95 protein-coding genes, 6 tRNA genes and 1 riboswitch are annotated in these 112997 nt (G+C 67.1%); of the genes, 52 read left to right on the forward strand and 49 right to left on the reverse strand.

All coding sequences use genetic code 11. The features are described 5' to 3' along the window. Positions 1–22: 22 nt before the first annotated feature. The 10 genes from PcP3B5_RS04690 to PcP3B5_RS04735 all read right to left on the reverse strand — a co-directional run bounded on the left by PcP3B5_RS04690 (position 23) and on the right by PcP3B5_RS04735 (position 7214). Positions 23–99, reverse strand: a tRNA-Met gene (locus tag PcP3B5_RS04690). A gap of 177 nt (positions 100–276) precedes the next feature. After that, positions 277–1377 (reverse strand): redox-regulated ATPase YchF, encoded by a 1101-nt coding sequence (gene ychF, locus PcP3B5_RS04695; RefSeq protein WP_061560668.1) that lies wholly within the window; start codon positions 1375–1377, stop codon positions 277–279. A gap of 24 nt (positions 1378–1401) precedes the next feature. After that, positions 1402–1986 carry an aminoacyl-tRNA hydrolase gene (gene pth / locus PcP3B5_RS04700; RefSeq protein WP_009617433.1) on the reverse strand — a complete coding sequence of 195 codons (585 nt, stop codon included), beginning with the start codon at positions 1984–1986 and terminating at the stop codon, positions 1402–1404. A 40-nt stretch (positions 1987–2026) separates the two neighbouring features. Continuing rightward, positions 2027–2638, reverse strand: coding sequence for a 50S ribosomal protein L25/general stress protein Ctc (locus PcP3B5_RS04705; RefSeq protein ID WP_009617434.1), 612 nt, complete (start codon positions 2636–2638; stop codon positions 2027–2029). Positions 2639–2744: 106 nt separating this feature from the next. Next, entirely contained in the window at positions 2745–3686 is a 942-nt protein-coding gene (locus PcP3B5_RS04710) for a ribose-phosphate pyrophosphokinase (RefSeq protein WP_024128138.1), read from the reverse strand. Positions 3687–3770: 84 nt separating this feature from the next. Beyond that, positions 3771–3845: transfer RNA gene (locus PcP3B5_RS04715), tRNA-Gln, on the reverse strand. Positions 3846–3903: 58 nt separating this feature from the next. Beyond that, positions 3904–3978: transfer RNA gene (locus tag PcP3B5_RS04720), tRNA-Gln, on the reverse strand. A gap of 32 nt (positions 3979–4010) precedes the next feature. Continuing rightward, the gene (gene ispE, locus PcP3B5_RS04725; RefSeq protein ID WP_061560669.1) at positions 4011–4859 is read right to left on the reverse strand and encodes a 4-(cytidine 5'-diphospho)-2-C-methyl-D-erythritol kinase; all 849 of its coding nucleotides are present in this window, start codon (positions 4857–4859) and stop codon (positions 4011–4013) included. Between the two features lies 1 nt (position 4860). Further along, a complete protein-coding gene (lolB, locus tag PcP3B5_RS04730; protein WP_009617438.1) occupies positions 4861–5484 on the reverse strand; it encodes a lipoprotein insertase outer membrane protein LolB in 624 nt (207 codons plus the stop codon). Positions 5485–5492: 8 nt separating this feature from the next. Next, on the reverse strand, positions 5493–7214 hold the full coding sequence (locus PcP3B5_RS04735; RefSeq protein WP_043273584.1) for a tetratricopeptide repeat protein: 1722 nt from the start codon (positions 7212–7214) through the stop codon (positions 5493–5495). A gap of 189 nt (positions 7215–7403) precedes the next feature. On the opposite strand from PcP3B5_RS04735, the gene hemA reads away from it, so the two are divergent. The 6 genes from hemA to PcP3B5_RS04765 all read left to right on the forward strand — a co-directional run bounded on the left by hemA (position 7404) and on the right by PcP3B5_RS04765 (position 12790). Then, the gene (gene hemA / locus PcP3B5_RS04740; RefSeq protein ID WP_061560670.1) at positions 7404–8672 is read left to right on the forward strand and encodes a glutamyl-tRNA reductase; all 1269 of its coding nucleotides are present in this window, start codon (positions 7404–7406) and stop codon (positions 8670–8672) included. After that, entirely contained in the window at positions 8669–9751 is a 1083-nt protein-coding gene (gene prfA, locus PcP3B5_RS04745; RefSeq protein WP_061560671.1) for a peptide chain release factor 1, read from the forward strand. Before hemA ends, prfA begins: the two co-directional genes overlap by 4 nt. 6 nt (positions 9752–9757) lie before the next feature. After that, complete coding sequence (gene prmC, locus PcP3B5_RS04750) at positions 9758–10588, forward strand: peptide chain release factor N(5)-glutamine methyltransferase (protein ID WP_061560672.1); 831 nt, start codon at positions 9758–9760, stop codon at positions 10586–10588. Beyond that, positions 10582–11352, forward strand: a complete 771-nt coding sequence (locus PcP3B5_RS04755) for a molybdopterin-synthase adenylyltransferase MoeB (protein WP_061560673.1) — start codon at positions 10582–10584, stop codon at positions 11350–11352. Before prmC ends, PcP3B5_RS04755 begins: the two co-directional genes overlap by 7 nt. Continuing rightward, positions 11345–12139 (forward strand): glutamate racemase, encoded by a 795-nt coding sequence (gene murI / locus PcP3B5_RS04760; RefSeq protein ID WP_043313672.1) that lies wholly within the window; start codon positions 11345–11347, stop codon positions 12137–12139. Before PcP3B5_RS04755 ends, murI begins: the two co-directional genes overlap by 8 nt. Before the next feature lie 126 nt (positions 12140–12265). Continuing rightward, positions 12266–12790: an acyloxyacyl hydrolase gene (locus PcP3B5_RS04765; protein WP_061560674.1), complete on the forward strand. Its 525-nt coding sequence runs from the start codon at positions 12266–12268 to the stop codon at positions 12788–12790. Positions 12791–13107: 317 nt separating this feature from the next. Here the strand turns inward: PcP3B5_RS04765 and phrB are convergent, their stop codons facing one another. The 4 genes from phrB to PcP3B5_RS04785 form a co-directional block, all read right to left on the reverse strand. Continuing rightward, on the reverse strand, positions 13108–14535 hold the full coding sequence (gene phrB, locus PcP3B5_RS04770; protein ID WP_061560675.1) for a deoxyribodipyrimidine photo-lyase: 1428 nt from the start codon (positions 14533–14535) through the stop codon (positions 13108–13110). Then, positions 14532–15482 carry a MerR family transcriptional regulator gene (locus PcP3B5_RS04775; protein WP_061560676.1) on the reverse strand — a complete coding sequence of 317 codons (951 nt, stop codon included), beginning with the start codon at positions 15480–15482 and terminating at the stop codon, positions 14532–14534. The genes phrB and PcP3B5_RS04775 overlap by 4 nt, the downstream gene beginning before the upstream one ends. Continuing rightward, a complete protein-coding gene (locus PcP3B5_RS04780; protein WP_061560677.1) occupies positions 15472–16443 on the reverse strand; it encodes a YbgA family protein in 972 nt (323 codons plus the stop codon). The genes PcP3B5_RS04775 and PcP3B5_RS04780 overlap by 11 nt, the downstream gene beginning before the upstream one ends. Positions 16444–16560: 117 nt before the next feature. After that, positions 16561–17544, reverse strand: a complete 984-nt coding sequence (locus tag PcP3B5_RS04785) for an NAD(P)/FAD-dependent oxidoreductase (protein ID WP_061560678.1) — start codon at positions 17542–17544, stop codon at positions 16561–16563. 267 nt (positions 17545–17811) lie between these two features. Between PcP3B5_RS04785 and PcP3B5_RS04790 the strand changes: the two genes are divergently transcribed. Together PcP3B5_RS04790 and hemH are read left to right on the forward strand one after the other, a co-directional pair. Further along, positions 17812–18735: a TIGR01777 family oxidoreductase gene (locus PcP3B5_RS04790; RefSeq protein ID WP_061560679.1), complete on the forward strand. Its 924-nt coding sequence runs from the start codon at positions 17812–17814 to the stop codon at positions 18733–18735. 9 nt (positions 18736–18744) lie between these two features. Beyond that, complete coding sequence (gene hemH, locus PcP3B5_RS04795) at positions 18745–19770, forward strand: ferrochelatase (RefSeq protein WP_009617462.1); 1026 nt, start codon at positions 18745–18747, stop codon at positions 19768–19770. Positions 19771–20349: 579 nt separating this feature from the next. Here hemH and PcP3B5_RS04800 read toward each other — a convergent pair. Next, positions 20350–22491, reverse strand: a complete 2142-nt coding sequence (locus PcP3B5_RS04800; RefSeq protein ID WP_061560680.1) for a methyl-accepting chemotaxis protein — start codon at positions 22489–22491, stop codon at positions 20350–20352. 192 nt (positions 22492–22683) lie between these two features. Between PcP3B5_RS04800 and PcP3B5_RS04805 the strand changes: the two genes are divergently transcribed. After that, positions 22684–23505 carry a M48 family metallopeptidase gene (locus PcP3B5_RS04805; RefSeq protein ID WP_061560681.1) on the forward strand — a complete coding sequence of 274 codons (822 nt, stop codon included), beginning with the start codon at positions 22684–22686 and terminating at the stop codon, positions 23503–23505. Between the two features lie 79 nt (positions 23506–23584). After that, positions 23585–24568, forward strand: a complete 984-nt coding sequence (locus tag PcP3B5_RS04810) for an NAD-dependent epimerase/dehydratase family protein (RefSeq protein ID WP_043273600.1) — start codon at positions 23585–23587, stop codon at positions 24566–24568. Between the two features lie 453 nt (positions 24569–25021). On the opposite strand, the gene PcP3B5_RS04815 is transcribed toward PcP3B5_RS04810, so the two are convergent. The 5 genes from PcP3B5_RS04815 to PcP3B5_RS04835 all read right to left on the reverse strand — a co-directional run bounded on the left by PcP3B5_RS04815 (position 25022) and on the right by PcP3B5_RS04835 (position 29991). Further along, on the reverse strand, positions 25022–25465 hold the full coding sequence (locus PcP3B5_RS04815; protein WP_009617468.1) for a ketosteroid isomerase-related protein: 444 nt from the start codon (positions 25463–25465) through the stop codon (positions 25022–25024). 86 nt (positions 25466–25551) lie between these two features. Then, positions 25552–26133 carry a TMEM165/GDT1 family protein gene (locus tag PcP3B5_RS04820; protein WP_009617469.1) on the reverse strand — a complete coding sequence of 194 codons (582 nt, stop codon included), beginning with the start codon at positions 26131–26133 and terminating at the stop codon, positions 25552–25554. A gap of 68 nt (positions 26134–26201) precedes the next feature. Beyond that, positions 26202–26352, reverse strand: a riboswitch (yybP-ykoY riboswitch). Between the two features lie 39 nt (positions 26353–26391). After that, complete coding sequence (locus tag PcP3B5_RS04825; protein WP_061563200.1) at positions 26392–27795, reverse strand: amino acid permease; 1404 nt, start codon at positions 27793–27795, stop codon at positions 26392–26394. A 187-nt stretch (positions 27796–27982) separates the two neighbouring features. Further along, a complete protein-coding gene (locus PcP3B5_RS04830) occupies positions 27983–28987 on the reverse strand; it encodes a class I SAM-dependent methyltransferase (protein ID WP_061560682.1) in 1005 nt (334 codons plus the stop codon). Between the two features lie 41 nt (positions 28988–29028). Continuing rightward, complete coding sequence (locus PcP3B5_RS04835) at positions 29029–29991, reverse strand: 2-hydroxyacid dehydrogenase (RefSeq protein WP_061560683.1); 963 nt, start codon at positions 29989–29991, stop codon at positions 29029–29031. Between the two features lie 83 nt (positions 29992–30074). On the opposite strand from PcP3B5_RS04835, the gene PcP3B5_RS04840 reads away from it, so the two are divergent. The 4 genes from PcP3B5_RS04840 to PcP3B5_RS04855 all read left to right on the forward strand — a co-directional run bounded on the left by PcP3B5_RS04840 (position 30075) and on the right by PcP3B5_RS04855 (position 34623). Then, complete coding sequence (locus PcP3B5_RS04840; RefSeq protein ID WP_061560684.1) at positions 30075–30704, forward strand: LysE family translocator; 630 nt, start codon at positions 30075–30077, stop codon at positions 30702–30704. Positions 30705–30866: 162 nt separating this feature from the next. Continuing rightward, complete coding sequence (locus PcP3B5_RS04845; protein ID WP_058071522.1) at positions 30867–31583, forward strand: gluconate 2-dehydrogenase subunit 3 family protein; 717 nt, start codon at positions 30867–30869, stop codon at positions 31581–31583. Continuing rightward, a complete protein-coding gene (locus PcP3B5_RS04850) occupies positions 31580–33358 on the forward strand; it encodes a GMC family oxidoreductase (protein WP_061560685.1) in 1779 nt (592 codons plus the stop codon). Before PcP3B5_RS04845 ends, PcP3B5_RS04850 begins: the two co-directional genes overlap by 4 nt. Positions 33359–33369: 11 nt before the next feature. Beyond that, entirely contained in the window at positions 33370–34623 is a 1254-nt protein-coding gene (locus tag PcP3B5_RS04855) for a cytochrome c (RefSeq protein WP_061560686.1), read from the forward strand. 38 nt (positions 34624–34661) lie between these two features. Here the strand turns inward: PcP3B5_RS04855 and PcP3B5_RS04860 are convergent, their stop codons facing one another. Then, positions 34662–35837, reverse strand: coding sequence for a thiolase family protein (locus tag PcP3B5_RS04860; RefSeq protein WP_061560687.1), 1176 nt, complete (start codon positions 35835–35837; stop codon positions 34662–34664). A gap of 200 nt (positions 35838–36037) precedes the next feature. Here PcP3B5_RS04860 and PcP3B5_RS04865 point away from each other — a divergent pair, with 200 nt between their 5' ends. From PcP3B5_RS04865 to PcP3B5_RS04880, 4 genes are all read left to right on the forward strand, one after another. Beyond that, a complete protein-coding gene (locus tag PcP3B5_RS04865; RefSeq protein ID WP_009617479.1) occupies positions 36038–37720 on the forward strand; it encodes a fatty acid--CoA ligase in 1683 nt (560 codons plus the stop codon). A gap of 200 nt (positions 37721–37920) precedes the next feature. Beyond that, positions 37921–39798 carry a DUF1302 domain-containing protein gene (locus tag PcP3B5_RS04870; protein ID WP_043273606.1) on the forward strand — a complete coding sequence of 626 codons (1878 nt, stop codon included), beginning with the start codon at positions 37921–37923 and terminating at the stop codon, positions 39796–39798. A gap of 112 nt (positions 39799–39910) precedes the next feature. Beyond that, positions 39911–41284 carry a DUF1329 domain-containing protein gene (locus PcP3B5_RS04875; RefSeq protein WP_061560688.1) on the forward strand — a complete coding sequence of 458 codons (1374 nt, stop codon included), beginning with the start codon at positions 39911–39913 and terminating at the stop codon, positions 41282–41284. A gap of 104 nt (positions 41285–41388) precedes the next feature. Continuing rightward, positions 41389–41841, forward strand: coding sequence for a response regulator (locus PcP3B5_RS04880; RefSeq protein ID WP_009617483.1), 453 nt, complete (start codon positions 41389–41391; stop codon positions 41839–41841). Positions 41842–42205: 364 nt separating this feature from the next. On the opposite strand, the gene ypfJ is transcribed toward PcP3B5_RS04880, so the two are convergent. Both ypfJ and PcP3B5_RS04890 read right to left on the reverse strand, forming a co-directional pair. Further along, positions 42206–43102 (reverse strand): KPN_02809 family neutral zinc metallopeptidase, encoded by an 897-nt coding sequence (ypfJ, locus tag PcP3B5_RS04885; RefSeq protein ID WP_061560689.1) that lies wholly within the window; start codon positions 43100–43102, stop codon positions 42206–42208. A 67-nt stretch (positions 43103–43169) separates the two neighbouring features. After that, positions 43170–44030: a PhzF family phenazine biosynthesis protein gene (locus PcP3B5_RS04890; protein WP_061560690.1), complete on the reverse strand. Its 861-nt coding sequence runs from the start codon at positions 44028–44030 to the stop codon at positions 43170–43172. Between the two features lie 141 nt (positions 44031–44171). On the opposite strand from PcP3B5_RS04890, the gene alaC reads away from it, so the two are divergent. Further along, positions 44172–45395: an alanine transaminase gene (gene alaC / locus PcP3B5_RS04895; RefSeq protein ID WP_043313643.1), complete on the forward strand. Its 1224-nt coding sequence runs from the start codon at positions 44172–44174 to the stop codon at positions 45393–45395. Between the two features lie 308 nt (positions 45396–45703). On the opposite strand, the gene PcP3B5_RS04900 is transcribed toward alaC, so the two are convergent. Beyond that, the gene (locus PcP3B5_RS04900) at positions 45704–46138 is read right to left on the reverse strand and encodes a DUF411 domain-containing protein (protein ID WP_061560691.1); all 435 of its coding nucleotides are present in this window, start codon (positions 46136–46138) and stop codon (positions 45704–45706) included. Between the two features lie 173 nt (positions 46139–46311). On the opposite strand from PcP3B5_RS04900, the gene PcP3B5_RS04905 reads away from it, so the two are divergent. The 3 genes from PcP3B5_RS04905 to PcP3B5_RS04915 all read left to right on the forward strand — a co-directional run bounded on the left by PcP3B5_RS04905 (position 46312) and on the right by PcP3B5_RS04915 (position 47675). Then, positions 46312–46779, forward strand: a complete 468-nt coding sequence (locus PcP3B5_RS04905) for a DUF4345 family protein (protein ID WP_009617493.1) — start codon at positions 46312–46314, stop codon at positions 46777–46779. Positions 46780–46935: 156 nt separating this feature from the next. Continuing rightward, positions 46936–47286 carry a hypothetical protein gene (locus tag PcP3B5_RS04910; protein WP_009617495.1) on the forward strand — a complete coding sequence of 117 codons (351 nt, stop codon included), beginning with the start codon at positions 46936–46938 and terminating at the stop codon, positions 47284–47286. Positions 47287–47372: 86 nt separating this feature from the next. Continuing rightward, a complete protein-coding gene (locus PcP3B5_RS04915; RefSeq protein WP_043273615.1) occupies positions 47373–47675 on the forward strand; it encodes a DUF1883 domain-containing protein in 303 nt (100 codons plus the stop codon). 13 nt (positions 47676–47688) lie between these two features. Here PcP3B5_RS04915 and PcP3B5_RS04920 read toward each other — a convergent pair whose 3' ends face one another. The 3 genes from PcP3B5_RS04920 to PcP3B5_RS04930 all read right to left on the reverse strand — a co-directional run bounded on the left by PcP3B5_RS04920 (position 47689) and on the right by PcP3B5_RS04930 (position 50968). Beyond that, entirely contained in the window at positions 47689–48183 is a 495-nt protein-coding gene (locus PcP3B5_RS04920) for a DUF4136 domain-containing protein (RefSeq protein ID WP_061560692.1), read from the reverse strand. Positions 48184–48460: 277 nt separating this feature from the next. Beyond that, a complete protein-coding gene (gene trmA, locus PcP3B5_RS04925) occupies positions 48461–49552 on the reverse strand; it encodes a tRNA (uridine(54)-C5)-methyltransferase TrmA (RefSeq protein ID WP_061560693.1) in 1092 nt (363 codons plus the stop codon). A gap of 120 nt (positions 49553–49672) precedes the next feature. After that, positions 49673–50968: an NCS2 family permease gene (locus tag PcP3B5_RS04930; protein ID WP_061560694.1), complete on the reverse strand. Its 1296-nt coding sequence runs from the start codon at positions 50966–50968 to the stop codon at positions 49673–49675. A gap of 330 nt (positions 50969–51298) precedes the next feature. Between PcP3B5_RS04930 and PcP3B5_RS04935 the strand changes: the two genes are divergently transcribed. From PcP3B5_RS04935 to PcP3B5_RS04945, 3 genes are all read left to right on the forward strand, one after another. Continuing rightward, the gene (locus tag PcP3B5_RS04935) at positions 51299–51766 is read left to right on the forward strand and encodes a SecDF P1 head subdomain-containing protein (RefSeq protein WP_061560695.1); all 468 of its coding nucleotides are present in this window, start codon (positions 51299–51301) and stop codon (positions 51764–51766) included. A gap of 181 nt (positions 51767–51947) precedes the next feature. Then, a complete protein-coding gene (locus PcP3B5_RS04940; RefSeq protein ID WP_009617515.1) occupies positions 51948–53651 on the forward strand; it encodes a molecular chaperone HscC in 1704 nt (567 codons plus the stop codon). A gap of 10 nt (positions 53652–53661) precedes the next feature. Further along, positions 53662–55368 (forward strand): J domain-containing protein, encoded by a 1707-nt coding sequence (locus tag PcP3B5_RS04945; RefSeq protein WP_061560696.1) that lies wholly within the window; start codon positions 53662–53664, stop codon positions 55366–55368. Positions 55369–55422: 54 nt separating this feature from the next. Here the strand turns inward: PcP3B5_RS04945 and glyA are convergent, their stop codons facing one another. Then, entirely contained in the window at positions 55423–56676 is a 1254-nt protein-coding gene (gene glyA / locus PcP3B5_RS04950) for a serine hydroxymethyltransferase (protein WP_061560697.1), read from the reverse strand. A gap of 177 nt (positions 56677–56853) precedes the next feature. Continuing rightward, the gene (locus PcP3B5_RS04955) at positions 56854–61113 is read right to left on the reverse strand and encodes a sensor domain-containing protein (protein ID WP_420820161.1); all 4260 of its coding nucleotides are present in this window, start codon (positions 61111–61113) and stop codon (positions 56854–56856) included. A 249-nt stretch (positions 61114–61362) separates the two neighbouring features. Between PcP3B5_RS04955 and ettA the strand changes: the two genes are divergently transcribed. Both ettA and gdhA read left to right on the forward strand, forming a co-directional pair. Then, complete coding sequence (ettA, locus tag PcP3B5_RS04960; protein WP_009617524.1) at positions 61363–63027, forward strand: energy-dependent translational throttle protein EttA; 1665 nt, start codon at positions 61363–61365, stop codon at positions 63025–63027. A 230-nt stretch (positions 63028–63257) separates the two neighbouring features. Next, positions 63258–64592: an NADP-specific glutamate dehydrogenase gene (gene gdhA, locus PcP3B5_RS04965; RefSeq protein ID WP_043313633.1), complete on the forward strand. Its 1335-nt coding sequence runs from the start codon at positions 63258–63260 to the stop codon at positions 64590–64592. 385 nt (positions 64593–64977) lie between these two features. Here the strand turns inward: gdhA and PcP3B5_RS04970 are convergent, their stop codons facing one another. The 4 genes from PcP3B5_RS04970 to PcP3B5_RS04985 all read right to left on the reverse strand — a co-directional run bounded on the left by PcP3B5_RS04970 (position 64978) and on the right by PcP3B5_RS04985 (position 69809). Then, positions 64978–66000, reverse strand: coding sequence for a cytochrome-c peroxidase (locus PcP3B5_RS04970; RefSeq protein ID WP_043313631.1), 1023 nt, complete (start codon positions 65998–66000; stop codon positions 64978–64980). A 130-nt stretch (positions 66001–66130) separates the two neighbouring features. Beyond that, positions 66131–67351: an RtcB family protein gene (locus PcP3B5_RS04975; protein WP_061560699.1), complete on the reverse strand. Its 1221-nt coding sequence runs from the start codon at positions 67349–67351 to the stop codon at positions 66131–66133. Positions 67352–67397: 46 nt separating this feature from the next. Continuing rightward, positions 67398–69263, reverse strand: a complete 1866-nt coding sequence (locus PcP3B5_RS04980) for an Lnb N-terminal periplasmic domain-containing protein (RefSeq protein WP_061560700.1) — start codon at positions 69261–69263, stop codon at positions 67398–67400. 57 nt (positions 69264–69320) lie between these two features. Further along, the gene (locus tag PcP3B5_RS04985; RefSeq protein ID WP_009617533.1) at positions 69321–69809 is read right to left on the reverse strand and encodes a DUF3015 domain-containing protein; all 489 of its coding nucleotides are present in this window, start codon (positions 69807–69809) and stop codon (positions 69321–69323) included. Positions 69810–70040: 231 nt separating this feature from the next. Between PcP3B5_RS04985 and PcP3B5_RS04990 the strand changes: the two genes are divergently transcribed. The 6 genes from PcP3B5_RS04990 to PcP3B5_RS05015 all read left to right on the forward strand — a co-directional run bounded on the left by PcP3B5_RS04990 (position 70041) and on the right by PcP3B5_RS05015 (position 75249). Next, positions 70041–70370 (forward strand): TraR/DksA family transcriptional regulator, encoded by a 330-nt coding sequence (locus PcP3B5_RS04990; RefSeq protein WP_009617535.1) that lies wholly within the window; start codon positions 70041–70043, stop codon positions 70368–70370. 99 nt (positions 70371–70469) lie between these two features. After that, the gene (locus PcP3B5_RS04995) at positions 70470–72953 is read left to right on the forward strand and encodes a Lon protease family protein (protein ID WP_061560701.1); all 2484 of its coding nucleotides are present in this window, start codon (positions 70470–70472) and stop codon (positions 72951–72953) included. A 179-nt stretch (positions 72954–73132) separates the two neighbouring features. Further along, positions 73133–73474 (forward strand): PA4575 family protein, encoded by a 342-nt coding sequence (locus PcP3B5_RS05000; protein ID WP_009617539.1) that lies wholly within the window; start codon positions 73133–73135, stop codon positions 73472–73474. Positions 73475–73642: 168 nt separating this feature from the next. Then, positions 73643–74137 (forward strand): TIGR00645 family protein, encoded by a 495-nt coding sequence (locus PcP3B5_RS05005; protein ID WP_043273630.1) that lies wholly within the window; start codon positions 73643–73645, stop codon positions 74135–74137. Between the two features lie 124 nt (positions 74138–74261). Continuing rightward, complete coding sequence (locus PcP3B5_RS05010) at positions 74262–74561, forward strand: DUF6482 family protein (protein WP_009617543.1); 300 nt, start codon at positions 74262–74264, stop codon at positions 74559–74561. A gap of 70 nt (positions 74562–74631) precedes the next feature. After that, positions 74632–75249 (forward strand): BamJ family beta-barrel-assembly machinery protein, encoded by a 618-nt coding sequence (locus PcP3B5_RS05015; protein ID WP_061560702.1) that lies wholly within the window; start codon positions 74632–74634, stop codon positions 75247–75249. A 545-nt stretch (positions 75250–75794) separates the two neighbouring features. On the opposite strand, the gene PcP3B5_RS05020 is transcribed toward PcP3B5_RS05015, so the two are convergent. Together PcP3B5_RS05020 and PcP3B5_RS05025 are read right to left on the reverse strand one after the other, a co-directional pair. Continuing rightward, positions 75795–76019, reverse strand: coding sequence for a PA4570 family protein (locus PcP3B5_RS05020; RefSeq protein ID WP_009617547.1), 225 nt, complete (start codon positions 76017–76019; stop codon positions 75795–75797). 176 nt (positions 76020–76195) lie between these two features. After that, a complete protein-coding gene (locus PcP3B5_RS05025) occupies positions 76196–77164 on the reverse strand; it encodes a polyprenyl synthetase family protein (RefSeq protein WP_061560703.1) in 969 nt (322 codons plus the stop codon). A gap of 240 nt (positions 77165–77404) precedes the next feature. Here PcP3B5_RS05025 and rplU point away from each other — a divergent pair, with 240 nt between their 5' ends. The 5 genes from rplU (at position 77405) to PcP3B5_RS05050 (ending at position 81059) form a co-directional block, all read left to right on the forward strand. Then, positions 77405–77716, forward strand: a complete 312-nt coding sequence (gene rplU / locus PcP3B5_RS05030; RefSeq protein ID WP_009617549.1) for a 50S ribosomal protein L21 — start codon at positions 77405–77407, stop codon at positions 77714–77716. Between the two features lie 24 nt (positions 77717–77740). Continuing rightward, complete coding sequence (gene rpmA / locus PcP3B5_RS05035) at positions 77741–77998, forward strand: 50S ribosomal protein L27 (protein ID WP_009617551.1); 258 nt, start codon at positions 77741–77743, stop codon at positions 77996–77998. A 156-nt stretch (positions 77999–78154) separates the two neighbouring features. Next, a complete protein-coding gene (gene cgtA / locus PcP3B5_RS05040) occupies positions 78155–79375 on the forward strand; it encodes an Obg family GTPase CgtA (protein ID WP_009617552.1) in 1221 nt (406 codons plus the stop codon). A gap of 62 nt (positions 79376–79437) precedes the next feature. After that, a complete protein-coding gene (gene proB, locus PcP3B5_RS05045) occupies positions 79438–80556 on the forward strand; it encodes a glutamate 5-kinase (RefSeq protein ID WP_009617553.1) in 1119 nt (372 codons plus the stop codon). A gap of 26 nt (positions 80557–80582) precedes the next feature. Beyond that, positions 80583–81059 (forward strand): CreA family protein, encoded by a 477-nt coding sequence (locus tag PcP3B5_RS05050; protein ID WP_051879370.1) that lies wholly within the window; start codon positions 80583–80585, stop codon positions 81057–81059. Positions 81060–81503: 444 nt separating this feature from the next. Here PcP3B5_RS05050 and rpsT read toward each other — a convergent pair whose 3' ends face one another. After that, positions 81504–81773, reverse strand: coding sequence for a 30S ribosomal protein S20 (rpsT, locus tag PcP3B5_RS05055; protein WP_009617555.1), 270 nt, complete (start codon positions 81771–81773; stop codon positions 81504–81506). A gap of 242 nt (positions 81774–82015) precedes the next feature. On the opposite strand from rpsT, the gene murJ reads away from it, so the two are divergent. The 6 genes from murJ to ispH all read left to right on the forward strand — a co-directional run bounded on the left by murJ (position 82016) and on the right by ispH (position 89424). Continuing rightward, positions 82016–83554 carry a murein biosynthesis integral membrane protein MurJ gene (murJ, locus tag PcP3B5_RS05060; protein ID WP_061560704.1) on the forward strand — a complete coding sequence of 513 codons (1539 nt, stop codon included), beginning with the start codon at positions 82016–82018 and terminating at the stop codon, positions 83552–83554. 106 nt (positions 83555–83660) lie between these two features. Continuing rightward, positions 83661–84599: a bifunctional riboflavin kinase/FAD synthetase gene (gene ribF, locus PcP3B5_RS05065; protein WP_009617557.1), complete on the forward strand. Its 939-nt coding sequence runs from the start codon at positions 83661–83663 to the stop codon at positions 84597–84599. Between the two features lie 23 nt (positions 84600–84622). Then, the gene (gene ileS / locus PcP3B5_RS05070; protein WP_061560705.1) at positions 84623–87457 is read left to right on the forward strand and encodes an isoleucine--tRNA ligase; all 2835 of its coding nucleotides are present in this window, start codon (positions 84623–84625) and stop codon (positions 87455–87457) included. Continuing rightward, the gene (lspA, locus tag PcP3B5_RS05075; protein ID WP_043318028.1) at positions 87450–87953 is read left to right on the forward strand and encodes a signal peptidase II; all 504 of its coding nucleotides are present in this window, start codon (positions 87450–87452) and stop codon (positions 87951–87953) included. The genes ileS and lspA overlap by 8 nt, the downstream gene beginning before the upstream one ends. After that, positions 87946–88398 carry an FKBP-type peptidyl-prolyl cis-trans isomerase gene (fkpB, locus tag PcP3B5_RS05080; protein WP_043273639.1) on the forward strand — a complete coding sequence of 151 codons (453 nt, stop codon included), beginning with the start codon at positions 87946–87948 and terminating at the stop codon, positions 88396–88398. Before lspA ends, fkpB begins: the two co-directional genes overlap by 8 nt. 81 nt (positions 88399–88479) lie before the next feature. Further along, positions 88480–89424 carry a 4-hydroxy-3-methylbut-2-enyl diphosphate reductase gene (gene ispH, locus PcP3B5_RS05085; protein WP_061560706.1) on the forward strand — a complete coding sequence of 315 codons (945 nt, stop codon included), beginning with the start codon at positions 88480–88482 and terminating at the stop codon, positions 89422–89424. A 254-nt stretch (positions 89425–89678) separates the two neighbouring features. Here the strand turns inward: ispH and PcP3B5_RS05090 are convergent, their stop codons facing one another. From PcP3B5_RS05090 to PcP3B5_RS05120, 7 genes are all read right to left on the reverse strand, one after another. Further along, positions 89679–90110: a type IV pilin protein gene (locus PcP3B5_RS05090; RefSeq protein ID WP_061560707.1), complete on the reverse strand. Its 432-nt coding sequence runs from the start codon at positions 90108–90110 to the stop codon at positions 89679–89681. 11 nt (positions 90111–90121) lie between these two features. Further along, positions 90122–95089, reverse strand: coding sequence for a PilC/PilY family type IV pilus protein (locus tag PcP3B5_RS05095; RefSeq protein WP_061560708.1), 4968 nt, complete (start codon positions 95087–95089; stop codon positions 90122–90124). 15 nt (positions 95090–95104) lie between these two features. Then, the gene (locus PcP3B5_RS05100; protein WP_043318034.1) at positions 95105–95638 is read right to left on the reverse strand and encodes a pilus assembly PilX family protein; all 534 of its coding nucleotides are present in this window, start codon (positions 95636–95638) and stop codon (positions 95105–95107) included. Further along, complete coding sequence (locus PcP3B5_RS05105) at positions 95635–96414, reverse strand: PilW family protein (protein WP_061560709.1); 780 nt, start codon at positions 96412–96414, stop codon at positions 95635–95637. The genes PcP3B5_RS05100 and PcP3B5_RS05105 overlap by 4 nt, the downstream gene beginning before the upstream one ends. Positions 96415–96425: 11 nt before the next feature. After that, on the reverse strand, positions 96426–96980 hold the full coding sequence (pilV, locus tag PcP3B5_RS05110; RefSeq protein ID WP_061560710.1) for a type IV pilus modification protein PilV: 555 nt from the start codon (positions 96978–96980) through the stop codon (positions 96426–96428). Then, positions 96977–97456, reverse strand: coding sequence for a GspH/FimT family pseudopilin (locus tag PcP3B5_RS05115; RefSeq protein ID WP_061560711.1), 480 nt, complete (start codon positions 97454–97456; stop codon positions 96977–96979). Before PcP3B5_RS05115 ends, pilV begins: the two co-directional genes overlap by 4 nt. A gap of 149 nt (positions 97457–97605) precedes the next feature. Further along, on the reverse strand, positions 97606–98118 hold the full coding sequence (locus tag PcP3B5_RS05120) for a GspH/FimT family protein (RefSeq protein ID WP_009617575.1): 513 nt from the start codon (positions 98116–98118) through the stop codon (positions 97606–97608). A 178-nt stretch (positions 98119–98296) separates the two neighbouring features. On the opposite strand from PcP3B5_RS05120, the gene thiO reads away from it, so the two are divergent. Continuing rightward, positions 98297–99406: a glycine oxidase ThiO gene (gene thiO, locus PcP3B5_RS05125; protein ID WP_061560712.1), complete on the forward strand. Its 1110-nt coding sequence runs from the start codon at positions 98297–98299 to the stop codon at positions 99404–99406. 44 nt (positions 99407–99450) lie between these two features. Here thiO and PcP3B5_RS05130 read toward each other — a convergent pair whose 3' ends face one another. The 4 genes from PcP3B5_RS05130 to PcP3B5_RS05145 form a co-directional block, all read right to left on the reverse strand. Beyond that, positions 99451–100788, reverse strand: a complete 1338-nt coding sequence (locus PcP3B5_RS05130) for a sigma-54-dependent transcriptional regulator (protein ID WP_061560713.1) — start codon at positions 100786–100788, stop codon at positions 99451–99453. 11 nt (positions 100789–100799) lie between these two features. Next, positions 100800–102389, reverse strand: a complete 1590-nt coding sequence (locus tag PcP3B5_RS05135; protein ID WP_043273654.1) for a sensor histidine kinase — start codon at positions 102387–102389, stop codon at positions 100800–100802. Then, positions 102382–102612, reverse strand: coding sequence for a PP0621 family protein (locus tag PcP3B5_RS05140; RefSeq protein ID WP_061560714.1), 231 nt, complete (start codon positions 102610–102612; stop codon positions 102382–102384). Before PcP3B5_RS05140 ends, PcP3B5_RS05135 begins: the two co-directional genes overlap by 8 nt. Positions 102613–102750: 138 nt before the next feature. Further along, positions 102751–103764: an outer membrane protein assembly factor BamD gene (locus tag PcP3B5_RS05145; RefSeq protein WP_009617585.1), complete on the reverse strand. Its 1014-nt coding sequence runs from the start codon at positions 103762–103764 to the stop codon at positions 102751–102753. A 146-nt stretch (positions 103765–103910) separates the two neighbouring features. Between PcP3B5_RS05145 and rluD the strand changes: the two genes are divergently transcribed. The 4 genes from rluD to clpB all read left to right on the forward strand — a co-directional run bounded on the left by rluD (position 103911) and on the right by clpB (position 108503). Next, positions 103911–104870 (forward strand): 23S rRNA pseudouridine(1911/1915/1917) synthase RluD, encoded by a 960-nt coding sequence (gene rluD, locus PcP3B5_RS05150; RefSeq protein ID WP_061560715.1) that lies wholly within the window; start codon positions 103911–103913, stop codon positions 104868–104870. Further along, positions 104867–105595 (forward strand): peptidoglycan editing factor PgeF, encoded by a 729-nt coding sequence (gene pgeF, locus PcP3B5_RS05155; protein WP_061560716.1) that lies wholly within the window; start codon positions 104867–104869, stop codon positions 105593–105595. The genes rluD and pgeF overlap by 4 nt, the downstream gene beginning before the upstream one ends. Positions 105596–105695: 100 nt before the next feature. Next, positions 105696–105860 (forward strand): hypothetical protein, encoded by a 165-nt coding sequence (locus tag PcP3B5_RS31795; protein WP_160336925.1) that lies wholly within the window; start codon positions 105696–105698, stop codon positions 105858–105860. Between the two features lie 78 nt (positions 105861–105938). Further along, positions 105939–108503 (forward strand): ATP-dependent chaperone ClpB, encoded by a 2565-nt coding sequence (gene clpB / locus PcP3B5_RS05160; RefSeq protein WP_061560717.1) that lies wholly within the window; start codon positions 105939–105941, stop codon positions 108501–108503. Between the two features lie 406 nt (positions 108504–108909). Here clpB and PcP3B5_RS05165 read toward each other — a convergent pair whose 3' ends face one another. After that, positions 108910–109242, reverse strand: coding sequence for a PilZ domain-containing protein (locus PcP3B5_RS05165; protein WP_009617596.1), 333 nt, complete (start codon positions 109240–109242; stop codon positions 108910–108912). A gap of 3 nt (positions 109243–109245) precedes the next feature. Continuing rightward, entirely contained in the window at positions 109246–111591 is a 2346-nt protein-coding gene (locus PcP3B5_RS05170; RefSeq protein WP_061560718.1) for a DUF1631 domain-containing protein, read from the reverse strand. 209 nt (positions 111592–111800) lie between these two features. Between PcP3B5_RS05170 and PcP3B5_RS05175 the strand changes: the two genes are divergently transcribed. The 3 genes from PcP3B5_RS05175 (at position 111801) to PcP3B5_RS05185 (ending at position 112044) form a co-directional block, all read left to right on the forward strand. Continuing rightward, positions 111801–111876: transfer RNA gene (locus tag PcP3B5_RS05175), tRNA-Asn, on the forward strand. 9 nt (positions 111877–111885) lie between these two features. Further along, positions 111886–111962, forward strand: a tRNA-Pro gene (locus PcP3B5_RS05180). 6 nt (positions 111963–111968) lie between these two features. Continuing rightward, positions 111969–112044: transfer RNA gene (locus PcP3B5_RS05185), tRNA-Lys, on the forward strand. The last annotated feature ends 953 nt before the right edge of the window (positions 112045–112997 follow it).

Consider the following 112997-nt stretch of genomic DNA (forward strand, 5'->3'; position numbering starts at 1 on the left):
TTCGCTAACCCCTTGAAAATAATGGTGGCTACACCGGGACTTGAACCTGGGACATCAGCATTATGAATGCTGCGCTCTAACCGACTGAGCTATGTAGCCGAGTGGCGCGCATTTTCCGGATCTTTCGGGGGGCTGTCAACCCCCTTTGGTTAGATATTTTTCTGTTCTTTCAAGCGTTTAGCGGGACGAGCGGTAGGGCGGGAACGAAAAAGGCCCCGCGGGGTGCGCGGGGCCTTTTCGGCTTGCTGGCGGGCGCCCTGGGGCGCTGCCGGGGGCTTAGACGTTGAAGCGGAAGTGCATCACGTCGCCGTCCTTGACGATGTAGTCCTTGCCTTCCAGGCGCCATTTGCCGGCTTCCTTGGCGCCGGCTTCGCCCTTGTACTGGATGAAGTCGTCGTAGGCCACGACTTCGGCGCGGATGAAGCCTTTTTCGAAGTCGGTGTGGATCACCGCGGCGGCCTGCGGGGCGGTGGCGCCGATGCGCACGGTCCAGGCGCGGACTTCCTTCACTCCGGCGGTGAAGTAGGTCTGCAGGTTGAGCAGTTCGTAGCCGGCGCGGATCACGCGGTTCAGGCCCGGCTCTTCCATGCCCATGGACTCGAGGAACATCTGCTTCTCCTCGTCGTCGTCCAGTTCGGCGATTTCTGCTTCGATCTTGTTGCACACCGGCACCACGACCGCGCCTTCTTCTTCGGCGATGGCGCGCACGGCGTCCAGGTGCGGGTTGTTCTCGAAGCCTTCCTCGGCGACGTTGGCGATGTACATCACCGGCTTGCTGGTCAGCAGGTGGAAGCCGCGCACCAGGCGCTTCTCTTCGTCAGCCATGTCCTTGACCAGGCTGCGCGCGGGCTTGCCGGCGGTGAAGTGGGCGATGAGCTTTTCCAGCAGGGCTTTCTGCGCCACCGCTTCCTTGTCGCCGCCCTTGGCGTTGCGGGCGACCTTCTGCAGTTGCTTCTCGCAGCTGTCGAGGTCGGCGAAGATCAGTTCGAGGTCGATGATCTCGATGTCGCGCTTGGGGTCGACGCTGTTGCTGACGTGGATGACGTTGTCGTCCTCGAAGCAGCGCACCACGTGGGCGATGGCGTCGGTCTCGCGGATGTTGGCGAGGAACTTGTTGCCCAGGCCCTCGCCCTTGGAGGCGCCCGCCACCAGGCCGGCGATGTCGACGAATTCCATGGTGGTGGGGATCACCCGCTCGGGCTTGACGATCGCCGCCAGGGCGTCGAGGCGCGCGTCGGGCATGGGCACGATGCCGCTGTTCGGCTCGATAGTGCAGAAGGGGAAGTTCTCCGCCGCGATACCCGATTTGGTCAGGGCGTTGAACAGGGTGGATTTGCCGACGTTGGGCAAGCCGACGATGCCGCAGTTGAAGCCCATGCTGTGTACCTCTGGCGAGACGGGTCAGGCCTTCGGGCTGTGCAGCTTCTGCATCGCGCGGGTCCAGTCGCCTGCGAGCATTTCCGGCAGCACGCCGAGGGCGGAATCGATGCTGGCGTCCAGCAGCTCCTGCTCGCTGCGCGGGGCGCGGCCGAGGACGAAGCCGGAGACCAGGCTGCTGTGCCCCGGATGGCCGATGCCAAGCCGCAGGCGATGGAAGCCGTTCTGGTTGCCGAGCTGGGCGATGATGTCGCGCAGCCCGTTGTGCCCGCCATGGCCGCCGCCCTTCTTGAGCTTGGCGGTGCCGGGGGGCATGTCGAGTTCGTCGTGGGCCACCAGGATGGCTTCGACCGGGATGCGGAAGAACCCGGCGAGCGCCGCCACGGCCTGGCCGCTGCGGTTCATGTAGGTGGTGGGGATGAGCAGACGAACATCGCGGCCCTGGTGGCTGAACTTGCCGACCAGGCCGAAATACTTCTTGTCGGGGCTCAGGCTGACGCGTTCGCGGTCGGCCAGGCGCTCGACGAAAAGGGCCCCCGCGTTATGCCGGGTCTGTTCGTATTCCGGGCCTGGGTTGCCCAGGCCAACGATCAGTTGCACGGCGGTCACGACGGGGGCCCTTTCCTTGAGGCGGGAGGCTAGCGAGCGATTACTCGGCCGCGCCTTCCTCGCCTTCTTCCTTGACTACGCGGGAAGCGTGGATGTTGGCCACAGCCAGGTCGTTGCCATGGGCCAGTTGAACCAGTTCCACGCCTTTCGGCAGCTTGAGGTCGGACAGGTGAACGATCTGACCGACTTCGACTTTCGCCAGGTCGACTTCGATGAATTCCGGCAGGTCTTTCGGCAGGCAGGAAACTTCGACTTCGGAAATGACGTGGGAAACTTCACCGCCGCCTTGCTTGACGCCAACTGCGGTTTCCTCGTTGAGGAAGTGCAGCGGAACGTGAGCGGTCAGCTTGTGGTCGGCGACGACGCGCAGGAAGTCGGCGTGCATGACGAAGCCTTTGGCCGGATGGCGCTGCAGGGCCTTGATCAGCACGGTTTCCTTGGCGCCATCGACGTTCAGGGCGATGACGTGGCTGAAGGCAGCCTCGTTTTCCAGCAGTTTGGCGATTTCACGCAGTTCCAGGGTCACGGAAACCGGGGCTTTCTCGCCACCGTAGATGACCGCGGGAACCAGGCCGGCGTTACGACGCAGGCGGCGGCTCGCACCTTTCCCCAGGTCGGAACGCGCTTGGGCATTCAGAACAAAGTCAACCATTACTCTATCTCCACAATGAAAAGATCGCCCGAGCGCTTGCGACCAGCGTTCGGGCGAATCTTCAATTGCCCCGCCGTGGCGGGGCGCTTTCGTCAGGCCCTGTTCCTCAGCGGAACATGGCGCTGATCGATTCTTCGTTGCTGATCCGGCGCATGGCTTCGGCCACGACCGGCGCGATGTCCAGCTGGCGGATGCGGCCACAGGCCTGGGCAGCGGCGGACAGCGGGATGGTGTTGGTCACCACCAGCTCGTCCAGTACGGAACCTTCGATGTTCTCGATGGCACGGCCCGACAGCACCGGGTGGGTGCAGTAGGCGATGACCTTGGCGGCGCCGTGCTCTTTCAGAGCCTTGGCGGCGTGGCCGAGGGTGCCGGCGGTATCGACCATGTCGTCGACCAGTACGCAGGTACGGCCTTCGACATCACCGATGATGTGCATGACTTCGGACTGGTTGGCCTTCGGACGACGCTTGTCGATGATGGCAAGGTCCACGCCCAGGGACTTGGCGACGGCGCGAGCGCGCACCACGCCACCGATGTCCGGGGAGACGATCATCAGGTTCTCGAAGCGCTGGTCCTCGATGTCGTCGACCAGTACGGGCGAGCCGTAGATGTTGTCGACGGGGATATCGAAGAAGCCCTGGATCTGGTCGGCGTGCAGGTCGACGGTGAGGACGCGGTTGACGCCCACCACGGTCAGCATGTCGGCGACGACCTTCGCGCTGATGGCCACGCGGGCGGAACGCGGGCGGCGATCCTGGCGGGCATAGCCGAAGTAGGGGATGACCGCGGTGATACGAGTGGCCGAGGAGCGGCGGAAGGCATCGGCCATCACCACCAGTTCCATCAGGTTGTCGTTGGTCGGAGCGCAGGTCGGCTGGATCAGGAAGACGTCCTTGCCGCGGACGTTTTCGTTGATTTCGACACTGATTTCGCCATCGGAGAACTTGCCGACGGAAACATCACCGAGGGGAATGTGCAGTTGACGCACGACTCGGCGTGCCAGGTCGGGGTTGGCGTTCCCCGTGAAGACCATCATCTTGGACACGCGCAGTACCTGCCGGCTGAGGGTGGGCCTGATGAACCAAAAAGCTGTTCAAAGGCCGTGGCTTTTGAACAGCTTTTTTGTATATGGCAGGGGCGGCTGGATTCGAACCAACGCATGGCAGGATCAAAACCTGCTGCCTTACCGCTTGGCGACGCCCCTATGAATTTTGCTGTGCAGCGCTTCGGTTACCGTCGTACGCAAACCCCCGTGGGGTTAATGGCAGGGGCGGCTGGATTCGAACCAACGCATGGCAGGATCAAAACCTGCTGCCTTACCGCTTGGCGACGCCCCTGTATCGTACAACCGAATGCTCTGCATCCCTTCTCAGGTCAGCTCTTGAAGCTTGCGATGCAACAGGGAGATGTTGCGACCCCGTGCGACGAAGCTTGGCAGAGTGGCCGGAAGTTGGCGGCGAACTTTATCAGCATCGCCCTGGTTTGGGAAGCTCCCAAACACACAAGCTCCGGTTCCGGTCAGTCTGGCCGATGTGAATTTGTTCAACGACATCAGCGCGTTACGTACAGCTGGGTAACGTTTCTCGACGACCGTCTGACAGTCGTTTCGACCGTCCACCCCGAGAAGGCTGCGAACTTTAATGGGCGCGGTATCCCGTGTCAACTCGGGATCGGAGAAAACTTCTGCTGTGCTGACAAAGACTTGCGGCACGGCGACGAGGAACCAGGGCTCTTCCAGCTCGACCGGCGTGAGCTTCTCGCCCACCCCTTCGGCGAAGGCCGCGCGGCCGCGCACGAACACCGGCACGTCGGCGCCCAGGCCCAGGCCCAGGGCCGCCAGGCGGTCTTCGTCCCAGCCCAGTTGCCAGAGGTGGTTGAGGCCGACCAGGGTGGTGGCCGCGTCCGAGCTGCCGCCGCCGATGCCGCCGCCCATGGGCAGGTGCTTGTCCAGCCAGATGTCGGCGCCCAGCCGGCAGCCGGATTGTTCCTGCAGCTGGCGCGCGGCGCGGACGATCAGGTTGCTGTCGTGGGGCACGCCGGGGACGTCGGTGTGCAGGCGGATCTGCCCGTCCTCGCGGGGGGCGAAGTGCAGTTCGTCGGCGTGGTCGAGGAACTGGAACAGCGTCTGCAGCTCGTGGTAGCCGTCGGCGCGGCGCCCGAGGATGTGCAGGAACAGGTTGAGCTTGGCCGGGGCCGGCAGGGTCAGGCGTTCGCGCATGTCAGCGGGCCTGGCCGAGCAGGCGCGGCTGCCAGCTCTTGATCACCAGGGTGACGTCGAGGTTCTCGCCGTGCAGCTTCAGGCGCTCGGGCAGCCAGTAGCCGTCCTGCTGGGCGTAGCTGCTGTACTCCACGTCCCAGCCGTCCTGCTCCAGGCGCGCCAGGCGGCTGTCGCTGTCGAGGGTCAGGCGGCTCTTGCTGTCCGGCGCCGGCAGGCCGCGGATCCACCAGAGCAGGTGGGATACCGGCAGGCGCCAGCCCATCTGCTGCTCCAGCAGGGCCTCGGGGGACTCGGCCTGGTAGCGGCCCTGCCCGGCGACTTCCAGCGTCACCGCGCCTTCGCGCCCGGTCAGGCGCGCCGCGCCGCGGCCCAGCGGGCCGGACAGGCGGATGTCGTAGTAGCCCTGGCGTTGCAGCCAGAACAGGGTGCCGCTGCCGGAATCCCGGGGCGCGCGAATGCCGACCTTGCCGTCGATCTGCCAGCCGTCGAGGGCGGCGACGCGTTCCTTGTGGGTCTTCCAGCTGTTGGCGTTGCCCTGGCCTTGCAGGGCTTCCTGGGTGGTGAAGCCGGCGCAGCCGCTGAGCAGGAGCAGGGCGGCGGCGCCAAGGACGTGAATCAGACGCATGGGAAATCTCAGGGGGTCTTGGACCCGGTCAGGCGCAGCAGGGTGTCGCGCAGCACCGGGCTGTCGGGCTGGTTCTGCAGGGCGGTGCTCCAGACTTCGCGGGCCTCGCGCTGCTTGCCGCGGGCCCAGAGCACTTCGCCCAGGTGGGCGGCCACTTCGTGGTCGGGGAACTTCTCCAGGGCCTGGCGCAGGTAGGTTTCGGCCTGGTCGAGGTTGCCCAGGCGGTAGTTGACCCAGCCCAGGCTGTCGAGGATGGCCGGGTCGTCCGGGTTCAGCTGGTGGGCCTTCTGGATCAGCTCGCGGGCCTCGTCGTAGCGCGTGGTGCGGTCGGCCAGGGTGTAGCCCAGGGCGTTGAGCGCCATGGCGTTGTCCGGCTCGCGCTGGATGATCAGGCGCAGGTCCTTCTCCATCTGCACCAGGTCGTCGCGCTTCTCCGCCAGCATGGAGCGGGTGTAGAGCAGGTTGAGGTCGTCGGGGAACTGCTTGGTGCCCTGCTCGATGACCTGCCAGGCGCGGTCGGTCTGGTTGCGGTTGGACAGGCCCTCGGCCTCGATCAGGTACAGCTGGATGGCGTAGTCGGGCTGGCGCTCGCGGGCCTCGGCGAGGCGCCGCGAGGCTTCGGCGCTGCGCCCGGAGTCCATGAGGATTTCGCTCTGGCGCAGCTGCGCCGGGAGGAAGTCGTTGCCCGGGCCGACCTGGGCGTATTCCTTCAGTGCGGTTTCCGGGTCCTTCTGCTCCTCGGCGAGGCGGCCGAGGTTGAAGTGCGCGGCGTCGGTGTGGCTGTCGCGCTCGACCAGTTCCTGCAGGTAGACCTTGGCTTCGTTCCAGGCCTGGGCCTCCAGGCACACCAGGGCCAGGGAGAAGCGCAGGTCGTCGTCGTCGGGGAACTGCTGCACCAGGGCGGAGAACTCGGCCTTGGCGTCGTCCAGGCGGTTCTGCTCCACCAGCAGGCGGGCGTAGGCCAGGCGCACGCGCTTGTCGTCCGGGTGTTCCTTGATGCCGGCCTTGAGCAGCGGCAGGGCCTCGTCGCTGCGCTTCATGCTCTGCAGCAGACGCGCGCGCAGCAGCATCGGCGCCACTTCGTGGCGGCTGGCCGGCTTGCTCTCCAGCAGGCTCAGGGCCTCCTGCGGGCGGCCGTCCTGCTGCAGCAGCAGGGCCTTGCCGAACAGCAGCTGGCCGTTGTCGGGGTACTTCTTCAGCAGGCGGTCGAAGCTTTGCAGCAGGCCGGCGCGGGTGTCCGCGTCGGTTTCCGCGGCGGACAGGGCGAGGAAGTCGAAATGGGTGTCGCCCTGGCCGTTGAGGACCTTCTCCATGTACACCATGGATTCGTCGTACTGGCCGGTGCGCGCCAGCTGCAGGGCGGCGGCGCGCTGTGCGTCGAGGTCGTCGGGGGCGGCCTTGGCCCAGATCAGCGAGGTGTCCAGGGCTTCCTGGTCAGCGCCCAGGTACTCGGCGATGCGGAAGGCGCGCTCGGCCACGCCCGGGTCCTGGGTCTGCTTCGCCTGGTCGACGTAGTTGGCCAGGGCGATGTCGAAGCGGTTGCGCTGGCCGGCGATCTCCGCCACCAGCAGGGAGTACAGGGTGTCCTCGCTGAAGGAGCCGTACTTGCGGCCCTTCTCCGCGCTGGCCGCACTGTCCTTGGCCGGTTTCGGCGCCGGTTCCTTGTGCAGCATGGATTGGCAGCCACCGAGCAGCAGCAGGGCGGTCAGCAGCGCTAGGGATTTGTTCATAGACGAAAGAGAGGGACCTGAACGGCGGGTTGTGCCCCATCATGACATAAGCCATTCGGCAAGCCCATGGGGTGGGGGCCGCCAAACCCAGCATAGACGCACAGATCGGCTGCTTGTATTGCGGTGGTTGTCCTCCACCGGTCGACGTAGGACAATTGCGGGCTTCCCGAATTACCTCAGCGATCCCGCATGGCCTTCATCGCCCTTGGCATCAACCACAAGACAGCTTCCGTGGCCGTCCGCGAGCGCGTGGCGTTCACTCCCGGGCAGATGGTCGAGGCCCTGCAGCTGCTCTGCCGGCTGACCGCCAGCCGCGAGGCGGCGATCCTCTCCACCTGCAATCGCAGCGAGCTGTACCTGGAGATCGAGCATCCGGGAGCCGAGGACGTGCTGGCCTGGCTCGCCGACTACCACCGCCTGAGCCTGGACGAGCTGCGCAACTGCGCCTACGTGCACCAGGACGAGGACGCGGTGCGCCACATGATGCGCGTGGCCGCCGGCCTGGACTCCATGGTGCTCGGCGAGCCGCAGATCCTCGGCCAGATGAAGTCCGCCTACGCCGTGGCCCGCGAGGCCGGCACCATAGGCCCGATGCTCGGCCGCCTGTTCCAGGCCACCTTCAGCACCGCCAAGACCGTGCGCACCGACACCGCCATCGGCGAGAACCCGGTGTCGGTGGCCTTCGCCGCGGTCAGCCTGGCGCGGCAGATCTTCAGCGACCTGCACCGCAGCCAGGCGCTGCTGATCGGCGCCGGCGAGACCATCACCCTGGTCGCCCGCCACCTGCACGAGCAGGGCGTGAAGCGCATCGTGGTGGCCAACCGCACCCTCGAGCGCGCCAGCCTGCTGGCCCAGGAGCTGGGCGCCGAGGCGATCCTGCTGGCGGACATGCCCGAGCACCTGGCGCACAGCGACATCGTCATCAGTTCCACCGCCAGCCAGTTGCCGATCCTCGGCAAGGGCGCGGTGGAGCGGGCGCTCAAGCAGCGCCGGCACAAGCCGATGTTCATGGTCGACATCGCCGTGCCGCGCGACATCGAGCCGGAAGTCGGCGAGCTGGACGACGTCTACCTCTATAGCGTCGACGACCTCCACGAAGTGGTGGCGGAGAACCTCAAGAGCCGCCAGGGCGCCGCCCAGGCCGCCGAGGAGCTGGTCGGCGACGGCGTCCACGAATTCATGCAGCGCCTGCGCGAGCTGGCCGCGGTGGACGTGCTGCGCGCCTACCGCCAGCAGGCCGAACGCCTGCGCGACGAGGAACTGCAGAAGGCCCAGCGCCTGCTGGCCAACGGCGGCGACCCGGCGGACATCCTCGCCCAGCTGGCCCGCGGCCTGACCAACAAGCTGCTGCACGCGCCCAGCGTACAGATGAAGAAACTCTCCGCCGAGGGCCGCATCGATGCGCTGGCCCTGGCCCAGGAACTGTTCGCCCTCGACGAGGGCCCTGAGAAGCGATGAAAGCCTCCCTGTTGACCAAGCTGGACACCCTCAGCGACCGCTACGAGGAGCTCACCGCTCTGCTCGGCGACGCCGAGGTGATCAGCGACCAGACCAAGTTCCGCGCCTATTCCCGCGAGTTCGCCGAAGTCGAGCCGGTGATCCTGGCGTTCCGCGACTTCCGCAAGACCCAGACCGACCTGGAGGGCGCCCAGGCGCTGCTCAAGGACAGCGACCCGGACCTGCGTGAAATGGCCGAGGAAGAAGTCGCCAGCGCCAAGGCGCGCCTGGCCGAGCTGGAAGACGCCCTGCAGCGCATGCTGCTGCCCAAGGACCCGAACGACGGGCGCAACGTGTTCCTGGAAATCCGCGCCGGCACCGGCGGCGACGAGGCGGCGATCTTCTCCGGCGACCTGTTCCGCATGTATTCGCGCTATGCCGAGCGCCAGGGCTGGCGCGTCGAAGTCCTCTCGGAGAACGAGGGCGAACACGGCGGCTATAAAGAGGTGATCGCCCGCGTCGAGGGCGACAACGTCTACGCCAAGCTCAAGTTCGAGTCCGGCGCGCACCGCGTGCAGCGCGTGCCGGCCACCGAATCCCAGGGCCGCATCCACACCTCCGCCTGCACCGTGGCGGTGCTGCCGGAGCCCGACGAGCAGGCGGCCATCGAGATCAACCCGGCCGACCTGCGGGTGGACACCTACCGCTCCTCCGGCGCCGGCGGCCAGCACGTGAACAAGACCGACTCGGCCGTGCGCATCACCCACATCCCCTCGGGCATCGTGGTCGAGTGCCAGGAGGAGCGTTCGCAGCACAAGAACCGCGCCAAGGCCATGGCCTGGCTCGCGGCCAAGCTCAACGACCAGCAGCAGGCCGCGGCGCAGCAGGCCATCGCCAGCACCCGCAAGCTGCTGGTGGGCTCGGGCGACCGCTCCGAGCGCATCCGCACCTACAATTTCCCCCAGGGGCGGGTCACCGACCACCGCATCAACCTTACCCTGTACTCCCTGGGCGAGGTGATGGAGGGCGAAGTGGAGCAGGTGATCGAACCGCTGCTGCAGGAATACCAGGCCGACCAGCTGGCCGCCCTGGGGGATTGAGGCGCCATGGCCACCATCATGACTCTGCTCGCCGAAGCGCAACTGCCGGATTCGCCCAGCGCGCGCCTGGACGCCGAGCTGCTGCTGGCCGCCGCCCTGGGCAAGCCGCGCAGTTTCCTGCGCACCTGGCCGGAGCGGGTGGTCGACCGTGAGGTGCGTGAGCGCTTCGAAGGCTGGCTGGTACGCCGCCGCGCCGGCGAGCCGGTGGCCTACATCCTCGGCCGCCAGGGCTTCTGGAGCCTGGACCTGGAAGTGGCGCCGCACACCCTGATCCCGCGGCCGGACACCGAACTGCTGGTGGAAACCGCCCTGCAACTGCTGCCGGCCAGCCCGGCGCGGGTGCTCGACCTGGGCACCGGCACCGGCGCCATCGCCCTGGCCCTGGCCTGCGAGCGCCTGAGCTGGCAGGTCAGCGGCGTCGACCGCATTCCCGAGGCCGTGGCCCTGGCCGAACGCAACCGCGAGCGCCTGCGCCTGGCCAACGTCGGCTTCCGCCAGAGCCACTGGTTTTCCGCCCTGGAAGGCGAGCGCTTCGCCCTGATCGTCGGCAACCCGCCGTACATCCCCGGCAGCGACCCGCACCTGCAGCAGGGCGACGTGCGCTTCGAGCCGAAGAGTGCGCTGGTGGCCGGCCACGACGGCCTCGACGACATCCGCCTGATCGTCGCCCAGGCCCCGCGCTTCCTCGAACCGGGCGGCTGGCTGCTGCTGGAGCACGGCTACGACCAGGCCGCGGCGGTGCGCGACCTGCTGCTGGGCAACGGTTTCAGCGAAGTGGAAAGCCGCCGCGACCTGGGCGGCCACGAACGCATCAGCCTGGGGCGCCTGCCATGTTGAACGACCAAGAGTTGAACGACGACGAACTGCTGCGGTACAGCCGGCAGATCCTCCTGCCGCAGATCGACATCGACGGCCAGCTGCGCCTGAAACAGGCCCGCGTGCTGATCGTCGGCCTCGGCGGGCTGGGCTCGCCGGTGGCGCTGTACCTGGCCGCGGCCGGCGTCGGCGAGCTGCACCTGGCCGACTTCGACAGCGTCGACCTGACCAACCTGCAGCGCCAGGTGCTGCACGACAGCACCCAGGTCGGGCGCAGCAAGGTGGACTCGGCCATGGCCCGCCTGGCCGCCATCAACCCGCAGGTGAAGCTGGTGCCGCACCGCCAGGCGCTGGACGAGGATTCCCTGGCCGCGGTGCTGGCCCAGGTCGACCTGGTGCTGGACTGCTGCGACAACTTCTCCACCCGCGAGGCGGTCAACGCCGCCTGCGTCGCCGCCGGCAAGCCGCTGGTCAGCGGCGCGGCCATCCGCCTGGAAGGCCAGCTCTCGGTATTCGACCCGCGCCGCGACGACAGCCCCTGCTACCACTGCCTCTACGGCCACGGCAGCGAAGCCGAGCTGACCTGCAGCGAAGCCGGCGTGGCCGGGCCGCTGGTGGGCCTGGTCGGCAGCCTGCAGGCGCTGGAGGCGCTGAAGCTGCTGGCCGGCTTCGGCGAGCCGCTGGTGGGCCGCCTGCTGCTGGTGGACGCCCTGGGCACGCGCTTCCGCGAGCTGCGCGTCAAGCGCGACCCGCAGTGCTCGGTTTGCGGCGCAGCGCATGGCTGACGAGCGGCCGATAGGGGTCTTCGACTCCGGCGTCGGCGGCCTTTCGGTGCTGCGCGAGATCCGCGCGCGGCTGCCGGACGAATCGCTGGTGTACCTGGCCGACTGCGGCCACGTGCCCTACGGCGAGAAAACCCCGGAATACATCCGCGAGCGCTGCCGGCGCATCGCCGAATTCCTCATCGCCCGCGACTGCAAGGCCCTGGTGCTGGCCTGCAACACCGCCACCGCGGCGGCGGCCTCCGACCTGCGCGAGCGTTATCCACAGCTGCCGATCCTGGCCATGGAGCCGGCGGTGAAACCGGCCGCCGCTGCAACGCGCAGCGGCGTGGTCGGCGTGCTGGCCACCACCGGCACGCTCAAGAGCGCACGCTTCGCCGCGCTGCTCGACCGCTTCGCCAGCGACGTGCGGGTGATCACCCAGCCCTGCCCGGGGCTGGTCGAGCGCATCGAGGCCGGCGACCTGGACGGGCCGCAGACCCGCGAGCTGCTCCAGGGCTTCGTCGCGCCGCTGCTGGCCGAAGGCTGCGACACCCTGATCCTCGGCTGCACCCATTACCCCTTCCTGCGCCCGCTGCTGGGGCGGATGCTGCCGCCCGGCGTATCGCTGATCGACACCGGCGCCGCAGTGGCCCGCCACCTGCAGGCGTCGCTGGCCAGCCGTGGCCTGGAGGCGCGGGGGCCGGCAAAAAAAACGCACTTCTTCACCAGCGGGGCGGTCGAGATGTTCGAGAGGGTGTTGCCGGTGCTGTGGGGTCTTGATGAATCGGTCAGTTTTTTTGCCGATTGAGCAAGGAAGTTTCCGCGCATACGTAACAATGCGCTGACATTTCGCAGGCCATATCTGGCAAATCGCCTTATAATCATTAGCTATTCGCGGGGATTTTTCATTCAGCTTATCCATAAGGATCTTTCGATGAAGAAGCTACTCTCGCAGGCCGCCTTGGCCGCAATCATGATGGTGGGTGCAGCCGGCGCAGCGCAGGCCGCGAATCTGACCGCCGCGGCAGGCGCCACCGGCCAGGGCGACATGACCCTGCGCCTGGGCGCGAGTTTCGACTGGGACAAGACCTGGTGGGAAAGCAGTACCGGCCACCTGACCGGCTACTGGGACACCGGCGTCACCTACTGGGGGGCCGGCGACAGCGCGGGCGCCCGTTATTCGCTGTCCGTCGCGCCGGTGTTCGTCTACCAGTTCAACGGCGACAGCGTGAAGCCCTTCATCGAGGCCGGCATCGGCATCGCCGGCTTCACCGGCTCCGAGGTCGGCGACCATGACCTGGGCAGCGCCTTCGCCTTCGAAGACCGCCTGGGCTTCGGCCTGAAGTTCGCCGGCGGCCAGTCGGTGGGCATCCGCGCCATCCACTACTCGAATGCCGGGCTCGCGATGCCCAACGACGGCATCGAGTCCTACAGCCTGTTCTACAGCCATCCGCTGTAAGTTCGAGCTGTACGAAAAAACCGGCCCTGGTGGCCGGTTTTTTCATGCCCGCTTGCCGACTACGCCGAAGGGCTTTTCGTAGGATGGGTTGAGCTTGCGAAACCCATACGGTCATGGCGATGGGTATCGCTTCGCTCAACCCATCCTACGGGGGGCTTCTTCCGGACCATGTCACACCCCGGCGCGATTCGCGGATGAGATCCGCTACGCCGCCCCACCCACACCATTCCATGTAGGAGCGCGCCCTGCGCGCGAAATCGCGGGCAGGGCCCGCTTACAGGTCCCGAGAAGCCATGTTCGCCTGCAACGTAGGCGGACTAGGCAGCCCCCGGCAGATTGCGGAAGGCCTCCAGCACCCGCTCGCGGCTCGCCGCCAGGTCGAGCATCGGTGCCGGGTAGCCGGGCGCGCCGAACAGGCCCAGGCGCGATGGCTCGTGCAGGCTTTCGTTGTCCAGGCCGGCCAGCTCCGGCAGCCACTGGCGCAGGAAACGCCCGTGGGGATCGAAGCGGCGCGATTGCGCCAGCGGGTTGAACAGGCGGAAGTAGGGCGCGGCGTCGGTGCCGGTGGAGGCGCTCCATTGCCAGCCGCCGTTGTTCGCCGCCAGGTCGCCGTCCACCAGGTGGCGCATGAACCAGCGTTCGCCTTCGCGCCAGTCGATCAGCAGGTTCTTGCTGAGGAACATGGCCGTGAGCATGCGCAGGCGGTTGTGCATCCAGCCGGTGGCCAGCAACTGGCGCATCGCCGCGTCGATGATCGGGAAGCCGGTGCGGCCCTGCTGCCAGGCTTCCAGCTCCGCCGGCGCGTGGCGCCAGGGCAGCGCCTCGGTTGGCGCGCGGAAGGCGCGGCCGCGGCTGACCTGCGGGAAACCGACCAGGATGTGCTTGTAGAACTCGCGCCAGAGCAGTTCGTTGATCCAGGCCACGGGGCCCGGGCCGCCGCTCTCGAATTCGCCCCGGTTGTTCGCCAGTGCCGCGTGCAGGCACTGGCGCGGCGAGAGCACGCCGGCGGCCAGGTAGGCGGAGAGTTGGCTGGTGCCGTCGAGGTCCGGGCGGTCGCGTCTTTCGTGGTAGTGCGCCAGGCCATCCTCGGCGAAGCCGGCCAGGCGTTCGCCGGCGGCCTTTTCCCCGGCGGGCCAGAACTCCCGCGCCAGGGCTGCGCTGGGCGTGAAGCCGGGCAGTTCCCGGGGCACGGGGTCGCTGTCCACCTCCAGCGGCGCCTGCGCTGGCGGTACCGGCTGGCAGGCGGGCAGGGCAGTGGCCAGGCGCTGGTAGCAGAGCTTGCGGAACTGGCTGAAGACCTGGAAGTAGCCGCCGCCGCGGGTAAGCAGGCTGCCGGGGGCGAACAGCAACTGGTCCAGGTGGCTGTGGAAGCCCACGCCGGCCTCGGCCAGGCGCCGTTTCACCGCCTCGTCGCGGCGGCTTTCGTGGATGCCGTACTCCTCGTTCACCTGCACCGCGGTGATGCCCAGGCTGCGGCACAGCTGCAGCAACACTTCCGGCGCCTGGCTCCAGGTGTCCGCTTCACGCAGCAGCAGGGGAATGTTCAGCCGCGCCAGGTCGCGTTGCAGCGCCTGCAGGTTGCGCAGCCAGAAGTCGACCTTGTTCGGCGAATCGTCGTGGGCGCGCCACTGGCCGGGGCTGAGCAGGTAGCAGGCGACGACCGGGCCGGCCTGCGCGGCGGCGGCCAAGGCGCTGTTGTCGCGCACGCGCAGGTCGCTGCGTAGCCAGAGCAGTTGGCGCCTCATTCGCCACCCCCGCTGTTGAGCAGGCCCAGGGCGTGCAGGGTGGCGCGCGCTTGCAGCGGGTCTTGCGCCAGGTGCAGGCCCGGGTGGCTTTCACGTTGCAGCTCGGCCAGCTCCTGGGCATGGATGTCCACGCTGGCGCCCACCAGCAGGGTGGGGCAGATGCAGCCGGCGAGCAGGCGCGACAGCTGCGCCGGGCTCAGGCTCTGGTCGGAATAGAGGAGCAGGGCGCGCGGGTTCAGGCGCTGCTCGACCAGGGCGATCTCGGCGCAGGACAGCGGGCCGTCGAACACCTGCACCGGGCACCCGGCGGAACTGGCCAGCCAGGCGCACAGCCAGTGGCCGGTTTCCCGCGGGTGTTCCGACTGGTTCACCAGCAGCAGCGGCCGCCCCTGGTGCTGGCGGTTGTAGTGATACAGGCGGCCGCCCAGCTTGCTGCGCAGCCAGGAGTGGTAGAGCAGGCGCTCCAGGCCGCTGCCGAACTGGCCCTGCCAGCGTAGCTGGAGGTCGCGCTGCAATGGCAGCATCAGGTGCTCGCACAGTGTCTGCGCCGGGTAGATCGACAGCGCGCCGTTGAACAGCTCGTCCAGGCGTGGCTCGTCGAGCCGGGCGATGGCGCCCAGCGCCTGCTGGCGCAGGTCGTCCCAGGGCGAGTGGGTCTCGGCTGCCGCCCGCGGCGGTTCGTCGAGCAGGTCGCGCACCTTGCCGACCGCCACGCCGCGCTCCAGCCAGGTGAGCACGCGGCGGATCCGCTCCAACTGCTCGGCGGAGTACAGGCGGTGGCCCTTGGCGGTGCGCTGGGGGACGACCAGCCCGTAGCGGCGCTCCCAGGCGCGCAGCGTCACCGGGTTCACCCCGGTGCGCCGGGCCACTTCGCTGATCGGCAGCCAGCCGGCGGCCAGCGCCTGGCGATAATCGTCGGGAAGGGTGTTGCTCGGTTCAGATGGCATTGCGTAGACCCAGGGCCTCGGGGTGGGGTTGCAGGTACGCCTGGCGGGCGATGTACGGGTGCGGGTGGCGGCGGAAGTGGTGCTTGAGCAGCGCCAGGGGCACCACCAGCGGTACCTCGCCGTGGCGGTACTGTTCGATCAGCCGTTGCAGCTCGGCGCGGTCGTCCGCCCCCAGCGCGCGCTTGAGGTAGCCGGCCAGGTGCTGCAGCACGTTGCTGTGGCTGCCGCGGCTGGCGCAGTGGCCCAGCGCCTGGCTGAAGGCCCGGTAGTAAAGCGGGCCGAACTGCCTCGCCGGGTAGCGGCCGATGTCCGCCAGCAGCCGGCCCAGTTCGGCGTACTGGCGCGGGTCGTGGGCGAGCAACTGGTACTTGTGGCGCGAGTGGAAGTCGAGGATCGCCTTGTGCGTCAGCCCCGCGCGGCACAGGGCGAGCCAGTCGAGGTGGGCGTAGACGCGGGTGACGAAGTTCTCGCGCAGGCGGGGATCGTGCAGGCGGCCTTCCTCTTCCACCGGCAGCTCGGGGCGGGCGGCGCAGAAGGCCTCGGCGAACAGGCCGCGGGCGCCGGCCATGGGTGGCTGGCCATCTTCCGCGTAGAGCTTGACGCGGTGCAGTCCGCAGGAGGGGGACTTCTGCATGAAGATGAAGCCACCCAGCTCGCTCAACTGGTCGGCCTGCTCCGCGCCATAGCGACGCAATGCCGCACTGTGGTCCAGGGTCGCATCGCGGCTATCTACCGCACTGGCCACCGCGCGTGGCTGCGTGGCCTCGCCGACCAGGCGCAGGGTCGGGCGCGGCACGCCGAGGCCGATGGCGACTTCCGGGCACAGTGGGACGAAGTCGAAGTGCCGGGCGAGGTCCTCCAGGCACAGGCGCGAAGCCTTGTGCCCGCCGTTGTAGCGGACGTTCGCGCCGAGCAGGCAGGCGCTGATGCCGAGCTTGGGCCGGGAAGGGGAGGTGGGCATGGTCTGACCCTGTACAAGTAGACTTTGCGTGTACAACTATTTTTCAGCATAGGCCGAACGTTGTACAGCCGCAAATCATTTGTACAGGGTACGGCGCCCAGGCGGGCGCCGTCGGGCTCAGAGGTGTTGCAGCAGGCGGCGGGCGGCTTCCAGGCCACTCAGCCAGGCGCCTTCGACGCGGCCGGAGAGGCACCAGTCGCCGCAGGCGTAGATGCCCAGGTCGGCATCGGCCAGCGCGCCCAGCTGGTGCGCTTCCAGCGGCCGGGCATAGAGCCAGCGGTGGGCCAGGGCGAACACCGGTTCGGGCACCGCGCAGCCGATCATCTCGGCGAAGGTGCCCAGCAGGTGCTCGATGACGGTTTCCTTGGGCTTGTCGATGTTCTGCCGGCTCCAGCTGCTGCTGGCGTGCAGCACCCAGGTGTCCATGTGTTCGTCGCGGCCGGGCTTGCAGCGGTTGCTGGCCATCCAGGTCAGCGGGCCTTCCTGGACGAAGCAGCCCTGCACCGGCGTCTGCAGGGGCTCGGCGAAGCCCAGGGCCACGGCCCAGGTCGGCTCCATGGCGATGCTCGCCGCCGCTGCTGCCAGCTTGGGCGCGCCGGCCAGCAGCGCCGCGGCCTGCGGCGCCGGGGTGGCGACCAGGACGTGGCTGAACGGGCCGTGATTGCAGCCTTCGGAGTCCTGCAGGTGCCAGTGCTGTTGGCCGCGGAAGACTTCGGTGATGCGGCAGGAGAAGGTGACCTGCAGCCCCTGCAGCAGCGCGCGGGTGATGGCGCTCATGCGCGGGGTGCCGACCCAGCGCGGCTGCTCGTCCGGCGACGGGCTGAGCATGCCGTCGCGGTACTGGTACAGGGCCGGGTCCCACTCGGCGACCCAGCCGGCGTCGCGCCAGTGTTGCACGGCGTCGAGGAAGCGGCGGTCGCGGGCGGTGAAGTACTGGGCGCCGAGGTCGAGCGCGCCAGCATCGCTGCGCTTGCTCGCCATGCGGCCGCCGCTGCCGTGGCCCTTGTCGAAGAGCTGGACTTCCTGTCCCGCGTCGAGCAGGGCGTGGGCGGCTGAAAGTCCGGCGATTCCGGTGCCAATGATGGCAATGGGGGCGCTCATGACATGCCTCGTAGGTTGTTGTGTTCAGGTTAACGAGTCGAACAACCTTGTACAATCTGTTTTATTTGTATAGTTGTTCGGTCGCCGTTCGAACGGTCGAGCGGAATTTCGTCCACGCTTCGCGGCCATTCCTTCGGGGGCGTCGCGTATCGGTTCCGGCATTTACAGCGTAGACGTTCGCCACACTCGGACGGGTGCAGTAATGCAAGCGTCGTTCCCTCGTCCAGACTGATGGTAGGTGTGGGAGTTCAGCGCAAGGAGGTTCAGATGCACATCTTCATTACCGGCGGTACCGGCCTGATCGGCCGCCGCCTGTGCCGCCACTGGAGCGCCGCCGGCCATCGGCTGACGGTGCTGAGCCGCCGTCCGGAGCGCGTCGCCGAGCTTTGCGGGCGCGAGGTGCGGGGCGTTTCCAGCTTCGAGGCGGTGGGCGAGGAACAGGTCGACGCGGTGGTCAACCTGGCCGGCGAGCCCATCGCCGAGCGGCCATGGACGTCGCGGCGCAAGGCGCTGCTGTGGGACAGCCGGGTACGCCTCACCGAGCGCCTGGTGGAGTGGCTGGAAGGCCGCAGCCAGCGGCCCTCGGTGCTGATCAGCGGCTCGGCGGTCGGCTGGTACGGCGACGCCGGCGAGCGTCCGCTGGACGAAGGCAGCGCGGCGGCCGGCGAGGATTTCGCCAGCGAGCTGTGCCTGGCCTGGGAGCAGATCGCCATGCAGGCAGAGGGTTTGGGCATCCGCGTGGTGCGCCTGCGCACCGGGCTGGTGCTGGCGCCGGAGGGCGGCTTCCTCGCGCGCCTGCTGCCGGCCTTCCGCTTCGGCCTGGGCGGCCAGTTGGGCAACGGCCGGCAATGGATGTCCTGGGTGCACATCGAGGACATGATCGGCCTGATCGATTTTCTCTTGCAGCTAAGCGACGCCAGCGGTCCGTATAATGCGTGCGCGCCGCAGCCGGTGCGCAACCGCGACTTCACCCGGGCCCTGGGCCAGGCGCTGCACCGCCCGACCCTGCTGGGCGTGCCGGCCTTCGCCCTGCGCACCCTGCTCGGCGAGCTGTCGCTGCTGTTGCTCGGCGGCCAGCGCGTGGAGCCCCGGCGCCTGCTGGAAGCCGGCTTCGTGTTCCGCTACAACGATCTGCCGGCCGCCCTCGCCGATGTCCTCGCGCATCGCCCGGCGGCCGCCCACCGTCACTAAGGATGCTGCATGACCCTCAACGCCCTGCTGCTGGTCAACCTGGGCTCGCCGGCCTCGACGGAGGTGGCCGATGTGCGCCGTTACCTGGACCAGTTCCTCATGGACCCGTACGTCGTCGACCTGCCCTGGCCGGCGCGGCGCCTGCTGGTGTCGCTGATCCTGCGCAAGCGCCCGGAGGAGTCGGCGCACGCCTATGCCTCCATCTGGTGGGACCAGGGCTCGCCGCTGGTGGTGATCAGCCGCCGCCTGCAGCAGGTCATGCGCAAGTACTGGCCGCACGGCCCGGTGGCGCTGGCCATGCGCTACGGCCAGCCGTCCATCGAGAACGCCCTGCTGGACCTCTACGAGCAGGGTGTGCGCCAGGTGACCCTGGCGCCGCTGTACCCGCAGTTCGCCGACAGCACCACCACCACCGTCATCGAGGAGGCCCGCCGGCTGATCCGCCAGCTCGGCCTGCACGGCATGCACCTGCTGGTGCTGCCGCCGTTCTACGCCGAGCCGGAATACCAGCAGGCCCTGCTGACCAGCGTGCAGCCCTACCTGGAGCAACCCTACGACCACCTGCTGCTGAGCTTCCACGGCCTGCCCGAGCGGCACATCCGCAAGCTGGTGGGCGACCGCAAGCATGACCTCGACGCCGCCGACAGCCGCCACGTGCGCCCGGAGGTCCTGGCGCTGTGCTACCGCAGCCAGTGCCTGCGCACCGCGGAGCTGTTCGCCGAGAACGCCGCCCTGGAGAAGGGCCGCTGGTCGGTGTCGTTCCAGTCGCGCCTGGGCCGTGCCAAGTGGATCGGCCCCTACACCGACGCGCAACTGGAAGTCCTGGCGAAGCAGGGCGTGAAGCGCCTGCTGGTGATGTGCCCGGCCTTCGTCGCCGACTGCATCGAGACCCTGGAGGAAATCGGCCAGCGCGGCCGCGAGCAGTTCATCGCCGCCGGCGGCGAGGAGCTGGTGCTGATTCCCTGCCTGAACGACCAGCAGGCCTGGGCGCTGGCGCTGGCGCGGCTGTGCGAGCGGTTGCCGGAGCCGCTCTGACGGCCGGCTTTGCGCCCGCAGGAGAGACGTCATCGTAGGATGGGTTGAGCGAAGCGATACCCATCTCCATGGCTCGGCTTTGGCCCGGCGGCTCCGGGGCTGGTCTTGGCATTGGCTGTGGCCCCGGTGTATCGGCGGATAACCGCGAACGGTTATTCGCCCTACGTCCCGGTCGGGCCTGGCGTAGGGCGCATAACGCCTACGGCGTTATCCGCCGCTTGACCTTGGTTCCCGGCGGCTCCGGGGTTGGCCTTGGCGTTGGCTGTGGCCCCGGTGTATCGGCGGATAACCGCGAACGGTTATTCGCCCTACGTCAAGGTCGGGCCTGGCGTAGGGCGCATAACGCCTACGGCGTTATCCGCCGCTTGGCCTTGGTTCCCGGCGGCTCCGGGGCTGGCCTGGGCGTTGGCTGTGGCCCCGGTGTATCGGCGGATAACCGCGAACGGTTATTCGCCCTACGTCCCGGTCGGGCCTGGCGTAGGGCGCATAACGCCTACGGCGTTATCCGCCGTTTGGCCTTGGTTCCCGGCGCCTCCGGGGTTGACCTGGGCTATACCGATTCAGGGCGGCAGCCAGGCCCTACACCTTGAACTGATTCACCAACCGCCGCTGCTGCTCCGCCAGCCGGGTCAGCTCGGCGCTGGCCTGGGAGGCCTCGTCGGCGCCGCCGGCCACCTGGTTGGCGACCAGGCCGATGTTGGCGACGTTGCGGTTGATGTCCTCGGCCACCGCGCTCTGTTCCTCGGCGGCGCTGGCGATCTGGGTGTTCATGTCGTTGATCACCGACACCGCCTGGGTGATCGACTCCAGCGCCTGGGCCGCCTCGTGGGCGTGGCGCACGCTGTCGTCGGTCTTCTCCTGGCTCTGCTGCATCACCTGCACCACTTCGCGGGTGCCGTTCTGCAGCTGCTGGATCATGCTCTGGATTTCCTCGGTGGCCTGCTGCGTCTTCTGCGCCAGGTTGCGCACTTCGTCGGCCACCACGGCGAAGCCGCGGCCCTGCTCGCCGGCCCGCGCCGCCTCGATGGCGGCGTTGAGCGCCAGCAGGTTGGTCTGCTCGGCGATGCCGCGGATGGCCACCAGGATGGCGTTGATGTTCTCGCTGTCGCGGGCCAGCGACTGCACCACGCCGACCGCGCGGCCGATCTCGGTGGCCAGGGCCTGGATCGCCGCCGAGCTGCTCTCGACTATCTGCTTGCCCTGGTGCGCGGCCTGGTCGGCGTGGCTGGCCGCTTCCGCCGCGTGGGTGGCGTTGCGCGCCACGTCCTGGGCGGTGGCGGTCATCTCGTGGACGGCGGTGGCCACCAGTTCGATTTCCGCCAACTGCTTCTGCACGCCCTGGTTGGTGCGGATGGCGATGTCCGCGGTGTGCTCGGAGGAATCGCTGACGTGCTGCACCGAGGTCACCACCTGGCCGATCATGCCCTGCAGCTTGCCGAGGAAGGTGTTGAAGCCGCGGGCGATGGAGCCCAGCTCGTCGGCGCGCTCGCTGGACAGGCGGCGGGTCAGGTCGCCTTCGCCCTGGGCGATGTCGTCGAGCATGCCGACCAGTTGGCGCAGCGGCCGGGCGATGCCGTGGCCCACCAGCCAGATCACCAGCAGGCCGCCGGCGGCGATGAGCAGACCGACCAGGGTCATGCCCAGGGTGTCGGAATCGCTCTGCGCCTTGAGCGCGCCCTGCAGTTGCTTGAGTTCGCCGAACACGGCCTGCCGCGGGATCTCCAGCATCAGCGTCCAGCGCGTGCCGGTGTCACCGATGGCGAAGGGTAGGAACACGGCGATGGTGTCGCGGGCCTCGTCCTGCTGGTACAGCGGCTGCTCGCCCTGCAGCTTGCCGAGGCTGGCGGCCTGGCTCGCGTCCAGCACCTTGTCGGCCGGCTCGCCGAGCTTGCCGGCGTCCTTGGTGTAGGCCACCAGGCGGCCGTTGGCGGAGATCAGCGCCAGCTCGCCGGCGCCGTCGTAGAGGGTGGCGTCGGCGGCCTTGAGCAGGTCCTGGATGAAGTCCAGTGACAGGTCGGCGCCCACCGCGCCGCGGAACTGGCCGTCGACCAGGATGGGCGCGTTGAAGGACGACATCATTACCATTCTGCCGCCCATCTCATAGGGCGCGGGGTCGATCACGCAGGGCTTGTGGCGCTCCTTCGGGCACAGGTAGTACTCGCCCTCGCGCACGCCGGTGGGCAGCACCTTCTGGCTTTCCAGGGTGTCGCCCATGGCTTCCACGGTGAGGCTGCCGTCGGCCTTGCGGTACCACCAGGGCATGAAGCGCCCGCTGGCGTCGTAGCCGGAGCCGGTCTGCCCGGCGTAGAGGCTGTCGGGGCCGGCGAAGGCGCCGGGTTCCCAGCCGGCGAAGGCGTCCAGCAGCTTGGGGTTCTGCTGCACGGTCTGGCGCAGCAGGTTGGACATCTCGCCGCGGCTGATGCCCAGCAGCGGCTTGCCTTCGGCATCCTTGCCGTCCATCAGCATGTTGGCCTGGGCCAGGCCCTTGACCACCGTCAGCGGGTATTCCAGCTCGCGCTGGATCTGGCTGGCCTGGGCGCGCGCCAGGGCCACCAGGCGTTCGTTGATGACCTTCTCCAGCAGCGCCTGGGTGCGCTCCTGCACCAGCGTCTGGGTGCGCCCGCCGGCGAACAGGGCATAGAGTACCAACGCCGCCACCACAGCCAGGACACTGGCCCCGGCCAACGCCACCACGGAAAACTGGATCGACTTGAACTTCATGGCGAAATACTCGCGTACCAGGGACAGCCTGTTCCGCTGTATCGGCAGGACTTCAGAGTTTCCTTAGGAAATGCCTGTAATGGGTTGTAACGCCCTTGTGTCGTCTCCTTTGCGGAGCGGTTGCCGGCCATCGGGGGGCGGCCTACCATTGCGCGCTGTCCAAGGGAGATTGCATTGCTTCAGGAGAGCATCATGCCCAGCCTATTCCGCTTCACCGGCCTGGCCGCCGCCCTGCTCCTGGCCGGGTGCCAGCAGGTCAACACCACCAGCGGCGGCGCCGTCGGCGTCGAGCGCAAGCAGTACATGTTCAGCATGCTGTCGAGCCAGCAGGTCGACCAGATGTACTCGCAGTCGTACCAGAAGACCCTCACTGACGCGACTTCGGCGGGCAAGCTGGACAACGACAGCAGCGACGCCAAGCGCGTCAAGGCCGTGGCCGCGCGGCTGATTCCGCAGACCGGTGCGTTCCGCCAGGACGCCCCGGGCTGGGACTGGCAGGTCAACGTGATCAAGAGCGACGAGCTCAACGCCAACTGCGGCCCCGGCGGCAAGATCATCTTCTACAGCGGCCTGATCGATCAGCTGAAGCTCAGCGACGACGAGATCGCCGCGGTGATGGGCCACGAGATCGCCCACGCTCTGCGTGAGCACGGCCGCGAGCAGATGTCCCGCGCCTACGCCGTGCAGATGGGCGAGAACCTCGGCGGCGCGCTGCTGGGCCTGGGCGAGACCAGCAAGCAACTGGCCGACCAGGTGGTGCAGTACAGCCTGACCCTGCCCAACAGCCGGCAGAACGAGACCGAGGCCGACCTCATCGGCCTGGAGCTGGCCGCCCGCGCCGGCTACAACCCCCAGGCCGCGCTGACGCTGTGGCAGAAGATGGGCCAGGCCGGTGGCGATGCGCCGCCGGAAATCCTCAGCACCCACCCGGCGGACAGCACGCGCATGGCCAACCTGCAGGCCGCCATTCCCAAGGTGATGCCGCTGTACGAGCAGGCCAAGGGCCGCAATTGACGAGCGGGGGGATCGACGCCGTCGATCCGTTGCAGCCGGCCGCCGACGCGGCCGGTTCGACCACCACCAGGGAGCGCCAGTGAAAATCGCAGTACTCGGAGCCACCGGGCTCCTCGGCCACCACGCCGCGCGCGCCATCAAGGCCGCCGGCCACCAACTGGTGCTGATCCATCGCCCGTCCTCGCAGATCCAGCGCCTGGCCTACCTGGAGCCGGAGTGCCGGGTCGCCGAACTGTTCGACTACAAGGGGCTGGAGCGCGCCCTGAGCGGGCTCGACGCGGTGATCTTCAGCGCCGGCTATTACCCGCAGCGGCCGCGCCGCTGGCAGGAGGAGGTGGCCAGCGCCCTGGACCAGACCAATCATTTCTACGCGGCCTGCCTGCACAACAAGGTGCCGCGCATCCTCTACGTCGGTTCGGCCTTCGCCATGCCTCCGCACCCCCAGGGCCTGCCCGGCCACGAGGGGCTGTTCTACGAGAGCCTGCCCACCGGCAAGAGCGCCTACGTGATGTGCAAGTGGGCGCTGGACGAACAGGCCCGCGAGCAGGCCCGTGGCGGCCTGCCGGTGGTGATCGGGATTCCCGGCATGGTGCTGGGCGAGCTGGACATGGGCCCGACCACCGGGCGCCTGATCACCGCCATCGGCCGCGGCGAGATGTCCCACTACGTGCCGGGGCGGCGCAATGTGATCGATGCCGGCGAGGCGGGGCGCGGCCTGCTGATGACCCTGGAGCGCGGGCGCATCGGCGAGCGCTACCTGCTCACCGGGCACAACGTGGAGATGGCCGAGCTCACCGCCACCATCGCCCACCTGCTGGGCCGCCCGGCGCCGCAGCCGATGCCGCTGCACCGCGCCCGCGCCCTGGCCACCCTGGGCCGCTGGCGCTACCGCCTGACCGGCAAGCTGCCGCTGCTGGACGAAACCGCCATCGAAGTGATGGCCGGCGGGCAGTTCCTCGACGGACGTAAGGCCCGCGAGGAACTGGGCTTCGAAAGCCACGTGCCGCTGGAAGACACCCTGCAGCGGGCCATCGACTGGTTCCGCGCCAACGGGTACCTGTAGGCGCAACAGTCTTGCCGACTGCGCCGGGGAATACCGTGCCTCACCGCAAACTGTAGGAGCGGGCCCTGCCCGCGATTCGCGCGCAGGGCGCGCTCCTACATTGGAATGGCGTGGGTGGGGCGGCGTAGGAGCGGATCCTATCCGCGAATCGCGCCGATACGCCCGGCTATCGCGGACAAGGTCCGCTCCTACAGGGAGACTCCGTGCCTTACCGCAAACTGTAGGAGCGGGCCCTGCCCGCGATTTCGCGCGCAGGGCGCGCTCCTACAGGGGAATGGTGTGGGTGGGGCGGCGTAGGAGCGGATCCTATCCGCGAATCGCGCCGATATGTCCGGCTATCGCGGACAAGGTCCGCTCCTACGGGGAAACTCCGTGCCTTACCGCATACTGTAGGAGCGGGCCCTGCCCGCGATTCGCGCGCAAGGCGCGCTCCTACAGGAGAAGGCCGCTGCCTCAGGGTAGCGCCTGCTCCGCCAGCGGGCGGTTCTGCAGGCCCATCTGGCTGCGGAAGCTTTCCATGTCGATCAGCGTGCACAGCTCCTGCAGCTTGCCCTGGCTGTTGAACAGCCACAGGGCCATGCCGGGGATGCTGACCACCTTGTCGCTGGCCGGGTAGCCGAAGGCGGGGCGGCTGATGGTGCCCACCAGGGTGCTCCAGGTGAACACCTTGTGGCCCTCGCTTATGCATTCCTCGACCACCACTTCCAGGTCGTCCATGGACGCGCGGATGCCCTCGATCAGTTGCCGGTAGCCGGCGCTGTCCAGGGGCTGGGCGGAGAAGCTACTCTTGTAGAGGAAGTCCGGGCTGTGCAGCTGGGTGGCCAGGGCCAGACGGCCCTTGTTCCAGCTCAGGTCGATGTGCTGGCGGGCGAGGCGCTTCAGATCCTTGTCGGTCATGGCTGTTTCCTTCAGCGAAGGGACGACGGCTAACACTGTAGGACGAAGGCGTGGCAGCAACATTGGCCGCCACGCCGGAGCGGCTGTCAGAACAGCCCGGACAGCGTGGCCGCGTGCCAGGCCGCGGCCAGGCCCAGGACGGCGAAGGCGCAGGCGGCCAGGCGGCGGATCAGTGCCAGCGGCAGGCGCTCGGCGGCGAAGTTGCCGGCCAGCACCACCGGCACGTTGGCCAGCAGCATGCCGATGGTGGTGCCCAGCACCACCAGCCAGAAGTGCGGGTACTGCGCGGCCAGCATCACGGTGGCGACCTGGGTCTTGTCGCCCATCTCGGCGAGGAAGAAGGCGATCAGCGTGGTGAGGAAGGGGCCGAACTTCTTCAGGCCGCCCTCTTCGTCGTCATCCAGCTTGTCCGGCACCAGGGTCCAGGCCGCCACGGCGAGGAAGGAGGCGGCCAGCAGCCAGCTCAGGGCGGCTTCGGAGAAGAAGGTGGAGACCCATTTGCCCACGGCGCCGGCGGCGAAGTGGTTGACCAGGGTCGCGGCGACGATGCCGGCGATGATCGGCCAGGGCTTGCGGAAGCGCGCGGCGAGGACGAGGGCGAGCAGTTGCGTCTTGTCGCCGATTTCGGCGAGGGCAACCACCAGGATGGGGACGAACAGGGATTCCATCAGGCTTTTCCTAAGGGGGCGGGTCGACTAATCACCAATGACACGCGCCATCCGCCCACCCCGGGTCGGATCGCTCGTGTCATAGGTCTTGTCAAACCCGGGCCCGACTGCTGCGGGCCTTGGGGCCGCGCGCGCCATGGTCTGCGGACCAAGTGTGTTGACGCGTGCCGGGCGAGGGCGGGAACCGCTCGCGGGAGACTACTCCCCTAGGACGGGGCGCATTCTGCCCAAGTCGTCCGGCTTGGGCAAGCCCGGCGTTCAGTCGACGTCGCGGCCGGAGGTGACGTCCATCTCCTCGTAGCGGACGAAGCGGCTGCCGTTCTTCAGCCGGTAGCCCCACCAGATGACGAGGAACAGCGGCAGGCTGACGTAGGTGGCGACCAGCCCGGTCCAGTCGATCGTCTCGCCGACGAACGCCTGGTAGTTCTGCCCGAGGGTGATCGCCAGGCACAGGGCGAAGGCGAACAGCGGGCCGAAGGGGAACCACTTGGCGCGGTAGGGCAGCTCCTCCAGCTTGCCGCCCTGCAGCAGGTAGCCCTTGCGGAAGCGGTAGTGGGAGATGGCGATGCCCAGCCAGACGATGAAGCCGCACATGCCCGAGGTGTTGAGCAGCCAGGTGTAGACGGTCTTGTCGCCGATGAAGCTGGTGAGGAAGCACAGCCCGCCGACCAGCGTGGTGGCGTAGAGCGCGTAGCGCGGCACGCCGCTCTGCGAGATCTGCTGGAACAGGCGCGGCGCCTGGCCATGCAGGGCCATGGTGTAGAGCATGCGGGTGGAGGCGTACATCCCCGAGTTGCCGGCGGAGAGGATCGCCGAGAGGATCACCGCGTTCATCACCCCGGCCGCCGCGGCCAGGCCGGCGCGCTCGAAGAGCAGGGTGAAGGGCGAGGTACTGATGTCGCTGCTGTCGGTCTTGAGCAGGTTCGGATCGGTGTAGGGGATGAGCATGCCGATGACGAAGATCGACAGGATGTAGAACATCAGGATCCGCCAGAACACCTGGCGGATGGCGATGGGGATCGACTTGTGCGGGTGCTCCGACTCGCCGGCGGCGACGCCGATCAGCTCGGTGCCCTGGAACGAGAAGCCGGCGATCATCGCCACCCCGACCATGGCCTGCAGGCCGCCGACGAAGGGCGCGTCGCCGGTGGTGAAGTTGCTGAAGCCGGGGGAGTCGATGCCATGCATGATGCCGAAGATGCTGGCCAGGCCGATGCCGATGAAGATCACCACGGCCACCACCTTGATCAGCGCGAACCAGAACTCGCTCTCGCCGAAGCCCTTCACCGAGAAGAAGTTGAGGCCGAACATGATGGCCAGGAAGCCGGCGCTCCAGTAGATGCCCGACACCTCGGGGAACCAGAAGTGCATCACCAGTTGCGCGGCCACCAGTTCCGCGGCGATGGTCACCGCCCAGTTGTACCAGTAGTTCCAGCCCATGGCGAAGCCGAAGCCATCGTCGATGAAGCGGCTGCCGTAGGTGGAGAAGGAGCCGGAATCGGGGATGTAGGCGGCCATCTCGCCCAGGCTGGTCATCAGGAAGAACACCATCAGGCCGATCAGCGCGTAGGCCAGCAGCGCGCCGCCGGGGCCGGCGGTGGCGACGGTGCTGCCGGAGGCGACGAACAGCCCGGTGCCGATCGAGCCGCCGATGGCGATCATGTTCAGGTGCCTGGGCTTGAGCGAACGCTTCAGGTGCGCTGGGGTCTTTTCCGGCGACTTCACGAAGGTCAGCTCGGCTTCTTTCACGGTGCTTTTCACGGCGATCCTCGGCTCGTGAGGCGCGCCGGCCCGGCGCGCCCTTTCGGTCTGGGTGGAGTGTAGTGGGGCTGCGGCGAGGCGCCCGGGCTCAGGGGCGACGGGCGCTGTAGATGCGGAAACCGTCGCCCTCGGCGAGGCTGCGGCAGGGCCCCAGGTGCTGTTCGATCAGCGGCGGGTACTTGAGGAAGCTGTTGGCCACCAGGCGCAGTTCGCCGCCCGGGCGCAGGTGTTGCGCGGCTTCGCGCAGCAGGCGTTCGCTGGCCTGGTAGTCGGTGTGCACGCCCTGGTGGAAGGGCGGGTTGCTGACGATGGCGGCCAGGCCGGCCGGCGCCGCGTCGATGCCGTCGCCGCCGATCACCTCGCCTTCCAGGCCATTGGCGGCGAGGGTCAGGCGGCTGCTTTCCAGGGCGAAGGCGTCGACGTCGAGCAGGCTCAGGCGGCTGCCCGGGTAACGGCGCTTGAGCACCGCGCCGAGCACGCCGGCGCCGCAGCCGAAGTCCAGCACCTGGCCTTCGGGCAGGCCGTCCAGGTGTTCCAGCAGCAGGGCGCTGCCGCGGTCCAGGCGGCCATGGCTGAACACGCCGGGCAGGCTGACCACCTGCAGTTCGCCGTCGGCCAGGGCCAGCGTGTAGCGCAGGGACTGGGCGTGCAGGTCGGGGCAGGGCAGGGCGCCGTCGATGGCGGCGTGCCACAGCTGGCAGTGCCGCGCGCTGTCGAGCTTGGCGGCCTTGGCCAGGGCGCCGAGCTGTCTGGCGGCGCGCTCGACGCCGGCGCGTTTCTCGCCCACCAGGTACAGCTGGCCGCCGGGCACCCGGCTGGCCAGGGCGGCCAGCAGGTAGTCGGTCAGCTCGCGGGACTTGGGCAGGAACAGCACGGCGGCGTCGAACCCGCCCTCCGGCGGCGTCACGCCGAAATGGCAGCGCCCCGGGTAGCGGCCGTCCAGTTGCCGCTGCTCGCCGGCGTGCCAGCTCCAGCCCAGAGCCTGGGGCAGCTCGCCGAGCAGGCCGTCGGCGGGCAGGCCGGCCAGCAGCACGCGGCCGGCGAAACGTTCGATCTGGCGCAGCAGCACCTCGCTGGTGGGGGCGTAGGACATGCGGCCTCCTGAAAAAGGGCGCGAGTTTAGCACTTCGCGCTTCAGTCGACCCGCCGCAGCTTGTCGCCGCGGAAGACGGCCGCGGCGTTGTCCGTCACCTGGCCGACGATGCGCTGCCGCGCTTCGCGGCTGCCCCAGGCGTTGTGCGGGGTGACGATCAGCCGCGGGATGTCGCCGGCCAGCAGCGGGTTGCCGTCCTTCGGCGGCTCGACGCTGAGCACGTCGGTGGCGGCGCCGCCCAGGTGGCCGCGGCGCAGGGTGTCGGCCAGGGCCTGCTCGTCGATCAGGCCGCCGCGGGCGGTGTTGACGATGAAGGCGCCGGGCTTCATCAGGTCCAGTTCGCGCTGGCCGATCATCCCGCGGGTCTGCTCGGTCAGCGGGCAGTGCAGGCTGATGGCGTCGACCTGCGGCAGCAGCTCGTCCAGCGTCAGGCGGTCGGCGCGCGGCGGGCGGCCGGGCAATTGGCCGAGCAGCACGCGCATGCCGAAGGCCTCGGCCAGGCGGGCCACCGCGCCACCCAGTTCGCCATGGCCGAGCAGACCGAGGGTCTTGCCTTCCAGCTCGACGATGGGGAAGTCCAGCAGGCAGAACTGGGTGGACTGCTGCCAGCGCCCGGCGCGGACCGCCGCCTGGTAGTCGGGCAGCCGGGTGGCCAGGGCGAGCAGCAGCAGGATGGCGTGCTGGGCCACCGAGGCGGTGCCGTAGCCCTGGCAGTTGGCCACGGCGATGCCACGCTCGCGGGCGGCGGCCAAGTCGACGTTGTTGGTGCCGGTGGCGGTGACCAGGATCAGCTTGAGGTCCGGGCACTGGGCCAGGGTTTCGGCGCTGATGGGCGCCTTGTTGCTGATGGCCACGTTGGCCTCGCGCAGGCGCCCGGCAATCTCGTCCGGGGCGCTGGCGGGGTGCAGGACCAGCTCGCCGAAGGCCTGGCGCAGGGGCTGCAGGTCGAGGTCGCCGAGGTCGAGGGAGGCGGTGTCGAGAAAGACGGCGCGAGTGCTGTTCATCGCTGGCTGTACCTTTTGCGGGAAGCGGGGCTGGCGTAAGGTTGCCAGCCTGACGGCGTTAATCCCACCCCTGCGGAGGTTGCATGTACTGGACGGAATTTCTCACCGTGGCGCTGATCCACCTGCTGGCGGTGGCCAGTCCGGGCCCGGACTTCGCCGTGGTGGTGCGCGAGAGCGTCACCCACGGCCGCCGCGCCGGCACCTGGACGGCGCTGGGCGTGGGCTGCGCCATTTCCATCCATGTGACCTACTCGCTGCTGGGCATCGGCCTGATCGTTTCGCAGTCGATCATGCTGTTCAACACCCTCAAGTGGCTGGCCGCGGCCTACCTGTTCTACATCGGCATCAAGGCCCTGCGCGCCAAGCCCAGCGGCGGCGACGGCAGCGTGACGGCCGCCGCGCCGAACGAACGCACCCCGCGCGGCGCCTTCGTCGCCGGCTTCGTCACCAACGGCCTGAACCCCAAGGCCACGCTGTTCTTCCTCTCGCTGTTCACCGTGGTCATCAACCCGCACACCCCGGTGCTGGTGCAGGCCGGCTACGGCGTCTACCTGGCCTGCGCCACCGCGGCCTGGTTCAGCTTCGTGGCGCTGCTGTTCAGCCAGCAGCGCGTGCGCGCCGGCTTCGCCCGCATGGGGCACTGGTTCGACCGGATGATGGGGGTGGTGCTGGTGGGACTGGGAATCAAGCTGGCGTTTACCGAGCTGCGCTGAGGGTGGGGCCGCCTTTCGTAGGAGCGAAGCGGGTTTTTGATCTTGGATTGCGCGGGGATTTTTGCGGAATCGACAGAGCGTTATTGTAATAATTAGCCTGCTAATTATGTGGTCTCTGTGGCTAGTATCGAAGCGTTTCCTCTTCGAGAAGGTCAACAAACCATGCCAAGGAATGACTCTGCCGCAGGCCCGTCCCGTCGCCGTTTCCTCAAGGGCTCGCTGAGCCTTATTCCCGCCGTGGCGGTGATGGGGACCGGCGTTGTTCGCGCCGAGAGCGCCCCGGGGCCGGGCCAGGCCTATCAGCCACGCTTTTTCAACCCCGAGGAGTGGCTGTTCCTGCTGGCCGCCTGCGACTGCCTGATCCCTGATGACGACAACGGCCCCGGCGCGGTGGCCGAAGGGGTGCCCGAGTTCATCGACCGGCAGATGGAGACTGCCTATGGCCATGGCGGCATCTGGTACCTGCAGGGGCCGTTCTTCGAGGCGCCTGCCGAACTGGGCTACCAGAGCCGCCTGAGCCCCAGGGAAATCTACCGCCTGGGTATCGCCGCGCTGCAGCGTCACTGCCGGCAGCAGTTCGCCGGCAAGCGCTTCCAGGAACTGCCGCGTGGCCGCCAGGAGGAGTTGCTGACGCAGATGGAGGGCGGCCGGATAGCCTTCGAGGCCTGCCCGGCGTCGATGTTCTTCGAACAGCTCTGGCAGAACACCCGGGAGGGCTACCTGGCCGATCCCATCCATGGCGGCAACCGCAGCATGGCGTCCTGGCGGATGATCGGCTTCCCCGGTGCGCGCGCCGATTTCACCGACTGGGTGGACCAGCCGAACAAGGCCTACCCGCAAGGGCCGGTCAGCATCTCCGGCCAGCGGGGTGAGCTATGAGCGCCACGCGCAGGGAGGCGGTGGACGTGGTGGTGGTCGGCCTCGGCTGGACCGGCTCGATCATGTCCAAGGAACTGGTAGATGCCGGGCTGCGGGTGGTCGCCCTGGAGCGCGGGGAGCAGCGCGACACCTACCCGGACTTCGCCTACCCGAGGATCGCCGACGAGCTGACCTATGGTATCCGCTACAAGCTGTTCCAGAACCTCGCCCGGGAAACCGTGACCCTGCGCCATGGCCTGGCCGACCGGGCGGTGCCCTACCGGCGCCTGGGCGCCTTCCTGCCCGGCAACGGCGTGGGCGGCGCCGGCGTGCACTGGAATGGCATGCACTGGCGCATGCAGCCCTACGACCTGAAGCTGCGCAGCAATACCCTGGAGCGGCATGGCAAGGCGGCCATCCCCGAGGGCATGACCATCCAGGACTGGGGCGTGAGCTATGAGGAACTGGAGCCCTGCTTCGATCGCTTCGAAAAGGTCTGCGGCACCGCCGGCCAGGCCGGCAACCTGCAGGGGCGGATACTGCCGGGCGGCAACCCGTTCGAGGCGCCCCGGCGTTCGCCCTATCCGACCGCGGCGCTTAAGACCTTCTACTCCGGCGAACTGCTGAAGGCCGGCGCGCTGGAACTGGGGCTGCACCCGTTCGCCTCCCCCGCGGCCAACTGCAGCGAGGCCTACACCAACCCCTATGACCTGCAGTTGGGGCCATGCAACTACTGCGGCTTCTGTGAGCGCTTCGGTTGCTACCTGTATTCCAAGGCATCGCCCCAGTCGACCATCCTGCCGGCGTTATACCGCCAGGCGAACTTCGAGCTGCGCACCCAGGCCCAGGTCATCCGCATCAACACCGACTCCAGCGGCCGCAAGGCGACCGGGGTCACCTACATCGACAGCCAGGGCCGGGAGGTGGAGCAACCTGCGGAACTGGTGATCCTCAGCGCCTACCAGTTGCACAACGTGCGTCTGCTGCTGCTCTCGAAGATCGGCAAGCCCTACGATCCACGCACGGGCGAAGGCGTCGTAGGGAAGAACTATGCGTACCAGATGAATGCCGGGGTTTCGTTGTTCTTCGACAAGAACACCCACTTCAATCCCTTCATCGGGGCGGGGGGCGGTACCGTGGCGCTGGACGACTTCAACAGCGAGGCGTTCAAGGCCGGGCAACGGGACTTCATCGGCGGCGCCTACCTGTCGGTGGGCAGCTCGGGCGGGCGACCGATCCAGCAGGCGCTCCTGCCGGACGATGCGCCGACCTGGGGTAGCGGCTGGAAGCAGGCGCTGCGCGACAGCTATGGGCATAGCATGTCTCTGGGCGCCGAAGGCTCGAACATGGCCTACCGCGACTGCTACCTGGACCTGGACCCGAACTACCGCGACGTGCATGGCCTGCCGCTGCTGCGCATGACCTTCGACTGGAAGGACAACGACATCCGCCAGGGCCGCTTCATGGCCGAGCGGCTGAGCGAGATCGCCCGGGTGCTCGGCCCGCGGAAGATAGTGGTGCACGCGCCGGCCTTCGGCGAGCACTTCAACGCCATCAGCTACCAGAGCACCCACAACACCGGCGGCGCGATCATGGGCGAGGACCCCCGGCAGAGCGTGCTGAACAAGTACCTGCAGTGCTGGGACGTGCCCAACCTGTTCGTCCTCGGCGCCAGCGCCTTCCCGCAGAACATGGCCTACAACCCCACCGGCATGGTCGGGGCGCTGGCCTACTGGGCCGCCCAGGCGATCCGCGAACGCTACCTGCGCGATCCCGGCCCGCTGGTGGACGCATGAGGAGGCCGGCCATGAAGATTCCAGCAAGGCTGCTCGCGCCACTGTTCCTGGCGTTGTCGGTGGTGGGCGCGGCCCGCGCTGACGAGGCATCGTCCATCGCCCGCGGCGAATATCTCGCCCGCCTCGGGGACTGCGCCGCCTGCCACACCACCGACCCCGCCCGCCCATTCGCCGGGGGCCTGAAGATGGGGACGCCGGTCGGTGCCATCTATTCCACCAACATCACGCCCGATGCGCGCACCGGCATCGGCGCCTACACCCTGGAGGACTTCTCCCGGGTCGTGCGCGAAGGCGTGGCGGCGGACGGCCACCGCCTGTACCCGGCCATGCCCTATCCCTCCTTCGCCAGGATCAGCGATCAGGACATCGCTGACCTGTACTTGTACTTCCGCCAGGGCGTGCGCCCGGTGGAACAGGCCAACCGGGCCGCGGAGATTCCCTGGCCGTTGAACATGCGCTGGCCGTTGCAGGCGTGGGATAGCCTGTTCGCCGGCAGCGGGCCCTATCAGGATGACCCGCGGCATTCGCCCGAGTGGAACCGGGGGGCCTACCTGGTGCAGGGGCTGGGGCACTGCGGCAGTTGCCACAGCCCGCGCGGGATGGCCTTCCAGGAGCAGGCCCTGGACCAGCGCGACCCCCGCTACCTCAGCGGTGGCACCCTGGAGGGCTGGCATGCGCCGGACCTGACCGGCGCAACGCCGTCCAGCTTGCAGAATTGGAGCGAGTCCGAGCTGATGACCTTTCTCCGGACCGGGCATACGGAGCGCACGGCGGCCTTCGGCGCCATGGCCGCGGCGGTGCAAAACAGTACCCAGTATTTCGACGAGAAAGACCTGCAGGCCGTGGCCGTCTACCTGAAATCCCTGGGCGAAGGCCACCCCGCGGCGATGTTGCTGCACGACGATGGCTCCACCTACCAGGCGCTGGCTTCGGGCCAGGCCGCCAGCGAGGGCGCAGCCCTGTACCTCGACAACTGTGCGGCTTGCCATCGCTCGGATGGTGCCGGGTATCGCAATACCTTCCCGCAATTGAAGGGCAACTCGGCGGTGCTCGGTGACGATCCTTCCTCGCTGATCAGCATCATCCTCAAGGGGTCGCGCATGGCGGTCACCGAGGCGGCGCCGAGCGGGCTGCGCATGCCGGACTTCGGCTGGCGGCTGGACGACCGGCAGGTGGCCGCGCTGGCGACCTTCCTGCGCCAGGCCTGGGGGCACGAGGCGCAGGCGGTGAGTGCGCGGCAGGTAGCGGCCCTGCGCCGACGCTGAGGCGGAGCGCGCCGCCCGGCCGGGCGGCGCGAAGGGCGTCAGAGCAGCTCGACGGCCACCGCAGTAGCTTCGCCGCCGCCGATGCACAGCGAGGCCACGCCGCGCTTGCCGCCCTTGTTCTGTAGGGCGTTGATCAGGGTGACGATGATCCGCGAGCCGGTGGAGCCCACCGGGTGGCCCTGGGCGCAGGCGCCGCCGTAGACGTTGACCTTGGCGTGGTCCAGGCCGTGCTCGCGCATGGCCAGCATGGTGACCATGGCGAAGGCTTCGTTGATCTCGAACAGGTCGACGTCGTCCTTGCTCCAGCCGGTCTTCCTGAACAGGTTGGTCATGGCGCCGATGGGGGCCAGGGTGAATTCGCTCGGGTCCTGGCTCTGGGTGGCGTGGCCGACGATCTTCGCCAGCGGCTTGAGGCCGCGGCGGGCGGCTTCCTCGGCGGTCATCAGGACCAGCGCGCTGGCGCCGTCGGAGATGGAGCTGGCATTGGCCGCGGTGATGGTGCCGTCCTTCTTGAACGCCGGCTTCAGGCTGGGAATCTTGTCCAGGTTGGCGGTCAGCGGCTGTTCGTCGTCCTTCACCACCACCTCGCCCTTGCGGGTGGTGACGGTGACCGGGACGATCTCGCTGGCCAGCGAGCCATCCTGGATCGCTGCCTGGGCGCGCTTGAGCGATTCGATGGCGTAGGCGTCCATCTCTTCGCGGGTGATGCCGTTGCTGTCTGCGGTGTCCTGGGCGAAGGAGCCCATCAGGCGGCCAGTGCGGGCGTCTTCCAGGCCGTCGAGGAACATGTGGTCCTTGATCTCGGCGTGGCCCATGCGCAGGCCGGTGCGGGCCTTCTCCAGCACATAGGGGGCGTTGGACATGCTTTCCATGCCGCCGGCGACCATCACCTTGTTGGTTCCGGCCTTGAGCAGGTCGTGGGCCAGCATCACCGCCTTCATGCCCGAACCGCACAGCTTGTTGATGGTGGTGCAGCCGGTGGCGGCGGGCAGGCCGGCGTTGAGCGCCGCCTGTCGGGCCGGGCCCTGCTTCAGACCGGCGGGCAGCACGCAGCCCATGATCACTTCCTCGACATCGCCGGCCTCGATGCCGGCGCGGGCGACTGCTTCGCGGATGGCGATGGCGCCCAGGTCGACGGCGGAAACGCCGGCCAGGCTGCCCTGGAAGCCGCCCATGGGAGTGCGGGCGCCGCTGACGATGACGATTTCGGACATGGAAACTACCTCTTGGCTTTTGTTCTCGGGGTGTTCTGGAGGCTCGGCCGTGAACGACCGGGTGGCGGCGATTCTAGCGCGTGACCCGATCAGGCCAAAGAGTCACCCGCAAATCACTCTTTGGATGGATGATTGGTCATGGTTGCGCCTCTACAGTCACCGGCATCGACTCCCATGAAGGTCCCACAGGTAAGCCGAACATGCTCAAGACCCGTCTCCTCCCCGCTGCGAGCAATGCCTACCAGTACCCGTTGCTGATCAAGAGCCTGCTGCTGTCCGGCGCGCGCTACGAAAAAAGCCACGAGATCGTCTACCGCGACCTGGTGCGCTACAACTACGCCACCTTCAACGAGCGCGTCGCGCGCCTGGCCAACGTGCTCACCGAGGCCGGCGTGCAGGCCGGCGACACCGTGGCGGTGATGGACTGGGACAGCCATCGCTACCTGGAGGCGATGTTCGCCATCCCGATGATCGGCGCGGTGCTGCACACCATCAACATCCGCCTCTCGCCGGAGCAGATCCTCTACACCATGAACCATGCCGAGGACCGCTTCGTGCTGGTCAACGCCGAGTTCGTGCCGCTCTACCAGGGCATCGCCGGGCAACTGACCACGGTGCAGAAGACCCTGCTGCTGACCGATGGCGCCGACAAGAGCTGCGCACTGGCCGACTGCATCGGCGAGTACGAGACGCTGATGGCCGCGGCCAGCCCGCGCTACGCCTTCCCCGACTTCGACGAGAATTCGGTGGCCACCACCTTCTACACCACCGGCACCACCGGTAACCCCAAGGGCGTGTACTTCACCCACCGCCAGCTGGTGCTGCACACCCTGGCCATGGCCTCGACCATCGCCAGCCTGGACAGCATCCGCCTGATGGGCAACAGCGACGTGTACATGCCGATCACGCCGATGTTCCACGTGCACGCCTGGGGTACTCCCTACGTGGCGACCATGCTCGGTATCAAGCAGGTGTACCCGGGGCGTTACGACCCGGAACTGCTGGTCGAGCTGTGGAAACGCGAGAACGTCACCTTCTCCCACTGCGTGCCGACCATCCTGCAGATGGTGATGAACGCCAAGGCCGCCCAGGGCGTGGACTTCAAGGGCTGGAAGATCATCATCGGCGGCAGCGCGCTGACCCGCTCGCTGTACGAGGCGGCCCAGGCCCGCGGCATCCAGCTGACCGCGGCATACGGCATGTCCGAGACCTGCCCGCTGATCTCCTGCGCCTACCTCAACGACGAGCTCCTGGCCGGCAGCGAGGACGAACGCACCACCTACCGGATCAAGGCCGGCGTGCCGGTACCGCTGGTGGACGCGGCGATCATGGACGAGCACGGCCAACTGCTGCCGGCCGACGGCGAGTCCCAGGGCGAGCTGGTGCTGCGTTCGCCCTGGCTGACCCAGGGCTACTTCCGCGAGCCGCAGAAGGGCGAGGAACTCTGGGCCGGCGGCTGGATGCACACCGGCGACGTGGCCACCCTCGACGGCATGGGCTTCATCGACATCCGCGACCGCATCAAGGACGTGATCAAGACCGGCGGCGAATGGCTGTCCTCGCTGGAGCTGGAAGACCTCATCAGCCGTCACCCGGCGGTGCGCGAAGTGGCGGTGGTGGGGGTGCCGGACCCGCAATGGGGCGAGCGCCCGTTCGCCCTGCTGGTGCTCTTCGAGGGCCAGCAACTGGACGCCAAGGGGCTGAAGGAACACCTCAAGCCTTTCGTCGAGCAGGGCCACATCAACAAGTGGGCGATTCCTTCGCAGATCGCCGTTGTTACTGAAGTTCCCAAGACCAGCGTGGGCAAGCTGGACAAGAAGCGCATCCGTGTGGATATCGCTCGTTGGCAGGAGTCCGGCAGCGAATTCCTCTCCGCCCTGTAAGCCCTTCCCTACAGGCTGCGTCCCCCGAGCAAGCGCTTGGCACGGGGCGCAGCCTCTGCTAATCCTTCCTGCGAGCCGTCTAGCTTGCGGCTCGTTGCCGCAGCGACGCGCTAAATCACACTTTCGAGGGATCAAGCCCGCCGGGGGGCTGGCTATAGTCGCTGCCACTCATAACAAAAAACACACATGGAGTAGCGTCGATGACACAAATGAAGAAGATCTGGCGCCTGGCTCGTTTGCCACTGGCCGTCAGCCTGGCTTCCACGCTTGCCACCCCCGCTTCGGCGGTCACCTTCAACATCGGCGAGATCGAGGGTTCCTTCGACTCCAGCCTGTCGGTCGGCGCCAGCTGGTCGACGCAGAATCCGGACAAGAACCTGATCGGTTCCAACAACGGCGGTCACGGCCTGTCGCAGACCTCCGACGACGGCCACCTGAACTACAAGGCCGGCAAGACCTTCTCGAAGATCTTCAAGGGCATCCACGACCTGGAGCTGAAGTACGGCGACACCGGCGTGTTCCTGCGCGGCAAGTACTGGTACGACTTCGAGCAGAAGGACGAGAGCACCGAGTTCAAGCCGCTCAGCGACAGTGGCCGCAAGACCGCCGCCAAGGCTTCCGGCGCCGAGCTGCTGGACGCCTTCATCTACCACAAGTACAGCATCGCCGACCTGCCGGGCAACGTGCGCCTGGGCAAGCAGGTGGTGAACTGGGGCGAGAGCACCTTCATCCAGGGCGGCATCAACTCGATCAACCCGTTCGACGTCACCGCGCTGCGCCGCCCGGGCTCCGAGATCAAGGAAGCCCTGGTGCCGGTGAACATGTTCTACCTGTCGCAGAACCTCACCGACAACCTCTCCGCCGAAGGCTTCTACCAACTGGAGTGGGACCAGACGGTGGTGGACAACTGCGGCACCTTCTTCTCCCAGCCGGACGTGATCGCCGACGGCTGCACCGACAACCTGCGTGTGCTGACCAACGCCCAGGCGCTGGGGGCGGGGAACGTGGCGCTGGCCAAGCAGTTCGGCGTGGACGTCAACAACGAGGGCGCCCTGGTGCGCCGCGGGCCGGACCGCGATGCCCGCGACAGCGGCCAGTACGGCCTGTCGCTGAAGTACTACGCCGACGCCCTGAACACCGAGTTCGGCGGCTACTACATGAACTACCACAGCCGCCTGCCGATCTTCAGCGGCCGCGGCGCTTCCCAGTCCATCTACAACCTGGCCAACTCCCTCAGCGGCACCCCGCTGCAAGCCTTCGCCCCGCTGCTGGTGGCGGGCAACTCCTCGTACTTCGTCGAGTACCCGGAGGACATCCACCTGTATGGCCTGAGCTTCTCCACCACCCTGCCCACCGGCACGGCCTGGCAGGGCGAGATCAGCTACCGGCCCAACGCCCCGGTGCAGCTGAACACCACCGACATCCTGTTCTCCGGCGTGGTGCCGCTGGGCGGCGTGTACGGCAACGCTTCGGTGCTCGAGGGGGTTCCGGACACCGACCTGCACGGCTACCGCCGCAAGGAAATCACCCAGCTGCAGACCACCTTCACCCACTTCTTCGACCAGGTCATGGGCGCCGAGCGTCTGACCCTGGTGGGCGAGGTGGGCTGGACCCACGTCGGCGGCCTGGAAAGCACCTCCAAGGCGCGCTACGGCCGCGACCCGGTATTCGGCCCCGGCCCGCTCCCGGCGACCGGCAACCTGAACACCTGCCAGGTGCTGAACAACTCGACCCTGGGCAGCGCGCCGAAGAACAACCTGTCGCGCAACTGCGAGAACGACGGCTTCACCACCGCCGACTCCTGGGGCTACCGCATGCGCGCCATCTGGGACTACAACGACGTGTTCGCCGGGGTGAACCTCAAGCCCAACGTGGCCTGGTCCCACGACGTAGACGGCTACTCGCCCGGCCCGGGCGGCAACTTCGAGGAAGGTCGCAAGGCGATCAGCCTGGGCGTCGACGCCGACTACATGAACACCTACACCGCGAGCCTTTCCTACACCAACTACTTCGACGGCAAGTACTCCACCCTGGTCGACCGCGACTTCGTCGCGCTCAGCTTCGGCGTGAACTTCTAAGCGGCACCCGCGCCCCGCCCGGGCCCGGGCGGGGCGCCAGCAGACAGAGATCGCGAGCGTGGCGGCGCGGCCGCTGCGCGAGCAGTAACGACTCATCGAGGACGACGCGATAATGAGAACAACAAAGAGACTGCTGCAAACCGGCGCACTGGCCCTGGGCCTGAGCCTGCTGGCCACCCAGGTGATGGCTGCGGTGTCCGCCGCCGACGCCGCCAAGCTGGGCACCACCCTGACCCCGGTCGGCGCCGAGAAGGCCGGCAACGCCGACGGCAGCATTCCCGCCTGGACCGGCGGCCTGCCGAAGAACGCCGGTACCGTGGACAGCAAGGGCTTCCTCGCCGACCCCTTCGCCAGCGAGAAGCCGCTGTTCACCATCACCGCGCAGAACGTCGAGCAGTACAAGGACAAGCTGACCCCCGGCCAACTGGCCATGTTCAAGCGCTACCCCGACACCTACAAGATGCCGGTGTACCCGTCGCACCGCACCGCCACCCTGCCTGACTCGGTGCTCGAAGCGACCAGGAAGAACGCCACCGCCACCAACCTGGTGCAGGGCGGCAACGGCCTGCAGAACTTCCAGACCGCCAACCCCTTCCCGATCCCGCAGAACGGCCTGGAAGTCATCTGGAACCACATCACCCGCTACCGCGGCGGCCACGTGCGCCGTCTGGTGACCCAGGCCACCCCGCAGGTCAACGGCAGCTACTCGCTGGTGTACTTCCAGGACGAGTTCGTGTTCCGCACCGACCTGAAGGACTACGACCCGAGCAAGCCGAGCAACGTGCTGTTCTACTTCAAGCAGCAGGTCACCGCCCCGGCGCGCCTGGCCGGTAACGTGCTGCTGGTCCACGAGACCCTCGACCAGGTCAAGGAACCGCGCCTGGCATGGCTCTACAACGCCGGCCAGCGCCGTGTGCGCCGCGCCCCGCAGGTGTCCTACGACGGCCCTGGCACCGCCGCCGACGGCCTGCGCACCTCGGACAACCTGGACATGTACAACGGCGCGCCGGACCGCTACGACTGGAAGCTGGTGGGCAAGCAGGAGCTGTACATCCCGTACAACAACTACAAGCTCGACGATCCCAAGCTGAAGTATGCGGACATCATCAAGCCCGGCCACCTCAACCAGGACCTGACCCGCTACGAGCTGCACCGCGTCTGGCATGTGGTCGCGACCCTGAAGGCCGGCGAGCGCCACATCTATGCCAAGCGTGACTTCTACATCGACGAGGACACCTGGCAAGCCGCCGAGATCGACCACTACGACGGCCGCGGCACCCTGTGGCGCGTAGCCGAGGCCTTCTCGCAGTACTACTACAACAACCAGGTACCGTGGTACACCGCGGAAACCCTGTACGACCTGCTCTCCAGCCGCTACCTGGTGCTGGGCCTGAAGAACGAGGAGAAATCCGCCTACGACTTCAACTACAGCGCCTCTGAAAGCGACTTCACCCCCGCAGCGCTGCGTCAGGAAGGCGTGCGCTAAGTCGAGTTGCCTTGCTGAGAGCCGGCCTTCGGGCCGGCTTTTTCATGGGCGGACGGATGCTGTGATGTGGCGATATGCCGCTATACTCGCAGCAAAACGCCGCCATGGGTGAGCCCTTGCCTCACGCGTACCGCAACCTGCTCGACGACGAAGAGATCGAGGCGCTGCTGGAAATCACCGTCCGTCCCGAGCGCCCCCCGACGGTGCTGCTGGTGGACGACGACCCGCAGGTGCTCGCCGAGATGCGCGAGCTGATCGAAAGCGCCGACCTGCAATGCCTGACCGCGAGCAACAGCGCCCAGGCCCTGCGCCGTATCGGCCGCGACGAATCGGCCATCGACCTGCTGGTCACCGACCTGTGCATGGAGGGCGAGGGCGCCGGCCTGGAGCTGATCCGCCAGCTCCACGCCCGGGGCACCTTCCTGCCGATCATCGTGCTCTCCGGCACCACCCGCGCCCGCGACGTGGTCGAGGCGATGCGCCTGAACGTACTGGACTTCCTGCTCAAGCCGGTGGAGCCGGAGGAGTTCCTGCGGACGCTCAAGCGTTGCCTGTGAGGCGTTCCGATAGCCCTGGCCATCTCCGCTACGGGGGGAGGAACACCGCGCTTTCCCGGCTACCTGTAGGAGCGGGTCCTGCCCGCGATTCGCGCGCAGGGCGCGCTCCTACATGGGAATGGCGTGGGTGGGGCGGCGTAGGAGCGGATCTCATCCGCGAACCGCGCCGATACGTCCGGTCATCGCGGACAAGGTCCGCTACGGGGGGAGGAACACCGCGCTTTCCCGGCTACCTGTAGGAGCGGGCCCTGCCCGCGATTCGCGCGCAGGGCGCGCTCCCACATGGGAATGGCGCGGGCATGGCTTTTCGTGGGAGCGAGCTTGCTCGCGAACATGTCCCCGCGGTGGAATCCCTTCGTACTGGTTACAGCGCCTGCGCCTTGAAGGTATCGCACTTGCCCGGCGAGCCCGAGTCGAAGCCGAGCTTGAACCAGCGCATGCGCTGCGCCGAGGTGCCGTGGGTGAAGGAGTCCGGCACCACGGTGCCGCGCGACTGCTTCTGCAGGCGGTCGTCGCCGATGGCGTTGGCGGCGTTCAGCGCGCTTTCGATGTCGCCCGGCTCCAGCCATTGCAGGCGCTGCTGGGCTTTGTTGGCCCATACGCCGGCGAAGCAGTCGGCTTGCAGCTCCAGGCGCACCGACAGGCCGTTGGCGCCCTCCATGGGCGCGCCGCGGCGGCGCGCGGCCTCGACCTTGGCCGAGATGCCCAGCAGGTTCTGCACGTGGTGGCCGACTTCGTGGGCGATCACGTAGGCGCGGGCGAAGTCGCCGGCGGCGGAGAAGCGCTGCTCCATCTCGCGGAAGAAGCCCAGGTCCAGGTACACCCGGTGGTCGCCGGGGCAGTAGAACGGGCCCACCGCCGAAGAGGCGAAGCCGCAGGCGGAGTTCACCCCGCCGTTGAACAGGATCAGCTTGGGCTGCTCGTACTGGGCGTTGCTGTGGGCGAAGATCTGCCCCCAGGTGTCCTCGGTGTCGCCGAGCACGGCGCGCACGAAGTCCACCTGCGGGTCGGCGCCGGTCGCCGGGCGGCCCTGCACCTGCGGGCGCGCCGGGGCCTGGCCGGTATCCATCTGACCGAGCAGGCTGCCGAGGATCTGCATCGGGTCCTGGCCCATCAACAGGCCGACCACCACCACGATGGCCACCCCGCCCAGGCTCAGGCCGCGGCCGCCGATGCGCATGCCGCCACCGCCCATGCCGCCGCCGCTGTCGTCGCGGGCATCCACCACGTTGTCGCTGCGTCGTCCTTTGCGCCAGAGCATGGCGTCTTCTCCTGAATGTTCGTGGATTGAGTGTCGTCGGCGCCCGGCCGACCCGCCAGGCCGGCCGTCAGGCCAGCGCGCAGAGCAACTGGGCGCGGGCCAGCAGTTGCACCTTGCCGCCCACCTGCACCTGGTCGTCGTCGCCGACGCGCACCTCCAGCAGGCTCGGGCGGCCGAGGAAGCGGCCCTGGTGCAGCTCGAAGGTCTCGCCGCGGCGCGCCTTGCCCTGCTCCACCAGGTAGGCGGCGACGGGGCCGGCGGCGCTGCCGGTGGCGATGTCCTCCACCAGCCCGGCGCTGTCCCAGGTGCGGCCCTCGCGGCCATCCACGTCGAGCAGGAAGACGAAGGCCGCGCCCAGGGCGGCCAGGCGCTCGGCCAGCTCGGCGCGCTGACGGATGCGCCCGAGAGCCTCGCTGCGCACCGGCAGCAGCACGTAGGGCAGGCCGGTGCTGATCACCTGCGCCGGGTAGTCGGCGAGGTCGCCCGCGTTCAGCGAGAAGGCTTCGGCGAACCAGCGACGTTCCTCCGCGTCGAGCACGGCGCCGAACTGCGCCTGGCCCTGGTTCATCTGCGCGATGAAACCGTTGCCGTGGCGGCGGGTGGTGAGGTTCACGTCCCTGGTCGCCAGCTGCAGCGTCCAGTGCTCCTGTTCGCCGCGCTGGTGGATGTGGTGCAGCAGCGCGGCGGCGCCCAGCAGCGGGTGGCCGGCGAAGGGCAGTTCTTCCTCGGGAGTGAAGATGCGCGCGGCGTAGGTGTCCAGCTCGGCGCTGGGGAACAGGAAGATGCTCTCGAACTGGCGCAGCTCCTGGGTCAGCGCCTGCAGCGTGGCGTCGGCCAGGCCGCGCGCGTCGGCGAACACCGCCAGGCCGTTGCCGGCCAGCGGGCGGTCGGCGAACACGTCGAGTTGCCAGTAATGCAGAAAGGACATGGTGTTCCCGTGGAAAGTAGGGCTCGACAGCGAGCCTAGCGGCGGATATGTTCGCCGACAAGAAAAGCCCAGCTTTTCAGGCCACCGCAGTGGCCGGCGTCGCTCGGACGGTTCCGGGCGCTTACGTTCACCGAGGAAATCATGACTGAACCCCGTTCAGCACGCCGTTTCGCGCGTATCGACCGTCTCCCGCCCTACGTCTTCAACATCACCGCCGAACTGAAGATGGCCGCCCGCCGCCGCGGCGAGGACATCATCGACCTGTCCATGGGCAACCCCGACGGCGCCACCCCGCCGCACATCGTCGAGAAGCTGGTGCAGGTCGCCCAGCGCGAAGACACCCACGGCTACTCCACCTCCCGCGGTATTCCGCGCCTGCGCCGGGCGATCTCGCACTGGTACAGGGAGCGCTACGCGGTGGACATCGACCCGGAAACCGAGGCCATCGTCACCATCGGCTCCAAGGAAGGCCTGGCGCACCTGATGCTGGCCACCCTGGACCACGGCGACAACATCCTGGTGCCCAACCCCAGCTACCCCATCCACATCTATGGCGCGGTGATCGCCGGCGCCCAGGTGCGCTCGGTGCCGCTGGTGCCGGGCATCGACTTCTTCAACGAGCTGGAGCGGGCGATCCGCGAGTCGATCCCCAAGCCGAAGATGATGATCCTCGGCTTCCCCTCCAACCCCACCGCGCAGTGCGTGGAGCTGGACTTCTTCGAGCGCGTGGTGGCCCTGGCCAAGCAGTACGACGTGCTGGTGGTGCACGACCTGGCCTACGCCGACATCGTCTTCGACGGCTGGAAGGCGCCGTCGATCATGCAGGTGCCGGGGGCCAAGGACATCGCGGTGGAGTTCTTCACCCTGTCCAAGAGCTACAATATGGCCGGCTGGCGCATCGGCTTCATGGTCGGCAACCCTGAGCTGGTCTCGGCGCTGGCGCGGATCAAGAGCTACCACGACTACGGCACCTTCACCCCGCTGCAGGTGGCCGCCATCGCCGCCCTGGAAGGCGACCAGCAGTGCGTGCGCGACATCGCCAGCCAGTACCAGGCGCGCCGCGACGTGCTGGTCAAGGGCCTGCACGAGGCCGGCTGGATGGTCGAGAACCCCAAGGCGTCGATGTACGTCTGGGCGAAGATCCCCGAGCCCTATGCGCACCTGGGCTCGCTGGAGTTCGCCAAGAAGCTGCTGAAGGACGCCAAGGTGTCGGTGTCGCCGGGTATCGGCTTTGGTGACTATGGCGACGACCATGTGCGTTTTGCGTTGATCGAGAACCGTGATCGCTTGCGCCAGGCGGTGCGGGGGATCAAGGCGATGTTCCGGGCGGATGGGGTGTTGCCGAAGGCCAAGGTGGCTGAATAAGGCGGGAATGAAGAAGGGGCGGCCGGTTGGTCGCCCCTTTTTGTTTGTGGGGGAGGGTCGGAAGGGCTTGGTGGGGGCCTAAGAGCGCCCTCTCCCCAGCCCTCTCCCTGAAGGGAGAGGGGGCTAGTCCGTGCCGAGAGGGAATTGGCTCCAGCCGGAAGCCACGGGGCTGCCGGCTAACGCCACAACATCAAGCTCTGCCCAACGGTCCCCTCTCCCTTCAGGGAGAGGGTTAGGGAGAGGGAGCGGAGCTGATCCCTGACTCCATAACAGCAGGAATGCTCCACGCCCTGACAAAAAACCAACTCTCAACGCCCCGGATAATCCGCCAGCACCACCGCCTTCCCATCCTTGCCCAACCCCAGCACCTGGTAGGCATCCTGGCGCCCGCCCATCTCCATCCCCGGTGAGCCCATGGGCATCCCCGGCACCGCCGCGCCCACCAGGTCGGCGCGCTCGCGCAGCTTGAGCACTTCGCTGGCCGGCACGTGGCCTTCGACGAACTTGCCGTCGATCACCCCGGTGTGGCACGAGCCCATGGCGTAGGGCACGCCCAGGCGCGTCTTCACCGCGCTCATGTCCGCCTCGACGTGGTCGTTGACCGTGAAGCCGTTGGCCTGCAGGTGCTTGATCCAGTCCTTGCAGCAGCCGCAGTTGACGTCGCGGTGCACGTCGATGGTCAGCGGCTCGGCGGCCTGGGCGGTGCCGGCGAGGAGGGCGGCGAGAAGGAGGATGCGGCGCATGGGAAGCTCCTGTCAGAACGAAATCCGTGGAGCATACTCTCAGGGACGGCGGCGCCCGTCCCTGCTCTGTATCAGCTTATGACGCCGCCGCCGAACTCGGCGTGCCGAGCAAGGTCTGTGTCCTTTATCCATCTTCATTTTGCCGAGGGCTGACGGGCCCCAGGAGGAACAGGATGCTCTTCGCCCGCTTCGTCTTGCTGCTACAGGCCCTGGTGTGGGCCGGCCTGGGCCTGCTGTACTGGGTGCGCCCCTACGAGATGGCCAACCTCAGCGGCATGCTGCTGATGGAGCCGGAGTCGGTCAGCGACGCCCAGGTGTTCTACGGCGGCCACCAGTTCGCCCTGGCGCTGTTCCTGCTGTTCGCCCTGCGCCGCCGCGAGCTGCTGCGCGCCGGGCTGATCCTGGTGGTGCTGGTGCAGCTCACCCTGACCTTGTCGCGGCTGCTCATCGCCTGGTCCTCGGGCCTGGGCATCGACACCGACGCCACCCTCTACGGCCTGGTCTACCGCGGCAGCGTGTCGCTGCTGGCGATCTTCGCCCTGTACTGGCTGGAGCGCGGCCGGCGCGAGCCGGAGCCGGCCGAACCGCTGCCGGAGGCGCCGGTGGAGAAGGTGCGCGACGCCGACTTCGAAGGGCTCTGAAACAAGGTCCGAATGACTCTGCGGCGAGTCAGGATGACTCCGTCGTATGATGTCATTTAGACTCCGTCATCGCGCCAGCCCTTGATCCATGGGCCCTCGGGGGCTGGCACGCTTGCTGTAATGGCTTGGCTACCTTCAAACGCCAATGGAGCGATCATGAAAGTAGCGAGCCTGTGTGCAATGGGTGTGGTGCTGTTGTCCTGCGCGGTGGCGCAGGCGGACCAGGTGGTGGCTGAACGGCCGGACAACACGGTCGGCGGCGGTTTCGGCGCGGGCAGCGGGGTGCTGATCGGCGGCGCCCTGGGCGGGCCCTTCGGCGCGCTGGCGGGGGCCGGCATCGGCTGGCTGGCCGGCAGCGGCGTGCAGCAGGCCAGCGGCGCCAGCCAGAAGGCCTACGTGGTGCAGGCGGAGGACGGCAGCCAGCGCAGCGTGCGTTCGCCCAACGCCGAGTTCCAGGTGGGCCAGCGCGTGGAGGCCGACGGTATCCGCCTGCGCGCCGCGAACTGACGCGCATCCGCCCGGCGCCGCTGGGGCGGCGCCGGCTTCCGTGCTATCGTTGCGCCCCGTTCGACCGTCACCCGCAGGCCCGCAACATGAAATTCATCCACAAGCGCGAACACCTCAACGAGGGCGACCTCGTGGTCATCGAATGCTCGCGCACCTGCAATATCCGCCTGATGACCGACGCCAACTTCCGCAGCTTCAAGAACGGCGCGCGCCACGCCTACCACGGCGGTGCCTTCGAGCGCTTCCCGGCGCGCATCCGCGTGCCCAGCACCGGGTTCTGGAACGTCACCCTGGACACCGTCACCCGCCGCGCCATCAGCGTCACCCGCAAGCCGGACTTCAGCTACAGCATCAAATTCGTGCGCAAGACTCCTTCCAGCTATAGCTGAGAGCTGAGCCGCCTCAGGGGCGGTGCGCCGGGAAATCCTCCAGCAGCTTCGCCAATGCCTTGTCGAAAGCCTCCTGGCTCAGGTTCGGGTCCTGTAGCTGGCTGCTCAGCTGCGCCTCGTAGAGCACCTCGCGACTCCTCTCGTCGACTATGCGCATGACCAGCCGCGCCAGGTCGGAATCGGCGATCTGCGTCTGGTTCACCACGCCTTCCTGGGTCGCCACCGGGCGCTGGATCACCCCGGTCTGGCGCTCCAGGCCCAATGCATAGAGCACCCGCAATTCGCCATTCTGCGCCTGGAAGCGGTAGCCCTTGGCTTCCAGGGCGCGGCGCAGGGCGGCGTCGAAGCGCTCCTCCAGGTCCAGGCGATGGCCGGGGGCGCTTACCGCCTGGATGGAGAAGCTGCCCTGGTGGCCATCGGCGGCCGGGGAGACCGTGACTTTGGCCGGGTCGCTGCCGGCGCAGGCGGCCAGCAACAGGGCGAGCAGGGGAAGCAGGAAGCGGTGCATGGCGAGGCTCTCTTGTGGTTATCCACAGCAGCCTAGCCGGCGGCGCGGTGCGCGCCGCCCAACCCAGGTTGGGTTAGCCTCAGAGTCTGTTCACGATCTCGCGAGCTAGAGCAGAACAAGGCGCAACGACCAACGGGAGTAACAGCCGAAGGCTGGCCCGAAGGGCGAGCGCAGCGAGTCAAATAGGCGAGGGAGCGGAGTTTAGGCCGCTAAATGAGCATCACTCGCCTGTTTTTAACGCAGTTATGCCGACGCGCAGCAGATCGTGGACTGACTCTCAGCGGCGTTCCAGTAGCACGCCCGCTTCCATGTGATGGGTATAGGGGAACTGGTCGAACAGCGCGCAGCGCGTCACCTGATGGGTGTCGTGCAGTTGGGCGATGTTCTGCGCCAGGGTCTCCGGGTTGCAGGAGATATAGAGGATGCGCTCGAAGCGGCGGGTCAGCTCGCAGGTGTCCGGGTCCATGCCGGCGCGGGGCGGGTCGACGAACACGCTGCCGAAGTCGTAGCCCTTCAGGTCGACGTCGGCCAGGCGGCGGAAGGGGCGCACCTCGTTCAGCGCCTGGGTCAGCTCCTCGGCGGACAGGCGCACCAGGGTGACGTTATCCACGGCGTTGTCGGCCAGGTTGGCCAGGGCGGCGTTCACCGAAGTCTTGCTGATCTCGGTGGCCAGCACCTTGCGCACCCGGGTGGCCAGCGGCAGGGTGAAGTTGCCGTTGCCGCAGTACAGCTCCAGCAGGTCGTCGTCGCGCTGGCCGAGGGCCTCGTAGGCCCAGTTCAGCATCTTCTGGCAGACCGCGCCGTTGGGCTGGGTGAAGGCGCCTTCCGGCTGGCGGTAGCGGAAGGTCCGCCCGGCCACCTGCAGTGCTTCCTCGACGTAGTCGCGGCCGACCACCAGGCGCTTGCCGCGCGAGCGCCCGACGATGCTCACGCCCAGCTCGGCGGCCAGCTTCTGCGCGGTGGCCTGCCAGGCGTCGTCGATGGGGCGGTGGTAGCAGAGGGTGATGAGCGCGTCGCCCGCCAGGGTGGTGAGGAATTCCACCTGGAACAGCTTGTGGCCCAGGGCGCGCTCGGCCCAGGCGGCCTTCAGGCGCGGCATCAGTTCGTTGATACGCTGGCTGGCGATGGGGAACTGCTCGATGTAGATGGGCGTGTGCTTGTCGCCCTGCTCGAACATCGCGTAGTGCCGGCTTTCGGTCCCGGCGTCGCGCCACAGGCGGAACTCGGCGCGCAGGCGGTAGTGCTCGCGGGGCGAGTCGAACACCTGCGGCTCGGGCGCGGCGAAGGGCGCCAGCAGCTCGCGCAGGCGCGCGGCCTTGTCGGCCAGTTGGGTGTCGTAGGTGGCGGGGTCGAAACGGGGACTGCTCATGGGGAACTCTTGCTGCGCGGTGGCGGGCGATGGGTTTCGTTGCGCCCGACCCATCCTGCAGGCGACTCGCGGGATGGGTGGAGCGAAGCGATACCCATGCTGCACGGGTATCGCTATCGGTCAGGCGTTGTACCAGCCCAGCTTGATGACGAACAGCACCGAGAGGATCACCAGCGCCCAGTTCAGTTCGCGGAAGCGGCCGGACAGCAGCTTGCAGGCGGTCCAGGTGATGAAGCCGAAGGCGATGCCGTTGGCGATGGAGAAGGTCAGCGGCATGGCCAGGGCGGTGACCACCACCGGCGCGGCGACGGTCAGGTCGTCCCAGTCGATCTCGGCCAGGCCCGAGGCCATCAGCACGGCGACGAAGAACAGCGCCGGCGCGGTGGCGAAGGCCGGCACGTTGCCCGCCAGCGGGGCGAAGAACAGCGCCAGCAGGAACAGGACGGCGACCACGATGGCGGTCAGGCCGGTGCGCCCGCCGGCGGACACGCCCGCGGCCGACTCGATGTAGCTGGTGGTGGTGGAGGTGCCCAGCAGCGAGCCGAACATGGCCGCGGTGCTGTCGGCGATCAGCGCGCGGCCCATCTTCGGCATGTGCCCGTCCTTGCCCATCAGCCCGGCGCGCTTGGCCACGCCGATCAGGGTGCCGGAGTTGTCGAACAGGTCGACGAAGAGGAAGGCGAAGATCACGCTGGTCAGGCCGATGTCCAGGGCGCCTTTGATGTCCAGCTGGAGGAAGGTCGGCGCCAGCGACGGCGGCATCGACACCACGCCGCCGAACTGGGTCACGCCCAGGGCGATGGCGACGAAGGTCACCACCAGGATGCCGATCATCACCGCGCCGGTCACGCGGCGGGCTTCCAGGGCGACGATGAGGATGAAGCCGAGGATGGCCAGCAGCGGCTCGGGCCTGGCCAGGTCGCCCATGCCCACCAGGGTGGCCGGGTTGGCGATGACGATGCCCGACTCCTTGAGCGCGATCAGCGCCAGGAACAGGCCGATGCCGGCGGCAATGGCCGAGCGCAGGGCCAGCGGGATGCTGTTGATGATCCATTCGCGGATACGGAAGATCGAAATGACGAAGAACATGCACGCCGAGAGGAACACCGCGCCGAGCGCCACCTGCCAGGTGTGGCCCATGTGCAGCACCACGGTATAGGTGAAGAAGGCGTTCAGGCCCATGCCCGGGGCGAGGGCGATGGGGTAGTTGGCGATCAGGCCCATGATCGACGAGCCGATGGCTGCGGCCAGGCAGGTGGCGACGAACACCGCGCCCTTGTCCATGCCGGTCTCGCCGAGGATGCTCGGGTTGACGAAGAGGATGTAGGCCATGGTCAGGAAGGTGGTGATCCCCGCCAGGATCTCGGTGCGTACGTTGGTATTGTGCGCCTTGAGTTGGAACAGCTTTTCCAGCATGTCGTGCTCCCGTGTTTGGGCGTCTTGTCGGCTCGACCGGTCGGTCAGGATTGGCCGTCTTGCGCGGCCTGGGCAAAAAAGGCGGGCATGATAGCAGCTCGCCGGAAACGCGGGTATCGAGCCCGTCGACCGGCCCCACGACGAGCCTAGTTGGCCGGGGGCGTCACTGCCAGCGAAGGGCCTGCGCCAGCCCCTTCGTTGACTTCGGCCACGCTTGCCGGGAGGCCATTGGCGTTATCATGCGCCGGCCGGTACGCAATGACCGGCGCGCGCCGTTGTCCAACCGGCATTCGGCCCGATTCCCTTGTTGCCTGACCCCATCGTCGACCCATGAAACGCCTGATTCCGCTCTGCCTCCTCGCCCTGCTGGGCGCCTGCGCCGGCGCGCCGCCGGCCCCGCCGCAGCACAGCTTCGACATCCACGCCACCGCCGACAAGCCAACCGCCAGCACCCGCACCCTGGCCGACCCGCAGGGCCAGGCGGTGCTGGTCATCGCTCGCGCCGAACTCACCCAGCGCGACGTGCAGCGCGCCGAGGTGGTGCTGGGCAACGGCGGCCGCCCCGGCGTGCTGGTGACCTTCGCCCCCGACGCCAGCAAGCGCCTGGCGCAACTGACCGAAAAGCAGCGGGGCAAGGCCCTGGCGGTGGTGATCGACGGCCAGTTGCGCATGCTGCCGCAGGTATCCGAGCCGGTGCGCGACGGGCGGGTGATGCTGGAGGGGTTCGACAGCCAGGTGGAAGCGGAGACGCTGGCGCGGCAGCTCAATGGGCTGCGGGATGTGCCGGCGCAGCCTTGAGCAGCGGCAAGCAGGAGGGAAAGTCTGAATCCCCCGAATTCTTCCGAGGCCAACCGGCTCACTCTGATACTGCTTCGGGGGGCTTTACCGGATACTGGCATCTCGCTGTAATAGTGCTCTTTCCCTTCCATGGATGGGCCTGGCTTGCAGAGCCCACCAAGCCCGCAAGGAGAGCGCCAGTATGATAGTCGGCATTGATCTGGGCACCACCAACAGCCTCGTCGCCGTATGGCGCGACGATGCTCCGCAACTGGTGCCCAATGCGCTGGGTAGCGTGATCACCCCAAGCGTAGTTGGCCTCGACGACCAGGGCCTGGTTCTGGTCGGCCAGGCTGCCCGCGAGCGCCTGCAGACCCACCCCCAGCTCACTGCAGCCTTGTTCAAGCGCCATATGGGCAGTGCCCAGGAAATTATCCTGGGCAAGCGCAGGTTCCGCCCCGAGGAGCTCTCGGCGCTGGTCCTGCGTAGCCTCAAGGAAGATGTCGAGCGCGTCTTCGGTGAGCCGGTAGAGGAGGCGGTGATCAGCGTGCCGGCCTATTTCAGCGATGCCCAGCGCAAGGCCACGCGTATCGCCGGCGAGCTGGCCGGGCTGAAGGTGGACAAGCTGGTCAACGAGCCCACTGCCGCGGCGTTGGCCTATGGCGTGCACCAGAAGGGCCAGGAGACCTCCTTCTTGGTTTTCGACCTGGGCGGCGGCACCTTCGACGTTTCCATCCTCGAACTCTTCGAAGGCGTCATGGAGGTGCGCGCCAGTGCGGGCGACAACTTCCTTGGCGGTGAAGATTTCGATACCGCGCTGGTCCAGCATTTCGTCGCCAGCCAGCGCCAGGACAAGCAGTTTCCCGATGTCGAGGCCCCCGGCATGTACAACCGTCTGCGCCGGGAAGCAGAACGGGTGCGCCATGCACTTGGCCTGCAACCCAGCGCCAGCTTCTCCCTGGCTCAGGGTGGCCGGCAATGGGCGCTGGAAGTCACCCTGGACGACTTGCAGCGCGTCTGCGCCCCGCTACTGGAGCGCCTGCGCGGGCCTATCGAGCGGGCTTTGCGCGATGCGCGCATCCGCGTCGCCGACCTCGACGAGATCCTGCTGGTGGGCGGCACTACCCGCATGCCGTTGATCCGCAAGCTGGCCGCGACCCTGTTCGGCCGTTTCCCGGCCATGCACGTCAACCCCGACGAAGCGGTTGCCTTGGGCGCCGCGGTACAGGCGGCGTTGAAGCAGCGTGAGGCGGCGCTGGAGGAAGTGGTGCTGACCGACGTCTGCCCCTACACCCTGGGCATCGAGACCACCGCGCAGTTCGGCCGGGTATACGAAGGTGGCCACTACCTGCCGATCATCGAGCGCAACAGCGTGGTGCCGGTGAGCCGGGTGAAGACGGTGCAGACTCTGCAGGATAGCCAGACCCGGGTGCTGCTGCAGATCTACCAGGGCGAGAGTCGCCTGGTGAAGGACAATATCCCCCTCGGCGAGCTGGATATCCCGGTACCGCCGCGCAAGGCGGGCGAGGTCAAGCTGGACGTGCGTTTCACCTACGACAACAACGGTATTCTCGAAGCGGAGGTGACGCTGCCGGAGAGCGGCGCGCGGCACAGCCTGGTCATCGAGAAGAACCCCGGCGTACTGACTCCCGAGGAAATCCGCGAACGCCTGGCGGCCCTGGCGCAGCTGAAGGTGCATCCGCGCGACCAGTTGCTCAACACGACCTTGCTGGCGCGCCTGGAACGCCTTTACCAGGAACACCTGGGCGACACGCGGGAGGCGCTGGCGCAGATGGCCGGGCGTTTCCAGCAGGTGCTGGGCGAGCAGGACCCGCAGCGCATCGACAATCTGCGCGCGTCGATCGAAGCGCAGCTCGACGAGCTCGAACGTTCGTCCTGGCGCTGAGGAGGCTGCGATGAGCTGTTGGGAGATTCTCGGCCTGGAGGCCGAGGCCGATGAGCGGAGCATCAAGCGTCAGTACGCGCGGTTGCTCAAGGTCACCCGGCCGGACGAGGATGCGCAGGCTTTCCAGGCCCTGCGTGAAGCCTATGAACAGGCTATGAGCTTCGCCCAGTGGCGCGAGCGAGGTGGCACCGAGGATGGGGATGACGACATCGCCGTTGCGGCCCCCCCTCTGGCGGCTAGCCCGTTGCATTCTGTTGCCGTCGAGGTTCCATTTCGTTCCTTGGCGTCGCTGCTGGAGGATCTGCGCCCGGACGAGTTGTCCGAACGTCTGCGCACGGCCGAGGCGGAAGGGCTGGCGCTGTCCTTTGAGGATGGCGTACTGCAGTTGTGCCTGGCGGATGCGCGAGGCACCGGGTTGCGTGATGCCGCCTGCGAGACGTTCGGCTGGTTGCGCACCAACGAACGTTCGGGCCTGAGCGCACAGACGCTACGGCCGTTGTGGGTGCAATTGCTTGGCGAGCGTCTGGACGCTCTGCGCGAATTGCATGAGCAGGATGGCGGAGAGGCGTTCGTCAGGGGGCTGGCGGCTCTGGCCGGGGAGCCCTGGTTGCAGAGTTTCGATGCCCGTGAACTGTTGGAGACGGCGGTGGTGCGGCTGCTGTTGGACTTGCCGTACTGTTCCGGGAGGACCCTCGATGAAATTGCGGCGCTCTTCCGCTGGAATGAGGGGCAACGTGACGCCAGTTGCCCCGCGCACCTCTGGCATGCCCTTCTAGATCGCTGGGATGCTGAGCGCTTCTATGACCGCTTGCAAAATGACGCACGGCGCTGGGAGTTGACCAGTGAATGCCGTGCGGCAAGGCTGGTGCTCGGTCCGTTCGATCGCTTCCAGCGGCGACGCTTCAGCGCAGACTTCACGGAGGCCGACTGGGACTGTTCGCGGCGCGTCGCGGAAACGCTCAGGCATCGCTATCCGCAGCTGACTCGACGCCTGCCATTGGCCAATAGCCTGGATGCCGGCTTCTGGCACGACCTGGCCCGCAGCGAGACCCGCTGGCCACGGGTGTTGATGCTCTGGCTGGGGTTCATGCTGATGTATGCCATTGCCCTCATGCCGGCCGAGTTGGCGAAGCCTTCGCCCAACCTGACGCAGCTGTTCATCAGCGTCCCGGTCACCTCGGTGCTGCTGGCTGCGTCGCTCGATAAGCTGCTCCGGATTTCCCAGCGATTCCTCGGGGCACCGCTCAAACGCCTTGACTACTACTTGAGCAGCCTTCTACCGGCGGCCTTGCACGAGCATGGCGCGGGGCTACGACCGTTGCGCGACGGTGCCATTGGCTACCTGCTCGGGCTGGGCGCCGCGATGCTGGCAGGGTGGCGGGGACACGAAGTGTGGTGGGGAGGGCTGATCCTCGCCGTGCCGGTTCTAGGGGCCATGCAGTTGCTTCGCCGTACCAGCTTGCTCGGACGTGCGCAATTACTGCTGGAGCGTGGTTGGGCCTATCGGCGCAACGCCTTCTTCATCGGCGTCTTGTTGCTTGCCGGCTTGGCGGCCATCGCTGGCAGTGTGTCGAAGAACGCAAATCAGGTTCGGCGCCAAGTCCCGAACATGGCGCCGGCGGAACTGGAGCGTTTCTGTAGCGATCTGCGCTATCGGCGCGATCTGGTCTGCCTGCGCTGGCAAATTGAGCGCACGCCGCCGCTCTCAGGTGATTAGACAGCAATGAAAAAGCCCGGCATTCGCCGGGCTTGTTCGTGTTCGCGGTTCGGCTTACTTGCCGTACACCGGGAACTTAGCGCACAGCGCCTTGACCTGCTCGCGCACGCGGCCTTCCACGGCTTCGTCGCCCAGGTTGGCGAGGATCTCGCAGATCCAGCCGGCCAGTTGGCGGCACTCGCCTTCCTTGAAGCCGCGGGTGGTCACGGCCGGGGTGCCGATGCGCAGGCCCGAGGTGACGAAGGGCGAGCGCGGGTCGTTCGGCACGCTGTTCTTGTTCACGGTGATGAAGGCGCGGCCCAGGGCGGCGTCGGCGTCCTTGCCGGTGATGTCCTGCTTGATCAGGCTGAGCAGGAACAGGTGGTTCTGGGTGCCGCCGGAAACCACGTCGTAGCCGTTCTCGATGAACACCTGGGCCATGGTCTGGGCGTTCTTCACCACTTGTTCCTGGTAGGCCTTGAACTCGGGCTGCAGGGCTTCCTTGAAGCACACGGCCTTGGCGGCGATGACGTGCTCCAGCGGGCCGCCCTGGCCGCCCGGGAAGACCGCGGAGTTCAGCTTCTTCTCCAGCTCTTCGCTCTTGCGCGCCAGGATCAGGCCGCCGCGCGGGCCGCGCAGGGTCTTGTGGGTGGTGGTGGTGACGACGTCGGCGAAGGGCACCGGGTTCGGGTAGATGCCGGCGGCGACCAGGCCCGCCACATGGGCCATGTCGACGAACAGGTAGGCGCCCACCTTGTCGGCGATGGCGCGGAAGCGCGGGAAGTCGAGGATCTGCGAGTAGGCGGAGAAGCCGGCGATGATCATCTTCGGCTTGTGCTCCACGGCCAGGCGCTCGACCTCGTCGTAGTCGATCAGGCCGTTGCCGTCGATGCCGTACTGCACGGCGTTGTAGATCTTGCCGGAGAAGCTGACGCTGGCGCCGTGGGTCAGGTGGCCGCCGTGGGCCAGGCTCATGCCCAGCACGGTGTCGCCGGCATTCAGCAGGGCCATGTAGACCGCGGCGTTGGCCTGGGAGCCGGAGTGCGGCTGGACGTTGGCGTAGTCGGCGCCGAACAGTTGCTTGGCACGGTCGATGGCCAACTGCTCGACCACGTCGACGTACTCGCAACCGCCGTAGTAGCGCTTGCCCGGGTAGCCTTCGGCGTATTTGTTGGTCAGCACGCTACCCTGGGCTTCCATCACCGCCGGGCTGGTGTAGTTCTCGGAGGCGATGAGCTCGATGTGCTCTTCCTGGCGCTGGGCTTCCTGCTCCATCGCGGCGAAGAGTTCGGCATCGTAGCGGGCGAGGGTCAAATCACGGCTGAACATGGCGGTCCTCATAAGGATCGGTGCTGGGAAAGGGGCGCATTCTAACCCAGGGCGCGCGCGCTGGCATATGAAAGGCGGTCATGTGGCGGATAAGCGGGGTTCACGCGGGGGGAGCGCTGTAGCGGGCCCTGCCCGCGATTCGCGCGCAGGGCGCGCTCCTACAGGGGAATCCTGGCGCTAGCCGAGCAGGAACAGCGCATTGCTGGAGAACAGCGCGGCGAACTGCTCGGCGGTCATCGGCCGGCCGAACAGGAAGCCCTGCACCTCGTCGCAGCCGTGTTCGCGCAGGAAGTCCAGCTGCGCCTGGCTCTCCACGCCCTCTGCGATCACCATCAGGTTCAGGCTGTGGGCCATGGCGATGATGGCGCGGGCGATCTGTGCGTCCTGCTCGCCGTGGGGCAGGCCGTCGACGAAGCTGCGGTCGATCTTCAGCACGTCGATGGGGAACTGCTTGAGGTAGTTCAGCGACGAGTAGCCGGTGCCGAAGTCGTCCACCGCGATGGCCAGGCCCAGGCGCTTGAGGCCGGAGAGGATGTGCATGGCCTCGGACACGTCGCTCATCAGGATGCTTTCGGTCAGCTCCAGCTCCAGGCAGGCCGGCGGGATGCCGGTTTCCATGAGGATGCCGGCGATGCGCGTGCCCAGCTGGCCATCGGCGAACTGCCGCGCCGAGAGGTTCACCGAGACCTTGGGCACCCGCACCTTGTCGCGGTGCCAGATGCGGATCTGCCGGCAGGCCTCGGCCAGCAGCCAGTCGCCGACCTGGGCGATCAGCCCCAGTTCCTCCAGCACCGGGATGAACTCGGCCGGCGCGATCAGCCCGCGCGTGGGGTGCTGCCAGCGCAGCAGGGCCTCGGCACCGGTGAGGCGGCGGCCGTCGCCGGTGAACTGCGGCTGGTAGTGCAGGATGAATTCGTCCTGCTCGATGGCGCGGCGCAGGTCGCTTTCCAGCTCCAGGCGCTCCAGGGCGCGGGCGTTCATCTCGGCCTGGTAGAACTGGAAGTTGTTCTTGCCCACTTCCTTGGCGTGGTACATGGCGGTGTCGGCGTTCTTCATCAACTGGCTCAGCTCGGCGCCGTCCTGCGGCGACAGGGCCACGCCGATGCTGGCGGTGACGAAGAACTCGCGGCCTTCCAGGGTGAAGGGCCGGGCGAGGCTGGCGAGGATGCGCTCGGCCACCTGGATGGCGCGCTTGAGCGCCTTGTCGCGGTCCTCCAGGCCCGGCAGCAGCAGGGTGAACTCGTCGCCGCCCATGCGCGCCACGGTGTCGTTGTCGCTGACGCACTGGTTTAGGCGCTCGGCCACTTCCTTGAGCATGCGGTCGCCCGCGGCGTGGCCCAGGGAGTCGTTGATCGGCTTGAAGCGGTCGAGGTCGAGGAACATCAGCACCACCCACTGGCGGTGCCGCTCGGCCTGCATCAGCGCGGTGTGCAGGCGGTCCTGGAACAGCGTGCGGTTGGGCAGGTGGGTGAGGGCGTCGTAGTAGGCCAGGCGGTGGATGCGCCGCTCGCTGGCCTTGCGCTCGCTGATGTCGCTGAAGAAGCAGACGAAGCTGACCAGGTCGCCTTCCTCGTCCTGCACCGCGGTGATGCCCACCCAGGACGGGTACAGCTCGCCGCTCTTGCGCTTCTGCAGGATCTCGCCCTCCCAGCTGCCGCTGCGCTGCAGGCTGTCGAGCACGTGCTTGAGCTGGTTGGCTTCCTGCTGGTCGGCGGTGAGCAGGCGCGGCTGCTGGTCGAGCACCTCGGCGGCGCTGTAGCCGGTCAGGCGCGAGAAGGAGTCGTTGACCTGGACGATGTAGCCGGCCGGGTCGGTGACCATGATGGCCGCGGTGGAATGCTCGAACACGGTGGCGGCCATACGCATCTCGCGCTCGGCGCGGCGCTGCTGGCTGATGTCGCGGGCCACGCCGAGCAGGCCGACGAAGCGCCCGTTGTCGTCCCACATCAGGGCGATGCGCAGCTCCACCGGGACCTTGCGGCCGTCGGCGCGCAGGCAGTCGAAGGTGAACAGGTGCACCGCGCTGGATTCGCGCAGGGCGGCCAGCCGGCGCGGCGCGCCTATGGCATCGCGCACGCGCTCCAGCAGGTCGTGCAGGCGCCCCAGCTGGGCCGGGTTGGCGGCGATCTGCTGCAGGTCGTTGTGCAGCAGCCAGGCCGGGCTGTAGCCGAAGGTCTGCTCGATCGACGGGCTGATGTAGTCGATGTTCAGCTGGGCGTCGGTGGTGAGGATCACGTCGCTGATGCTTTCCGCCAGCATCTGGTAGCGGCGGCTGCTCTCGCGCAGCGAGTTGTTCGCCTCCACCGTGTCGGTGATGTCCTTGGCCACGCCGATCAGGCGCGCCACGCGGCCGTCGGCGTCGCGGCTGAAGGCCTGCTCGCGGATGTCGAACCAATGCCAGCTGCCGTCGCGGTGGCGCCAGCGCAGCAGGCTGTCGAGCAGCAGGTTGTCGCCGATCACCTGTTGCAGGTTGCGCACGCGCCAGTAGTACTCGACGTCGTCCGGGTGCAGCAGGCATTCCCAGAAGCGCTCGCCCATCTGCTGCAGCTCGTCCTTGCCGTAGCCCAGTTGGCTGCCCAGGTGGTGGTTGCTGAAGATCACCCGGCGCGCGGTGATGTCGTGGATGTAGAGGGTGTCGGGCACCGCGCGCACGGCGTCGGACCAGAACTTCTCGCGCTCGATCAGCGACAGCTCGACCTGCTTGCGGCTGCTGATGTCGGACAGGCTCAGGGTGACCGCGCGGTAGTCCGGCAGGTGCTCGGGGATGCGCAGCTGCAGCCAGAAGTGGCGCAGCTCGCCCTGGCCGGTGCGGATGGCGACTTCCTGCTCGATGGGGCCGGTGCCGCAGAGGATCGCCTCGATGATGCGCGCGCGGGCGCTGCCGGGGCGCCGCGGGCTGTCGCTGATCAGGCGCCGCCAGGCCTGCTCGCCGCTCTCCACGCCGAGCAGCCGGCGCGCCACCTCGTTGACCTCGCTGATGCGGATCAGCCGCAGCAGCTGCGGCCAGTGTTCCTCGCGGCGATCCAGCCAGGCCTCCAGGCGGCCCGGCTCGCGCAGGCCGTTGTCGGTGAAGAAGCGCTGCAGGTCCGAGAGGTCGAGCACGCAGAGCGCCACGCCGACGCCGTCGAAGATGTCCTGGTAGCGCCGCCGGGTTTCTTCCAGCACCTGCAGCGAGCGCTGTTCCTCGGTGACGTCGCGCAGCACCCAGACATGCCCGCCCGGCGCCTGCTGGCCGCGCAGCACCCAGCCGGGCGCCTCGCCCGGCGGGGATTCCTCCAGCGGATGGCGGCTGACGGTATAGCGCCGGCGGCGGCCGTTGCGTTCCAGGGTGACGTGCTGGGTGCCCGATGGCTGGCCTTCGCCGCTCTGCCGTTCCAGCTCCGGCAGCAGGCGGGCGAGATGGTGCTGCGGGGCGTCTTCGGCGCTCACGCCCAGCAGCCGCTCCGCCGGCGGGTTGAGATAGACCAGGCGGCCGTCGGCGCTGGTCACCAGCACCCGCTCGTCCACCGCCGCCAGGGCCTGGGCGGCCTGGCGCAGGCGCGACTGCGAGTCGGCGGTCTGCGCGCGCAGGCTCTGTTGTTCGCGTTGCAGGCGCAGCAGGGCGGCGCAGCTGATGCCGGCCAGCAACAGCAGCAGGCCCAGCTCGCCGAGCAGGCGCGGCGGCAGCCTGGGCTGCAGGACGGGCGTATCGACCAGCGGGCGGACCTGCCAGTCGCTGTTGGCGACCTTCAGCGCCGGCGCTTCGACGCTTTCCGGCGCGGCGTCGGTCGGCTCGTCGGGCGCGGCCAGGATCGGGTGGCCGACCTCATCTTCCAGCACCCAGGCGTGGCCGCCGTCCAGGATGCGTCCGGTCCATTGCCGGCGCGCCTCGGCGGCGTCCAGGCGGAGCACGGCGAAGGGGCCACCGGCATCCTGGAGGCGCAGCAGCAGGTAGAAGTGGCCGCCATCGGCGTCGCTGTAGGCGTAGTGGAAGGAGCTGGCGCCGGCGCGCTGACGCAGGCCGGCGATGAAGGCGTCGTCGCCGCTGTCCGGCGCGGTGTCCAGTTGCCTGGCGCCGCTGGCCGCGTACCAGGCCAGGCTGCGCAGGGCGGGGTAGACCTGGCGCAGGTCGTCGAGCAGCAGCGCCGGCTCCTCGCCGCGGCCCAGGCGTTGCAGCGCCAGGCTGCGCGCGGCCAGGGCCTTGAGCTCCAGGGCCAGGGACAGCTGGTGGGCCAGTTCCTGGCTCTGGTGCACCACGCGCTCGCGCTCCAGCCGCGCCTGGCCGAAGTATTCCTGGCCCAGCTGCCAGAGCAGCAGGCCGAGCATCAGCGGCACCAGCAGCAGGGCGCTCCTGATGGCCAGCCGTTCAGGCCGGGCCAGGCTGGCCGGAGGGCGGGGAGGTCTGGACAAGGAGCGGCTACCTGGAACGGGGCGACGGGGTTCGGCGCGCAGTAGCATGCCCGGAAGCAGGGCCAAGTGCCAGTATCGCCGACGAGCGTCGTTTGCCCTTCACGGTCCATTCCGGTAGCTTTGCCGCACGCGCGCGTTGAACGCTGCGCCCTGTTTCCGCGAGTCCGGCCCTGCCGTCGCCGTTCTCGCCGGTCGCCCGCGGCCAATGGTCGCGCCCGGAGCCCCGGGCAACACCGGCCCGCAGGCCGCGACAGCCATAACGGCCATTCACACTTTCATCCCAGAAGCTAGGTATCCATGGCTCAATACGTCTATACCATGCACCGGGTCGGCAAGGTCGTGCCGCCCAAGCGTGAAATCCTCAAGGACATCTCCCTGTCGTTCTTCCCCGGCGCCAAGATCGGCGTGCTGGGCCTGAACGGCGCGGGTAAATCCACCCTGCTGCGCATCATGGCCGGCGTCGACACCGAGATCGAGGGCGAAGCCCGCCCGATGCCGGGCATCAAGGTCGGCTACCTGCCGCAGGAGCCGCAGCTCGACCCGCAGAAGACCGTGCGCGACGTGGTCGAGGAAGCGGTGGACGAGGTCAAGCAGGCCCAGGCCCGCCTGGACGAGGTCTACGCCGCCTACGCCGAGCCGGACGCCGACTTCGACGCCCTGGCCGCCGAGCAGGCCAAGCTGGAAGCCATCATCCATTCCTCCGACGGCCATAACCTGGAGCGCCAGCTGGAAGTCGCCGCCGACGCCCTGCGTCTGCCGCCGTGGGACGCGAAGATCGAACACCTCTCCGGTGGCGAGAAGCGCCGCGTGGCGCTGTGCCGCCTGCTGCTGTCGGCCCCCGACATGCTGCTGCTGGACGAACCGACCAACCACCTGGACGCCGACTCCGTCGCCTGGCTGGAACACTTCCTCCACGACTTCCCCGGCACCGTGGTGGCGATCACCCACGACCGCTACTTCCTCGACAACGTCGCCGGCTGGATCCTCGAACTGGACCGTGGCCACGGCATCCCCTTCGAGGGCAACTACTCCGGCTGGCTGGAATCCAAGGCCAACCGCCTGGCCCAGGAAGCCAAGCAGGAGGCCTCCCACGCCAAGGCCATGAAGGCCGAACTGGAGTGGGTGCGCCAGGGCGCCAAGGGCCGCCAGGCCAAGTCCAAGGCCCGCCTGCAGCGCTTCGAGGAAATGCAGTCGCAGGAATTCCAGAAGCGCAGCGAGACCAACGAAATCTACATCCCGGCCGGCCCGCGCCTGGGCGACAAGGTCATCGAGCTGCGCAACGTGTGCAAGGGCTACGGCGACCGTGTGCTGATCGACGACCTGTCGCTGAGCATTCCCAAGGGCGCCATCGTCGGCGTGATCGGCGGCAACGGCGCGGGCAAGTCCACCCTGTTCCGCATGCTGACCGGCAAGGAACAACCGGACTCGGGCACCATCGAGATCGGCGAAACCGTGCAGATCGCCAGCGTCGACCAGAGCCGCGACAGCCTGGACGGCACCAAGACCGTGTGGGAGCAGGTTTCCGACGGTTTCGAGCAGATCAGGATCGGCAACTACGAAGTCCCCTCGCGCAGCTACGTCGGCCGCTTCAACTTCAAGGGCGCCGACCAGCAGAAGTTCGTCAAGGACCTCTCCGGTGGTGAGCGTGGCCGCCTGCACCTGGCCCTGACCCTGAAGCAGGGCGGCAACGTGCTGCTGCTCGACGAACCGTCCAACGACCTCGACGTGGAAACCCTGCGCGCCCTGGAAGAGGCGCTGCTGGACTTCCCCGGCGCCGCCATCGTGATTTCCCACGATCGCTGGTTCCTGGACCGTATCGCCACCCACATCCTGTCCTACGAGGACGACGGCAAGGTGACCTTCTTCGAAGGCAACTACACCGAGTTCGAAGCCGACCGCAAGAAGCGCCTGGGCGAGGCTGCCGCGCAGCCGCACCGCGTGCGCTACAAGAAGCTGGCGTAAGCCGCTTCTCACGACAGACGGGGCCTTCGGGCCCCGTTTTCGTAGGTGTACGAAGCAATCTGAAACATTTAGAAATACTTGCTGTAGCCCAGTAGCTGAAAGGGCTTTCTTACAGATTTGCACCAAAAAGATTCATAAAGGCGTCATGTCGCACTGTCTCGGTGCGATATCGGTTGTTAGAGTCTCGCCGCAAAAGGGCCCCGCCCATAATCAGAAAGACCGGTGTAGACATGACGCAATCCGTTGACTCGTTCCTCGAGCGCCTCAAGCGGCGCGACCCCGATCAGCCCGAATTCCACCAGGCGGTGGAAGAGGTGCTGCGTTCCCTCTGGCCGTTCCTCGAAGCCAACCCGCGCTACCAGCAGGCCGGCATCCTCGAGCGCATCGTCGAGCCCGAACGCGCCATCCTGTTCCGCGTGCCCTGGGTCGACGACCAGGGCCGGGTGCGGGTCAACCGCGGCTTCCGCGTACAGATGAGCAGCGCCATCGGCCCGTACAAGGGCGGCCTGCGCTTCCACCCCTCGGTGAACCTGGGCGTGCTCAAGTTCCTGGCCTTCGAGCAGGTGTTCAAGAACTCCCTGACCTCGCTGCCCATGGGCGGCGGCAAGGGCGGCTCGGACTTCGACCCCAAGGGCAAGAGCGATGCCGAGGTGATGCGCTTCTGCCAGTCGTTCATGAGCGAGCTGTACCGCCACGTCGGCGCCGACCTGGACGTGCCGGCCGGTGACATCGGCGTGGGCGCCCGCGAGATCGGCTACCTGTTCGGCCAGTACAAGCGCCTGGCCAACGAGTTCAGCTCGGTGCTCACCGGCAAGGGCCTGGCCTACGGCGGCAGCCTGATCCGCCCGGAAGCCACCGGCTACGGCTGCGTGTACTTCGCCCAGGAGATGCTCAAGGCCCGCGAAAGCGGTTTCGACGGCCAGCGCGTGGCCATCTCCGGCTCCGGCAACGTGGCCCAGTACGCGGCGCAGAAGGTGATGGAACTGGGCGGCAAGGTGATCTCGCTGTCCGACTCCGAAGGCACCCTGTTCGCCGAGGGCGGCCTGAGCCTGGAACAGTGGGAAGAAGTGATGGAGCTGAAGAACGTCCGCCGCGGCCGTCTCAGCGAAATGACCGGCCCCGGCCTGCGCTTCCTGGCCGGCCAGCGCCCCTGGGCGCTGCCCTGCGACATCGCGCTGCCCTGCGCGACGCAGAACGAGCTGGACGCCGAGGACGCCCGCACCCTGCTGGGCAACGGCTGCATCTGCGTGGCCGAAGGCGCCAACATGCCGTCGACCCTCGAGGCTGTGGATATCTTCCTCGAAGCCGGCATCCTCTACGCGCCGGGCAAGGCCTCCAACGCCGGCGGCGTCGCCACCAGCGGCCTGGAGATGAGCCAGAACGCCATGCGCCTGCACTGGAGCGCCGGCGAAGTGGACCAGCGCCTGCACGGCATCATGCAGAACATCCACCACGCCTGCGTCGCCCACGGCGAGGAGAATGGCCGGATCAACTACGTGAAGGGCGCCAACATCGCCGGCTTCGTCAAGGTCGCCGACGCCATGCTGGCGCAAGGGGTGGTCTGACCTGCTGATGCGTAGGGCGTATAACGCTCCGCGTTATGCGCCGCCTGGCCGTGGCTCCAGGCGCGCTCGGATTTGGTCTCGGAGGCGCTTCGATCCCGGCCAATAAGCCGGGCATGAGGTGGGTGTAGCGGCGTATAACCGCGAACGGTTATACGCCCTACGTCCCGGCCGGCCATGGCGATGGGTATCGCTTCGCTCCACCCATCCTACGCGAGCGCACCGAGGTTCTTTTCGTAGGGACCTTGTCCGCGATAGCCGGAGGTTCCGGCGCGATTCGCGGATGAGATCCGCTCCTACACTGCGCCACCTACGCCGTTCCCCTGTAGGAGCGCGCCCTGCGCGCGAATCGCAGGCAGGGCCTGCTCCTACAGGTGAATGCCCGTTCTCAATCCACCGGCCGCGGCGTGCTGGCGGTGCTCGGCGGCAGCAGCGGGTATTCCACCTGCGGCTGTTTGCCGGTGACGGTCTTGAGGAAGGCGACTATGTCGCCCACTTCACCGGCATCCAATTGCTTGCCCAGTTGCGCAGTGCCCATGATCGTCACCGCTTCCTCCAGGTCCCACACCTGCCCGCTGTGGAAGTAGGGCGCGGTGAGGGCCACGTTGCGCAGCGGCGCGGCGCGGAACACGTATTCGTCGTTCTGCGTCTTGGTCACCGCGAAGCGGCCCTTGTCGCCGCTGGGCAGGATGCTGGCGTCGGGCTTCTTCACCAGGCCGAACGGGAAGTAGGCCTGGCCGCCCAGGTTCACGCCGTTGTGGCAGCTGATGCAGCCGGCGCTCATGAAGGCCTGCAGCCCTTTCTTCTCCTTGGCGTCCAGGGCCTTGTCGTCGCCCTTGAGGTACTGGTCGAAACGCGAGTCGGGGGTGATCAGCGTCGATTCGAAGGCCTGCAGCGCGCGGGCCATGTTGTCGAAGCTCACCGCCTGCTTGTCGCCGGGGAAGGCCTTTTCGAAGGCCGCCACGTACTCGGGCATGCTCTTGAGCGTGGCCTCGACGTTCTTCGGCGTGTTGTGCATCTCCACCGGGTTCTGCACCGGGCCCTTGGCCTGTTCCTCCAGGTCCTTGGCGCGGCCGTCCCAGAACTGCGCCACGTTGAACACCGCGTTGAACACCGTCGGCGAGTTGCGCGCCCCTTTCTGCCAGGCGTGGCCGCTGGAGGCCGGCACGTTGTCGGCGCCGCCGGTGCCGATGTTGTGGCAGGTGTTGCAACTGATCACGTGGCTGGCCGACAGGCGTGGCTCGAAGAACAACTGGCGGCCCAGCTCCACCTGGGCCGCATCCAGCCCGGTGGTCTGCTCGGGGATGGGCTTGAAGATGGCGTTGGCCTGGTCGCGCAAGGCGTCGGCGTGGGCGGCGGTGCTGCTGGCGGCCAACAACAGGCCGCCCAGGGCCAGTTTCAGGGGCTGCATGGAGTGTTCTCCTCGTTATCAGGCTATTGGTTTTTTCCTGTTTCAAGGAGAGGCCAGGCGGCGAGGGCGAGAATTGACCGGGATCAAGCCGCCCCTCCCGGGGCAATGGGTGCGGGGATATGCCGCAGCTTCAACCCTTCACGCAGACCACCTGGCGCAGGGTGTGCACCACTTCCACCAGGTCGCGCTGGGCGGCCATCACTGCGTCTATGTCTTTGTAGGCCATGGGGATCTCGTCGATCACGTCCTTGTCCTTGCGGCATTCGACGTGGGCGGTGGCGCGCACCTGGTCCTCGACGCTGAAGCGCTTCTTCGCCTGGGTGCGGCTCATGCTGCGCCCGGCGCCGTGGCTGCAGGAGCAGAACGCTTCTTCGTTGCCCAGGCCGCGGACGATGAAGCTCTTCGCCCCCATGGAGCCGGGAATGATGCCCAGCTGGCCCTTCTGCGCCGACACCGCGCCCTTGCGCGTGACCAGCACCTCGCGGCCGAAATGCCGCTCGCGCTGCACGTAGTTGTGGTGGCAGTTCACCGCTTCCAGGCTGGCCTCGAAGGGTTTGCGGATCACCTTGCGCGCCGCGGCGATCACCGCCTGCATCATCAGCTCGCGGTTCTGCCGGGCGAAGTCCTGGGCCCAGCCCACCGCCTCGACATAGTCGTCGAAGTGCCGGCTGCCTTCCTCGAAGTAGGCCAGGTCCTTGTCCGGCAGATTGGCCAGGTGCTGGCGCATGTCGGCCTGGGCCAGTTCGATGAACAGGCAGCCGATGGCGTTGCCCACCCCGCGCGAGCCGCTGTGCAGCATGAACCAGACGCGCCCGGCCTCGTCCAGGCAGACCTCGATGAAGTGGTTGCCGGTGCCCAGGGTGCCCAGGTGGTTGCGGTTGTTGGTCTTCTCCAGGCGCGGGTACTTGTCGGTGATGGCGCGGAAGCGCCGGGCCAGGCCCTTCCAGGCTTGGTCGGCGTGGGCCGGCACCTCGTTCCAGGCGCCCTGGTCGTGGCGGCCGAAGGTCTTGCCGTGGGGCACCGCCTTCTCGATGGCGCTGCGCAGGCCGTGCAGGTTGTCCGGCAGGTCGGCGGCGAGCAGCGAGGTGCGTGCGGCGATCATGCCGCAGCCGATGTCTACGCCGACCGCGGCCGGGATGATGGCGCCGACGGTGGGGATCACGCTGCCGATGGTCGAGCCCTTGCCCAGGTGCACGTCGGGCATCACCGCCAGGTGCCTGAAGATGAACGGCAGGCGCGCGGTGTTCATCAGCTGCTGGCGCGCCTCGTCTTCCACGGGCACGCCCTGGGTCCAGAGCTTGATCGGCTTGCCGCCGGCGACTTCGAGCAGGGTGGGGGCTGGGGTTTTCATGGCGCGCTACCCGCCCGCCATCGCGGCGGGCGCTGAATCCGTCGATTCAGTAATGGTACCAGCGCAGCTCCAGCATGACCTCGCTGACCGGCCCGGCCTGGTGGCTGAACTGGCGTTCGGCGGACAGCCGCAGGCCCAGGTTGCGGCCCAGTTCCACCTGCTGGCCGAGGCTCAGGCTGCGGCGCACCTCGCCGTTGTGGAAGTAGTCGCCCTTGCCCTCCAGGGCCAGGTTGCCCAGCGGGTTGCGCCAGAGCACGCCGGTGTCGAAGCCCACTGCCGGCGCCACGGTCGCGGCGAAGTCGGGGTTGTTCTCGATGCGCGCGGTGCCCAGGGCGTAAGCCTGCAGGTCGTCGGCGAGCTTCCAGCTGCCGCCGGCGCCGCCGTTGACGTGGCCGGCCAGGGTGTCGTGGTCGTCGTCGCTGTGCTTGCCCGGCACCCGCTCCCAGCCGCCGGTGACCTGCCAGGACAGCGGCTGCAGCAGGGCGTTGCGCGGCGTCATGGAGCGGATGCTGACCAGGTCGAGGCGCTGCAGCTGCCAGCGGTTGCCTTCGTACTGGCGCAGGCGCAGGTCGCCCAGTTCCAGCTGCGCGCCCTGGGGGAAGCCGTAGCTGTTGTCCAGCAGGTCGTGGTAGGCCATGCGCAGGCCGTAGTCGGCGAAGGCCTGACCGTCGCGGCTGCCGGCGCCGAGCTGCCAGGTCAGCGACTGGTGGCCTTCCTCCGGCTGCCCCGGGCGTTCCACCTGGGCCGGCGGCGGCGGGTTCTGGTTGATCGCGCGCAGCAACTGGTAGCTGCGCGCGGCGTCGGCCTCGTCGCGTTCCTTGCCGGTGGCGCGGTAGCGCAGCAGGCGGAAGGCGGTGTCCTGCACCAGGGCCTGGCGCGGCGCGGGCAGGGCCTTGAATTCGGGGGAATCGAGCAGGCGGTCGTCGTCGGCCAGGCGCCGGGCCAGCTGCTTCTCGCCGGCGTCCAGCGGCTCGGCGCGGGCCAGCAGTTCCTTCTCCCGCGAGGGGCGGTAGTCGACCTTGTCGATCATCCCGGCCTGCTTCACCGCGCGCACCGTGTCGGTGGGGATGGCGTAGAGCGGGAATTCGCCGGTCAGCTTCACCCCGGGGCGGGCGATCTCCAGCAGTTCGAGCAGGCGGAAGGAGCAGTTCTCGTCGAAGAAGAAGTACTTGAAGCGGACCTGCTTGAGCTCCCACACGTGCTCGACCATGCGCCCGGTCTCCTCGGGCGTGAGGTTCAGGCGGTATTCCCAGAGGTCGCGGTTCTCCAGGCGGCTGTATTCGGAGAGCTTCTCGCGGTAGGGCACCAGGGCGAACAGGCCGGGGTAGCCGCCCATCAGGCCCTTCCAGGCGTAGAGGATGCTGTTGTCCATGCCCTCGATGTAGGCGCCGAAGTTCAGCGCGTAGCTGAGCAGGGCGGTGTTGTTGCTGTCGACGTCGGCCTGGTCGATGCGCAGCAGGGTGTGGCCGAACATCGACGAGGGGCTGTTCAGGTAGGCGGCGGGGAACACCAGCACGGCGCTGTGCGGGTTGATGTCGCCGTACCAGGTGTCGTACTCCTTGCACGCCGGCCGCGGCAGGCCGGTCAGCTGCAATTGCTGCTTCAGCCAGCGGGTGCGCGCCGGGTAGACGCACTGGGCATGCTTGTCGCCGAGGTCGGGGGCGGCGTAGAGCGCGTCGACGGTGGCCTTGAGCTCATGCTCCGGCGAACGCTCGCCGTCCTCGGCGAGGAAGAACCTGTCGTCGTCGACGAAGCTGCGCCAGCCGCCCAGCTTGCTCGGCGTGTAGTGCCCCAGGGCCAGCCAGTAGGGCTGCGCGGCCAGGGCCTGGAGGCGGGATTCGGGAAACTGGGGGCTCGCGTGCAGGGATGCGCAGGCGCACAGCGCCAGCCATGGCAACAGGCGTTTGGGCATGGGGACCTTAGCGGGTCGAGGTAGGGGAGCCCGCCCCGGTGGGGCGGGCCGTCAGGCTCAGGCCTGTTCCGCGTACTTGGCCAGGCGGGTGTCCTGTTTCAGCACGGCCTGGGTGTTGGCGTAGACGTCCTCGGCGGTGACGTCGGACTTGTTGAAGATCTGCGCGAAGTGCTCGTGGGTCACTTCGGCGAAGTGCGCGCGGTCTTCGGGTTTCACGCCCAGGACCACGGCGTAGGTGGTCAGCGCTTCGCCGTCACCCTTGGCCATGTCTTCGGACAGCTCGTCCATCATGCTGCTGAGCACGATCATCGGCTTGCCGCCGTAGGTCAGCGCGCCATTGGTGTGGCAACCGTTGGTGCCGGTGGTCATGCCGAAGGTGTTGTTGCCCGAGGAGCCGTTGGTGGTGGCCGCCAGCACGTGGGTGGCGGTGCCGCGCTGGCCCTTGAAGAGCATCTGGCCCCAGCCGCAGCCGTCGCTGCCGGGGGCGTCGGCGAAGGCGCCGATGGAAACGGTGGCGAGGAGGGTACCGAGTAGAATCCTTTTCATCTGCGTATCTCTCTTTGTTCGAATGCATGGCTGTACGTAGCCGCTGACAGCAAACAGCGCCTGCCAGAGCTTTGTAGGAATATCCTGAGGGTGTCAAGGCGCGATGTCCCTGAATCCTCGGCGGGGAGAACCGCGTCATGCTCCCTGCAACAGGCTATTGATCGGTATCAGCGGCGATTCCCTTGGAACCGGCCACACTTGAAACAGTTCCTTGTCCGTCGGAGAGGCGTCATGGCCGTAGATGATTTCGACCCCCGTTCTGCCCTGGATGCGCTGGCCAGCGAATATTCCCAGCGTGCCGCCGCGATCCGCAGCGACCTGGCGCGGACCCACTCGCCGGACTTCGCCGAACAGGCCCAGCAGCGGGAGAACGACGATGTGCTGCGGGCCCTGCTGGCCGAAGCCGAGGCGGGCATGCGCCTGGTGGGCCTGGCGCGCCTGCGTCTGGCGGACGGAACCTACGGACAGTGCGTACGCTGCGGCGAAGCCATCGAGCCCCGCCGCCTGCGCGCCCTGCCGGCCACGGAATACTGCCTGCGCTGCGCCGATCTGCAGCACTGATCGGCCAGGGCTTGCGCGCGCCTTGCCAGTGGCGCGCGGGCAGCGCGAGAATGCGGGCAACTCTCCGCGGCCCCGTGCCGCCCGATGCAAGGATTTCCGATGCCCCAATCCGTTGCCGCCGGCCTGCGCCTGGCGCCCGATGAACTGACCCGTCCCTTTTCGCCCGAGCAGTTTGCCTTCGCCACCACCGACGATCTGGAGCCCTTCCTCGGCGTCCTAGGACAGGAGCGTGCGGTGGAGGCCCTGCAGTTCGGTGTGGCGATGCCGCGGCCGGGCTACAACGTGTTCGTCATGGGCGAGCCGGGGACCGGGCGCTTCTCCTTCGTGCAGCGCTATCTGAAGGCCGAGGCCAAGCGCCTGCCGACGCCGGCCGACTGGGTCTACGTCAACCACTTCGAGGAGGGCCGCGAGCCGCGCGCCATCGAACTGCCGCCGGGCAGCGCCGCCGACTTCGGCGCGGACATCGACCAACTGATCGACAACCTGCTGTCGACCTTCCCCTCGGTGTTCGAGAACCCGGCCTACCAGCAGAAGAAGAGCGCCATCGACCGCGCCTTCAACCAGCGCTACGACAAGGCCCTGGACACCGTCGAGCGCCTGGCCCTGGACAAGGACGTGGCGCTGTACCGCGACAGCTCGAACATCGCCTTCACCCCGATGAAGGACGGCAAGGCCCTCGACGAGGCCGAGTTCGCCCAACTGCCGGAGGCCGAGCGCGAGCGTTTCCACGCCGATATCGCCGACCTCGAGGAACAGCTCAACGAGGAGCTGGCCAGCCTGCCGCAGTGGAAGCGCGAGTCCAGCAACCAGCTGCGCCAGCTCAACGAGGAGACCATCACCCTCGCGCTGCAGCCGCTGCTGGCGCCGCTGGTGGAGAAGTACAACAACAACACCGGCGTGTGCACCTACCTGCAGGCCATGCAACTGAACCTGCTGAAGACCGTGGTCGACCAGCTGGTGGACACCGAGCGCAGCGATGCCCAGCGCAAGCTGATGCTGCAGGAGCTGTACGCGCCCAACCAGGTGATCGGCCACCACACCACCAGCGGCGCGCCGGTGGTGTTCGAGTCGCACCCGACCTACGACAACCTGTTCGGCCGCATCGAATACGCCTCCGACCAGGGCGCCCTCTACACCAGCTACCGGCAGCTGCGCCCGGGCGCGCTGCACCGCGCCAACGGCGGCTTCCTGGTGCTGGAGGCGGAGAAGCTGCTGGGCGAGCCCTTCGTCTGGGACGCGCTCAAGCGCGCCCTGCAGTCGCGCCAGCTGAAGATGGAATCGCCGCTGGCCGAACTCGGCCGCCTGGCCGCCATGAGCCTGACGCCGCAGGTGATCCCGCTGCACCTGAAGGTCATCATCATCGGCTCGCGGCAGATCTACTACACCCTGCAGGACCTGGACCCGGACTTCCAGGAGATGTTCCGCGTGCTGGTCGACTTCGACGAGGACATCCCGCTGGCCGAGGACAGCCTCGAACAGTTCGCCCAACTGCTCAAGACGCGCACCTCGGAAGAGGGCATGGCGCCGCTGAGCGCCACCGCGGTGGCGCGCCTGGCCACCTACAGCGCGCGCCTGGCCGAGCACCAGGGGCGGCTGTCGGCGCGCATCGGCGACCTGTTCCAACTGGTCAGCGAGGCGGACTTCATCCGCCAACTGGCCAACGAGCCGGTCACCGACCTGGGCCACATCGAGCGCGCCCTCAAGGCCAAGGAAACCCGCACCGGCCGCGTCTCGGCGCGGATTCTCGACGACATGCTGGCCGGCATCGTGCTGATCGACACCGAAGGCGCCGCCGTGGGCAAGTGCAACGGCCTCACCGTGCTGGAGGTGGGCGACTCGGTGTTCGGCGTGCCGGCGCGCATCTCCGCCACCGTCTACCCGGGCGGCAGCGGCATCGTCGACATCGAGCGCGAGGTCAGCCTGGGCCAGCCGATCCACTCCAAGGGCGTGATGATCCTCACCGGCTACCTGGGCAGCCGCTACGCCCAGGAGTTTCCGCTGGAAATCTCCGCGAGCATTGCCCTGGAGCAGTCCTACGGCTACGTCGACGGCGACAGCGCCTCGCTCGGCGAGGTCTGCACGCTGATCTCGGCGCTGTCGCGCACGCCGCTGCGGCAGTGCTTCGCCATCACCGGCTCGATCAACCAGTTCGGCGAAGTGCAGGCGGTGGGCGGCGTCAACGAGAAGATCGAAGGCTTCTTCCGCCTCTGCGAGGCCCGCGGCCTGACCGGCGAGCAGGGGGTGATCATCCCGCGTTCCAACGTCACCACCCTGATGCTCGACGAGCGCGTGCTGCAGGCGGTGCGCAACGGCCTGTTCAACGTCTACGCGGTGCGCCACGTCGACGAGGCGCTGGGCCTGCTGGTCGGCGAGCCAGCCGGCGCGCCGGACGCCAAGGGCCAGTTCCCGGCCGGCAGCGTCAACGCGCGGGTGGTCGAGCGCCTCAAGGAGATCGACGCCATGGGCATGGACGAGGAGGACAAGGAAAAGCTCGCCAAGGAGGCCGCGCCGGCCGCCGCCAAGGCCGTAAAGGCGCCCCAGGTGGAGAAGGAGCGGGCGCGCAAGAAGAAGGACAGCGACTGAGCCCGCTGCCGCTGGCCAGTCCTTGACCAGCGGCGGAGTCCCCAGCAATGGCGCTCGTCGGGCGCCGTTGCCCCCGTGGTGTCCACAACGATATCCACAGCTATGGTGGATAAAACGGGCTTTCCCGAGGTCAACCCCGGGTGTAGGCTCGAAAACAGGACAACCGCGAGGGTGCCGCCATGCCGCGTAACCTCTGCCTTATCCGCCCCTGTCTGGGGTTGACCACGCGCATCGAGTGCGTGATCAGGCCGCTGGCCGGAGAGAATGGACTCTGGACACTGCTCTGCGCCGCGGGCATGGCGGGGGCCCAGCCCACCGCCATCAAGGCCCAGGGCCCGTTCTACGGGCCTTTCGTGGCCGAGGGCGTGCTCGACGCCATCGCCGACTGCCTGGCCCAGCAGGGCTACGTGCCCGCCGACGACCTGCCCATCTGGCAACTGCACCTGCAGGCCGAGCTGCGCCGCATCAATGGTGAGCGCGTGCGAAATTTCGGGGACTACCAGTCTCACCCCGAGTCCTGAAGGCGCATTGCGCAGTCTCTGAGCGCCCGCCGGCAACTCCCGGTGGGCGGGGGCTGGCGCGTTTCTTCCGGCGCTCCTGCACATATTTATCCACAGAATAACTGGATAACTCGCCGCGGGCCTTCAGCTATAATCCTGCGCCATTTCTGAACTCCCTTTGCGAAGGCCATGGAACGTTTCATCGAAAACAGCATGTACGCCGCCCGCTGGCTGCTGGCGCCGGTCTATATCGGCCTGTCGCTGGCATTGCTGGCGCTGACCATCAAGTTCTTCCAGGAAATCTTCCACATCCTGCCGGACATCTTCTCCATCGCCGAGGCCGACCTGATCCTGGTGCTGCTGTCGCTGATCGACATGGCCCTGGTCGGCGGGCTGCTGGTGATGGTGATGTTCTCCGGCTACGAGAACTTCGTCTCGCAGCTGGACATTTCCGAAGGCAAGGAAAAGCTCAGCTGGCTCGGCAAGATGGACGCCAGTTCGCTGAAGAACAAGGTGGCCGCTTCCATCGTGGCGATCTCCTCGATCCACCTGCTGCGCATCTTCATGGACGCCAAGAACGTCCCGGACAACAAGCTGATGTGGTACGTGATCATCCACCTCACCTTCGTCCTCTCCGCGTTCGCCATGGGCTACCTGGACAAGGCCACGCGCCACGACCACTGATCGCTTTTCCCGCCTCCGGCGCACCGCCCGTCAGCCACAACTGACGGGCGGTGTCGTTTGCGCTGGGCGCGGCCGCCGCGCTGTACCAGACTGGCTGCGTTGGAGCCTACCCTGGAGGTGCGCGATGAACCTGCAAGAGCTGACCAACCGTTCCCTCGCCGGGGATATCGACGAACTCAACCTGGTATCCCTGGAGGGCGGCATCTACGTGCTGGAGGCGCGCGTGGGCCAGCGTTTCTTCCCGATCCAGGACGCCAAGGGGCACGTGCTCGGGGTGCGTTCGCTGGAGCACGCCCGCCAACTGCTGACGGCGTTGCCACCGATCCCTTTCCAACTGGTGCATGCCGCGGTGCAGGACGAGATGTGCGGCTCGCAGAGCGGCAGCGCGCAGAACGACGAGGGCGTGCCCATGCCGCTGCATTGAGGTCGCGGTGGGGCGGGGCGGTCGACTGTGCTAGGCTGGCCGCCCTTTTTTACCCAGCGGAGCCCCCGCCATGAGCGAACTCAACCTTTCCACCGACGAAGCCCGCGTCAGCTACGGCGTCGGCCGCCAGTTGGGCGACCAGCTGCGTGCCAACCCGGTCCCGGGCATGAGCCTGGACGCGGTGCTGGCCGGCCTCTCCGACGCCTTCGCCGGTGCCGATAGCCGGGTGCCCGCCGAGCAGCTGTCCGCCAGCTTCCAGGTGATCCGCCAGCGCATGCAGGCCGAAGCCCAGGCCAAGGCCGATGCGGCCGCCGCCGAAGGCGAGGCCTATCTGGTGGAGAACGCCAAGCGCGAGGGCGTCACCGTGCTGCCGTCCGGCCTGCAATACGAAGTGCTGGTCGCCGGCGAGGGCGCCAAGCCGTCCCGCGACGACACCGTGCGCACCCACTACCACGGCACCCTGATCGACGGCAGCGTGTTCGACAGCTCCTACCAGCGCGGCCAGCCGGCCGAGTTCCCGGTGGGCGGCGTGATCGCCGGCTGGGTCGAGGCCCTGCAACTGATGAACACCGGCAGCAAGTGGCGCCTGCACGTGCCGGCCGAGCTGGCCTACGGCGGCCAGGCGGTGGGCAGCATCCCGCCGCACAGCACCCTGGTGTTCGACGTCGAGCTGCTCGACATCCTCTGATGAATGCAGCCCGCGGCGGCCGTCCCTGGCCACCGCGGCGTGCAGGGGGCTCCACGTTGCCCCCGCTGTGCAGCCGCCTCCCGGGCGGCGACCGCACGGATGGCGCGTCCTGCGCCATCGCAAAAAGCCCTGTACATCCCGTTCTTGCTCTTCGTAGGAGCGAGCTTGCTCGCGAACGGCCCGCATCCGACCCATCCTAGGGGTCGTTATGTTTGCCAGATGAGATGCAGGAGCGGATTTATCCGCGATTCTGCCGGCAGTGCCGGCGCTCATCCCGCCAGCGCGGACAAGGTCCGCTCCTACGCCCGTGCTTCCCCGGAACTGTAGGAGCGGGCCCTGCCCGCGATTCGCGCGCAGGGCGCGCTCCTACAGGGGAATGAGCGTAGGAGCGAGCGTGGCTTTTTCGTAGGATGGTGTTGAGCGAAGCGATACCCATCAGCGCAACCGCATGGGTATCGCAAGCTCAACCCATCCTACGAAAAGCGCCTCGGCGCAGACAGTCGCTCCTACGAAAACCCCGTCGCTCCCGCGAATAGCCGCGGCGTTCAACGCAGCGCGCGGGCGTAGCAGAACAGGAACAGGTTGCGCACCAGCTCCTTGAGCACCTGCGGCTCGCTGGTGCCCAGTTCGTGCAGGTCCAGACCGCCCTGTTCGCGCAACTCGTCCAGGGCGTCTTCCTGCAGCAGGGCGCAGACTTCTCCGGTATCGCGATTGAGGATGCGCAGATAGGGATGGGGGCGGTCCAGCCAGGCATCGATCATGTAGGTCATCTCTGCATCTCCTTGGTAGCTGAGTTAATGAGAATAATTCTTATTATCTCGATAGCAAGCCCCCATGGAGAATTTTTTTCCACCAACCGACCAATGCCATGGCCTGGATCAACCGCGCATAACGCAGAACGCCCGCGCGGCAGGGCCGGGCGGGTGTTCGTCGGATCGCGTGTGGATCAGTGGGTGCGGGCGACGGCGAACTCGCTCAGCTCGATCAGCGCGTCACGGTACTTGTTGTCCGGCAGCGCCTTGAGGCAGTCGATGGCGCGGGCGGCGTATTCGCGCGCCAGATTCGCGGTGTAGTCCAGGGCGCCGGCGGCTTCCACGGCAGCGCGGATGCCTTCCAGGTCCTGGCTGCCGCCCTGTTGGATGGCTTTGCGCACCACTTGCGCTTGCTCCGGGGTGCCGTCGCGCATGGTGGCGATCAGCGGCAGGGTGGGCTTGCCCTCGGCGAGGTCGTCGCCGACGTTCTTGCCCAGGGTGCTGGCGTCGCCGCGGTAGTCCAGCAGGTCGTCCACCAGCTGGAAGGCGATGCCCAGGGCGTCGCCGAACTGGCGCAGGGCCTCGGCCTGTTCCGCGGTGGCGCCGGCGATGGCGGCGGCGCTGTGGGTGGAGGCCTCGAAGAGCATCGCGGTCTTGCCGCGGATGACTTCCATGTAGGTTTCTTCGGTGGTGCTGGCGTCGCGCACCTTGGTCAGCTGCAGCACCTCGCCCTCGGCGATCACCCGGGTGGCCTGGGAGATGATGCGCATCACCGGCATGGAGCCGAGTTCGACCATCATTTCGAAGGAGCGGGCATAGAGGAAGTCGCCGACCAGCACGCTGGGCGCGTTGCCCCATTGCGCATTGGCGGTGGCGCGGCCGCGGCGCAGGCCGGAGGCGTCGACCACGTCGTCGTGCAGCAGGGTGGAGGTGTGCAGGAACTCGATGGTGGCGGCCAGCAGGCGCAGGTCGTCCCCGGAGTAGCCCAGGGCCTTGCCGCTGAGCAGCACCAGCAGCGGGCGAAGACGCTTGCCGCCGGCGGAGATGATATAGTCGCCGATCTTCTCGACCAGGGGAACGCGGGAGCTGAGCTGGCGACGGATGATGCCGTCGACGGCGGTGAAGTCGTCCGCCACCACCCGATAGAAAGCCTGGGGTTGCATATTACGAAGGCGCTCCTCGAAGAATGCGCGGCATGCTAGGTGCCGGGGTGGGGGCTGTCAAGGAAAGCGCCGCAAGGCTTGTGTCCGCGTAGGGCTTTGCGTACAATCGCGGCCCCGAACTTCCCTGGCATACCCTGCCTTACGCAATTGCACGGGCGCTCTTCCGGCCCCATGCAGCCATGCCGACCGATACCTCTTCCTATAAAGCGTCGGGTGAGCAGGTCTAACGGAGACATCCAGATGTACGCAGTTATTGTTACCGGCGGCAAGCAATACAAAGTCGCCGAAGGCGAATTCCTCAAGGTCGAGAAACTCGACGTCGCCACCGGCGAAGCGATCAACCTGGATCGCGTTCTGCTGGTCGCCAATGGCGATGACGTCAAGATCGGCCTGCCGGTGGTAGAAGGCGCGAAAGTGACCGCTGAAGTGGTTTCCCACGGTCGTCACGACAAAGTGCGCATCATCAAGTTCCGCCGCCGCAAGCACCACATGAAGCGTCAGGGCCACCGCCAGTGGTTCACTGAAATCAAGATCACCGGCATCCAGGCCTAATTCCTTTTTTGGAGGATATGACTCATGGCACACAAGAAAGCTGGCGGTAGTACCCGCAACGGCCGCGACTCCGAAAGTAAACGCCTTGGCGTGAAGCTGTTCGGTAGCCAGGCTGTCAAAGCAGGCAACATCATCGTGCGTCAGCGCGGCACCCAGTTCCATGCCGGCTACGGCGTTGGCATGGGCAAGGATCACACCCTGTTCGCGAAAATCGACGGCGTGATCAAGTTCGAAGTGAAAGGCGCCTTCGGCCGTCGCTACGTAAGCGTCGTCGCTGCCTAAGCGAGCCTTCACTGAAAAAGCCCTGTCTCGCGACGGGGCTTTTTTGTTTCTGGCGTTTCCCGGCAACGGATCCCGGGCTCCTGCGTTTGCGCGGGCTTGGCTGTATCCTATGCTCCTTTTCTTATTCAACCCGCCACGCTGGCGGGAGGCGTTCCCATGAAATTCGTCGACGAAGTATCCATCCACGTGAAAGCCGGTGACGGCGGCAATGGCCTCATGAGCTTTCGCCGCGAGAAGTTCATCGAGAAGGGCGGCCCCAACGGCGGTGACGGCGGTGACGGCGGCTCGGTGTTCCTCGAGGCCGACGAAAGCCTGAACACCCTGGTGGACTACCGCTACACCCGCCGTTTCGATGCCCAGCGCGGGCAGAACGGCGGCAGCAAGGACTGCACCGGCGCCAAGGGCGACGACCTGGTCCTGCCGGTGCCGGTGGGCACCACCGTGATCGATGCGAGCACCCATGAAGTCATCGGCGACCTGACCGAGCCCGGCCAGCGCCTGATGGTCGCCCAGGGCGGCTGGCACGGCCTGGGCAACACCCGCTTCAAGTCCAGCACCAACCGCGCGCCGCGGCAGACCACCCCGGGCAAGCCCGGCGAGGCCCGCGACCTCAAGCTGGAGCTGAAGGTCCTGGCCGACGTCGGCCTGCTGGGCCTGCCGAACGCCGGCAAGAGCACCTTCATCCGCGCCGTGTCCGCGGCCAAGCCGAAAGTCGCCGACTACCCCTTCACCACCCTGGTGCCGAACCTGGGCGTGGTCAGCGTCGGGCGCTTCAAGAGCTTCGTGGTCGCCGACATCCCCGGCCTGATCGAGGGCGCCGCCGAAGGCGCCGGCCTGGGCATCCGCTTCCTCAAGCACCTGGCGCGTACCCGCCTGCTGCTGCACATCGTCGACATGGCGCCGCTGGACGAGAGCGACCCGGCCGATGCCGCCGAGACCATCGTCAACGAGCTGGCCAAGTTCAGCCCGGCGCTCACCGAGCGTGACCGTTGGCTGGTGCTGAACAAGATGGACCAGATCCTCGAGCCGGAAGAGCAGGAGCGGCGCAAGCAGCAGGTGGTCGAGCGCCTGGGCTGGGAAGGTCCGGTCTACGTGATCTCCGCCCTGGAGCGCGAAGGCACCGAGGCGCTCAGCCAGGACATCATGAAGTACCTCGACGAGCGCAGCCTGCGCATCGAGGAAGACCCGGCCTACGGCGAGGCCCTGGCCGAACTCGACCAGCGCATCGAAGACGAGGCGCGTTCCCGTCTGCAGGCCATGGACGACGCGCGCGCGCTGCGCCGTGCCGGCCTGAAGAATGCCGACGACCTCGACGACGACGATGATTTCGACGACGAGGACGACGGCGACGGGCCGGAAATCTTCTACGTGCCCTGACCGGCGCCGCGTGCGCCGGTCCCGAAGCAACCTGGTGAAACCTGACTTCGTAAGGTTGATGTATGCGTGAGAAAGTGACCGGCGCGCGGCGCTGGGTGGTGAAGATCGGCAGCGCCCTGCTCACGGCCGATGGCCGCGGGCTGGACCGCGACGCCATGGCGGTGTGGGTCGAGCAGATGGTCGCGCTGCACTGCGCGGGCGTCGAGCTGGTGCTGGTGTCCTCCGGCGCCGTGGCGGCGGGCATGAGCCGCCTGGGCTGGGTCTCCCGCCCGAGCGACATGCACGAGCTGCAGGCCGCGGCGGCGGTCGGCCAGATGGGCCTGGTGCAGGCCTGGGAGTCCAGCTTCGGCCAGCATGGCCTGCAGACCGCCCAGGTGCTGCTGACCCATGACGACCTGTCCGACCGCAAGCGCTACCTGAACGCCCGCAACACCCTGCGCACCCTGGTCGACCTCGGTGTGATCCCGGTGATCAACGAGAACGACACTGTGGTCACCGACGAAATCCGCTTCGGCGACAACGACACCCTGGCGGCCCTGGTGGCCAACCTGGTGGAGGCCGACCTGTTGGTGATCCTCACCGACCGCGACGGCATGTTCGACGCCGACCCGCGCAACAATCCCGAAGCCCAGCTGATCTACGAAGCCCGCGCCGACGACGCCCAGCTCGACCTGGTAGCTGGCGGCAGTGCCGGCGCCCTCGGCCGCGGCGGCATGCAGACCAAGCTGCGCGCGGCGCGCCTGGCGGCGCGTTCCGGTGCGCACACGGTGATCGTCGGCGGGCGCATCGAGCGCGTGCTCGACCGCCTGCGCTCCGGCGAGCGCCTGGGCACCCTGTTGACCCCCGAGCAGAGCCGCAAGGCCGCGCGCAAGCAGTGGCTGGCCGGCCACCTGCAGATGCGCGGCACCCTGGTGCTGGACGCCGGTGCGGTCAAGGCTATCGCCGAGGACCACAAGAGCCTGCTGCCGGTGGGGGTGAAGCAGGTCCAGGGCAGCTTCCGCCGTGGCGAGATGGTGGTCTGCGTGGACCCGCAGGGCCGCGAGATCGCCCGCGGCCTGGCCAACTACAGCGCCCTGGAGGCGCAGAAGATCATCGGTCAGCCGACCGATGCCATCGAAGGCCTGCTGGGCTACGTCGACGGCCCGGAGCTGGTGCACCGCGACAACCTCGTGCTGGTCTGAAGGAGTCACCGATGAAGCTGTCGTCCATGAGGTTGTCATCCGTGGGGCTATGGAAGAGCGTGTGCGCCGGTCTGCTGATGCTGCCGGCGCTAGCGGGCGCGGAGGAGATCGGCGAGGTCTCCACGGTGTTCAAGTGGGTGGGGCCGAACGACAAGATCGTGGTCGAGGCCTTCGACGATCCCAAGGTGGAAGGGGTGACCTGCTACCTGTCGCGGGCCAAGACCGGCGGCGTCAAGGGCGGCCTGGGCCTGGCCGAGGACCGCGCCGAGGCGTCCATCGCCTGCCGCCAGGTCGGGCCGATCCGCTTCGCCGGCGAGCTCAAGGATGGCGAGGAAGTGTTCAAGCAGCGCACCTCGCTGGTATTCAAGTCCATGCAGGTGGTGCGCTTCTTCGACAAGAAGCGCAACGCGCTGGTCTACCTCGTCTACAGCGACCGCATCATCGAAGGCAGTCCGCAGAACGCGGTGACCGCCATCCCGATCATGCCCTGGCCGACGAAATAAAAGCCTTCCGCTTTTCGTAGGAGCAACTGTCTTGCGCCGATGTGCTCTTCGTAGGATGGGTTGAGCTTGCGATACCCATGCTGTCGTGGTGATGGGTATCGCTTCGCTCAACGCCATCCTACGAAAAGCCGTGCTTCCCTGGAGGCGTAGCGGGCTCTGCCCGCGATTCGCGCGCAGGGCGCGCTCCTACAGGGGAGTGCGTGGGTGGGGCGGCGTAGGAGCGGATCTCATCCGCGAATCGCGCCGGGGATTACGGCTATCGCGGAGAAGCTCCGCTCCTACGGTCCAGGCAGGCGAGGATTCTCGTAGGATGGTGTTGAGCGAAGCGATACCCATCCTACGAAAAGCGCTGCGGTGGGGCGTTCGCGAGCAAGCTCTGAGTTTGGGCTTTCCGCAGGCAATAAAAAACCGGCCACTGGGGCCGGTTTTTCAAGAACGGAACGCTTACGCGGTGGCCAGGGCCTTCACGTGGGCGTTCAGGCGGCTCTTGTGGCGAGCGGCCTTGTTCTTGTGGATGATGCCTTTGTCAGCCATGCGGTCGATGACCGGTACGGCGGCAACCAGAGCGGCCTGGGCCTTGGGCAGGTCCTTGGCATCGACTGCCTTGACTACGTTCTTGATGTAGGTACGAACCATGGAACGCAGGCTGGCGTTGTGGCTGCGACGCTTCTCAGCCTGTTTGGCGCGTTTTTTGGCGGAAGGTGTGTTGGCCACCGTCGAGCTCCTCGAGAAAAACTTGGGATATAGCGAATAAATTAAGGCCGCGAATGATGCCGTCGAGTCCGTGCCTTGTCAAGGGTATGAGCGGCCTCCGACGAGCGGCATGGCCGGGTATTCGCGGACTGGGTGGGTGATTTATTCGACCGGCGGCCATACACTCGACGCCCTTTACTGGCCGCCGGGCGATCCGGCCGCCCGCGGGCAGGGCCACCCTGCGCTGACAAGTCCCGGATGCAATGAACCTACTCAAATCGCTGGCCGCGGTCAGCTCCATGACCATGATCTCGCGGGTGCTCGGCTTCGTCCGGGACACCATAGTAGCGCGCATGTTCGGCGCCGGCATGGCCACCGACGCCTTCTTCGTCGCCTTCAAGCTGCCCAACCTGCTGCGCCGCATCTTCGCCGAGGGCGCCTTCTCCCAGGCCTTCGTGCCGATCCTCGCCGAATACAAGACGCAGCAGGGCGAGGAGGCCACCCGCACCTTCATCGCCTACGTCTCCGGCCTGCTGACCCTGGTGCTGGCGCTGGTCACCGCGCTGGGCATCCTCGCCGCGCCCTGGGTGATCTGGATCACCGCGCCGGGTTTCGCCGACACTCCGGAGAAGTTCGACCTGACCACAGCGCTGCTGCGGGTGACCTTCCCCTACATCCTGCTGATTTCCCTGGCCTCGCTGGCCGGGGCCATCCTCAATACCTGGAACCGCTTCTCGGTGCCGGCTTTCGTGCCGACCCTGCTGAACGTCAGCATGATCGCCTTCTCGCTGTTCCTCACGCCGTACTTCGACCCGCCGGTGATGGCCCTGGGCTGGGCGGTGCTGGCCGGCGGCCTGGCGCAGCTGCTCTACCAACTGCCGCACCTGAAGAAGATCGGCATGCTGGTGCTGCCGCGCCTGAACCTGCGCGACAGCGGCGTGTGGCGCGTGCTCAAGCAGATGGGGCCGGCGATCCTCGGCGTGTCGGTGAGCCAGATCTCGCTGATCATCAACACCATCTTCGCCTCCTTCCTGGCCGCAGGCTCGGTGTCCTGGATGTACTACGCCGACCGCCTGATGGAGCTGCCCTCCGGCGTGCTGGGCGTGGCCCTGGGCACCATCCTGCTGCCGTCCCTGGCCAAGACCTACGCCAGCGACGACCGCCATGAATACTCGCGCCTGATGGACTGGGGCCTGCGCCTGTGCTTCCTGCTGGTGCTGCCCTGCGCCCTGGCCCTGGCGCTGATCGCCGAGCCGCTGACCGTGTCGCTGTTCCAGTACGGCAAGTTCAGCGCCAACGACGCGCTCATGACCCAGCGCGCGCTCATCGCCTACGCCGTGGGCCTGCTCGGGATCATCCTGGTCAAGGTGCTGGCGCCGGGCTTCTATGCCCGGCAGAACATCCGCACGCCGGTGAAGATCGCGCTCTTCACCCTGGTTTCCACCCAGGCGATGAACCTGGTCTTCATCGGCCCGCTCAAGCACGCGGGCCTGGCCCTGGCGATCAGCTTGGCGGCCTGCCTCAACGCCGGTCTGTTGTACTGGCAGTTGCGCAAGCACGACCTGTTCGAGCCGCAGCCGGGCTGGGCGAAGTTCCTCGGCAAGCTGGTGCTGGCGGTGCTGGTGATGTCCGCCGTGCTGCTGGGCCTGATGCATTTCATGCCGGCCTGGGACCTGGGCGGCATGCCGCTGCGCCTGGCGCGCCTGGGCGTGCTGGTGGTGGCCGGCGTAGTGGCCTATTTCGGTATGCTGGCGCTGCTGGGCTTCCGCCTGCGCGACTTCTCGCGGCGGGCGGTGAGCTAGCCCGGCGCCGGCACTTGGGTGCATCCGTGACGCGCGGCGGCTTTGTGCCTGTCGCGCGGCGGCGGGTGCAGGTATAATCGACCACTTTCTGAGCAATACGCGCGCTATGCAGCTGCTTCGAGGCCTCCACAACCTGCGGCCCCTGTCCGGGGGCTGCGTTGCCACCATCGGCAATTTCGACGGCGTCCACCTTGGCCACCAGGCGATCCTGGCGCGTCTGCGCGAGCGCTCGCAGGAGCTGGGCGTGCCCAGCTGCGTGGTGATCTTCGAGCCGCAGCCGCGCGAGTACTTCGCCCCGGATGCCGCGCCGGTGCGCCTGACGCGCCTGCGCGAGAAGCTTGAACTGCTGCGCGAGCAGGGCGTCGACTTCGTCCTGTGCCTGACCTTCAACCGCCGCCTGCGCGAGCTGTCGGCCGCCGAGTTCGTCCGCCAGGTGCTGGTGGATGGCCTGGCGGTGCGCCACCTGGAAGTGGGCGACGACTTCCGCTTCGGCTGCGACCGTTCCGGCGACTTCGCCTTCCTGGTCCGGGCCAGCGCCGAGCAGGGTTTCACCGTCGAGGCCGCCACCACGGTGGAAGTCGACGGCATGCGGGTGAGCAGCTCGCGCATCCGCAAGGTGCTCGCCGACGGCGACCTGCACCAGGCCGAGCGCCTGCTGGGCCGGCCGTTCCGCCTGAGCGGGCGGGTGCTGCACGGGCAGAAGCTCGGCCGCACCCTGGGTTCGCCCACCGCGAACATCCAGCTCAAGCGCCGCAAGGCGCCGCTCAACGGCGTCTACCTGGTCAGCACGGAAGTGGCCGGCCAGCGCGTCAACGGGGTGGCCAACATCGGCACGCGGCCGTCGGTCAACGGCGACGGCCGGCCCCACCTGGAAGTGCATCTGCTGGACTTCGCCGGCGACCTCTACGGCCTGCACCTGGATGTGACCTTCCACCAGAAGCTGCGAGATGAGCAGCGCTTCGCCTCCCTCGAGGCACTGAAGGCGGCGATCCTCGCCGACATAGCCGCCGCCCGGGCCTACTGGCTGGGCCAACCGCTTGATTGAAGAAATTCCGAACAGGCCCTGAGATGACCGACTACAAAGCCACGCTGAACCTTCCCGATACCCAGTTCCCGATGAAAGCCGGCCTGCCCCAGCGCGAGCCGGAAACCCTGAAGTTCTGGAACGACATCGGCCTGTACCAGAAGCTGCGGAAGGCCGGCGAAGGTCGCCCGAAATTCATCCTGCACGATGGCCCGCCCTACGCCAACGGCAGCATCCACATCGGTCACGCGGTCAACAAGATCCTCAAGGACCTGATCGTTCGCTCGCGCACCCTGGCCGGCTACGACGCGCCCTACGTGCCGGGCTGGGACTGCCATGGCCTGCCCATCGAGCACAAGGTCGAGACCACCCACGGCAAGAACCTGCCGGCGGACAAGACCCGCGAACTGTGCCGCGCCTACGCCACCGAGCAGATCGAGGGGCAGAAGGCCGACTTCATCCGCCTGGGCGTGCTCGGCGAGTGGGACAACCCCTACAAGACCATGAACTTCGCCAACGAGGCCGGCGAAATCCGCGCCCTGGCCGAGATGGTCAGGCAGGGCTTCGTGTTCAAGGGCCTGAAGCCGGTGAACTGGTGCTTCGACTGCGGCTCGGCCCTGGCCGAGGCGGAAGTCGAGTACGCCGACAAGAAGTCCGACGCCATCGACGTCGCCTTCCCGGTGGAAGACGAAGGCAAACTGGCCGCCGCCTTCGGCCTGCAGAGCCTGGCCAAGCCCGCCGCCATCGTCATCTGGACCACCACCCCCTGGACCATCCCGGCCAACCAGGCGCTGAACGTCCACCCCGAATTCACCTACGCCCTGGTCGATACCGGCGAGCGCCTGCTGGTGCTGGCCGAGGAGCTGGTCGAGTCCTGCCTGCAGCGCTACGGCCTGGAAGGCCAGGTCATCGCCACCGCCAAGGGCGAGGCGCTGGACCTGATCCGCTTCCGCCACCCGTTCTACGAGCGCTTCTCGCCGGTCTACCTGGCCGAGTACGTGGCCCTGGACGCCGGCACCGGCATCGTCCACTCCGCGCCAGCCTACGGCGAGGACGACTTCCGTACCTGCAAGCAGTACGGCATGAGCAACGACGACATCCTCAGCCCGGTGCAGAGCAACGGCGTGTATGTAGCCGACCTGCCGTTCTTTGGCGGCCAGTTCATCTGGAAGGCCAACCCGAACATCGTCGCCAAGCTCGACGAAGTCGGCGCGCTGCTCAAGCACACCAGCATCAACCACAGCTACATGCACTGCTGGCGCCACAAGACCCCGCTGATCTACCGCGCCACCGCGCAGTGGTTCGTCGGCATGGACAAGCAGCCGGAGAGCGGCGCGACCCTGCGTGAGCGTGCGCTGGAAGCCATCACCCAGACCGAATTCGTGCCCAGCTGGGGCCAGGCGCGCCTGCACGGCATGATCGCCGGCCGTCCGGACTGGTGCATCTCGCGCCAGCGCAACTGGGGCGTGCCCATCCCGTTCTTCCTGCACAAGGCCACCGGCGAGCTGCACCCGCGCACCGTCGAGCTGATGGAAGCAGTTGCCCAGCGCGTGGAGAAGGAGGGCATCGAGGCCTGGTTCAAGCTCGACGCCGCCGAACTGCTCGGTGACGAAGCCGCGCAGTACGACAAGATCAACGACACCCTGGACGTCTGGTTCGACTCCGGCACCACCCACTGGCACGTGCTGCGCGGCTCCCACGCCGAACTCGGCCACGCCAGCGGCCCGGCCGCCGACCTCTACCTGGAAGGTTCCGACCAGCACCGCGGCTGGTTCCACTCCTCGCTGCTGACCGGCTGCGCCATCGACGGCCACGCGCCATACCGCCAGCTGCTGACCCACGGCTTCACCGTGGACGAGTCCGGCCGCAAGATGTCCAAGTCCCTGGGCAACACCGTGGTGCCGCAGACCGTGATCGACACCCTGGGCGCCGACATCCTGCGCCTGTGGGTGGCCTCCACCGACTACTCCGGCGAGATCGCGGTCTCCCAGACCATCCTGCAGCGCAGCGCCGACGCCTACCGGCGCATCCGCAACACCACGCGCTTCCTGCTCTCCAACCTGACCGGCTTCGACCCGGCCAAGGACCTGCTGCCCAACGACCAGTTGCTGGCCCTGGACCGCTGGGCCGTGGACCGCGCCCTGCTGCTGCAGCGCGAGCTGGAAGAGGCCTACCGCGAGTACCGCTTCTGGAACGTCTACTCCAAGGTGCACAACTTCTGCGTGCAGGAGCTGGGCGGCTTCTACCTGGACATCATCAAGGACCGCCAGTACACCACCCAGGCCGACAGCGTCGCCCGCCGCTCCTGCCAGACCGCGCTGTTCCACATCGCCGAGGCGCTGGTGCGCTGGGTCGCGCCGATCCTCGCCTTCACCGCCGAGGAAGTGTGGAAGTTCCTGCCCGGCGAGCGCGCCGAGTCGGTCATGCTGACCACCTGGTACGACGGCCTGTCCGAACTGCCGGCCGACGCCGAGCTGGGCCGCGCCTACTGGGAGCAGGTCATGGCCGCCAAGGCCGCGGTCAACAAGGAGCTGGAGAACCAGCGCACCGCCAAGGCCATCGGCGGCAACCTGCAGGCCGAGGTCACCCTCTACGCCGAGGACGACCTGGCCCGCAGCCTGGGCAAGCTGGGCAACGAGCTGCGCTTCGTGCTGATCACCTCCACCGCCACCCTCGCGCCCCTGGCCGAGGCCCCGGCCGATGCCGTGCAGAGCGAACTGCCCGGCCTCAAGCTGAAGGTAGTGAAGTCGGCCCACGCCAAGTGCGCCCGTTGCTGGCACCACCGCGAGGACGTCGGCAGTCACGCCGCGCACCCTGAAATCTGCGGCCGCTGCGTGGAGAACATCGAAGGCGCCGGCGAGGTTCGCCACTATGCCTAACCGCTTCGGCCGCCTCGGCTGGTTGTGGATAACCGTGCTGGTCCTGGTCCTCGACCAGGTCAGCAAGGCCTACTTCGAAGGCACGCTGAGCCTGTACCAGCAGATCGTGGTCATCCCCGACCTGTTCAGCTGGACCCTGGCCTACAACACCGGCGCGGCCTTCAGCTTCCTGGCCGACAGCTCCGGCTGGCAGCGCTGGCTGTTCGCCCTGATCGCCATCGTGGTCAGCGCGGTGCTGGTCATCTGGCTCAAGCGCCTGAAGCCCAGCGACACCTGGCTGGCCATCGCCCTGGCCCTGGTGCTGGGCGGCGCGCTGGGCAACCTGTACGACCGCATCGTGCTCGGCCACGTGATCGACTTCATCCTGGTGCACTGGCAGAACCGCTGGTACTTCCCGGCGTTCAACCTGGCCGACAGCGCCATCACCGTAGGCGCCATCATGCTGGCGCTGGACATGTTCAAGACGAAGAAATCCGGAGAGACCGCCCATGGCTGACAGCAACAGCGATATCCAGCGCATCGGAGCGGATACCGAAGTCACCCTGCACTTCGCCCTCAAGCTGGAAGACGGCAACGTCGTCGACAGCACCTTCGACAAGCAGCCGGCCACCTTCAAGGTCGGCGACGGCAACCTGCTGCCGGGCTTCGAGCAGGCGCTGTTCGGCCTCAAGGCCGGCGACAAGCGCACCCTGAACATCGAGCCGGAGCAGGGCTTCGGCCAGCCGAACCCGGCCAACGTGCAGGTGATGCCGCGCGACCAGTTCCAGGACATGGAGCTGGCCGAAGGCCTGCTGGTGATCTTCAACGACGCCGCCAAGACCGAGCTGCCCGGCGTGGTCAAGGCCTTCGACGAACAGCAGGTGACCATCGATTTCAACCACCCGCTGGCCGGCAAGAGCCTGACCTTCGAAGTGGAAATCATCGACGTAAGGGCGCTCTGAGGGCCCTTCGCTGGCGTAGGATGGGTATCGCGAAGCGACACCCATCGCGCCATCCCCTCTGCGCGCCGAGACAGACCGACCATGCAAATCAAACTCGCCAACCCCCGCGGCTTCTGCGCCGGCGTCGACCGGGCGATCGAAATCGTCAACCGCGCCCTGGACGTGTTCGGCCCGCCGATCTACGTGCGCCATGAAGTGGTGCACAACAAGTTCGTGGTGGAGAACCTGCGCAACCGCGGCGCGGTGTTCGTCGAGGAACTCGACCAGGTGCCGGACGACACCATCGTCATCTTCAGCGCCCACGGCGTGTCCCAGGCCGTGCGCAAGGAGGCCGAGAACCGCGGCCTGAAGGTCTTCGACGCGACCTGCCCGCTGGTCACCAAGGTGCACATGGAAGTGGTGCGCTACAGCCGCGATGGCCAGGAGTGCATCCTCATCGGCCACGAAGGCCACCCCGAGGTGGAAGGCACCATGGGCCAGTACAACCGCGACAATGGCGGCGACATCTACCTGGTCGAGGACGAGGAAGACGTGGCCGCGCTGCAAGTGCGCAACCCCGAGGCCCTGCACTTCGTCACCCAGACCACCCTGTCGATGGACGACACCTCCAAGGTGATCGACGCCCTGCGCGCGAAATTCCCGCACATCAAGGGCCCGCGCAAGAACGACATCTGCTACGCCACCCAGAACCGCCAGGACGCCGTCAAGGACCTGGCCGACCAGTGCGACCTGGTGCTGGTGGTGGGCAGCCCGAACAGCTCCAACTCCAACCGCCTGCGCGAACTCGCCGAACGCATGGGCACCCCCGGCTACCTGATCGACGGCGCCGAAGACCTCAAGCGCGAATGGTTCGAAGGCAAGCAGCGCATCGGCATCACCGCCGGCGCCTCCGCCCCGGAAGTGCTGGTGCGCGGGGTGATCGAACAACTGCGCAAATGGGGCGCGGAGCCCGAGGTGGAGCTGGATGGGCGGGAGGAGAACATTACCTTCTCGATGCCCAAGGAACTGCGGGTGAAGGCGGTTTAAACCCGTTCCTGCCAGGCGGCATCTTCCGTCCCCTCCAGGAGCCATATTCGACCGAACGCCGGCCTTGCCGGCGGAATCGCGGATAAATCCGCTCCCACGCTGTATCCCGCCTGGGGCTTGCCGACTGCGCCTAAGCGCTCTGCGTAGGATGGGTTGAGCTTGCGAAACCCATGCTGCCGTGGTGATGGGTATCGCTTCGCTCAACCCATCCTACGACGGCATTTCTCCTGTTCCTGCTCCGTAGGGGCAGCGTTTCACTTCCAGCAGTCGTTCACACTGGTGCTGCCGCTGACGCCGCGGGTGCCCATGGCATTGAGCGTCAGGTTCCCGCATTTGGTATCTCTCGTCTGCACGCCCTGCGGGGTTGCCGTTAGCAGGTAGCCACCGCTTCCGTTGGGGTTGCTGATGGTCAGCGTGTACTTGCCGGTATCCGAGGTCACGGTCGTGCCGTTTGTATTGCGCATATTCAAATTGCCGATGTCGTCTTGGTCAGTGACATAGGCATTGTTCTGGGCGAAGTAGCGCTCCTGACGCGCGGCCGCGTCGTTGAGCAGAGCCTGCCCTTCGCTGCGGTTGCCGCGCAGGACGTATTCCTGGTAGCTGGGATAGGCGATGGCCGCCAGGATGCCGATGATGGCCACCACGATCATCATCTCGATCAGGGTGAAACCCGCTGTCTTCTTCATGTACTGCTTCCTCATTGCGGGGCTGCGCGCCAGGTCTGGCGTCCGGTGGACTCGGGGCCGAAGCTGATGTTCATCGGCGCTCCGTCGGCGGTGAAGCGGGTATTGCCGGAAAGTGCCGCGCCACCGGCCGGGGTCTTGTAGCCGGAGACCACCTGGCTGGTGTCGCCGGAAACGTAGGCGTCGCCCTGGTCGACCACGAAGTTCTGGCTGAAGTCGAAGATGTTGAAGTCGGCGCGACCGCCGGTATAAGGGTCGAGGCCGTATGACCAGCCTTCCACACCAGCCTGGCACACATCCAGGCTGGGTGTGCGGGTGTTGATCAGCAGGGCCTGACCACGGGCCGCCATTTCGTCGACGATCCGCTCGCCTACCAGGCTGCCCCCGGTGACCTGGAGGTTCAGGTACCAGCCGCTTTTCGTCGTCCAGTCCACGCTGTTCTGGCTGAGCAGACGGATATCGAAGGTGTTGGCCGTGTTGTCGGCGAAGGTCGCACCGTTCACCTGGGACGAAATGGTCTGCCCTTGCAGGTTGGCCCGCGACAGGGTTGGCGTGCTGGTGACCGCTTCGCCCTTGGTCTTCTTGTCCCAGATGCCGTAGAGCGTCTGCAACTGGAACGGGCTGGTCTTGTCGACGGTGCCCAGGTAGCGGCCGGTACCGAAGATCACCAGATAGCCAGTGGTCGAGGGATGGCGTACCAGCGATGGCGGCGCGGTGATCGGTTGGCGCACACTGCCACTGCCGTCGGCATCCTTGGCCACGTACAGCGGGGTGCCGTTGAAGGATGTCTTGAAGGTCGAGGCCTGGACGTTAGTGTTGGCGAAGGGGTTGGTGGCGGAGCTGTCGATCAGGTCGAAGCGCCACAGATTGCCCTGCAGGTCGCCGGCGTAGGCGTAGTCGATGATGCCATCGCTGTTGTTGTCGGCGCCGCGGATGCTGGACAAGCCGTTGGTACCGGCGACGCCCTGTGCTTCCAGTGTCTTGAGGACGGTGCCGGTCTTGATGTCCAGCACGTACATCACCGCCTTGCCGCTGCTGTTGTTGGCGCTGTTGTAACCATTGGGCAGCAGCACGCCCCATTGACCGCTGTGCAGGCGGGCGACCACCGGAGTGGGGATGGTGAAGCCGAGGTTGCTCAGCGTCGTGTTGGTACTGTCCTTGCTGCTGGCGTTGTCGTCGTCGAACTCCCAGAGCAGGGCGATGTTGTCCGGGTCGGTCACGTCCAGGGCGAAGGCGGACTTGCCGCCGGCGCCCAGGGTGCCCACCAGCACGGTATGCCAGGCGTCGTCGTAGTAGACGTCGCGCACGGTCAGGCTGCCGTCGACGAACCAGCGGTGCTGGGCGGCGGTGTAGTCCTTGCTGCTCAGGTACTGCAGGTTCGGGATGACGGCGCGGGGCACGAAGGCGAATTTCTCCACGCCGGTGGTGCCGTCGAAGGCGTGCAGCATGCCGTCGTTGGCGCCGACGTAGACCTGGGTGCGGCGAGTCTTCTTGGCTTCGATGAAGTCGGCGTACTTCTGGTAGCCGCCATCGATGGCGCCTGCCAGGTAGGCCAGGTACTGGGCGCCGGAGACCACCACCGGGTTGGAGTTGATGATGTCGCCCAGCAGGGTGCTGCGCCGGCGGAAGCTGCTGCCTTCGCCGCTGCGGTCGCCCAGCACGTAGCCGAGCTGCGCGGAGGTCAGGGTGGTCTGCAGGTCGACGCCGTTGTAGGTCACACCCGACAGGTTGCTGTGGGTGAGGGTGGTCAGGCTGCCGTTGCTGCCCTTGAACTTGATGTTACGGGTGCTCGGGAACTGGTCCTTGGCGTGCCAGACCACGGTACGGGCGAAGGTGGCCGGGTTGATGGTCTCCTTGATCAGGTCGCCCGACCAGTCGTCCACCAGGAAGTTGGAGCGGTATACCGAGCGCGCGTCGCTGATCGAGGCGCCGGGTTGCAGGCGCTCCACCGACGGGGTGGAGACGGAGCTGTTGCGCTGGTAGATGTCGTTGAACGCTTTGTTCAACTGGTCCTTCAGCGTCAGGGCGTTGGTGACCAGGAAGTAGTTGTCCGGCACGCCGTTGCCATCGGTGTCGTTGTTGGTCGCGTTGGTGCCGTACTTGGCGGCGTACCACAACGGGTTCTCCAGGAAGGTGGCCGCCGGGGTGCCCGACAGGGTGAAGGTGCGCGAGGAGCTGAGCCGGCTCAGGGTGCAGTCGTTGGGTTTGGTGGTCGCGTTGCAGTAGTTGGGATCGCGACCATCGGGAGTATCCAGCTTGTAGGCGACGTTGTTGCCGCCCTGGTCCTTGACCTCAAGGTAGATACCGTCCTTGGTGGTGCCGGAGATCACGTAGCCCATGTGCTGGTCGATGCCGCCGGCGGCGTATTCGGAGGTCATGTTGATGACCAGCTTGCCCTGATCGTTGACCAGCAATTCATACAGGGCGATGGCGTCCATGTCATGGTCGGCGCCCTGTTCCACGTCCTCGTAGTTGATGCGGAACTTGGCGTAGGGACGGCCGCCGTTGAGGGTGGCGTCGCAGTCGCTGACCAGGCTGGGCGTGCCGCCATTACAGGCTGGCGAAGTATTGGCGAACTTCTCCACGTAGTAGTCGACGATCTGGTCGGTGGGCTGGAAGCTGCCGTTCGCGTCGATGCTGCTGCCACCGACGGACTTGGCGAAGGGCACCACGGTCACCACGCTGGTGACGCCATTGCTGGTGACGGGGAACTTGATGGTCGGCAGGGGCGAGGCCAGTGCTACCGAGTAGGTCAACAGGGCCTTGTCGCCGCCGATCTTGTTGTTCGCGCCATAGCGCGCCACGGCAGCGGAGTAGTAAGTGCCCTGTTTGCTGGGTTCCTCCGGCGCCAAACCGCGGACGGTGGACAGGTTGCTGACGGTCTTGGCTGTGGGGGCACTGTCGGCGACACCGTTGGATTCGCCGATGAAGATGGACTTGCTGCCACCCCCTTCGGCTGCCCAGATCTTGTCCGCCTCGGTGGAGACGTTCAGGCCCGCCAGCGATCCTGAGGAGGGCGCCGAAACGTCGGTGGACCATTTGCTGCCCGGCAGCTTGAAGTCATAGGACGGGTTGATGTCGCTGATGACCGTCATGGCCGGGACCGAGCACACGGGGTAGCCATTGGGGTTGGCGGTCGACTTGTAGGGCGGGGTCCAGGTGCCGATGCGCGGAAGGCCCAGCACGTCCTTGTCCTTGCTGTTGCCGGAGCCATAGTCATAGGTGCTGGTGGGCGTTGTTTCACCGGAGAAGTAGCGCATCGTCTCGTACATCATTTCGCCGATCGGATTGCCCCACATGTAGCAGGTGTCGTTCTGAGTGATCGGGCGCGTGGTGATCCAGCCGCAGCCGTAGGTATGGTCGCCGTAGTTGAAGTCGATGATGCGCAGCTTGTTGATGGTCGCCACGATGCCGTTGGTCACGCCGTCGGAACCGCACACGTTGGTGCCGGCGAAGCAGTATTGCCCGGTGGTCGAGCTGTACTCCTTGGAGAAACTCTGCAACTGGCTGCGCAGCACGCCGCCGCTGATGTTCTTCTGGAACGAGCCGGTGAGCAGGCCGAAGTACATCTTGTTGGTGGCGCCGTAGTCGTGAAGGATACCGGTCGGCTTGAAGCCGTTGCCGTAGGCGGTGCAGTTGCTTTCGCGCAGGCCGGCGTTGTCGGTGCCGCTGGGGCAGACCGAGACCTTGACGTTCCTGTCGGTCATCTCGCTGGTGCCGGTGGCCGGGGTCTTCCAGTACAGGTAGAAGTTGGCGTCGCCGCTATTTTCCTCGTGACGGAACTTGAAGGTATAGGCGGTACCCGCGGTGAGCGTTACCGAGGCGGTGGTGCCGTTGCCGCCGCCGCCGGCCTTGCCGTGGTCGCCATAGTAGGACGCGGTAACGCCATTGACCTGGAATTCGACCGCGTCGTCACCGTCCACCGAGAACTGGTAGACGCCCGTCAGCGCCGGGGTCAGGGTGCCGGTGATCAGCGTGTGATAGCCATCCTGGCCACAGCCGTTAGCGGAGTAGGGGTTGGTGAAGTTCTGGCCGGTGCTTATGTTGGTGAATGATGGCGTTCCGCTACCGCATTTTGCAGAGTTGCTGCTGTAGTTGTTGAACAGGTCGTCCATCTGCGACTTGTTGGTGGAAGTCGAGCGCGAGTCCTTCCAGGTGGTGAGCGTCAGGCCCGACATCTGGTCGGCGGGCACGATGGTCCAGTTGCCGCCACTGGGGCCGCCACTGGTGCAGTTGACCTCCGAGCCGGAACTGTTCACGCAGGTGCTGCCGGCTACCGGCCGCTCCTTCGACACCCAGTTCCAGATGCGGAAGCTGGTGTTGGTCAGGGTGCGCAACTGCGGCACGCCGGTGTCCTGGGTCAGCGACACCACGGCGAACAGGTGGCGGTAGCCGCCGGCCGCCGGCTGGCTCAGCGGGGTGTAGTCGGAAATGCGGTAGCCGTCGTAGGCCTCGCTCAGGTATTCCTTGCCCCAGGCGTGGTCGTCCTGGGGAACGTAGGAGCCTTGCAGCACGGTGGAGGTGGTGGTGTCCTCCACCCGGTAGCCGCCGTAGAGCACCTTGCGCAGGGCGTCCATGCGCGAGGTGGCCAGGTAGTTGAGGAAGTCGCCGCTCCAGTGCCCCGGGCACTTCTTGTTGGTGGTGGCGCTGACCGGGCTGAAGCGGCCGTCGCTGTAGTCGTAGCAGGCGAACGAGTTGAAGTAGCCGTAGTAGTCGATGCCGCCGTGGTCCTTGTCCAGGTGCCCCTTGTAGCCCACGTCGAGAATGCCGTCGCCATTGAGGTCGGAGGCATCGTTGTAGGCCTCGTAGTACAGCTTGTGGTCACGGCCCATGACCAGCATGTTCAGCGGTGGCACCGAGTCGTTGACGAAGACCGGGGTGCGCGAGATGTCGATGTCTGCCCAGGCGCTGGCGCACGGAAGCAGGAGGGCGCAGAGCAGGCTGGCGCTGGCGTTGATCGCGGTTTGGCGGAGAGTCTTCATGTCAGTGCCTGGGAGTCAGTTGTTGTATACCCGGGCCACCACGGAGCGCAGTGGGGCCGTGCGGTTGTTGCTGGAGGCGCGGCTGTTCACTTCATAGAAGAAGGTGCCGTTGCCCAGCATCATCGAGCCGTACTCGGGGTTGATCGACTGGCCGCCGACGTTGCCGCTTGGGGCGGCGATCATGTAGCGACTGACAGTGGTGGTCTGCGTGGAGGGCGTAACGCCCGTGCCGGTGTAGCCCATGGCGTCGGAGAAGTCCTGGGCATAATCGTTGGCGGTCTTGTTCCAGATACAGGGCAGGTCATCGGTGGTGGCGTCCGCCGGGCAGCGGTCGGGCGGCAGCAGCGACTCGCTGAGGCTCTCCTCGGTGTTGCGTAGCGCCGATTCGGCGCCGTTGAACAGGCGCTTCTCCTCGGCCACGCTGCCGGTGATACGGGCTTCCAGCGCCGACTGGCGGACGCTGGAGATGGCCAGCACGGAGATGACCAGCAGGATGATCAGCGAGACGAACAGGATCGCGCCCTGCTGCGAATGGCGGGATGCATTCATGGCATGAGGTTCCTGAGGGTGATCGAGCCTTGGGCGATCTGGTAGAGCTGCCCGCTGTCGGTGCCGATGCCGGAGTCGGGATAGCGGGCCTTCCATTGCGTCAGGGTGGTGCTATCCATGCCCTGGCGGGCATTGACCGAACTCACCATAAGAGCGGCATAGCGCACTGCCCGGATCGGCTGGGTACCCGGGGAGGTGGTATAGGTATCTACCTGGCGTTCATCGGTCTGGGGGCCGACTCCGTACTCGAACTGAATGTCGGCGACGCCTCTTAGGATGGTCCCTGGCTCATCTTCACCCGCTGCACACTTGAGTTCGTTGTCTTCGATGAAGAACTTTTCCATCACGGTCAGCGTGCTGGTGGTGTAGGGCTCGTCGGGAACGGTTCCGTCGGCGGGCTTCGCCCCCAGGCAGTTGCGCTCGTCGGGGTCGCGGGGTTCATAGCGGATGCAGATGCCGCTGTCGCTGGCCAGCGTGACAGTCTGGCCCTTGGCGAATGCGCATCCCTCCGGGGCTCCGCTGCTTGAGTCTGCCGCCGGGAAACTGGTATCGAACCCGCGGTCGGGCTGGCGCCGATAACCGGTCTTGCTCAGTTCCTGGTCGAGCAGCAGGAAGGTGTAACGGCTGTTTTCCTGGTTCTCCGTCTGGGCCTGCTGGAAGACGAAGGTGTTCTTGTTGTCGATGAAGATCTGCACTATCCCGATGATCAGGAAACTGCTGACGGTCAGGGCGACCATCAGCTCGATCAGGGACAGGCCTTGCTGGCGCTTCTGCATGCTGGTCCGCCTCAGATTTCCGCTCTTACCCGATAGCGGCAAATGGTCTTGTCGTCGCCGCTGTCCGCCGCATCCATGCACTCGCCGTTCTTCACCCGCCAGGCCACCTGGATTTCGATGGCGCGGCCCGCGCTGCCACAAGTGCCGGCGCTGCTCCCTGCACGGCAGACGTGCACCTCGGCTGCCAGACCGCTGGCGCCGGGCAATGTCTCCTGTACGCGAGTCAGCCAGCAGTTGAGCTGCTCGGCGGGGTTGGCGTTGGCGGGGAGCGGCTGGCAGCTTCCCTCCTCGGGCGCCTCCGGGTAGCCGTCGCTACCGGTGAAATACGCCGAGTTCGGGTTGAGGTTGCCGCTGGCGGTATAGACCTGGTCGCGATTGCTGCGCATGGTCTCCAGCATCTCGTTGGCGAGCATGGCGGCGGTGCTGCGTTGCACGGAGTCCTGGGTGTACTGCACCGTGCGCCCTTGCATGGCGACCATGCCCAGCACCCCGATGCAGATCAGCAGCAGGGCGACCAGCACCTCGATCAGGCTGAAGCCGGAGGATTGCCTGCGAACGTCATTCATGATCCGCAACTCCCGAGTGCTTCACCTGCGTCCGACGTGCCGCGAGGCCACAGTCTCACCTGTCCGGCCACGCTGACGGTCAATTGATAGCCGGTGGCGGCATCACCGTCGTTGCAGATGTAGATGTTGGTATTGGCGGAGGCGGTGCCGTTCGGATAGAAGGTCACCGAGGCAGTGGCCGGCAGGATGCTGAGGGTGCTTTGCTGGCTATCCAGTTGGCGAAGGACGGTATTGCCCTGGCTGACTGTCCAGGCTCCGCTGCTGGCTGCTGCAGTGATATCGACATTGCGCGTCACCGCCTCGGCGCGGGCGTATTGCAGCAGGGAGGCGAGTTCGCTGGCGGCGCTCTGAGTCCGGTTGGTCTTGATCAGGTAGCTGAAGCTGGGCAGCGCGATGCTGACGAAGATCACCAGCAGCGCTACCACGATCATCAGCTCGACCAACGTGAACCCCGCCATTTCCTTGGGGCGCGACATGGCGCATTCCTCCTATTTACCTTGAAGGAAATGCTGCCAATTTGTGTGGGAAATGTCCCTTTTTGTTGGATGGCCGATACAAATCGCGCGATGTCCGGTCATGTCCGCTGGTCTTCTGTGACCTCGGTCGCAGAGCGGCTGTGCGCTGCTCAGCGTGGGCAGAGGCTGGCGCTGGGGGCGCTTTCGTGGCGGATGCGGCCGCTGCGGTTGATCACGATCCGGTGGGCTGTGGCGTGCTGGGCACAGATCCGGAAATGGCCGGCGTGGAAGGCGCCGTTGGGGCGGATGGCCTGGCCCTGGGGGCGGTAGTGGATGTAGCTGCGGGAGGTTTCGTCCGGGTATATCTGCACGCCTTCCAGGGGCGGGTGTAGGCGTAGCCGGGGTTCGCCGGATTGCTGCTGGCCGTCGTTGTTGTCGTCGTGGAACAGCGCCCAGCCTTTGGCCCAATCGCCTTCGTGGGCCACGACGCTGACCGGGCGGCCGGTCAGTACCGCGGTTTGCCGGGCATGGCTCAGGGCGCCATGCAGGCTGTGCAGGGCGACAAGGGCGCGATTTGACTGGAGCAGGTTGTCGAAGGCCGGTACGGCCAGGCTGGCGAGCAGCGAGAGCAGGAGAATCGAGAGCAATGCTTCCAGCAGGCTGAATCCGCGATTCTTGGGCATGAGGAGCCGTCCCTGGCTTTGCCTTGCTGCCGCAGTATCTTTCTTTTGGTCCGTTATCTGGGCCTTGGATGTCGTGCGTCGATTCCGTCGAAGGTGTAGGGCGCTTCGCTCTGGTGGGGTTGGTATAGTGGCGCGCCGGATGACCGTCCGGTTTCCTGTCGGTTCGAGGTGCAGCGGTATGTCGGATGTTCTGCTTGTCGGTGGTGGCGTTGTCGGGCTGTTGAGTGCCTGGACCCTGGGGCGCGAGGGGCTGCGGGTGACTCTGGTCGAGCGTGGCGAGACCGGGCGCGAGGCCTCCTGGGCCGGCGGCGGCATCGTTTCCCCGCTCTACCCCTGGCGCTACAGCCGGGCGGTGGCGAACCTGGCGCACTGGTCGCAGGACTTCTATCCGGCACTGGGCCAGCAACTGCTGGAGGACACCGGCGTCGACCCCGAGGTGCACGTCACCGGCCTCTATTGGCTGGACCTGGACGACCAGGCCGAGGCGCTGGCCTGGGCCCGCGCCAACGACCGCCCGCTGCAGGAGGTGGATATTTCGGCGGTCCATGATGCCGTCCCCGCGCTGGGAGCCGGTTTCCAGAAAGCGGTCCACATGCCGGGCGTGGCCAATGTGCGCAACCCGCGCCTGGCGCGTTCGCTGCGCGAGGCGCTGCGGCGTATGCCGAACGTCGAGGTGCTTGAGGGTTGCGAGGTCAGCGGTTTCATCCAGGAGCAGGGCGCCATTCGCGGCGTGCGCTGCGCCGCCGGCGAGCTGCGGGCCGATGCGACCGTGCTGGCGGCCGGCGCCTGGAGCGGCGAGCTACTGGCCGGTCTGGGCCTGGAACTGCCGGTCGCGCCGGTGAAGGGGCAGATGATTCTCTACAAGTGCGCGGCGGATTTCCTGTCGAGCATGGTGCTGGCCAAGGGGCGCTATGCCATTCCGCGGCGCGACGGCCATATCCTGGTGGGCAGCACCCTGGAGCATGCCGGCTTCGACAAGACGCCCACGGACGAGGCCCTGGCCAACCTGCGCGCTTCCGCCGAGGAACTGCTGCCGGCGCTCGCCGGGCTGGCGCCGGTGGGGCATTGGGCAGGGTTGCGGCCGGGCTCGCCCGAGGGTATTCCCTTCATCGGCCAGGTGTTGGGGTACGAAGGGCTTTGGCTGAACACCGGGCACTACCGCAACGGCCTGGTGTTGGCGCCGGCCTCCTGCCGGCTGCTGGCGGACCTGATGTTGAAGCGCGAGCCGATCATCAAGGCGCAACCCTATGCGCCGGAAGGGCGGTTGGTGGCGACGCCGTTGGCGTGATCCCGTTCGCGAAGACAGGCAGGGCATAAGGGCATGCCCCTTGCTCAATCGATCCCCAGCTTCTTCAAGCGATAGCGCATCGAACGGAACGTCAGCCCCAGCCGCTGGGCCGCGGCGGTACGGTTCCAGCGGGTTTCTTCCAGCGCCTGCATGATCAGCTTGCGCTCGATCTCTTCGAGGTAGTCCTCGAGGTTGTCGATCTGCGCCAGGCTGGCCTCGCCGCTTTCGCCGCCGCCGGTGGCCTCGGCGAAACGCAGGTCCTGGGGCTGGATGACATCGTCTTCGCACAGGGTGTAGGCGCGTTCGAGCATGTTCTCCAGTTCGCGCACGTTGCCCGGGAAACGGTAGCTCTTGAGCTTTTCCAGGGCTTCGGGGCTGACCTGCGCCGCGGCCAGGCCGCTGTCGTTGGCCAGGCGCTTGAGCACGCGCTCGGTGAGCAGAGGGATGTCCTCGCGGCGCTCGCGCAGCGGCGGCACGCGCAGTTCGATGACGTTCAGGCGGTAGTAGAGGTCCTGGCGGAAGCGGCCGGCGGCGACTTCCGCAGCCAGGTCCTTGTGGGTGGCACAGAGCACGCGCACGTCCACCGCCACTTCCTGCTGGCCGCCCACCGCGCGCACGGCTTTTTCCTGGATGGCGCGCAGCAGTTTCACCTGCATCGGCAAGGGCAGGTCGGCCACTTCGTCGAGGAACAGGGTGCCGCCATTGGCGGCCTGGAACAGGCCCTGCTTGTCTTCCACGGCGCCGGTGAAGCTGCCTTTCTTGTGCCCGAAGAATTCGCTTTCCATCAGCTCGGACGGAATGGCGCCACAGTTCACCGGGACGAAGGCCACTTCGCTGCGCGGGCCCTGCTCGTGGATCAGCCGGGCCACCAGCTCCTTGCCGCTGCCGGATTCGCCGCTGATGTAGACCGGCGCCTGGCTGCGCGCCAGCTTGGCGATCTGGTTGCGCATCTGCCGCATGGGCGGCGAGTCGCCCAGCAGGCGGTTGTCCACCGGCGCGTCTTCCGCGCCCGGCGAGCGCAGGCGCAGGGCCGTGGCCACCAGTTCGCGCAGGCGGCCGAGGTCCACCGGCTTGGTGAGGAAGTCGAAGGCGCCGGCCTTGAGCGCGTTGACCGCGGTGTCCAGGCTGCCGAAGGCGGTGATCATGGCCACCGGCACCTGCGGGTGGCGCTGCTGGATGTGCTGCACCAGGTCCATGCCGGTGCCGTCGGGCAGGCGCATGTCGGTCAGGCACAGGTCGAAGGGCTCGCGGGCCAGGTATTCCTTGGCCTCCTTGACGTTGCGGGCGCTGCGGGTGTCCAGCTTCATGCGGCCGAGGGTGATCTCCAGCAGCTCGCGGATATCCGGTTCGTCGTCGACGATCAGGGCTTTTTGCCGGCTCATGCTCTTTTCTTTCAGCTCTGCTTGCGCGGGTGGGCGAAGGTGATGCGGAAGCTGCCACCGCCTTCGTCGCGGTTCTTGAAGTCGATGCGGGCCTGGTTGCTTTCGCACAGCTCGCGGGAAATGTACAGGCCCAGCCCGGTGCCCTTGCTCTCGGTGGTGAAGAAGGGTTCGAACAGCTTGCCCAGCTGCTCCGGGGCGATGCCGGGGCCGTCGTCGAGCACCTCCAGCACCGGCAGGTCGCTGTCCCGGTCGCGGAACAGGTTCAACCACACCTGGCCGCTGCCGTTCTGCCGGGCACTGTACCGTAACCCATTCTGCACCAGGTTACCCAGCACCTGGGTGAGTTGGCTGGGGTCCATGCGCGTCTGGATCTCGCCGCCGCCCATTTGCAGGTGGATCTGCTGGTCGCCGCGCAGGCCTTCGCGCTGCTCGTCGGTGAAGCGTTGCAGCCACTGCCTGAGGTCCAGCTGTTGCGGCTCGGCCTGGCGTCGCCGCGACAGTTGCAGGACGTTCTCGATCACCAGGTTCATGCGTCGCGACTGGTCCTGGATGATCTGCGTCAGGCGCCGGTCGGGGGCGTCGAGCGTTTCGGACTCCTGCAGCAGCTGCGCGGCGTGGCTGATGGCGCCCAGGGGGTTGCGGATCTCGTGGGCGATGCCGGCGGTCAGCCGGCCCAGGGCCGCCAGCTTGAGCTGCTGGGCCTGCTGGGCGATCTGCGAGATGTCTTCGAGGAACACCAGGGTGTGCTGTTCCTCGCCGCGGCGCAGCGGGATGAAGCTCGGCTGCAGCATGGGGCCGCCTTCGGGCGCCTGCAGGCTGGGCGGGCGCAGCGAGGGGTTGCGTTCCCACTGCTGCAGGCTGTCGAGCAGCTCCGGGCAATGCTCGGTGGCGAGCTTGCCCGCCAGTTCCGGCTGGGCCAGCAGGCCCAGGGCGCTCTGGTTGGCCAGCAGCACGCGGTGCCGGCTGTCCAGCACCAGAATGCCGGTGCGCATGCGCTGCAGGATGAGGGCGTTGAGTTCTTCGAGGTTGGCCACGGTGGTGGCGCGTTCCTCGGCCAGGTGCTCGGTGAGTTGCTGGCGCCGCGCCAGGCCCTGCAGCAGCAGCGCTGCGGCGAAGCTCAGGGCGCCGAGGCTGCCGGCCTGGACGTAGTGGTTGATCGCCGTGGGCTGGCTGAGGCTGAGGTAGAAGGTCAGGTAGATCATGCCGATCGCGGCGACGGCGGCGATCAGCAGGCCGATGCGCCCGCGCAGCAGGATGTTGGCGATGCCCACCGCCACCACCAGCAGGTTGCCGATGCCGCTGGGCACGCCGCCGGCGGCGTAGAACAGGCCGCACAGCGCGAGGATGTCGAACAGCGCCAGGAGGAAGATCGGCAGCAGCTGGCGCGGCGTCGGCATCAGCACGGCGATCAGGATGTTGACGATCAGGTAGCTCCAGCAACTGGCATGGAACAGCGCCGACTGGCCGACGTTGAGCACGCGGTCGTCGAGGTCGCTGGAAATCAGCAGCACCAGCAGCAGGCCGATGCTCAGGCGGTACAGGTGATACAGGCGGAGGATGCGCTGCCCCTGCTGGCCGCTGATGGGGATGGCCTTAGCCATGCCGCGGGCTGTCCTGCTGCAGGTGGGCCTGGCTGCAGTACCAGCGCTGCTCGTGCTGCAGCGCGTTGGCGCGCGGCACGTGCACACCGCACTGGGCGCAGCGGACCATGGGCTCGGCCGGGTCGTCCGGCGGCGCCTGGGGCGGGCGTTGCGGGCGGGTAGCCTTGCGCCACAGCCACCAGATCAGGGCGATGAGGAGGATCCAGAACAGCAGGCGGACCATGGCGTTCCCTTTTTTCGTGAAGAGCCGCAGTTTATCCGAGCTACCACGGCGTACAAGTCGCGCGGGCCGGTACTGTGCGGAAGATTCGCGCGGGCATGAAAAAGGGAGGCCGGAGCCTCCCTCTGCATGGCGGGTCGATCAGTCGACCAGGCCGAAGGTCAGGTAGTGCCACCAGGAGTGGCTCTTCTTGCCGCTGGTGTCGGGCTTCTCGACTTCCTCGTCCTGGTGCTCGGGCTGCAGCTCGCGCGGGATCTGCTGGCGCGCGTCCTCGTACTGGCGCATCACGTCCTTGCTCGCCTGGGTTTCCATCTGCGGCGGCGCGGTATTGGAGTCGATCAGGCCGAGGGTGGCCTTGGCCAGCCAGGAGCGGCTGCTGTCGTCGTCCTCGCGGGGCTCGAACTGGCCGTCCTTCAGGCTGGGGTTGTCCGGGTAGTTGAGCTTGAGGGTCTGCAGGCTGCTGTCGGCCAGGTCGTTCAGGCCCAGGCGCTGGTAGGCCTCGGTCATGATCGCCAGGCCATCGCCGACGGCCGGGGTCTCCTGGAAGTTCTCCACCACGTAGCGGCCGCGGTTGGCGGCGGCCACGTAGGCCTTGCGCTTGAGGTAGTAGTGGCCGACGTGCACTTCGTAGGCCGCCAGCAGGTTGCGCAGGTAGACCATGCGCGCCTTGGCGTCCGGGGCGTAGCGGCTGTTGGGGAAGCGGCTGGTGAGCTGGGCGAACTCGTTGAAGGAGTCGCGCGCCGCGCCCGGGTCGCGCTTGGTCAGGTCCAACGGCAGGAAGCGCGCCATCAGGCCGCGGTCCTGGTCGAAGGAGGCCAGGCCCTTCATGTAGTAGGCGTAGTCGACGTTCGGGTGCTGCGGGTGCAGGCGGATGAAGCGCTCTGCCGCCGAACGCGCGGCTTCCGGCTCGGCGTTCTTGTAGTTGGCGTAGATCAGCTCCAGCTGCGCCTGTTCGGCGTAGCGGCCGAACGGGTAGCGCGACTCCAGCGCCTTCAGCTTGTTGATGGCGTTGGTGTAGCTGTTGTTGCCGAGGTCTTCCTGCGCCTGCTGGTACAGCTGGCTCTCGCTCAGGTTCTCGTCGACCTTGTCGCCCTTGGACGAGCAGGCGGAGACCAAGACGAGGGTGGCGATCAGCAGCAGGTGTTTCACTTGCATGGCGGCTTGCGTCCCTGGACGGTCGGCTGTCGCGGCCGCATCCGTCTGTTATGATTGGCGCCCCAGGCGAACCCCTGGGACAAAGGCCCCGTATTTAACCACAGCGTGCCGCCCACCAAAAGGTGGCGCGCCTACTGTGTCCCATCATGTCCGATCTCATCCAACTGGCGGCAGAAGTGCCGTTCGACCTGGGCGGCCAACGCCTCGACCAGGTCGCCGCGCAACTCTTCCCCGAACACTCCCGCTCGCGCCTGGCCGGCTGGATCAAGGACGGCCACCTGACCGTCGACGGCGCCGTGCTGCGCCCGAAGGACGTCGTCCACGCCGGCTCGCGCCTGGCGCTGGAGGTGCAGCTGGAGGCCCAGGGCGAGTGGAAGGCCCAGGACATCGAGCTGGACATCGTCTACGAGGACGAGCACATCCTGGTGATCGACAAGCCCGCGGGGCTGGTGGTCCACCCGGCCGCCGGGCACCAGGACGGCACCCTGCTCAACGCCCTGCTGCACCACGTGCCGCACCTGGCCAACGTGCCGCGCGCCGGCATCGTGCACCGCCTGGACAAGGACACCACCGGCCTGATGGTGGTGGCCAAGACCCTCGAAGCCCACACCAACCTGGTCGCCCAGCTGCAGGCGCGCTCGGTGAGCCGTATCTACGAGGCCATCGTGGTCGGGGTGATAGTCGCCGGCGGCAAGATCGATGCGCCCATCAGCCGCCACGGCGTGATGCGCCAGAAGATGGCGGTGGTGCCCACCGGCAAGCAGGCGATCAGCCATTACCGGGTGCTGGAGCGCTTCCGCTCGCACACCCACACCCGGGTGAAGCTGGAGACCGGCCGCACCCACCAGATCCGCGTACATATGTCGCACATCGGCTTTCCGCTGGTGGGCGACCCGGTCTACGGCGGGCGCTTCCGCATTCCGCCAGGGGCCAGCCCGACGCTGGTCGAGTCGCTGCGCGACTTCCCGCGCCAGGCGCTGCACGCGCGCTTCCTCGAACTGGACCACCCGGCCAGCGGCGTGCGCATGAAGTGGGAGTCGCCGCTGCCTGACGACTTCACCTGGCTGCTCAGCCTGCTGCGTCAGGACAACGAGTCCTTCGTATGACCTCGCCCTGGCTCATCCCCGACTGGCCGGCGCCGGCCAACGTGCGCGCCTGCGTCAGCACCCGCGCCGGCGGGGTGAGCCAGGCGCCGTTCGACAGCTTCAACCTCGGCGACCACGTCGGCGACGAGCCGGCCGCGGTGGCCGAGAACCGCCGTCGCTTGGAACAGGCCCAGGGTTGCCGGCCGGCCTGGTTGAGCCAGGTGCACGGCATCGAGGTGGTGGAAGCCGACCCGTCCCGCGTCGCCACTGCCGACGCCAGCTGGAGCGCCACGCCGGGCATCGCCTGCGCGGTGCTCACCGCCGATTGCCTGCCGGCGCTGTTCTGCGACCGCGCCGGCACCCGCGTTGCGGCGGCCCACGCCGGCTGGCGCGGGTTGGCCGGCGGCGTGCTGGAGGCCACTCTGGACAAGCTGGCGGTGCCGGCCGCTGAGATGCTGGCCTGGCTCGGCCCGGCCATCGGCCCGCAGGCCTTCGAGGTCGGTCCGGAAGTCCGTGAAGCCTTCCTCGCCGACCACGCCGAGACCAAGGTGGCCTTCGTGCCCAGCGTCAATGCCGGCCGCTACATGGCCGACATCTACCAGCTCGCGCGCATCCGCCTGGCCGCGCGTGGCGTGACCGCCGTCTACGGCGGGGGGCTGTGCACCTTCAGCGACACCGAGCGCTTCTATTCCTACCGCCGCAACCCGCGCACCGGGCGCCAGGCCAGCCTGGTCTGGTTGGCCTGACTCTGTAGGTCCCGATCTTCGTAGGAGCGAGCTTGCTCGCGAACAGGTTCCGCAGCCCCGTAGGATGGGTTGAGCCTGCGAAACCCATGCGGTCGTGGTGATGGGTATCGCTTCGCTCAACCCATCCTACGAAGAGCACCTCGGCGCAGTCGGCAACACTCTTCCCCTGCATGCGAATGCCGGTGCCGTGATGGCCTTGCGCCGGCACGAACTGACCGGCGTCATGGCGATTTGGCTTGAAGCGGCCAAAATCGTCCTTATCTAACTGGCATCCCGGCGGGTTGTTTCTTCATCAGGGGCAGGTATCGCTCCGACCCGCTATCTAGAAGGAAGGACGAACTCCATGCGAATCGACCGTTTGACCAGCAAGCTGCAACTGGCGCTGTCCGATGCCCAGTCCCTGGCCGTTGGCCACGATCACCCGGCCATCGAGCCGGTGCACCTGCTTAGCGCCCTGCTCGAACAGCAGGGCGGTTCCATCAAGCCCCTGCTGATGCAGGTCGGCTTCGATATCCCGGCCCTGCGCGCAGCCTTGAATAAAGAGCTGGATGCGCTGCCGAAAATCCAGAATCCCACCGGCGACGTGAACCTCTCGCAGGACCTGGCGCGCCTGCTCAACCAGGCCGACCGCCTGGCCCAGCAGAAGGGCGACCAGTTCATTTCCAGCGAACTGGTGCTGCTCGCCGCCCTGGACGACAACGCCAAGCTCGGCAAGCTGCTGCTCGGCCAGGGCGTGAGCAAGAAGGCCCTGGAGAACGCGGTGAACAACCTGCGCGGCGGCGAGGCGGTCAACGACCCCAATGCCGAGGAGTCGCGCCAGGCCCTGGACAAGTACACCGTGGACATGACCAAGCGCGCCGAGGACGGCAAGCTCGACCCGGTGATCGGCCGTGACGACGAGATCCGCCGCACCATCCAGGTCCTGCAGCGGCGCACCAAGAACAACCCGGTGCTGATCGGCGAGCCTGGCGTGGGCAAGACCGCCATCGTCGAAGGCCTGGCTCAGCGCATCGTCAACGGCGAAGTGCCCGACGGCCTCAAGGACAAGCGCCTGCTGGCCCTGGACATGGGCGCGCTGATCGCCGGCGCCAAGTTCCGCGGCGAGTTCGAGGAGCGCCTGAAGGCGGTGCTCAACGAGCTGTCCAAGCAGGAAGGGCGGATCATCCTGTTCATCGACGAACTGCACACCATGGTCGGCGCCGGCAAGGCCGAGGGCGCCATGGACGCCGGCAACATGCTCAAGCCGGCCCTGGCCCGCGGCGAGCTGCACTGCGTCGGCGCCACCACCCTGGATGAATACCGCCAGTACATCGAGAAGGACGCGGCCCTGGAGCGGCGCTTCCAGAAGGTGCTGGTGGACGAGCCCAGCGAGGAAGACACCATCGCCATCCTGCGTGGCCTCAAGGAGCGCTACGAGGTGCACCACGGCGTGACCATCACCGACGGCGCCATCATCGCCGCGGCCAAGTTGTCGCACCGCTACATCACCGACCGCCAGCTGCCGGACAAGGCCATCGACCTGATCGACGAGGCCGCCAGCCGCATCCGCATGGAGATCGACTCCAAGCCGGAGGAGCTGGACCGCCTGGACCGCCGGCTGATCCAGCTGAAGATCGAGCGCGAGGCGCTGAAGAAGGAAGACGACGAGGCCACCAAGAAGCGCCTGGCCAAGCTGGAAGAAGACATCGCCAAGCTCGAACGCGAATACGCCGACCTGGAAGAGATCTGGAAGTCGGAGAAGGCCGAGGTGCAAGGCTCGGCGCAGATCCAGCAGAAGATCGAGCAGGCCAAGACCGAGCTGGAACTGGCCCGCCGCAAGGGCGACCTGAACCGCATGGCCGAGCTGCAGTACGGGGTTATCCCGGACCTTGAGCGCAGCCTGCAGATGGTCGACCAGCACGGCAAGGCGGAGAACCAGCTGCTGCGCAACAAGGTGACCGACGAGGAAATCGCCGAGGTCGTGTCCAAGTGGACCGGCATCCCGGTGTCGAAGATGCTCGAAGGCGAGCGCGAGAAGCTGCTGCGCATGGAAGACGAGCTGCACAAGCGCGTCATCGGCCAGCACGAGGCGGTGGTGGCGGTGGCCAACGCCGTGCGCCGCTCCCGCGCCGGCCTGGCCGACCCCAACCGGCCCAGCGGTTCCTTCCTGTTCCTCGGCCCGACCGGGGTGGGCAAGACCGAGCTGTGCAAGGCCCTGGCCGAATTCCTCTTCGACACCGAAGAGGCGCTGGTGCGCATCGACATGTCGGAGTTCATGGAGAAACACTCGGTGGCCCGCCTGATCGGCGCCCCGCCGGGCTACGTCGGCTATGAGGAAGGTGGCTACCTGACCGAAGCCGTGCGCCGCAAGCCGTACTCGGTGGTGCTGATGGACGAGGTGGAAAAAGCCCACCCGGACGTCTTCAACATCCTCCTGCAAGTGCTCGAAGACGGCCGCCTGACCGACAGCCATGGCCGCACCGTGGACTTCCGCAACACCGTGGTGGTGATGACCTCCAACCTCGGTTCGGCGCAGATCCAGGAACTGGTCGGCGACCAGGAGGCCCAGCGCGCGGCGGTGATGGACGCGGTGAACGCGCACTTCCGTCCGGAGTTCATCAACCGGATCGACGAAGTGGTGGTGTTCGAACCGCTGGCCCGCGAGCAGATCGCCGGCATCGCCGAAATCCAGATGGGCCGCCTGCGCAAGCGCCTGGCCGAGCGCGAGCTGAGCCTGGAGCTGAGCACGGAGGCGATGGACAAGCTGATCGCCGTCGGCTTCGACCCGGTATACGGCGCGCGGCCGCTGAAGCGGGCGATCCAGCGCTGGATCGAGAACCCGCTGGCGCAATTGATCCTGGCCGGCAAGTTCCTTCCCGGGGCGAAGATCCATGCCAAGGTGGAGGGCGACGAGATCGTGTTTGCCTGATCTTGGTGCCTCTGGAAAAGCCCCGCGTTGCGGGGCTTTTTCTTTTTTGCTTTTTGCTTTTGTAGGAGCGAGCTTGCTCGCGAATGGTGCTTACCGGCAGCACAGGTGCCTTGGAGTGGCTCCGCTCCCTCTCCCCAGCCCTCTCCCTGAAGGGAGAGGGGGCTTGTCCGTGCCGAGAAATGGCGTGGTTTCAGCCGGCAATCTCTGTGCTAGCCGGCTGATTCCAGAACATCAGCGTCTGCCCAACGGTCCCCTCTCCCTTCAGGGAGAGGGTTAGGGAGAGGGCGTTCTTTGGAATCCTGCCAACTCCTTCCGGCAGAACACCATTCGCGAGCAAGCTCGCTCCTACGAGGAGCGCGGCAAATGATGGGATATCGGAGGATGGTTCGCGTAGCGCGAAGCCCCCTCAAAGATGCGCAATCAACTCCTCCAGCGCCTTCGCCTGGTCGTCCGCCAGGTCGATGATGTGGAAGCCTGCCCAGCCCAGCTGCCCGTCGGTGCCCTTGCGGCTCCACAGGCAGTCGGCGCCCAGGGTGATCTCGCCCACCTCGTGCAGCGGCGGCAGGGGCACCAGGCGGCATTCCAGCACCGAATCCGCCGCCGGCACGTCGACGCCGCAGAGCATGAAGCCTTCGACGGAGAGGTCGGCCAGGCGGCCGAGGCTGCGTCCGGTGTGGCGGTCGAAGACCTCGACCTTCAGGTCCGTGCTGTGCCGGTTGTGCTGGCGGCGTTCGTCCATCGCTTACTCCTCGGATGGGCTGTTGGGGCGCCCGGCAAAGCGCTGCAGCATGCGGTAGATGGCGCCGAGCGCGCGGTCGACCAGGGGCTGGGCCCCGGCTCCGGCCAGGCGCACCTTGCCCTGTTCCATCTCCAGCGCCAACTGGCCGATGGGTTTGACGGCGACGCGCTGCCCCAGGTGATCGACGAACATATAGTTGCGCGTGGTGGGGCTGAACCAGGACAGCTTCAGGCGCCGTGGCGGCGTGCTGTCGGTGAACTCGAACCAGGTGCCGAATTCGATGCGGCGCAGTTCCTCCATGATCGCCCGGGCGCGGATGGACAGGCTTTCCTCGGTCTGCCGCTCGGCCACGCTTTCGCCGTCGAGCATCGCCCCCAGCGGGCTTTCCGGCAGTTCGGGGTGCAGCCTGGCGGCGATTTCCGGCTGCTGCGCCTGGATCGCGTGCTGGCAGGCGACCAGGTCCTGCAGCAGGCGGCGGATGCCTTCCTCGTGGTAGCCGCCGAGCACTTCCAGGCCCTTGCGCAGGTCTTCCAGCAGCGCCGGGCGCATGGCTTGCAGGCGCGCGCGGCCGGCGCTGTCCTGCGGCGTGACGCTCCAGGCCAGTTGCTCGGCGATCTCGCAGGCGCGGCGCCATTCGTCGCTGTCCTCGCCGTTGCGCAGGAGGATGAAGGTCAGGGCGTCGGCCCAGCTGAGGTCGAGGAAGTTGCGCACCAGCTGCGGCAGTTCGCGTTCGGCGCAGGCCTTGCGGATGACCTCGATCGCCTGTTCGCGCGCGCCCAGCAGGCGGTCGCGGCCGCGGGCCGCCTCGGTGGCGCGGCGTTCGCGCAGTTCGGCCTTCTGGCGGATGTTGCCGATGTATTCGTTGAAGTCGCCGAGCAGCTCGTCGAACAGGCGCAGGTCGCCGGCGAAGTCCTGGATCACCCGCTCGACCACCCAGTGCATCTTCGCCAGCAGCCCGCGCTCCTCGCCGTCGCCGCCGTACAGCGAACCGGCCTGGGCCATGGCGTTGAGCAGGCGGCGGGCCGGGTGGTGGTGCTGGGTGAACAGCGCCTTGTCCTGCAGGGCCACCTTGAGGAAGGGCGTGTGCAGGTGGGAGAGGGTGGTCTTGCAGCTGTCCGGCAGGCTTTCGTCGTCGAGGATGAAGTCGAAGACCATGCCGACCAGGTCGATGACGTCGGCTTCCTGGTCGGTCAGCTTGTTCTGCCCGGGGCGGTCGCTGCCGGCTTCCAGTTGCTGGTGCAGGTCCTCCTTGAACTGCTGGACCGCCTGGGGCTGGCGGATGCGCCGGGCGAGGTCCTGGGCGGAGATGCGCTGCAGGCGGTTGAGCGCGTCGAGCAGCTCCCCGGCGCTGTAGGTGCGGGTAGCGCTGCGTGGCGTCAGGCGGGCGATGCTGTCGCTATGGCCGAAGTTCTCCAGGCCGCGCCGCCGGTGTTCGGCGAGCAGGGCGTTGAGGCCGCCGTAGAGCGCCTGCTGGTCGCTGGGCGGGTAGGGCGGCAGCTCGCTGAAGTCCAGCGGCGGCGCTTCGGTGCTGGCGGATGCGCCCGGGGCGCCGGGAGGCACCGCGGCGTTGCTGCCTCCGCTGCCAGTATCGGCCGGCGCCGCTGGCGTGGCTTGTCCGGGGGCCGCTGCGCTCGGGCGTGGTGCCGGGCGAGAGCCCTGCTGGGCGCGGTAGCGCAGGTTGGGCAGGATGCCGGCCTCGGTCAGGCGTCGGTTCAGTTGTTCATATAGAGGTGGCAGGTTGCGCATCACCTGCTGGTCGAACAAGACATAGAGCACGGTCTTGATGCGCAGGGCGAAGCGGCTTTCCGCGAGCATCTCGCGGAAGCACTGGGCGATCGCCTGGGGGCCGAAGGGGTTGCTGTCCTCGGCCAGCTTGCTGCCGTTGTTGAGCAGGGCCAGGCGCTGGTCCAGGGCGAACAGGGACTGCGCGCACTGCGCCTTGACCTGGTTCACCATGTTGGTGATGAGCAGGGTTTCCTCGTATTCCTCGTTGCCGACCAGGGACAACTGCTCGACGTCCAGCTCCTCCAGGTGCGCCCGGGAGGGCAGGGTGCCCTGCATGAAGTCGCCAAGGCCCTTGGCGAAGCGCTGGTGATAGAGGCGCTCGAGGGTGGGGCGCTGGCGGCGGATCTCGCGCATGCTGTCGAAGAACAGCGCCTGCACCTGGTTGTTCTCGGCCTTCTCGGCGCATTCGAAGAGGGTGTCGTCGACCTGGGCGAAAACCGCCGCCAGGAGTTCCGCCAGGTGGTTCATCGCCAACTGCCGGCAGCCCTGTACCAGCTCGCCGAAGCGTGGCTGGATGGCCCGGCTGGCGACGTTGGAAGACGGCGGGGTGTCCTTCGAACTCATGGGCGATCCTGTCCGTGATCTCAGCGCCTGCAGGCGAGGGCAACTTGTTTTATGCAGATATAGCAATCTGCCTGCCGGCCTGCAAAGAAAAAGAAGAAAAACTTTTTGGATCAGAGGGTTGACAGTCCGTTCGAGACCCGTAAAATGGCGCGCCTCTGATACGGGAAACGGCAACGCCGAAACGTAGAAGGGATTGGAAGGCTCGTCGTTCCGCGATAGCTCAGTCGGTAGAGCAAGTGACTGTTAATCACTGGGTCCCTGGTTCGAGTCCAGGTCGCGGAGCCAACTTCCAAGCGGGGTATAGCGCAGTCCGGTAGCGCGCCTGCTTTGGGAGCAGGATGTCGGGAGTTCGAATCTCTCTACCCCGACCATATCGAGGGTCGTTAGCTCAGTCGGTAGAGCAGTTGGCTTTTAACCAATTGGTCGTAGGTTCGAATCCTACACGACCCACCATCTTCCAGCCGGTCGCCCAGGTGAACGGCAATCGAAAAGCCCGCAGTCTCGTTGAGATTGCGGGTTTTTTCGTTTTTTGTCTGGGGTGTTTGGGCTGGGGCTTGTAGGAGCGAGCTTGCTCGCGAACCGGCCGGTGATATCTGCGCTTTGGTTCCACTCCGCTCCCTCTCCCTAACCCTCGGCTACGCGCCCCGCCCTGAAGGGAGAGGGGACCGTTCGGAGTGCGTGGGTATTCCTGAGTTAGCCGGCAGCGCCGAAGGTTTCCAGCTGAAACCATTCCTCCTCGCGGCACGGACAAGCCCCCTCTCCCTTCAGGGAGAGGGCTGGGGAGAGGGGCTCTTGAGAACCCGTCCGGTATCCCTCCATTCGCGAGCAAGCTCGCTCCTACGAAGAGCCGAATCATCCCTTTAGCGTCAGTTGGTACGACTGAAACCTTACTGAAATACAAAACTAATCACGCTGTCATTTCGCCGAGCTAATGTTTTTCGCCGTTTGTACTCATCGCGAAATCAGTCATATCCGGCCGGATTTTGCCCAGTCAAAAACGGCCACGCCGTTAGAATCTGAAACGCTTTTCCCGCCCGAATCGCTTGCTGCGGCGATGTGTCGCACTCTGCGCAGGGCGTTTGCGACAGCTTTTCCAGCTCTCTTGATCGAGATCATTTCCAGCCTTGCGAGGTTGTTCTAGGGCACCTCGACAAGGCACCTTCCGATGCGGCTGGATGCCGCGCCAGCCGGGGCATTCAGCCCTCCTGGCGAGGGCTTTCGGAGGGCTCCGGAAAGCGCCTTTCCAACCTTGCATTTCCTGTGGGAATTGCTCGTTTTTCGAGCACTCGCGGCGGCCACTCTTAACTCTGGCGAGATAATGTCTTGTTAAAAATGAGACCATCAGGCCTTGCCAGTGGTTTCTGAAATGTCTTGTAATATCGCCCGCCCATTCCTGACCCCATAGC

The sequence above is a fragment of the Pseudomonas citronellolis genome (assembly GCF_001586155.1).
Classification (GTDB): Bacteria; Pseudomonadota; Gammaproteobacteria; order Pseudomonadales; family Pseudomonadaceae; genus Pseudomonas; species Pseudomonas citronellolis.

Bases quoted from the DNA above. Each gene is read 5' to 3' on its own strand.
- PcP3B5_RS04900 (WP_061560691.1), bottom strand. From the start codon at position 46,138: ATGCGCCGCATCCTCCTTCTCGCCGCCCTCCTCGCCGGCACCGCCCAG.
- PcP3B5_RS04830 (WP_061560682.1), bottom strand. From the start codon at position 28,987: ATGTCCTACGCCCCCACCAGCGAGGTGCTGCTGCGCCAGATCGAACGT.
- PcP3B5_RS04850 (WP_061560685.1), top strand. From the start codon at position 31,580: ATGAGCGCCACGCGCAGGGAGGCGGTGGACGTGGTGGTGGTCGGCCTC.
- ribF (WP_009617557.1), top strand. From the start codon at position 83,661: ATGCAGCTGCTTCGAGGCCTCCACAACCTGCGGCCCCTGTCCGGGGGC.
- murI (WP_043313672.1), top strand. From the start codon at position 11,345: ATGGCTGACGAGCGGCCGATAGGGGTCTTCGACTCCGGCGTCGGCGGC.
- PcP3B5_RS04945 (WP_061560696.1), top strand. From the start codon at position 53,662: ATGAGCTGTTGGGAGATTCTCGGCCTGGAGGCCGAGGCCGATGAGCGG.
- PcP3B5_RS04815 (WP_009617468.1), bottom strand. From the start codon at position 25,465: ATGACCGACAAGGATCTGAAGCGCCTCGCCCGCCAGCACATCGACCTG.
- PcP3B5_RS05010 (WP_009617543.1), top strand. From the start codon at position 74,262: ATGAACCTGCAAGAGCTGACCAACCGTTCCCTCGCCGGGGATATCGAC.
- PcP3B5_RS04805 (WP_061560681.1), top strand. From the start codon at position 22,684: ATGCCCAGCCTATTCCGCTTCACCGGCCTGGCCGCCGCCCTGCTCCTG.
- thiO (WP_061560712.1), top strand. From the start codon at position 98,297: ATGTCGGATGTTCTGCTTGTCGGTGGTGGCGTTGTCGGGCTGTTGAGT.
- hemH (WP_009617462.1), top strand. From the start codon at position 18,745: ATGACCCTCAACGCCCTGCTGCTGGTCAACCTGGGCTCGCCGGCCTCG.
- PcP3B5_RS04855 (WP_061560686.1), top strand. From the start codon at position 33,370: ATGAAGATTCCAGCAAGGCTGCTCGCGCCACTGTTCCTGGCGTTGTCG.
- PcP3B5_RS04820 (WP_009617469.1), bottom strand. From the start codon at position 26,133: ATGGAATCCCTGTTCGTCCCCATCCTGGTGGTTGCCCTCGCCGAAATC.
- PcP3B5_RS05165 (WP_009617596.1), bottom strand. From the start codon at position 109,242: ATGGACGAACGCCGCCAGCACAACCGGCACAGCACGGACCTGAAGGTC.
- PcP3B5_RS04775 (WP_061560676.1), bottom strand. From the start codon at position 15,482: ATGCCATCTGAACCGAGCAACACCCTTCCCGACGATTATCGCCAGGCG.
- PcP3B5_RS04825 (WP_061563200.1), bottom strand. From the start codon at position 27,795: ATGATCGCCATCGGCGGCTCGATCGGCACCGGGCTGTTCGTCGCCTCC.
- PcP3B5_RS04860 (WP_061560687.1), bottom strand. From the start codon at position 35,837: ATGTCCGAAATCGTCATCGTCAGCGGCGCCCGCACTCCCATGGGCGGC.
- PcP3B5_RS05090 (WP_061560707.1), bottom strand. From the start codon at position 90,110: ATGAAGAAGACAGCGGGTTTCACCCTGATCGAGATGATGATCGTGGTG.
- prmC (WP_061560672.1), top strand. From the start codon at position 9,758: ATGGCCACCATCATGACTCTGCTCGCCGAAGCGCAACTGCCGGATTCG.
- lolB (WP_009617438.1), bottom strand. From the start codon at position 5,484: ATGCGTCTGATTCACGTCCTTGGCGCCGCCGCCCTGCTCCTGCTCAGC.
- PcP3B5_RS04800 (WP_061560680.1), bottom strand. From the start codon at position 22,491: ATGAAGTTCAAGTCGATCCAGTTTTCCGTGGTGGCGTTGGCCGGGGCC.
- trmA (WP_061560693.1), bottom strand. From the start codon at position 49,552: ATGAGCAGTCCCCGTTTCGACCCCGCCACCTACGACACCCAACTGGCC.
- ileS (WP_061560705.1), top strand. From the start codon at position 84,623: ATGACCGACTACAAAGCCACGCTGAACCTTCCCGATACCCAGTTCCCG.
- PcP3B5_RS05115 (WP_061560711.1), bottom strand. From the start codon at position 97,456: ATGTCGCGCCCCAAGGAAATGGCGGGGTTCACGTTGGTCGAGCTGATG.
- PcP3B5_RS05170 (WP_061560718.1), bottom strand. From the start codon at position 111,591: ATGAGTTCGAAGGACACCCCGCCGTCTTCCAACGTCGCCAGCCGGGCC.
- PcP3B5_RS05140 (WP_061560714.1), bottom strand. From the start codon at position 102,612: ATGGTCCGCCTGCTGTTCTGGATCCTCCTCATCGCCCTGATCTGGTGG.
- PcP3B5_RS04920 (WP_061560692.1), bottom strand. From the start codon at position 48,183: ATGCACCGCTTCCTGCTTCCCCTGCTCGCCCTGTTGCTGGCCGCCTGC.
- PcP3B5_RS05145 (WP_009617585.1), bottom strand. From the start codon at position 103,764: ATGCAAGTGAAACACCTGCTGCTGATCGCCACCCTCGTCTTGGTCTCC.
- PcP3B5_RS05120 (WP_009617575.1), bottom strand. From the start codon at position 98,118: ATGCCCAAGAATCGCGGATTCAGCCTGCTGGAAGCATTGCTCTCGATT.
- PcP3B5_RS04835 (WP_061560683.1), bottom strand. From the start codon at position 29,991: ATGAACAGCACTCGCGCCGTCTTTCTCGACACCGCCTCCCTCGACCTC.
- phrB (WP_061560675.1), bottom strand. From the start codon at position 14,535: ATGAGGCGCCAACTGCTCTGGCTACGCAGCGACCTGCGCGTGCGCGAC.
- PcP3B5_RS04780 (WP_061560677.1), bottom strand. From the start codon at position 16,443: ATGCCCACCTCCCCTTCCCGGCCCAAGCTCGGCATCAGCGCCTGCCTG.
- ypfJ (WP_061560689.1), bottom strand. From the start codon at position 43,102: ATGCTCTGGCGCAAAGGACGACGCAGCGACAACGTGGTGGATGCCCGC.
- lspA (WP_043318028.1), top strand. From the start codon at position 87,450: ATGCCTAACCGCTTCGGCCGCCTCGGCTGGTTGTGGATAACCGTGCTG.
- cgtA (WP_009617552.1), top strand. From the start codon at position 78,155: ATGAAATTCGTCGACGAAGTATCCATCCACGTGAAAGCCGGTGACGGC.
- PcP3B5_RS04940 (WP_009617515.1), top strand. From the start codon at position 51,948: ATGATAGTCGGCATTGATCTGGGCACCACCAACAGCCTCGTCGCCGTA.
- PcP3B5_RS04995 (WP_061560701.1), top strand. From the start codon at position 70,470: ATGCCCCAATCCGTTGCCGCCGGCCTGCGCCTGGCGCCCGATGAACTG.
- PcP3B5_RS04790 (WP_061560679.1), top strand. From the start codon at position 17,812: ATGCACATCTTCATTACCGGCGGTACCGGCCTGATCGGCCGCCGCCTG.
- PcP3B5_RS05005 (WP_043273630.1), top strand. From the start codon at position 73,643: ATGGAACGTTTCATCGAAAACAGCATGTACGCCGCCCGCTGGCTGCTG.
- PcP3B5_RS04955 (WP_420820161.1), bottom strand. From the start codon at position 61,113: ATGCTACTGCGCGCCGAACCCCGTCGCCCCGTTCCAGGTAGCCGCTCC.
- proB (WP_009617553.1), top strand. From the start codon at position 79,438: ATGCGTGAGAAAGTGACCGGCGCGCGGCGCTGGGTGGTGAAGATCGGC.
- PcP3B5_RS04975 (WP_061560699.1), bottom strand. From the start codon at position 67,351: ATGAAAACCCCAGCCCCCACCCTGCTCGAAGTCGCCGGCGGCAAGCCG.
- PcP3B5_RS05000 (WP_009617539.1), top strand. From the start codon at position 73,133: ATGCCGCGTAACCTCTGCCTTATCCGCCCCTGTCTGGGGTTGACCACG.
- PcP3B5_RS05020 (WP_009617547.1), bottom strand. From the start codon at position 76,019: ATGACCTACATGATCGATGCCTGGCTGGACCGCCCCCATCCCTATCTG.
- prfA (WP_061560671.1), top strand. From the start codon at position 8,669: ATGAAAGCCTCCCTGTTGACCAAGCTGGACACCCTCAGCGACCGCTAC.
- PcP3B5_RS04980 (WP_061560700.1), bottom strand. From the start codon at position 69,263: ATGCCCAAACGCCTGTTGCCATGGCTGGCGCTGTGCGCCTGCGCATCC.
- gdhA (WP_043313633.1), top strand. From the start codon at position 63,258: ATGACGCAATCCGTTGACTCGTTCCTCGAGCGCCTCAAGCGGCGCGAC.
- PcP3B5_RS04840 (WP_061560684.1), top strand. From the start codon at position 30,075: ATGTACTGGACGGAATTTCTCACCGTGGCGCTGATCCACCTGCTGGCG.
- ispH (WP_061560706.1), top strand. From the start codon at position 88,480: ATGCAAATCAAACTCGCCAACCCCCGCGGCTTCTGCGCCGGCGTCGAC.
- PcP3B5_RS04735 (WP_043273584.1), bottom strand. From the start codon at position 7,214: ATGAACAAATCCCTAGCGCTGCTGACCGCCCTGCTGCTGCTCGGTGGC.
- PcP3B5_RS04970 (WP_043313631.1), bottom strand. From the start codon at position 66,000: ATGCAGCCCCTGAAACTGGCCCTGGGCGGCCTGTTGTTGGCCGCCAGC.
- clpB (WP_061560717.1), top strand. From the start codon at position 105,939: ATGCGAATCGACCGTTTGACCAGCAAGCTGCAACTGGCGCTGTCCGAT.
- fkpB (WP_043273639.1), top strand. From the start codon at position 87,946: ATGGCTGACAGCAACAGCGATATCCAGCGCATCGGAGCGGATACCGAA.
- pgeF (WP_061560716.1), top strand. From the start codon at position 104,867: ATGACCTCGCCCTGGCTCATCCCCGACTGGCCGGCGCCGGCCAACGTG.
- PcP3B5_RS04765 (WP_061560674.1), top strand. From the start codon at position 12,266: ATGAAGAAGCTACTCTCGCAGGCCGCCTTGGCCGCAATCATGATGGTG.
- PcP3B5_RS05025 (WP_061560703.1), bottom strand. From the start codon at position 77,164: ATGCAACCCCAGGCTTTCTATCGGGTGGTGGCGGACGACTTCACCGCC.
- ispE (WP_061560669.1), bottom strand. From the start codon at position 4,859: ATGCGCGAACGCCTGACCCTGCCGGCCCCGGCCAAGCTCAACCTGTTC.
- PcP3B5_RS04845 (WP_058071522.1), top strand. From the start codon at position 30,867: ATGCCAAGGAATGACTCTGCCGCAGGCCCGTCCCGTCGCCGTTTCCTC.
- PcP3B5_RS04875 (WP_061560688.1), top strand. From the start codon at position 39,911: ATGAGAACAACAAAGAGACTGCTGCAAACCGGCGCACTGGCCCTGGGC.
- rpmA (WP_009617551.1), top strand. From the start codon at position 77,741: ATGGCACACAAGAAAGCTGGCGGTAGTACCCGCAACGGCCGCGACTCC.
- glyA (WP_061560697.1), bottom strand. From the start codon at position 56,676: ATGTTCAGCCGTGATTTGACCCTCGCCCGCTACGATGCCGAACTCTTC.
- alaC (WP_043313643.1), top strand. From the start codon at position 44,172: ATGACTGAACCCCGTTCAGCACGCCGTTTCGCGCGTATCGACCGTCTC.
- rplU (WP_009617549.1), top strand. From the start codon at position 77,405: ATGTACGCAGTTATTGTTACCGGCGGCAAGCAATACAAAGTCGCCGAA.
- PcP3B5_RS05105 (WP_061560709.1), bottom strand. From the start codon at position 96,414: ATGCAGAAGCGCCAGCAAGGCCTGTCCCTGATCGAGCTGATGGTCGCC.
- PcP3B5_RS04985 (WP_009617533.1), bottom strand. From the start codon at position 69,809: ATGAAAAGGATTCTACTCGGTACCCTCCTCGCCACCGTTTCCATCGGC.
- PcP3B5_RS04990 (WP_009617535.1), top strand. From the start codon at position 70,041: ATGGCCGTAGATGATTTCGACCCCCGTTCTGCCCTGGATGCGCTGGCC.
- PcP3B5_RS04755 (WP_061560673.1), top strand. From the start codon at position 10,582: ATGTTGAACGACCAAGAGTTGAACGACGACGAACTGCTGCGGTACAGC.
- PcP3B5_RS04705 (WP_009617434.1), bottom strand. From the start codon at position 2,638: ATGGTTGACTTTGTTCTGAATGCCCAAGCGCGTTCCGACCTGGGGAAA.
- PcP3B5_RS05100 (WP_043318034.1), bottom strand. From the start codon at position 95,638: ATGAATGCATCCCGCCATTCGCAGCAGGGCGCGATCCTGTTCGTCTCG.
- PcP3B5_RS04890 (WP_061560690.1), bottom strand. From the start codon at position 44,030: ATGTCCTTTCTGCATTACTGGCAACTCGACGTGTTCGCCGACCGCCCG.
- PcP3B5_RS31795 (WP_160336925.1), top strand. From the start codon at position 105,696: ATGGGTATCGCTTCGCTCAACCCATCCTACGAAGAGCACCTCGGCGCA.
- ettA (WP_009617524.1), top strand. From the start codon at position 61,363: ATGGCTCAATACGTCTATACCATGCACCGGGTCGGCAAGGTCGTGCCG.
- hemA (WP_061560670.1), top strand. From the start codon at position 7,404: ATGGCCTTCATCGCCCTTGGCATCAACCACAAGACAGCTTCCGTGGCC.
- PcP3B5_RS04880 (WP_009617483.1), top strand. From the start codon at position 41,389: ATGGGTGAGCCCTTGCCTCACGCGTACCGCAACCTGCTCGACGACGAA.
- PcP3B5_RS04865 (WP_009617479.1), top strand. From the start codon at position 36,038: ATGCTCAAGACCCGTCTCCTCCCCGCTGCGAGCAATGCCTACCAGTAC.
- PcP3B5_RS05050 (WP_051879370.1), top strand. From the start codon at position 80,583: ATGAGGTTGTCATCCGTGGGGCTATGGAAGAGCGTGTGCGCCGGTCTG.
- PcP3B5_RS05095 (WP_061560708.1), bottom strand. From the start codon at position 95,089: ATGAAGACTCTCCGCCAAACCGCGATCAACGCCAGCGCCAGCCTGCTC.
- PcP3B5_RS04935 (WP_061560695.1), top strand. From the start codon at position 51,299: ATGAAACGCCTGATTCCGCTCTGCCTCCTCGCCCTGCTGGGCGCCTGC.
- PcP3B5_RS05130 (WP_061560713.1), bottom strand. From the start codon at position 100,788: ATGAGCCGGCAAAAAGCCCTGATCGTCGACGACGAACCGGATATCCGC.
- ychF (WP_061560668.1), bottom strand. From the start codon at position 1,377: ATGGGCTTCAACTGCGGCATCGTCGGCTTGCCCAACGTCGGCAAATCC.
- PcP3B5_RS05135 (WP_043273654.1), bottom strand. From the start codon at position 102,389: ATGGCTAAGGCCATCCCCATCAGCGGCCAGCAGGGGCAGCGCATCCTC.
- PcP3B5_RS04870 (WP_043273606.1), top strand. From the start codon at position 37,921: ATGACACAAATGAAGAAGATCTGGCGCCTGGCTCGTTTGCCACTGGCC.
- PcP3B5_RS04910 (WP_009617495.1), top strand. From the start codon at position 46,936: ATGAAAGTAGCGAGCCTGTGTGCAATGGGTGTGGTGCTGTTGTCCTGC.
- murJ (WP_061560704.1), top strand. From the start codon at position 82,016: ATGAACCTACTCAAATCGCTGGCCGCGGTCAGCTCCATGACCATGATC.
- PcP3B5_RS04915 (WP_043273615.1), top strand. From the start codon at position 47,373: ATGAAATTCATCCACAAGCGCGAACACCTCAACGAGGGCGACCTCGTG.
- rluD (WP_061560715.1), top strand. From the start codon at position 103,911: ATGTCCGATCTCATCCAACTGGCGGCAGAAGTGCCGTTCGACCTGGGC.
- PcP3B5_RS04905 (WP_009617493.1), top strand. From the start codon at position 46,312: ATGCTCTTCGCCCGCTTCGTCTTGCTGCTACAGGCCCTGGTGTGGGCC.
- pilV (WP_061560710.1), bottom strand. From the start codon at position 96,980: ATGAATGACGTTCGCAGGCAATCCTCCGGCTTCAGCCTGATCGAGGTG.
- PcP3B5_RS04785 (WP_061560678.1), bottom strand. From the start codon at position 17,544: ATGAGCGCCCCCATTGCCATCATTGGCACCGGAATCGCCGGACTTTCA.
- PcP3B5_RS04930 (WP_061560694.1), bottom strand. From the start codon at position 50,968: ATGCTGGAAAAGCTGTTCCAACTCAAGGCGCACAATACCAACGTACGC.
- PcP3B5_RS05015 (WP_061560702.1), top strand. From the start codon at position 74,632: ATGAGCGAACTCAACCTTTCCACCGACGAAGCCCGCGTCAGCTACGGC.